Origin of the sequence: Acinetobacter sp. F9 (assembly GCF_019195275.1) — a bacterium.
Classification (GTDB): domain Bacteria; phylum Pseudomonadota; class Gammaproteobacteria; order Pseudomonadales; family Moraxellaceae; genus Acinetobacter; species Acinetobacter pseudolwoffii.
The window spans coordinates 296,700-412,042 of sequence record NZ_CP078068.1; the positions used below are offsets into that span (position 1 = coordinate 296,700).

A 115,343-nucleotide genomic window follows, 5' to 3' on the forward strand; every position below is an offset into this window, starting at 1 on the left:
CGCTGAAAACAATCAGGTGACTTTGGGTATGATCGTGGATCTGTCCTACACCAATCCGCATATTTATCCATTTATGGAAATGCAGCGCTGGAAAACCCATCCTCTGATTAAACAATATCTGGAAGGCGGCAAGCGTATTTCTTATGGCGCACGTGCCGTGACCAAAGGTGGCTTTAACTCACTGCCTAAATTTACCTTCCCGGGTGGCTCTTTAATTGGTGATGATGCAGGTTTCCTGAACTTTGCCAAAATCAAAGGTTCACATACGGCAATGAAGTCCGGCATGCTCTGCGGCGAAGCGGTATTTGAAGCGATTGCGGCTGGTGTGGAAAAAGGCGGTGATCTGGCGGTTGCGCGTGTAGTTGAAGGCGAAGATTTCTTTGTCAAAGAACTGACCGCCTATAAAGACAAGTTTGATGCAAGCTGGCTGAAAGAAGAGTTATATAACTCACGTAACTTTGGCCCGGCAATGCATAAATTCGGTCAATGGATCGGTGGTGCATTTAACTTCATTGATCAGAACGTGTTTAAAGTACCGTTTACCCTACATGATCTGGTACAAGACCATGCGGCACTGAAAACTCAGGCGGCTGAAACGTTTAAACCGAACTATCCTAAACCGGATGGCAAGCTGACCTTTGACCGTCTGTCTTCAGTATTTGTATCCAATACCGTACATGAAGAAAACCAGCCTGCGCATTTAAAGCTGACTGATGCTTCGATTCCGGTGGAAGTGAACTTACCGAAATGGGATGAGCCGGCACAGCGTTACTGCCCGGCAGGTGTATACGAAATCATGGAAAATAATGACGGTTCCAAGCGTTTCCAGATCAATGCAGCCAACTGTGTGCACTGCAAGACCTGTGATATTAAAGATCCGTCTCAGAACATCACCTGGGTAACACCGGAAGGTGGCGGTGGTCCAAACTATCCAAATATGTAATTTGGATAGTTCTTGTGAATTAAAAAAATATATCTATTTCTCTGATTCACTTACCCAATCTTGAAGCAGTTCGTACTAACTCTTCACTTTAATTTTTTAGGTAATCCCAGTTCTCTCGAGAGCTGGGATTAATAAATTTTAAAGTAAATCAAAATAAGCCTGTATCACTCTATCTATTGAAATGAGATAGGAAAATAATCTGGTTTATGTCGTGCTGAAAAAATGGCTGACCCGAAGCCGGATCAGCCATTTTAAAATCAGACCTGAACGACTAAAATTTGAGTCATTCAGGGAATTGATTTATTTTGCCACAAACTTGGCACGCGCAGCATGCAGTTTTTTATAGCTATCAATCAGGCGTAAATGACGATCCAGACCTTCAAGCTTCATACTGGTTTCGCTCAAACCATGGAAACGTACTGTGCCTTCAACTGAAGCCATAACCGCGTCCATACGTGCATCACCAAACATACGGCGGAAGTTATGTGCATAATCTTCCAGTTCCATCTCGTCATCAAGCAATACTTCAAGTACGACATTCATGCACTGGTAGAACAGGCCACGTTCAACGGTATTGGTATTGAACTGCAAGAACTGCTCAACCAGATCTTTGGCTTCTTCAAATTGTTGCAGCGCAAGATAAATTAACAATTTTAATTCTAAAATCGTTAATTGGCCCCATTCGGTATTTTCATCGAATTCAACCCCGATCAAGGTTTTGATCTCGGTATAGTCATCCAGCTCACATTCTTCCAGACGCTCTACCAGCGCCTCAAGCTGTTCTTCATCCAGACGATGCAAGTTCAGGATATCTTCACGGAATGCCAAAGCCTTGTTGGTATTATCCCAGATCAGATCTTCGACCAGATAGATTTCAGAATAGCCTGGCACCAGGATACGACAAGCCGTTGCACCTAAATGTTGATAAACCGCCATATAGGCTTCATGACCGAGCTCTTCCAGAATGCCGAATAAAGCTGAAGCTTCATCTGCATTGGAGTTTTGACCATGGTTGGTGAAATCCCATTCCACAAATTCATGATCTGCTTTGGCACTAAAGAAACGCCAAGACACCACACCACTCGAATCGATAAAGTGTTCGACATAGTTGTTTGGTTCAGTCACGGCATTTGAACTAAAGGTTGGTTTTGGCAGGTCATTCAGACCTTCAAAGCTACGACCTTGCAACAATTCAGTCAGGCTGCGTTCAAGTGCCACTTCAAAGTTTGGATGCGCACCAAAAGAGGCAAACACACCGCCAGTGCGCGGGTTCATCAAGGTCACACACATTACCGGGAATTGGCCGCCTAATGAAGCATCTTTGACCAGCACCGGGAAGCCCTGTTCCTCTAAACCTTTAATGCCTTCCACGATTTTTGGATATTTTGCCAGCACCTGTTCAGGCACATCCGGTAAAGCCAGTTCACCTTCAATAATTTCACGCTTGACTGCACGTTCAAAGATTTCTGACAGGCATTGCACCTGAGCTTCAGGCAAGGTATTCCCTGCACTCATGCCGTTACTTAAGTAAAGGTTTTCAATCAGATTTGATGGGAAATAAACAGTTTCACCATCAGAGTGCCGTACAAATGGCAGTGAACAAATGCCGCGTTCGGTGTTGCCCGAGTTGGTGTCATAAAGATGAGTACCTAAAAGTTCATCTTCAGGATCATAAATTTCAAGCGTGTATTCGTCTAAGACTTCCTGTGGAAGTTCGCCATTTGGACCCGGCTTAAACCATTTTTCATCTGGATAATGTACAAATTCTGCATTGGCAATGTCTTCACCCCAGAACTGGTCGTTATAAAAGAAGTTACAGTTCAGACGCTCGATGAACTCGCCCAGTGCCGAAGCCAGCGCACTTTCCTTGGTTGACCCTTTACCATTGGTAAAGCACATTGGCGACTGCGCATCACGAATATGCAATGACCATACATTTGGTACGATGTTGCGCCATGATGCGATTTCAATCTTCATGCCCAGACCGGCCAGAATGGCAGACATATTGGCAATGGTTTCTTCCAAAGGCAGATCTTTGCCCGGAATGAAGGTGCTGTTTGCCGAGGCCAGACTTGGCATTAACAAGGCTTGCGCATCGGCATCAATGCTTTCGACTTCTTCAATTACAAATTCAGGGCCAGTCTGAATAACTTTCTTGACGGTACAGCGATCAATCGAGCGCAAAATGCCTTGACGGTCTTTTTCTGAAATATCAGCCGGCAGCTCAACCTGAATTTTAAAAATCTGTTTATAACGGTTTTCAGGATCGACAATATTGTTTTGTGACAGGCGAATATTTTCGGTCGGAATATCCCGTGCTGCACAATATACTTTGACAAAGTAAGCTGCACAAAGTGCCGATGAGGCCAGAAAATAATCGAATGGACCGGGAGCGGAACCATCGCCTTTGTAACGAATCGGTTGATCGGCAATCACCGTGAAGTCATCAAATTTGGCTTCTTGGCGCAGATTGTCGAGATAATTGACCTTGATTTCCATGTGGACACCTAAATGTTCTTATGTGCCGCCATGGACAAATAAGATGCTGAATCTGAATGTACAAGCCGAATCACGCAGGAGAACTTGACTTAAAAATAAATCAGGGTAATAACGTAGTCATGAGACTACGGCGAACCCTTTAAGAATGGGCGCTATTATAGAGTCATTTGATGAAATTGATAACGTTTGTGAGTTTTTCCGCGATATTTTCTATAAAGCTAAGAAATAGGAACAACATGAATCAACACATTTAAAATTTGTGACGATCCATGTGTTGCTTTTAATATCGAATGAGCGCTTCTGATGTAGCTTTAAAATATGTATAGACAGATTAACAATAATTTCATCTTCTAAGCTTTAAGGCCTTAAAAATCATAGCTTAAACCGAATAAAGCCAGATTTCGCTGCTTGTCACCGTAGCGGTCATAGCCCCCCAGCAGATATTCGCCTGACACACTTAATTGAGGCAAGATTGCATAACTCAGTCCAGCAGACGCATAACGGAAGGCATGCTGTTTTTGGGTATCGCCCAGTTCTCCACCTTCATATTTGCCTTCATCATTAAAATAGCTACCTGCAGCAGTCAGACTGGCATTCACACGATCATTCAATTGATGGTTCAGATTCAGCGTATAAAAGGTATCGCCCTGATTGGCATAGGCCACATCATAAAGATAGGTCGATACGCTCGCGCCAATACTGGTTTTTTCATCCAGCATACGGCTGACATTTAAACCCAACTCATTACCGGTGGTGTTTTCGCCCCCTGGATAATAGTAGGTGGCATTCCAGAAATCCCAATCATAATGTTCCGAGCTGTGCGTATAACCGACCAGAAAATCATGCTCGAATTTATCGGTGCTATGCCCTTTGCGTCCTTGCACCTCAGCATAGGAATAACCCAATGTGGAACCCCAATAGCCCACATAAAAGTTGCCATAGGCCAAATTCAACCCTGCTTGTAGTGCAATATTATCGTCTTCCGGTGCATTGCTTAAACCGCGTGATACATATTTAGACACCACGCTCAGGTTGCCACTTGCTTGTATTTGATTGTTTTGAACGTCATTTGCAAAACTACAAATACTGGAAAATGTGACACAGCCGAAGAGCAAAGTTTGATTTAAGATTCTCATAAAATATAAAATTCTTTTTAGGTAAATAAAAGGGCTGAACACATGATGCAGCCCTACTTAAAGATTGATTAATATCAAAATATACAGCTTATTTTAACGCATAATTAATATAAGTTTATGCCTATTTCCACCTGTAAAATAGAAATTTCAAGCTTGGCTTGAGACTCGAGCTGCCTGATAAAACGGCGCAGTCGATGCAGCTAAAGCCGGATTTCCCCGAATATGATCTGCCAGTTTTTCGGCCATCATGATGGTGGTGGCATTCAAATTTCCGGTAATAATTAAGGGCATGATGGAAGCGTCAATGACTCTGACACCCTGCATTTCATGTACCCGGCCATAACCGTCCACAACTGCCATATCATCCTCGCCCATTTTACAGCTAGAAGATGGGTGATAGGCGGTTTCAGCATGATTACGCACAAACTCGTCAATCTGGGCATCTGTCTGTACAGTTTGACCCGGACTGATTTCTTCACCCCGATAAGGATCAAGTGCCGGCTGGTGCATAATTTCCCGGGTAATCCGGATGGCATCCCGGAATTCGCGCCAATCCTGCTCGGTACTCATATAGTTAAATAAAATACTTGGATGCTCAAACGGATCTTTGGATTTGAGTTGTATACGCCCGCGGGAGGGTGAACGCATCGAACCGACATGCGCCTGAAAACCATGCTCATGAATGGCATTGGTTCCATTATAGTTAATTGCAATCGGCAGGAAATGATACTGGATATTGGGCCAGTCGAACTCGTCGGAGGAGCGGATAAAGCCACCTGCTTCAAACTGATTACTGGCACCAATACCTGTGCCTAGAAATAACCATTCAGCACCAATCATCGGCTGGTTATACCACTTTAAGGCGGGATAGAGACTGACCGGTTTTTTACACTGGTATTGCAGGTACATTTCCAGATGATCCTGCAAGTTTTCGCCCACACCCGGCAAGTCCTGAACGACCGGAATGTCCAGACTTTTTAATAATGCGGCAGGACCCACACCTGAACGCTGCAAAATTTGCGGGGAAGCAATCGTCCCGGCACACAGCAGAACTTCTTTATCGGCAAAGACCTGAATGGGTTGTAAGGCATTTTGACCTTCAAAATATTCCACGCCAATCGCCTGCTTCTGGCTAAACAGAATTCTATTGGTCATGGCATGGGTAATAATAGTGAGATTGTCGCGCCCTTTGGCCATATCCAGATAACCGCGCGCGGTACTGGAACGGCGGCCTTGCGGAGTCACGGTACGATCCATCGGGCCAAAGCCTTCCTGCTGATAGCCATTTAAATCGTCCGTTCGTGGATAACCGGCCTGTACACCAGCTTCGATCATGGCATGAAACAGCTCATTATTATCATTTTTTGGTGTTGCGACTGAAACTGGCCCGGCATCGCCATGATAGTCATTGCCGCCAATATCGCGTGTTTCCGCCTTTTTATAATAGGGCAGACATTCTGCATAGCTCCAGTGTTCCAGACCTTTCAAGCTGGCCCACTGTTCCAGATCCATGGCATTGCCGCGGATATAACACATGCCATTAATCAGCGATGAGCCACCAAGGCCTTTACCACGTCCGCATTCCATGCGGCGATTATTCATATGTGGTTCAGGATCGGTCAGATAGGCCCAGTTATAACGGCGTCCCTGTAAAGGATAAGCCAAGGCTGCCGGCATCTGGGTTCTAAAATCCAGACGATAATCCGGCCCGCCCGCCTCTAATAGCAAGACTTTGGTATCCGGATCCTCAGTCAATCGAGCAGCCAGCACATTTCCGGCCGAGCCTGCCCCGATAATAATATAATCATAGTTCATAAGGCTGGACCCTCTTTATGCGCTAAACACGGACTGGAATGGGTTCAACTCCACCTGAACCGATTTGGTCTGGGTATATTGCTGCAAAGTCACAATACCATTTTCACGTCCAACTCCTGAGTGTTTATAACCACCGACTGGCATTTCTGCTGGAGATTCGCCCCAGGTATTTATCCAGCAAATTCCGGCTTCAATCTGATGAATGATACGATGCGCACGGGCAAGGTCAGGCGTGACAACACCCGCAGCCAGTCCGTACTCGGTCGCATTGGCACGGCGAATGACTTCCTCTTCAGAGTCATAGCTTAAAATGCTCATGACAGGCCCAAAGATCTCATGCTGGACGATACTCATATCATCCCGGCAGTCACTAAATACCGTGGGCAAGACGTAGGCACCTTTGGCCAAATCACCTTGTGTGGCACGGCCACCACCACAAAGTAATCGTGCCCCTTCGATTTTGCCCTGCTCGATAAATTTCAGTACTTTCTGCATATGCGCAAAACTGGAGACTGGCCCAAAATTGGTTTCCGGATCGAGCGGATCGCCTATACGGATATGAGGAATACGCTGCAAGATTTTTTCTTCAAAAGCCGCTTTTAAGGTATAGGGAATGAATACCCGGGTGCCGTTGGTACAGACCTGACCTGAGCTGTAAAAATTGGCCATCATGGCAATGTCAGCGGCAAGATCAAGATCGGCATCTTCACAGATAATCAGGGGAGATTTCCCACCGAGTTCCATGGTGACTTCTTTCAGGCTGGAATCTGCGGCTTGCGCCATGACTTTTTTACCCGTGGCAACACCACCGGTAAACGAGACTTTAGCAATATCCCGATGTGCAGTTAAATAAGCGCCAATCTCGCCACTGCCAGTCACGACATTAAATACCCCGTGCGGCACACCGGCTTCGGTATAGATTTCAGCCAGTTTCAGTGCGGTCAAAGGCGTGGTTTCACTGGCCTTAAAAATCATGGCATTGCCTGCTGCCAGTGCTGGTGCAGATTTCCATAATGCAATCTGGATTGGATAATTCCAGGCCCCGATGCCGGCCACAACACCCAAAGGCTCACGACGGGTATAAATAAATGAAGTCTCTCGCAGTGGAATCTGCTGTCCTTCGAGGGCTGGCAAGATGCCGGCATAATATTCGAGGACATCTGCACCAGTCGCAATATCTACCGTAGAGGTTTCACTCCAGGCTTTACCGCTGTCGAGACTTTCAATACGCGCCAGTTCATCACTACGTTCGCGTAAAATAGCGACTGCTTTATTTAAAATCCGGGAGCGCTCGATCGCCGTCATTGCAGCCCAGACCTTCTGCCCTTTTTGTGCAGATTCGACGGCACGATCAATGTCTTCTTTGCTGCAGATCTGGATTTCCGCCAGGATCTCACCAGTTGCAGGGTTGATGCTTTCAAAGCTGCGATGCGATGTTGCATCGACATATTGGCCGTGAATATAAGGACGCTGTAAATGATAGGTAGTCACTGTAATTCCCTCGCCTATTTGTGTGATTTCAATTGCTGCTGGATAAACTGGCTACACAGTTCGATCGGCATTTCTGGATCAATCTCGCCACTGATCAGTGCTCCACGTAGCCAGAAACCATCAATCAGTGCAGCTAGCCCTTGTGCCGCTTTTTCTGCTTCTGATTTGGACAGCACTTTCATAAATTCGTGCTTGAGATTGGAATGTAAGCGGTAATGGTTAACCTGTTGCAACCGATGCAAGTCCGGTTGATGCAAGCTGCTCGCCCAAAATGCCAGCCAGACTTTCATAGCGGCCTTATTGGTTTGAGGTGCAGCAAAATTACCCCGTACAATGGCAAGCAAACGTTGCTCAGGTGTGGCATCCACCTGGGTCTGCATCTCTGCCACGGTTTTACCTAACTGCTGCAATAAATAACGCATTGTTGCTTCAATGAGGCCATTTTTCCCGCCAAAATAATGGCTTATGATGCCGGTCGAAACACCGGCACGTTGTGCAATCTGGCTGATTGAGGTTTCTGCAAAACCTAGTTCATTTACAGCAGCTAGGGTCGCGTCAATAAGCTGTTGACGGCGGATCGGTTGCATACCAACTTTTGGCATAAGACTAACCTGAATAACGAATCTATAAATCGGACTCATGCTGCAATAGCAGAATGAGGTAACATTAAAAAACGTTTTTTTAATTGAACGATCAATTAATAAAAATTATAGTGCCTAGCAACCTCAGATGTACAGCGCAGTTTGTTTTGGATTTGCAAATGTTTGTAATTGATTCGGCTTTGACTCTTTAAGTGTCGAACCCTGTGTCAAATCGAACTGCGCTGTAAATCACATGACAATAAAACTACGGTCACAGATTTATGCAAAAGAAAACTGAACAAGTGCAGGATAGTCTGAATAAAGTGGTGTTTTATGTTTCAGCAACACTTATTCTGCTTTTTTCTCTCGTCACGATTTTATTCAATCAACAGGCCAATCTGGTCATCACCAATATTCTGAACTGGGTCAGTCGTACATTTAGCTGGTATTACCTGCTGGCTGCCACTTTGTATCTGGTGTTTATTATTTTTATTGCCTGTTCACGTTATGGGGAAATTAAATTAGGGCCTAAACATTCCAAGCCTGAATTTAGTTTATTAAGCTGGTCAGCCATGTTGTTTTCTGCCGGAATCGGGATTGACCTGATGTTCTTCTCGGTGGCGGAACCTCTCTCGCATTATATGAATCCACCCGTCGGTGAAGGCCAGACTTTCGAGGCGGCTCGCCAGTCCATGGTCTGGACCCTGTTCCACTATGGTTTAACTGGCTGGAGCATGTATGCACTGATAGGTGTGGCCCTGGGCTATTTCAGTTATCGTTATAACCTGCCACTGACCATCCGTTCAGCACTCTATCCGATTTTTGGTAAAAAGATTCATGGTCCGATTGGGCATACGGTCGATACTGCGGCAGTACTCGGCACGATTTTCGGTATTGCGACCACCTGCGGTATTGGTGTGGTCCAGCTCAATTACGGCCTGCATGTGCTATTTGATTTACCGGAAAACCTGTGGGTACAGACCGGATTAATCGCAGTCGCGGTGATTATTACCATTATTTCTGTTGCATCCGGTGTCAATAAAGGCATCCGCGTCCTTTCAGAAATTAATATTTATGTCTCGATTGGCCTGTTACTGTTTATTTTAATGATGGGCAATACCGAATTCTTGCTGGCCGCCCTGATTCAGAACTTTGGTGACTATATCAGTCAGTTTCCAAAGCTGTCCTTAACCAGTTTTCCATTTGAGCAACCTAAAGAATGGATGAATAGCTGGACTTTGTTCTTCTGGGCCTGGTGGATTGCCTGGTCTCCTTTTGTCGGGCTGTTTCTGGCGCGTATTTCACGTGGACGAACCATCCGTGAGTTTGTCGCCGGCACCTTGATTATTCCCCTATTATTTACCCTGACCTGGTTATCTATTTTTGGTAATAGTGCACTCCATAGCGTCATGTTTGATGGCAATACTCAACTGGCGACCACAGTCCTGGAAAATCCGGCACATGGTTTCTATGACTTGCTGGCGCAATATCCTGGCTTTAGCTTTATCGCAGGGATCGCGACCATTACCGGTTTGTTGTTCTATGTCACTTCTGCGGATTCTGGCGCTTTGGTACTGGGGAATTTCACCACTAAATTTACCAATATCGAGCATGATTCACCGCGCTGGCTGAGTATTTTCTGGGCCATTGCGATTGGCTTGCTGACTTTGGCGATGCTGATGGCCAACGGTGTTACAGCCTTGCAAAACACCACCATTATTATGGGACTGCCTTTTAGCTTTGTGATTTTCTTTGTCATGGCGGGCCTGTATAAATCCCTGCGTCTGGAAGATTTCCGTCAGGCCAGTACCAGTATGAATGCGGCACCTGTGGTCGGAAACGTGGACATCTTTAACTGGAAAAAACGGCTGAGTCGGGTGATGTTACATCCAAGCCTGCCCCAGACCCGAAGCATGCTAAATGAGGTGTGCAAACCGGCTATTGAGGCTGTTGCAGCCGAACTCATCACTAAAGGTGTGCATGTTGATGTACAGGAAAAACCGGTAGAGGATGAACCGGAACTCTATCATCTGGATCTGATTATTCAGCTCGATGAAGAAGAAAATTTTGTTTATGAAATCTGGCCGGTGCGTTATGACACCCCAAACTTCAGTTCGCGCGGGAAACGTGCCAAACGTTATTACTATCGTCTGGAAAGCTATCTGTTTGAAGGTTCGCAAGGCAATGATCTGGTCGGTTATAGCAAGGAACAGGTCATTAACGACATTCTGGATAAATATGAACGTCATATGATGTATCTGCATATTAACCGTATCAGTCCGGGTACACGCCCGCTGTTTCCAGACCGTGAAAATTAATACCGTCCAAGGCCCTAGAAGGAATCGATAATGTCAGAAAGCTTACATGCCTTTGCCCTGTTCTTCTCTTTACTCAATCCATTTTTGATGAGTATTTATATGCTCGGAATTATCCGTAATTCCGAAGCCAAAGTCTTTAACATGGCATTGATTCAGGGCAGCCTGATCAGCTTTATCGTCTTTATTATTTTTGCCAAGACCGGTGAAGCATTCTTTCAGGAAGTACTGCATGTCCGCTTTGAATCTTTCCAGATTTTTGGCGGTATCATCTTTCTGGTGATTGGTTATCGCTATGTCTTTGAAGGTGCCGATACCATTGGCGTGATGCGCGGCGCACCTCATCATCTGGCAGGCACCATTGCCATGCCCTTTATGATTGGGCCGGGCACCATTTCAGCGGCGGTGATCACCGGGATTCAGCTCAGTTTATGGCAAACCATGCTGGTGATTTTTCTTACCCTGTTTTTGACCTGTAGCCTGCTGATTCTAATGAAATATCTGCATGATCATTTGCAGCATAAATATTCCAACTACATAGATTTATATGTGGATATAGTCGGGCGTGTTGCTGCGCTGCTGATCGGTACCATTGCGATTGATATGATTGTCACTGGCGTTACTGGAATTATCCAAAGTTAATGGTTGAATTAATCATATATAAAAAAGAGCGGGCTAATCTCCGCTCTTTTCTTTACGCTTGTAACAGTTTCAAGTTTAAAACTTGAAAGACACACCAGCATAGGTCGAGAATCCTTCTCCTGGTGAAGAGCGTGCTTCATCCTTCCCTTGATCATTTAGGCCCGGGATGACCACAGCAGCATATTTTTCATCGGTGATATTCTTGAAATTGATCCAGGTTTTCCATGATTGGTGTTCTGGTGCATAACCGAGATCAATGCCCCAAATCTGGTAATCATCACTAAAGCGGCTATTGGCATAATCATGCGGCATTTTGGACGCATATTCGGTATTCACGCCGATATAAAAACCATTATGCATGGCATAACTGAGCTGTGCCTGATACAAATGTTTGGGAATCCCCGGCAACTGGTTTTCGCCAAACAGCGGATCATTTTTGTATTGGAAATCGCTCAGTGTATAGGCTTGTTGCAAGCGTAATTCACCGTGTTTAAATTCATGCAATGGTGTATCCAAACTCAGTTCGACGCCTTGATGAATGGTTGGTGTGGCATTTGCTTCTACACTGATTCTTTCATTTTTGCTTGAACCCTCTCCATAATCCTTAATCATTTCAGACGTTAAAAGTTCATTTTTAACTTTGGAATAATAATAGCTGAGCGCCCAATCGCCAAAGCCTGATTGGCCACGTCCACCCAATTCCAATGTATTTGCAGTCTGGGTTTTTAAATGAATCGGAGCACGTACCCGGCCTGAGGCAATTCCTTCATCAAAATAATAGGGGGATGACCATGCCATCGCCCAAGGATGAGCCGGTTCAATGCTGCGGCTTAAATTGGCAAACCACTGCACAGACTCATTCGGTTGATAAGTCATCCCGAGACGTGGGGCAAAATCCCACTCATACTGATTGATCTTAGGACTGGCAGCTGGATAAGTCACTTCACTTTCACGATGGGCATAGACTGCTGCAAGACCTAGATCTAGGGAGAGCTGGTCATTGAGCGCCGTCTGCTGATCAAATTGCAATACATTGTCTGAACCACGATAGGTATAACGGCGCGTGACCGTATCTGCCGGATATGTTTGATTACCAATTTCTGTATTAAATCTTAAAGTTTCCGTTACACCACTGTTTGGACGATGGGTGGTACTGCGTAAGGCAATACGCCCCTGATGTTCCAGACCCAACAATTGATAGGGCTTTTCATACTGAATACGTGCAGTAATATCTTCATAATCGACATTGGTACGATAGCGACTTTCACGTAAGTCTAACGGATAATGATGATATGCCAGACTAGCAGTCAATTTTGCATCATCCTGTAAATTCCAGGTGGTGGTGTTGGCGAGCCAGGTACTGCCCGGCTGGATACGTTTGGCATCAATTCCTACAAAATTAGGATCAGCTACTTCAGGATTGTTTTTTAATTGTTCCTGGGTAATACGCCCCGGTGTCAGATGTTTGCTTTCGCGGTAACGGGCATAAAAACGGGTTTCAATGTCCGGGCTAATCTGGTAGCCGAGATTAAAAGCCAGGCCTTTGCCATCACCTTTGGCATGATCCTGAATTCCGTCAAACTGGTTACCTGTTAGCGCCAGATAATAATCCAGCTGATCCAGTTTACGGCCGGTACTGAACTGATATTTTTGATAACCATGACTGCCTGCCTCATACTTCAGTTCAGAACCATTCTGCTCGGCACCAGTCTTGCTTTTATAGTTAATCGCTCCGCCTAGCGCCAGCGCCCCCTGTTTAAAACCGTTTGCACCGCGATAGACGCCGACATGATCAATCCACCAAGGCTCTAGTAATTCATAAGCGGTGCCGCCCGGCCCGGTAAATGGAATGTCATCAATCAGCACAAAGGTACCAGAGGCATGCGCACCTGATGTCCGGTTAATACCCGAGCCACGGATAGACACTTTGGCGCCTTCATTGCCCGGGGATTGAGCATAGATACCGGGTTGCAGACGAAATACATCGGCATTATTTGCAATATGTTGATGTTCAAGCTGCTGGGCTGAAATAAAATTGGTTCCACCTGAGGTTTGCGCAAGCTCGGTCTGGTATTGCTGCTGCGGATCTGTCTGTTCAGCACTGACCACGATGGTGTTGAGTTGTTGCACAGGATGCTGGCTGCGAGATGTTTCAGCATAGACAGCACTGGAAAGAACTGAAAGGATCATCAAGCTTAGCGGTTTTTTGTTCAGCGGAATTGTTCTCGTGCTCATATCGGGTTTATACAATCCTGTATACATGATCCTAATCCTAGAGGGATTCTGGTTTTAAAAATTATGCTGTAGCATAAATGAACAATGCCGAATCAAGGCATTATTTTCTGCCAAAAAACTGACTGATCAGCGTATATTTTTTGATGTAATTTTGGTATTTTTTGATTATACAACTTGCAAGATAGCCACCACATCCTCACAAGTTCCAAGAACTTAATAATTAAGTATTTGATATTAAATAATATGCTATTTAATTCTGCACACATGTATTTCCAGTTGGCATAATGTAATACTGCGTTAAATTCATAGTGGACTAAACCAGTTACTTCATATTCAAAGCTCACTGAAATTGAGTAGCATATCGATTTGAATTAGCTCATAGCATCGTCTTGGATCGAGCCCACAGTCGTTTATATATTTTGAGAAAATTACTGAGCACTGGGTCTTGAATCTGGGCTAAAGGATAAATTTTGGATCAGACTCAACCTGACTCATATTCAAAAATTATTCACTCATTGAGCAGAAAAAGGGTGAAAACCGCGTGAACATAAAGTGATGCAAACAGCAACTGTTTCATTAAAACCTGCACATAGAATAAGCAGATATTTGGACTGAATAATATGCCAAACATTCCCGAACTTGCTGCTGACAATTCAAAAAATATAATTGAATAGCCTATTAAAGAGCTTTATTTTGTAAAATATAAGGAAAAGACCAAGAGCAATAAGATAAACAGAATCGCGGTGCAGCATTTCCAGAATGTCAGGGGATGACGCTCAATCACAGGACGTGAAACAGATTTTTTTAATTCAAGATCAGGCTGTTTCAAGTCATACATAAATGCTGAAAGTGCCTCATAACGTTGCTCTGGACGAATTGACAGTGCTTTTTTAAAAATCGCATCCAAACCCTTGGGCAAATCCGGACGATATTCAGACAGTGAATGATAGCGTACCTGTTTTAAAGCTTTTTCAGTCTTGCAACGCGCCAGCTCTGTTCCATAGGGTAATTGCCGGGTCAATAAATAATAGCTCATCACCGCCAGTGAAAACTGATCTGATTTTACCGAGGGTGAGCGCCCTATAAAATACTCTGGTGCCATAAATGCCAGCGTTCCCAAAGGCACATCTGCATGTTTAGGATTCAGTTCGACCAGCCCTCTAACCGCCGTCGATCCATAATCAATCAGTTTTACTTTCAAAGCATCAATCGGTTCAAGCAGCATGACATTTTCTGGCCGTACATCCTGATGCAGCATTTCAAGTCGATGCATGGCATTCAGTGCTTTGGCCACCTGTTCAATAATCGGAATCAGGTGTTGTAAACTTAAAGCAGTTTTTTGCCGATGTAGCCATCGGTTTAAGCTTTCCCCTTGCAAGTATTCATAACTTTGAAATAAAAACTTTTTACTGCCTGTATGCGGATAGTAGTGCATCAGGTTTTCATGTTTTAAACGCTTGGATACCCAGTCTTCCAGCTGGAATTGTTCCACTGCTTTCAGGTCATCCTGCAAATCGACAGACAAGGTTTTAATGACCAGCTGAGCTTGTGTGGCTGCATCCTGCGCCAAATAAAGGCTACTGCGATGATTTTGGTGCAGGATTTTATGAATGCGATAACCTTCAAACAAATCACCATGACTGAGTTGCTGTGGAAATAAAATATTTTCCTGAATCTGAAAGCTTTTCTCTTGAGCTAATGCATCAATTCGGATGATTTGAATGGTGAGATTGTCATCGCTGCCGCGCTTTAAGGCCAGTTCGACGATAGATTTGGCAATAGTATCCAGATTTTGTTTTTGTTGTAGCAAATCCGAGATCTGCTGTATATCGATAAATTCATAGACACCATCGGTCATCAAGAGAAATAAATCATCTTCACATAATTCAAGTTGTTGATAATCGACTTCAATCCGATGATCTACACCTAAAGCACGACTTAAATAATGCTCGGTTGAAGATAAACGAACCCGATGATCAATGGTCAGCTGTTCAATGCTTTGGGCTTGAATGCGATAAACACGGCTATCACCTGCATGAAAAATATGTGCCCTGTTTTGTTTCAAAATCAGTGCACTCAAGGTGCAGACATAACCATGATCTTTATCAAAGCGTCCCTGACTCTGTTGGGTTTGCGCATACAGCCAAGAGTTGGTCGCACGAATCACCCGAGCAGCTGAAGTTTGGGTACTCCATGCATCCGAAGTTGAATAATAATCGGATAAAAAACTACTGACCGCCGTTTCTGCCGCAATATGGCTGACATTGCTGCTGCTAATCCCGTCTGCAATGGCACAGGCAATACCTTTGCTGCTCAGCGCATGGCCTTCAGGAATATAAATGCCATGAAAATCCTGATTTTGTGCTTTGATTCCGGCGGAAGAATATTGTCCGATACTGATCTTTAATTTTTTATTCATTGTAGACACTCGAAAAGGGATCGAATCGATCCCTTCAATTTCAAGACATAAATATCATGCTCAAATTAAAATTCTTTTTTATCACCTGTACGGACATGCGTGGTATACAGCGCCAGACCAGTTAAAGCTAAACCACCAACCAGGTTACCCAGCACTACCGGTAATTCATTCCACAAGAAATAGTCTGTAATCGAGAAATCACCGCCCATCATCATGGCAAATGGGAACAGGAACATATTCACGACAGAATGCTCAAATCCCATGGCAAAGAACAGCATGATCGGCATCCACATGGCAATGAATTTTCCACTTACAGTTGTTGACATCATGGCGCCAATCACACCAAGTGACACCATCCAGTTACACAGCATGCCGCGTATAAAGATGGTCATCCAGCCAGCAAAGCCATATTCGGCATAACCCAAAGTCCGGTCTTCACCAATATGAGCAATTTTCACGCCGACTTCGTTTGGTTCAGCTGCGAAACCCATGGTATAGACCGCCGCCATCAAGATCGCGACGGTTAAACATCCAATAAAATTGCCTAAAAAAACCAGACCCCAGTTTTTTAAAATACGCGCCCATGTTACCCCTGGACGTTTGTCTAGCCAGGCCAAAGGAGTCAATACAAATACCCCGGTCAACAGGTCATAGCCCAATAGATATAACATGCAAAACCCGACTGGAAATAACAGTGCACCGATCAGTGGCACCCCTGTCTGTACAGCAATCGTCACCGCAAATACTGCTGCCAGCGCCAGAATCGCACCGGCCATAAATGCACGAATTACAACATCACGTGTGGCCATATGCAGTTTTGCTTCACCAGCATCGACTACTTTTTTTGCAAACTCTGCAGGAGCAAGATAAGCCATAGTTTTATCCCCTTTATATAAAAATTTCTTGCCTGTTATTAAATAAAAAGACGCCTAAGGTCTATTTCAACCCTAGGCGTCTTTGCCTTGCATTATTTAAGCAGATCAATCGTGTCATGGCGCCGTTGCCATATTTACTAAATAGATCAGCAAATAACGTGCCATATTTTTAAATGTAATTGGCTTTGTTGCACCAACCTACAATTGAAGGCTTATCCAGCAATATAATTTCTGAATGAGCAAGCCTAAAATTTAATCCTCCCCAACCCTCCTTTGCTAAAGAATGGCTGGAGAGATTTATCCGATTACCCTGCCTTTTTTAATGCAAAATCCCGACCAAAAAGCAGTTTGCTGCGGATATTACTAATTGGTGTCTGGTCTGCAATCAGTTCTGCATACCAAGCCCCATCTTCGGTATCGCCAAATAGCACAGCACCAATGACCTTGTCCTGTTGAATGATGATCCGTTTATAAATCTGACGCTTCTCATCATTCAGCACGATATCTTCGAAATCATTAGTCGGTTCAAAATTACCTGCCGAGAATACGTCACATCCGCTGACCTTAAGCTGGGTCGGAACAGTCGGTGCCTTAAAGGTCAGTCGGCCATGTTCAGCCAGATGAGTCGCACAGATAAAGGCCTGTCCCCATAATGGCTCAACCAATCCAAAGGTCTGACCACGATGCTCAATACATTCACCCACTGCATAAATACTCGGATCATAGGTCTGCATGGTGTCATTCACCAGCACGCCGCGGTTACAGCGCAGGCCAGACTGTTCGGCCAGACTTTTATTTGGTCGAATCCCGACGGCGAATACCACCAGATCAGCATCCAGCATTGTCCCGTCTTTTAAGCGCAGTTGAGTCACGTGACCATCACTACCGAGTAGTTCTTCGGTATTGGCTTCGGTGATAATCCTAATACCTTTTTCTTCAATTGATTTTTTCAGCATTTGACTGGCTTTCATATCCAGCTGACGATCCATAATACGGTCTATCAGGTGCAGCACAGTCACATTCATCCCCTGCTGCTTCAGTCCATAAGCTGCTTCCAGTCCCAGCAGGCCGCCCCCAATCACGACGGCGTTTTGCTTGGTTTTGCAGTAATCCAGCATGCGGTTAACATCCTGAATATCCCGGAAGCTCATCACGCCTTCAAGTTCAGCACCCGGAATTGGCGGTACGAAAGGTTTGGAACCGGTCGCGAGGATCAGACGATCATAAGCAACGACTTCGCCTTTTCCGGTATGAACCTGTTTACGCGAACGGTCGATAGCGATGGCAGCATCTCCAGCGATGAATCGAATGCCTTTTTCGGCATACCAGTCGGCTGAATGCAGCATAATTTCGGCAAAGCTTTTCTCACCAGACAATACCGGTGACAACATGATCCGGTTGTAATTACCCCATGGCTCTTCCCCAATCACGGTAATGTCATAACGATCTGGCGCCATATCCAGCAAATCTTCCAGACAACGCATACCCGCTAGCCCATTCCCGACCAGTACCAGTTTTAAACGCTCTGTGTTTTGACCATTACTGGAAATATAGGTCTTTTGTGGAGTTGGACTCACCAGAACTTTGCCATTTTCAATTCGGGTTGGAAATACTAGTAATTTCTGCTCTTGTTCTTCCAGACAACGACCGGTCACCAGACTGAAATGCTGCTTGTAAATTGGGGATGCGACTACACGCTCACCTTGCAGATCACCCAGAATGCCACGTGCCATGACATTGGCCAGACTAAACGGATCCTGATTGCTAAGCGCATAAACCCGCTGTTCCTGACCCACGCGAAAAATTGCAATCTGCTGATCTTCAATCAGGGCTGCAACACCGGTATTCGGGGTGATCTCATCCAGATGACAGACTTCGTACCAGTTCAGTTCGTTCATGTCTTTTAAAATTGTCATTTTCATTCTCCCTGACTGTGGTATTTAGGCTTCAACCACTGGAATACGGTTTAAATCACGTTCAGCGTCAGTCTTTGGCCGGATCTGACCACGTACAGGTGCAAACTGAATATGCGGGTCATTCTGCTCGGCTGCTTTGGCGTTGATAAAGGTTTTAAAGCGTTTGCGTACTTCTGGATCTTCAATCGCGGTGCGCCATTCATCCTGATAAGTGCCAATCACATGCTGCATACGGCTTTCCAGTTCAGCCGCAATGCCAAGCGAATCGTGCACAATGACATCTTTCAGATAATCCAGCCCACCTTCCATATTGTCACGCCATACACTGGTGCGCTGTAGACGATCCGCCGTCTGGATATAGAACATAAAGAAGCGGTCGATATATTTGATCAGTGTGGAAGTATCCAGATCCGAGGCGAGTAGTTCAGCATGGCGCGGCTTCATACCGCCATTGCCGCAGACATATAAATTCCAGCCTTTTTCCGTGGCAATCACCCCCACATCCTTGCTTTGTGCTTCGGCACATTCACGGGTACAGCCGGATACGGCCATTTTGGTTTTATGCGGTGAACGCAGGCCCTTGTAACGGTTTTCCAGAAAAATCGCCAAGCCGACAGAATCATCGACGCCAAAACGGCACCAGGTACTGCCCACACAAGATTTCACGGTACGTAAGGATTTGCCGTAGGCATGTCCGGACTCGAAACCGGCATTGATCAGTTTTCCCCAGATTTCCGGTAATTGATGTACCTGCGCACCAAACATGTCAATCCGTTGTCCACCCGTGATTTTCGTATATAAGCCATAATCTTTGGCAATCTGACCGATGCTAATCAGGCCATCCGGGGTGATCTCGCCGCCTGCCACACGTGGCACAATCGAATAGGAACCATCTTTCTGGATATTGCCCAGATAATAGTCATTGCTGTCCTGCAAACCGGCATGACTTGGTTTCAGAACAAAATCATTCCAGCAGGATGCCAGAATATTGGCCACAGTCGGTTTGCAGATATCACAGCCCATCCCATGACCATGTTGCTGAATCAGGTCAGAGAAAGTCTTGATTTCATGCACGCGTACCAGGTGATACAGTTCCTGACGCGAATAGGCAAAATGTTCGCACAGGTGATTGTTCACCGTGACACCCTGACGCTGTAATTCGGATTTGAGAACCTGCGTCACCAGTGGCGCACAGCCACCGCACGCCGTTGCAGCCTGCGTGCATTTTTTCAGTGCACCCAATGAAGTTGCACCGCCATCAATGGCTGAACAGATATCAGCTTTGGAAACGTTATTACAGGAACAGATGGTCGCACTGTCAGGCAATAAATCGATGCCACTGCCACCCGATTTGGAAGTTGACTGATCAAAGCCTGGCATGATCAGGCTTTCCGGTTGCTCCGGCACAGCCAGACCATTCAGCATCATTTGTAGGAGATCGCTATACTCTTTGGCACAGCCCACCAGCACCGCGCCCAGCAGCTTGGTCCTGTCTGCTGACACCACGATTTTTTTATAAACCTGCGCGGCTTCATCAGCATAGAAATAGCTCAAGGCACCAGGTGACATGGCATGTGCGTCACCAATAGAAGCAACATCCACACCCATCAGTTTGAGCTTGGTGCTCATGTCGGCGCCAGCGAATGCATGACTCTCTTGGCCCAGTACATGTTTCGCTGCGATACGCGCCATGTCATAGCCTGGTGCAACCAGACCATAAATTTTATTGTCCCAAAGTGCACATTCACCAATGGCATAAATGTCCGGATGTGAGGTCTGGCAATAATCATTAATGATGATACCGCCTCGTTCACCGATGAGCAGACCGCTCTGCCGGGCCAGTTCATCACGCGGACGAATACCGGCCGAGAACAGGATGATATCGGTTTCAAGTACCGAACCATCTCCGAACTTCATCACATGCTGGGCAGTATCACCATCTTCAATACTCGACGTGGCCTTTTGAGTATGCACCTTGACACCTAGGTCTTCAATTTTAGAGCGCAGTACCCGGCCGCCCAGATCATCAATCTGCACCGCCATCAGACGTGGCGCAAACTCGACAACATGGGTTTCCAGATTCAGATCTCGCAGGGCTTTTGCTGCTTCCAGCCCTAGCAAGCCGCCACCAATCACTACGCCAGTTTTTGCATTCAGACTGGCTGCACGAATAGCATCCAGATCTTCAATGGTACGATAAACAAAGCAATTCTGACGGTCATTGCCCGGGATTGGCGGTACAAAGGCATAAGAGCCGGTAGCGAGAATCAACTTGTCAAAATTCAGTACATCACCCTGGCTGGTGGTGACGGTTTTATTGAGCTGATCAATTTCAACCGCTTTGGTATTAAGTCGCAAATCAATGCCATAGGCATCGGCAAAATCACTACGGCATAGGCTCAGATCCTTGACCGACTTGCCGCTGAAATATTCAGTCAAATGTACCCGGTCATAAGCTAAATGTGGCTCTTCTGCCAAAATGGTCAGCTCAATGTCATCACCAGCCTTTTCCAGTACAGATTCGATGAATTTGTGCCCCACCATGCCATGCCCAATCATGAGAATTTTCATATCTGCACTCCAACTATTGTTTTTTTAAAGATGATAAAAAGCCACATATCACGTCTAGGCATTGATATGTCTGCTGATTGAATATGTTGTAAATACCGCAACCCAGCACTTTGTAATGCTGGATGAAGGGTTGAAACGCTTGTGCGTTTTGTATTGCTGAACAACTGCCCATGTCATTTATCCTGTGCTGAACGAAATACCAATCACACTCCTTGAAAATGCAATTACGATCAGAACGGACATCGTTGGCCGTTGTTAGTATTGAAAGTCATCTTTGACGATTTAATAAATGCAGAAATCGTGCCAACTTTTCCAATAAGAAAACGCCTTATTTCAGGCAGATGATGTACCTAAATGCTTCATTTTGATGAGCTATCAGCTGGAATCCCTAAAGCTGTGCACTAAATTGAACAGAAAAATAGAATTTTATGCACCAATTTAATGGCATGTTTTTTGCTTTATTCCTGCTTGAATATTCCTTAGGCCTTACTTGAAAATATTCCATGTCCAAATTACGAATTGCTCTTATTGATGATGATCTGGAGCGCGCCCAATTCATCCAAGAATCCTTACTTTCACATGATTTTCAGGTGGTGGCCTGTTTAATCCTGAATGACCTGAATATGGTACATGTTAAGGGTATTCATGCAGATGTGATCCTGCTGAATATGGATCATCCGCATCGGGATATTATTGAAAGCTGTGTCAGCCAATATGAACTTCCGACCGTGCTGTTTACCCAGAACTCCAACAAAGACACCATCAAAAGTGCGATTGATGCCGGAATCACGGCCTATATTGTCGATGGTATTGATCCCACCAAATTAGAAAGCATTCTGGAAATTTCAATTGAACAGTTTCGCAAGCATAAAAAGCTGCTGAATGATTTAAAAGAAATCCAGGACAAGCTGATTGACCGTAAAGATATCGATAAAGCCAAAGCCCTGCTCATCCAGCTACATGCCTTAACGGAAGAACAAGCTTTTGCTTTATTGCGTAAAAATGCCATGAGTCACCGGATTACCATTGGTGAAATGGCCAGACGCTTACTGGATGCACAGAAGCTGTTACTGGGCCAATAAGGAAAAGCATATGTCCACATTAGAAAAAACTGAACTCAATATTGGCTATATTCCTTTACTTGATTGTGTTGCCATTCTCTGGGCCGAAAAACAGGGTTATTTTGCCGAGCAAGGATTAACCATCAATTTAATCCGTGAAGCCTCCTGGTCAAGTCTGCGTGACCGTCTGGCCTATGGCTTTCTGGATGCTGCACATTGTCTGTCCGCCATGTTGCCCGCTGCTGCCTTGGGCACAGACCAGTTACAGGTGGCTTTGCAAACCCCTCTAGTACTGAGCGTGAATCAGGCTTTTATTAGCCTACGGCAAGATCTGTGTTATGAACTCGGCATCCAGCCAGGGGATGATGAAGAAAGTACCTCAAAAAAACTTGTACAGGCTTTACAACAGAATCATCCCATCAATCTGGCCTATGTGTATAAATATTCGATTCACCATTACTGTTTAAAAGAATGGCTGGCGCTGACTGATCCACAACTGGCCAAGAATATCCAGCTGATGACGTCTCCACCGCCTTCCATGGTAAAAGGAATCGCAGAACAGGTATTTGATGGTTTTTGCGTGGGAGAACCCTGGAATATTCAGGCCAAACTTGAAGGCTATAGTTTAATTGTCGCTGCAAGCCAGAATGTCATTCCTAAAGTTGCCGACAAGGTTCTGGCCATGACTCAGGAATGGGCAGAATTACATCCATGCACGGTGAAGGCTTTGGTCAATGCTGTCCAGAAAGCCCAAACGGATTTAAAACAGCGTGCTAATCTGTCCCAAGTTTGGGACATGCTGGTTGATTCTCAGATTATCCAGTTTGAATGCTCTGCACAGCGTCATGTCTGTGACTATCATAAAATTCAAAACATCATCCGCAATCTTGTTGGTGCAAGTGCGAAACCGCAGCTTGCCGATTTTATCTGGTTAATCGAGCAGATTGAAAAATGGGATGGTGTCGAAATCTCTGAGATAGAGAAAAAGCAGATTGCAGCACAATGCATGTATGCTGAAATGCTATTTGCTTAAGATTTCATGCAACATATTGCGTAGCCATTGATGACTGGTTTTATGATGACAGGACATATGCCAATACTGCTTTACAGAATAGGTCGGGAAAGCAATCGGTGCCCCAAAAATCTTGAGATTGCCACGTGATAACAGGACTTCACTCAAATAATAAGGCACGGTCGCAATCGCATCGGTTTCCTGTACCACCAGTCCCACGCCTAAATAGCTGGGCAGACGCATTAGAATGTCGCGCTTGAGTTCCAGATTCAGCAATTCATTTTCAATATGGTAATGCCCCATCCCGGCATCAATATCGATATGGGTTTCACGTAAATACTCTTCGGTCGTGATGCTGTCACCCGTTAGTCGCGGATGGTCTTTCGCTGCGATCACCACATAATACTGTTCAAACAGTTTCTGCTGATAAAAGCCATTCTCCAAATTTGGCAAGAAGCCCAAAGCCAGATCAATCTCGCCATTGGCCATCTGATAACTGGTTTCCGAGGTAATCGGACGCACATTCAGGCGGATATGTGATGCATGCTGCTTGAGATACTGTGAAATTTTTGGCAATAACACCAGATGCGATACATCGGTCATCGCCAGTGTAAAACGTTGCTGTGAAGTGACCTGATCAAAATTGATGGTGAAATTATTAATCGCTTCAACTTTACTGAGTGCTTCACTGACCAAGGGAAACAACTGCTTAGATAAATCTGTCGGCAGCATTTCATTGCCAATACGTAAAAATAAAGGATCACCATAATGCTGGCGAATTTTATTCAGCAGATTGCTCACCGCTGGCTGGCTCATGTCTAAATGATCAGCTGCCTGAGATACGTTTTTAAATTTATAGACATAATAAAAAATACTGAGCAATTTACAGTCAAGTTCAAACACAGAAACACATTTCCTTTAACTTTCTAATAATTTTGACGAAGATATCATCGACATCATTTTATCAATTGCCAATGTTCAAATATAACACTTTGCAACGATTTCTAGGATCAGTCAATTTCCATGTGGTGTTAAAAATTACTTTTCTCTGATGTGGAGCCTCGTTACAAGTAGTTCTGTTGTAAATATGCACTTCTGTTTTTCCTTGGTCAACTTAAACACGCAAGCTTCATGCTATATACTCAAGCCCACAGAATTAACGATGCAAATTAAGAGAAATATCATATGTTCCAAGGCAAAAAGTTGGTGTGTTTTGATTTGGATGGCACCTTGATTGATTCTGTGGGAGTCTGGAATCAGGTCGATGCTGCGCTGATTCAGGAGTTGGCAAATATTGAAGTCGACTTAAGTCAGATCCAGCAACAGCGCGATCTTCAGCTCAAAAAATTTAAACATCGGCCGGATCCCTATCTGGAATATTGTGCTTATTTAAAAGCGCTTTATGGATTTGCGCCGAATAAAGAAGAAGTAAAAAACCGCCGTTATGCAATTTCACGGCATTTTCTCGATCATGTGGTCGAGCTAAAACCACATGCTGAACGGTTCATTCAAGCCCTGAAACAACAAGGGATTCAGATCGCCCTGACCACAACCACCAGTTTGTTCAATGTGCAGCGTTATCAGGACAATAATCAAAACATTAACAAAAAAATCAGCTTTAATGATGACTTTGCCCTGCTCTTGACCCGTGAAAATGTGCAGAACATCAAGCCGCATCCTGAAGTCTATTTCAATGCCCTTCAGCATTTTCAGGTGCAAGCCGCAGATTGCCTGATTATTGAGGATTCATTAATTGGCGTTGAAGCGGCCAACAATGCAGGAATCGATGTGATTGCAGTTTATGATCAATACTCTGTTCATGAAATAGATTTGATCAAGGTCCAAGCAAATTATTTTGCAGAAGATTTTACTGAGTTATTAAGTTTAGCCCAATAAAAAAATGCCATGAATCATTGTATTTCATGACATTTTTTTCTGCAGATCTCTGACCTGAGAAGAAAACGTTATTTGGCTTTCTCATAGACTGAGCCTGAACCGACCAGATTTCCTGTTTTTTCATCGATTGCAAAATCAACCATACCTGCACCTGCATTTAACTGAAGTAAGCCATTTTTGCTCACTGCTGCCGGCATCGGATTTTTCTCTTCGGTTTTACCAGTTTCTTTGTCTTTTATGGTGTTGGTAATGAAGTAATTTTCACCATTTTTCGAAATGACCAATACATTTTCAAGTTTTGGATTTTCCAGCGTATTTTTCCAGTTTCCTTGATAATCTGGAGCTGGTGCTTCTGTGAGGTTACAAGCAGTTAAAAGCAGTAATAATGAGATGCCTGAAAAAAATTGAAGATATTTCAAAACTGAGACCTTGATTGTGACAACGCGGCCATTATAGGGACAACCCTCTAGAGCTTAAGCAGGTTGTTGTAGGCAAAGCGTTTCAGCAGTACCGTATCTGTTTTTCTTTGGTGATTTTTTTGAAATATCTCTCCATACTTCATTCATAAAAATGGATGATTCAATTTCTACTAAAACGACAAAAAAGCAAAAAAGGCCTCAATAGACCATGTAAATCTATTGAGGCGTAGCAAACGGGTGAATACCACACATTAAAAATTAGGGCATGATTTTGGATTTAAAGTAGCTCAATGCAGATTTAGCAGAGTGGGTTTTTTCAATAATCTGTGCAGTCCAGTGATTCGGCAATGAACATTTGGCCAGACGCACCCAAACAGTAGAAAACTGTTTTATAAAGCTCGCTTCATTATAATGAATGCCATATTCAGCACACAGCGCTTTTACTTTCGGCGCCACCTGCGCATAGCGATTGGCTGGCATGTCCGGAAATAGATGATGTTCAATCTGATGGCTCAAATTACCACTCAAAATATGCAGCCAGTCCGTCCCGGTAAAATTACTCGAACCACGAACCTGGCGTAAATACCACTCAGCACGGGTTTCATTGTCGGTATTGTCCATCTCAAAAGTTTCAGCATCTTCCGTAAAATGACCATTAAAAATCACCGCAGACGCCCACAGACTACGAATTACATTGGCTACAGCATTTCCGGCAAACACAGGAATGGCATTCGGGCCAGCAATCACTGGAAAAAATACATAATCTTTTAACACCTGACGGCGCATTTTTTGACGCAGTGGAGCCGCTTCTTTCCAAACTTCTTTCCAGGTTTTGGTTTTATAGGCAATCACATCTTCCAGATGCAAGCGTTGCAGGCCGACATACCATTCAAAAAACACCATTAACTGCATGCCCAGTGGAATATTCAACAGGAAACGTGGTTCCCATTTTTGGGATTCACTGACCCGAATCAGGCCATAACCGACATCATGATCCATCCCGACAATATTGGTATAGGTATGATGAATATAGTTATGGGTATATTTCCAGTCATCTCCTGTGGAAATCGTATCCCAGTCATAGGTGGTTCCGTTCAGGGTCGGATCATTCATCCAGTCGAACTGACCGTGCATGACATTATGTCCCAGCTCCATATTTTCCACAATTTTGGAGATGCCAAGCAGCCCTGTCCCTGCCAGCCAAACCGGTGGCAACCAGCCAGCAAACATCAACATGCCTCGGGATGCAATTTCGCTATAACGGACAAAATTACGGATTTTATAAATATAATTGGCGTCTTTTTCACCCAGATCGTCCATGACCTCGCGGCGGATCGCATCGACTTTAGCACCAAACTCCTCAATCTGTTCAGGACTGAGAAATTGCGACTTACTGTGTCGTTTAAAATCAATTTGCATATTCATGGGAGCACCTTTTTATTCGTTTAATACTGGCTTATAAATTAATAACGACTGGACTCATCGCCTGGGAAATACAAAGTTTAATCTGGGTATTATTGCCATGATCAACCTCACCGGTCAGGACATTACGCACCGAGCCACTGACTTTGGTACAGGAACAGGTATTACAGATTCCCATCCGGCAACCATGAGCAGGACGCAGGCCTGAATTTTCAGCACTTTCCAGCAAGTTGGACTGAGCCTGAAATGCTTGCTGCGATCTTAAAAACTGTACTGGCTGCGCCTTAATTTTTTCATCGACCACAATCTGGAAATATTCCGAATGAAAATTGGATTTCAAATCCAGTTTTTCTACAATTCTAAGTGCAGCCTTCATCATCCCGGCAGAGCCACAGGCATATATTTTTCGTTCTGCAACATCTGGCACCAGTTTTTGCAATAATCTTTGATTCAGATGCTGTTGCTGTTCCCGTGTATTAAAATGATGATATTTCAAGTTTGGATGCATTAAAGCCAGGGTTTTCAATTCAGCATGAAAGGCATCATCGCGAGTAAAATAAATCAGGTCGATCTGTTCCAGGGACTGGATCACTGCTTTTTGCAGCAAGGAATATATTGCAGTAATACCACTGCCGGATGCCAGAAATAAAGTGGGCTGGCTAGAGTTTTGCAGTATAAAGTCACCTTGCGGCTGCGAAATTTCAATGACAGCCCCGATTTGCATCTGGCTCAAGGCGCGTGACACTTTGCCTTGCTGTTTCACCGCAATAATCAAATCACCATTTTTTAATACCGTCACCACAGAATAATATCGCTGATGACGTACACCATCGAGTCTTATTGTTACTGCAATATGCTGGCCAGCCTGAAATGACCTGGCTTTAAAATTATGATTCGGGCGCAAGTGAATCTTGAAAAAGTCAGGACTAATGGCCTGAATGCCCATAATGGCCGCTTTAACTTTTTTAAACGCCCAGGTTGGATGGATTTTTTCACCAATAAAATCAATGAAATCTTCACGAACCCAATGCGGCTGATAGGTCGGCATACTTGTCATTTTTATCCCCTTATCCGCAGACAGTAATATTAATGTACAACTGTCTATTTATTATATTGTCAGCATAAAGCGTTTTATAATTCAGACCATATCAATACAGGTCAAATTATGTGCTTATCAAACATAATAGAGCTTTTTGTCGGACAATATGAAGCAAAAGCATCTGCTGAAACTGTAGTTTTTTAGAAAAAGGGATTTTTATATCTGTTAATTCTGCTAACTCTATATAAAAAACTGACTCCTGTATAGAAGTCAGTTTCAATCATTCACTTTGATTATCAGATTCAATGTAAAACTCTAGCCTGCTGCTTGTTCCATGAGAATAGCGCCATAGAGTTCCCGCAAATCTTTTTTCAGCATCTTTCCAGTTCCACTTAGTGGAATTGAGTCTACAAAAACCACTCTGTCTGGAACCTGCCATTTAGCGACTTTATCATGATAATAATCAAGAAGATCAGCTTCACTAATTTGACTCTCTGGTTTCTTGATGGCAATCAATACCGGACGTTCATCCCACTTTGGATGCTGGGCGGCAATCACCGCCGCCATCGCAATTTCCGGATGGCCCATGGCAATATTTTCCAGATCCACCGATGAAATCCATTCGCCGCCAGACTTGATTAAATCTTTGGAACGGTCACTGAGTTTTACAAAACCATCTTGATTCAGCGTGCCAATATCCCCTGTATCTAACCAACCATCCTCAGTCAATGGAGATTCTTGCTTACCGAAATACTTATTAATAACCCAGTGCCCTTTCACCTGTAAACTTCCGATAGTTTCACCATCTCGTTCAATTTCATGCGTACATTTTTCTACATCAGTTAAACGTACACTAACCCCAAATGGCGGTCGGCCTTGAGACAGACGAATCTGCTGTTTTTCTTCATCTGATAGCTGCAAATGTTTGGCTTTGAGCTGATTGGCAGTAGCCACTGGACCTGTTTCCGTCATGCCCCAAGCATGAATTGTTTCACAGTTAAACTGCTCTTTGAAAGTTCGTAACATTGCCGGTGGACAGGCCGATCCTCCGATTACATTACGTTTCAGACTTTCCAGCTTGGAACCTGACTGGTTTGCTGCGGCAATCAAACCCTGCCAGATGGTTGGCACGCCAAGCGCCACTGAAACTTTATACGTATCAATCAGATTCACCAGACTAACACCATCAAGACCTGGCCCCGGCAGTACCAGCGTACATCCCACCATGGCCGCCGCGTATGGCGTGCCCCATGCATTCACATGGAACATCGGCACCACTGGCAACATAATATCGGCAGCCGAGACATTTAGTGAGTCCGGTAAAATGATGGCATAGCTATGTAATACAGTAGAGCGATGACTATATAGCACGCCTTTAGGGTTGCCCGTGGTTCCTGATGTATAGCACAGTGAACTGGCTGAGTTTTCATCAATGATTGGCCATTCAAATTCTGTGTGTTGACTGGAAATCAGATCATCATAAAATTGTACTTCTGGAATGGCTTCAGTGACGCTCGGATCGGCAGCATCCAGACAGATAAAATGCTCGACTGAGGTCAGCAGCGGTTTTACCGCTTTGATTAAAGGTACAAATGTTTTATCAAAGATGACCACACGATCTGCCGCATCATTCATAATAAAAATCAGCTGCTCCGGAAACAGGCGCGGATTAATGGTATGACAGACCAGACCGCTGCCAGAAATAGCATACCAGGACTCTAAATGGCGATGATTATTCCAGGCAATGGTGGCAACCCGATCTCCCTGTTCCAAGCCGAGTTGTTGCAATACCTTGGCAAAACGTTTCGAGTTTTGATGAATTTCGCCCCAGTTAGTCACCTTAATGCTGGTGTCGGTATTTTTGGAAATTACCTCGGTATCGGCATGATAGCGCCCTGCATGTTCAATCATGCTGCTGATCAGTAAAGGCTGAAACATCATATTTCCGAGCATTGTCCACTCCTTTGTGCTTGTTATTGGTCCGTGTATTCGTATCGTTGTTATATAGACATGATGGGGTGGCCTAAGACCGTGACATAGTTTTTATCATCATGTGGACTGAATTTAGCAAGTAAATCTGAATTTGTAAGTATCGAATTGTGACAAATTAAGAGAAGTGACTCAGGCGTATAAAAATTAGAATACGATTGATGGAGAGGTAGAGAATTTCTCTAGAAAGGTTGAGGCCTGATATTCAATTTAATGATCATGTATTGAGTTCATGTCGACCCGATTAATACAACCATCCCATTTGAATGGAAATATTTACTTGGATACTGATCTTAGAAGAACAGTACAGCAGATCGATAGAACGCCAGCTTGAAAATAGACTGACAACCACATTAAACTTAATTTGTTATATTGAGCACCTTGAAATATGCTATAAATCAAAATAATTAGAACAGTCTTAGTTCAAGCAAGTGTATGTATAAGTCTGAAAAACTGGCGCAGAATATCCGTCAGATGATTGAAAACGGCGTATGGAAGGTACATGAAAAATTACCTTCACTCCGCGAACAGACCCAATTGTCTGGCTATAGCCTGATGACGGTACTCAATGCTTATCAGGAACTTGAAGCGCAAGGTCTGGTTTATGCCAGAGATAAATCCGGCTATTACGTTGCAGAGCGTTCTACAGATCTGGTCAACAGCAAACAACCAATCCAGATTAGTTTAAGCCCAAAAGTTCAAATCAACTCTGTGGTATTTAATTATTTAAAATCGATCCAAGCTGCAGAAATTGTGCCTTTTGGTTCCGCATTTCCCAATGCAGAGCTGTTATATAACGCCAAATTTATGCAGATTCTGGCGCAGCAGGCCAAAAGAAAAAGCAGTTATAACAACCAGAATCATATGCCGCCTGGCAATCAGGATTTACGCCAACTGATTGCCAATCGTTACCAGTTGCAAGGCATTGCTTGCCATGCAGATGACATTGTCATTACATCTGGAGCATTAGAAGCACTGAATCTGTCTTTACAGGCATTGACCCAACCCGGTGATTTTATCCTGTTGCAACAAACCATATTTTATGGGGCCTGGCAGGCAGCCGAGCGTTTGGGGCTGCAGGTGATTACTATCCCTGAGCATCCGCAATCCGGTTTTGATCTGGCATCATTTGAACAGGCTTTGAAACAGTATCCGATCAAGGTATGCTGGCTAATGCTGAACGCGCATAATCCGATTGGCTTTACTGTTAGTTCGGAAATTAAACAGAGAATTGCCGAACTTTTGTATGAATATCAGGTCTATTTAATTGAAGATGATGTTTATCAGGAATTGAATTATGGTTCATCCAAACCGCTACCGGTTAAATATTTTGACCAGCATCAGATGGTGCTGCACTGTACTTCATTTTCCAAAACACTAGGCATGGGCGCACGCGTTGGTTGGGTCTATGCCGGTCCATTTTCCGATGCCATTCAGCATTTGCAGCTCATGAGCACTTTGACGGTCAGTCCATTACTCCAGAACACGCTGGTAGAATTTATTTCGCATCATCATTATGAAAAACATTTACGACAGCTAAGACATCATCTGGAAAAATATAAAAAGAAGTTTTATCAGGAACTCAAAAACCGCTTAGCGCCTACATGTAAAATTTACTATTATTCCAGTGGTTATTTTCTCTGGATCGAATTGCCAAATGGTCTAGATGGACAGGTGCTTTATGAGCAACTGATTCAGAAAGGTATTTCAATCGCCCCTGCATTATTGTTTAAACCGGATCATGCCAGTCAGCATTATATGCGCCTGAATTGTTCTTTTGAATGGACCACCGAGATAGAAAATGCAGTGAATCTTTTAGCAGATACCATTCAGCAGAAATAGAAAAAGCGTGAATGAGTTCATCCACGCTTTTTTTAGGTCAAGATACCCGAATTTACAAGCATCTTAGAAGTTGTAAATGGCAACCGCATTGATTCGGTTGTCTTCACCTTTAGTACTTCCATTTGGTGTAGCGGCAGCTACTGCCTCACGCTCACCATACACATATTCCAGACCAAAACTTAAAGGTTTGGTTGGACTATAGAACACGTTAGCCCAAGCTTGCCAAAGATCCTTGTTAGTTTTGGTCTTATCATCTGCTGATAAAGCATCAATATAACCAGCATCCTGATCAAAACTCATATAACCATAGCCCAAGGTACCGCGTAACTTGTCATTAAACTGCTGGGTGATACCCACTGAAATTGAATCAAATTCACTTTGGTAAAGATTATCAGTTATATCTGCAACTACACCTTTATTGGCATAAGTTACAAAGCTGCTATCACCTTTAACATGATAGTAATCGGCTTTTAAGGTAGTACCCGGTACAACTTCATATTTTGCACCAAGCCCTACACCCCATGCCATTTCTTCGTCTTCTTTGACACGCTTTTCATTCCCCATCGCACGGGCGCTGACGCTCAGATTATCCGCAAATTTATGATTTAAACGCGCTGTTAAAGCAGGCAAACGCTGTTTAATACCCGTAATGGTTGCATCTTTTGGATCTTCTACTGCCAGTACCAGATTGGTTGCTGGACTGAATGTGCTGGTATAACGAACCTGCGGCGTACGTTTAATCGAACCGCCAGCATAAGCCAAAGCATCGACAGTTTCTGGCAAATAATCCGGCACTGCAAAGTTTGACCAGGTTTGACCAATTAACCAGTTGGCATAGCTCATATAAGCATGACGGATACGTAAATTATCAAATTTATCACCACCAAGGAAATCTACCTCAATTTTACCGCTCAGGGCTTTGTCACCAGCACCAACCGGTGCTTTAAAGTCCATGCCTAAACGGGTAGCAGAAAGTGTTGATTTGAACTCATCACTGCGCTCGCCTACACCTTCAAGTGGAACAGTATTAATCTGGTTATACATACGTGCAGATGAACCGCCTTCAGCCTGATAAGAGGCATCGGCACGGACATTTCCGTAAAGATTGAATTCAGCACCACTGGCAAGTTTCATCACAGGTTTGGCAGATGCCGCTGCTGCTTGCTGAGTTTGTACAGCGGTATTTAAAGTCGCAGTCTGTTTTTGCTGTTGCTCAACCAATGCGCGTAAGGCCTGAACTTCCTGACGGAGCTGTTCAATTTCTTGCTGACTGTTTTGTGCAGTTTGCGCCTGAGCTGATACGCCCATGCCGCCCATACTCATTGCAATCATACTCATCAATAATGTACGTTTTAATGTTGGCTTATTGATTGATTTTTGGGTAAATAATGTCGTGTTCATCCTAAACTCGCTTTTTATTATGCGTTTCGATTCTAGCAACAGATCACCACCCATTACGATGGCGATCTATATCATTGGGAATATTATCTTTATTAAGTTAAATCTAACTTAATGTGTCGCTTCTTTTACCATTGGGTTTGGCTTTACACCAGACTTTGCAAGGGCTTGCGCATCTACTGATGTCTTTAAGTTGACCAGGAAAATCGCAAGTGCAGCAATCACACCAGGAATCGCAATAGCAAAGAAGTTCATTTGATGCGGTAAATTCATGGTTAATAAAGCACCAGTCAATACCGGACCAACAATCGCACCAATACGTCCAATACCTGATGCCCAGCCCATGCCTGTAGAACGTACAGTCGATGGATAATATTGTGCAACAAAGGTATAGAGTAGAATTTGCGAGCCAATTGTTGCAGCACCCGCCACAGCAATCAGGGTGTATAGGACGAATTGCGGACTGTTAAAGCCAAGCAGAATCAGGGCCAGTGCACCACATAAGAACATGATGGTCAGTACTTTCTTGATATGGAAGCGATCTGCCAGATATCCACCACCGATTGCACCGATCATGCCACCAATATTTAAGGCAAACAGGAAGATCATGCTGGCACCAAGCGAGTAACCGGCCTGAATCATCAGTTTTGGCAACCAGCTGCCCAATGCGTATACCATTAACAGGCACATAAAGAACGCTAGCCAGAACATGAACGTACTGAAACTGCGGCCCTGTTGGAAAAGTGCTTTTAATGGCGCTTCATCACCTTTCTGCACTTCATTCAGTACAAATTGAGTATCATGGGTAATGACCTGTTCCGGAGATATTTTTTGAATAATATCGTGCGCTTGGGAAGTCTGATTTTTGTTGGTCAGGTACATCAGTGATTCTGGCAAGTATTTCCAGATCACTGGCAAAAGCAACAGTGGAATACCGGCTAACAGGAACATGATTTTCCAGCCATATTGCGGTACCAGCCATGCACCCAACAGTGCCGAGGTCATACCACCAATCGCATAGCCACTAAACATTAAGGCAACCAGGGTGCTACGGATACGCTTGGGCGCATATTCGGTCATCAGGGCCACTACGTTTGGCATGACGCCGCCAATCCCCAACCCCGCCAAGAAACGCAAGATTCCGAATTCAACCGGTGAAGTCGCAAAAGCACCTATAAAGGTAAAGCCACTAAAAATAGCCACACAAATCATAATGGTTTTTTTACGGCCTAACTTGTCGGACAGGGTTCCGAAAGTCATGGCACCGAACATCATACCAAACAGTGCAGTACTGGCCAGCATACCTGCTTGCACTGTAGTTAATGACCATTCTTGCATCAGTAAAGGCAACGCGACCCCATAGATCACCAGATCATAGCCATCAAAAATAATGATCAGCAAGCACCAGATCAATACGCCCCAGTGAAAGGGCGTAAACTTTGCTTCATCAATCAGCGTATTTATATTCACTTTATTTGTAGACATCTCCACCTCCAGATTGTGAAGTTCAATTTATGAAAGCCACAATGAAGAAGATGCACGCTAATGTCCAAAACTGAATAGGCATGCCTTTATACCTATAAAGTCTGATTCAAGCTAAACCGTTAAATTAACTGGAAAATATATTATTTAATCATGAATTATTTTTCGATCAGCAGTCATCATCCTGTAAAAATCCGGTTCCTGTTTGTGCATATTTGAGTGGTTTATCAGGCTTAAAACACCGAACGATCATATTTTAATGCTTCAAGATCATAGACTTGATATACCGCATCAAACAGGTAGCGGATGTATTCGCTTTCATCCATATTGCGTATGGCCATAAAGACAGGACTTACTGCGAATGCATCTGCTAAAGGTATAAAGTTTAAATGCGCCAATTTAATATTTTGTGCACTTTCCGGTGCGATACAGACACCCTCTCCCGCTGCAACAAAGCCAAGCGCCAACTGCAGTTCACGTACCACCCGCAGGTTTTTAGGCTCTAATCCATACTCGGAAAATATGCCACGAACCTGGGTAGCAAAATTTGCCTTGCCCGTATTGGGATATAAAAACAGTTGCTGGTCGACCAGTTCAGATAAATGCAGACTCTCGCGTTGTGCCAAAACATGACTGGCATGCGCCGCCACCACCAAACGCTCTTCACGCAACAAGACCCGTTTTACTGCAGGATCCGAGATTCTTAGACGGCCGAAACCCACATCGATCCGGCCTTCTTTGAGCGCCTGAATCTGTTCATAGGTATTCATTTCCATCATCTCGATCTTGAGATAAGGATGCTGCTGTTTAAATAAAAATAGAATTCGTGACAATAAACCGAACAATAAAGAACCAACAAAGCCAATAGTAATGGTACGATCTGCGATACCAATACGCTTGGTCATCGACTTAATCTCTTCGGCATTAGACAAAAGTTTAACAGCATGCTGGTAGAAGAATTGACCTGCCTCTGTGGTCTTTAATGGACGGCTTCCACGTTCAAATAACTGTATATCCAGCTCTGCTTCAAGGTTCTGGATCTGCCGGCTTAAAGGCGGTTGGGCAATAAATAGTTTTTCTGCCGCCTTGGTAAAACTCTGCTCTTCCACTACTGCAACAAAATAGCGTAAATGTCTAAGTTCCATGATATAGAATACCTTTAAAGTATAAAAAAATGCTAATTCGATCTTAGACCAATCAACATTATTCTTTTAAGGTATATCAAATCGAAGCATTAAAGCAAGAATGTGAATCCGTATTATGTATAAGTCAGTTGAAACCTTGCTGGTAGAAATTCCAACCATTCGCCCTCACAAGATGGCAGTGGCAACGATGCAAACCCAGACCCTGGTCCTTGTTAAAATCACCACTGAAGATGGTTATATCGGTTGGGGTGAGGCAACGACGATCGGCGGCTTAGGTTATGGTGATGAAAGCCCGGAAAGCGTTAAAGTCAATATTGAAACTTATTTCGCACCCCTTTTAAAAACATTATCCGGCTTAAATGTTGCACAGACATTACAAGCAATTAAAAAGAATATTAATGGTAACCGCTTTGCCAAGTGCGCGATTCAGACTGCCCTTTTGGACATTCAGGCACAGCGCATGCAACAACCGCTGAGCGAAATCTTGGGTGGCCGCTTACGTGACAGCATTCCGGTTCTTTGGGTATTGGCTTCTGGCAATACAGAAAAAGATATTGCTGAAGCACAGAAAATGATTGCGGCTAAACGCCATAACATTTTCAAACTCAAAATCGGTTCACGTGCAGTTGAAGAAGATGTAGAACATGTTCTCGCGATTAAAAAAGCCTTGGGCAAAGACATTTCGATTCGTGTTGATGTTAACCGTGCCTGGTCAGAACTGGAAGCCATTAAAGGAATCCAGTTGCTGCAAGATGGTGGCGTTGACCTGATTGAACAGCCATGTGCAATTGACAACCTGGCTGCCATGCGCCGTTTAACCCGCCGTTTTGATATTGCTATCATGGCGGACGAATCTTTAATGGGCCCACATTCAGCTTATGAAATTGCGAAACAAAACGGTTCATCTGTTTTTGCAGTCAAAGTTGCCCAGTCAGGTGGCCTGATTGAAGGTTGTGAAGTCGGAAAAATTGCCAAACTGGCAGGAATTGACCTGTATGGCGGCACCATGCTGGAAGGTCCGGTCGGCACGATTGCATCGGCACATGTTTTCTCTACCTTTGAAAACCTTGCCTACGGCACCGAACTGTTTGGGCCATTGCTACTGACTGAAGATATTTTAAAAACCCCACTCAACTATCAAAACTTTGAACTGGAAATTCCGAAAGGATCTGGTCTGGGAATTGAGTTGGATGAAAACAAGATTGACAACTTGCGTCGTCAGTAATTAGGAGAAACCCATGCTTTTCCACGTACGTATGGATGTAAACATTCCACGTGACCTGCCAGTTGAACAGGTAAACGAAATTAAGGCTGTTGAAAAGGCTTATTCACAGGAATTGCAGCGTCAAGGCAAATGGCGTCATATCTGGCGCATCACGGGCCAGTACTCAAACATCAGTATTTTTGATGTTGAAAGCAATGAAGAGTTGCACAACCTGCTACAAGGCTTGCCTCTCTATCCTTATATGAACATTGAAGTAATGGCATTAAACCGTCACCCATCTTCAGTTCGAGATGATGACAGTTGATTGAATGAGCGGATTGGGAGTCACCGGATTCCCCTTCCGAATCGAAAACAGAGGGTAATTCAACAAGGATTGTGGCCAGCAAGATTTAGCCAGCCAGAGCAAGCTAAACAGCGCGTCACCAAAATAGCTATTCTTAGGAGTAATAAAATGGATCGTCAAACCATTGAAAATGTAGTTAAAGCTTGTAACGTGGACACTTCTGAAGGTCCAGTAAATGCACGTGTACAACAAGTACTGGTACGTTTAGTTACAGATTTGTTCCAGGCGATTGAAGACTTAGATTTAAGCCAATCAGAAGTTTGGAAAGGTATTGAAACTATCATCGACATTGCAAAAGCTGACGAATTTGCATTGATGGGTTCTGCTGTAGGTCTTGAGCACTTCCTTGACTTGCGTGCTGATGAAGCTGATGCGAAAGCAGGTTTAACGGGTGGTACACCACGTACAATTGAAGGTCCGCTATATGTTGCTGGTGCGCCAGAATCGACTGGTTTCGCACGCATGGACGATGGTTCTGAAGAAGGCAAAATCCCGACTTTAATCATTGACGGTACAGTAACAGATACTGACGGCAACATCATTCCGGGTGCTAAAGTTGAAGTATGGCACGCAAACAGCCACGGCAACTATTCATTCTTTGACAAGTCACAAAGCCACTTTAACCTGCGTCGCTCAATCCTGACTGACGAAAACGGTCAATACACGGCTCTGACTACCATGCCTGTAGGTTATGGCTTAAACCCTGAAGGTCCACTTCAAGGTGTATTAAACCAGATCTCTCGTCACGGTCAACGCCCTGCTCACGTGCACTACTTCATCTCTGCACCTGGCTACCGTAAGCTTACCACTCAGTTCAACATCGAAGGTGATAAATACCTTTGGGATGACTTCGCATTCGGTACACGTGAAGGCCTAGTTGCAGAAGCTGCAGACGTAACTGATGAAGCTGAAATCGCGCGTCGTGGTTTGAAAGGTCCTTTCAAACACATTCAGTTCAACGTTGTTCTTCAGAAAGACCTAGAAGGCGCGCCTACTACTGAAGTTGAACGTCGCCGCGCAAGCGCTTAATACATTAAGAAGCGGGATATGAGATATATCCCGCTGACTTCCCCCTTGGAAAGTCGGAGAAAGGACATGCCTCGTATTCCCGTAATTAACACCAGCCATTTAGACCGCATTGACGAATTACTGGTTGATGATTATGAATCTGGTGAATTTAAACTACACCGTTCAGTATTTACAGACCAGGCCCTGTTTGACCTTGAGATGAAATACATCTTTGAAGGCAACTGGGTTTATCTAGCACATGAAAGCCAGATTCCAAACAATAACGACTTCTATACTACTTATATTGGTCGTCAGCCGATCATCATTGCACGTAACCGTCAAGGTGAACTGAATGCCATGATCAATGCCTGTTCGCATCGCGGTGCACAATTGTGCCGTAACAAGAAAGGCAATAAAGCAACTTATACTTGCCCATTCCATGGCTGGACTTTCAATAACTCAGGTAAGTTATTAAAAGTCAAAGACCCGGCTGAAGCGGGTTATTCAGACTGCTTTAACAAAGACGGCTCACATGACCTGAAAAAGGTTGCCCGTTTTGAAAACTATAAAGGTTTCCTGTTCGGCAGCTTGAATCCGGATGTTCCTTCTCTGGAAGAATACCTGGGCGAAGCGACCAAAATTATTGACATGATCGTGGGTCAGTCTGAGCAAGGTCTGGAAGTTTTACGTGGTTCTTCGACTTATACCTATGAAGGTAACTGGAAGTTGACTGCTGAAAACGGTGCTGATGGTTATCACGTGTCTGCTGTACACTGGAACTATGCTGCAACGACTCAGCAACGTAAAGAAAAAGAAGCTGGCGATAACATCCGTGCCATGAGCGCAGGTTCATGGGGCAAGCAAGGCGGTGGTTCTTACGGCTTTGAACACGGTCACATGCTGCTTTGGACTCAATGGGCTAACCCGGAAGACCGTCCTAACTTTGCCAAGAAAGATGAATACACTGCGCAATATGGCGAAGCTATGGCGAAGTGGATGATCGAACGTTCACGTAACCTGTGTATCTATCCAAACGTTTACTTCATGGATCAGTTCGGTTCACAAATCCGTGTCCTGCGCCCGATTTCTGTCGATAAGACCGAAGTGACGATCTACTGTATCGCGCCTGTGGGTGAAGAGCCTGAAGCGCGTACCCGTCGTATCCGTCAGTATGAAGATTTCTTTAACGCTTCAGGTATGGCGACACCAGACGATCTTGAAGAGTTCCGTGCTTGTCAGGCAGGTTATGCCGGTATCGCGCTGGAATGGAACGACATGTGCCGTGGTTCTAAACACTGGATTCAAGGTCCGGATGATGCTGCCAATGAAATCGGTTTAAAACCAAAACTGTCTGGTATTAAAACTGAAGATGAAGGTCTATACCTGTCTCAGCACCAGTACTGGTTAGAATTGATCAAAAAAGGTATTGCGACTGAGAAAGAAATTGCAGCATCAACTGAAGGAGAAAGCGCATGAGCGACATCACTTTAGAAAATATTGCTCAGTTCCTGTATCAAGAAGCCCGCTTTTTAGATGATGAACAATGGGATGACTGGTTAACCTGTTATGCCCCTACTGCGTCTTTCTGGATGCCAGCTTGGGATGATGATGACAAACTGACCACAGATCCACAGTCTGAAATCTCGTTGATTTACTATCCAGACCGTCAAGGTTTAGAAGACCGCGTGTTCCGTATCAAGACTGAACGTTCATCTGCAACCATGCCGGACACACGTACCTGCCATAACATCAGCAATATTGAAATTGTTGAACGTGATGGCGACAAAGTGACTGTACGTTTTAACTGGAATACTTTGAGCTTCCGTTACAAAACAAGTTACAGCTACTTCGGTATGTCTCGTTATGAAATCGATTTCTCAGGCGATAAACCACAAATTTTAAGCAAATACGTGGTATTGAAAAACGATTACATCAACCAGGTCATCGACATTTATCACCTCTAAGACTGTTTTTACAGCTAGGTCAAGCCTTTCAGTCATATGGAAAATTGACTGAGAGGCTTAGTTACAAAGATTTATATAGGATATTCAGCCATGTCAAACCACAATGTTGCACTTCAATTTGAAGATGGCGTTACACGTTTTATTTCTGTTTCTGACGGAGAAACCCTGTCAGACGCAGCTTACCGTCAAAAGATCAATATTCCTTTGGACTGCCGTGATGGTGCTTGTGGAACGTGTCGTGCGTTTTGTGAATCAGGTTCGTTTGACATGCCTGAAGAAACTTATATTGAAGATGCATTAACACCTGAAGAAGCTGCAGAAGGCTATATTCTGGCCTGTCAGTGTAAACCAACTTCAGACGCAGTTTTCCAGATTCAAGCTTCATCAGAAGTTTGTAAAACTGAAATTCACGCGTTCCAGGGTACTTTGGCACGTGTAGAAAACCTATCTGACTCGACCATTACCTTTGACATTCAGTTAGACGAAGGTCAACCAGACATTCACTTCCTTGCCGGTCAATATGTCAATGTCGGCATTCCGGGCACGACTGAAACCCGTTCTTATTCATTCAGTTCAAAACCAGGTAATCGTTTAACCGGTTTCGTGGTACGTAACGTGCCAAATGGTAAAATGAGTGAATTCTTGAGCGCCAATGCCCAAGCTGGCGACAAAATGACCTTTACTGGCCCATTTGGCAGCTTCTACCTGCGTCCTGTGACCCGTCCAGTATTGATGCTGGCTGGTGGTACAGGGATCGCGCCGTTTATGTCGATGCTGCAAGTCTTAGAAGAAAAAGGTTCAGAACATCCAGTGCGTCTGGTGTTTGGTGTGACCAATGATTTTGACCTGGTGGCGATTGAAAAACTAAATGAGCTGCAGGATAAATTCCCTTGGTTCGAATACCGTACTGTGATTGCGAATCCAGAATCTAATCATGAGCGTAAAGGCTATGTGACCGGTCATATCGAAAAAGAATGGCTAAATGCGGGTGATGTGGATATTTATCTGTGTGGTCCTGTGCCAATGGTTGAAGCAGTTCGCGGCTGGTTAGATGCTGAAGGCGTTAAACCTGCAAACTTCCTGTTTGAAAAATTCTCTGCAAACTAAGTTCAGACTGAACCGGAGAATAGAATGAACCGTTCAAAAAGATTTGAAAATAAAGTCGTGATCGTGACCGGTGCTGCCCAAGGCATCGGGCGCGGTGTGGCGCTGCAAGTGGCAAACGAAGGCGCACAAGTCGTCATGGCGGATCTTTCCCCTTTTGTAGAGGAAGTTCTGGCTGAAATTGAAGCCACTGGCGGTGATGCGATTACTGTCAAAGCCAATCTGGAAACCTTTGCCGGCGCAGAATCTGTTGTCGCCAAAGCGCTGCAAACTTATGGCCGTGTCGATGTCCTGATCAACAATGTTGGCGGCGCGATTTGGATGAAACCTTTTGAAGAATTTTCTGAAGAGGAAATTATCAAGGAGGTGAACCGCTCACTGTTCCCAACGCTGTGGTGCTGCCGTGCAGTTCTTCCAGAAATGATTAAAAATCAGAAAGGTACAATTGTAAACGTATCTTCTATTGCCACACGTGGTATTAACCGTGTTCCATATTCAGCATCTAAAGGTGGTGTGAACGGTTTGACCGCTTCCCTCGCCTTTGAACATGCCAAAGATGGAATTCGTGTCAATGCGATTGCAACTGGCGGTACCGAAGCACCACCGCGTAAAGTGCCACGCAATGCCAATCCGCTGACTGAATCAGAAAAAGACTGGATGCAGCAAGTGGTTGATCAGACCATTGACCGTACTTTTATGGGTCGCTACGGTACGATTCAGGAACAGGTGAATGCCATTGTATTCCTGGCTTCGGATGAATCATCGTATATGACTGGTACCGTCGTACCGGTCGGTGGTGGTGATCAGGGCTAAATCCTGATCATGACTTTTTTTTAACAGGATCATGGTTTGACGCAAGGAGGCACATCACCAATGAACACCCTGTTTCAAACTTTAAAAAATGATTGGTCAATTTCAGCAACTGTTGCAGGATTTTTAGCAGTACTGATTTCCTATTCAGGCCCACTAATCATTTTTTTCCAGGCTGCTCAACAAGCCCAAGTTTCCCCAGACATGATGATTTCATGGATTTGGGGAATTTCTATTGGTGCTGCACTTGCCGGTATTTTCTTATCGATTAAATACAAAATACCGGTGGTGACTGCCTGGTCTGCACCCGGAACGGCTTTATTAGTCACGCTTTTTCCTGATATTTCGCTCAATGAAGCGGTTGCTGCCTATATCACCTCTGCCGTGGTGATTTTTTTCATTGGGATCACCGGTTATTTCGACAAATTGCTGTCCTGGATTCCTCAGGAAGTGGCTGCCGGAATGATGGCCGGGATTTTATTGCAGTTTGGTTTAGGTCTGTTTACGGCAACCGATACCATGCCCTACATTGTGTTTGGCATGCTGGCAGTATTTTTACTGGCCAAGCGTTTCAGCCCACGCTATGCCATGGTTTGGGTATTGGTGGCAGGTGTGGTTTTAAGTCTGTTACTCGGTAAAATTAACCCGGTGACCGCTGATTTTAGCTTGGCGATTCCACAATTTATTGCCCCGGAATGGACCTGGAACTCTACCTTGAATCTGGCACTACCGCTGATTTTAGTCAGTCTTTCTGGCCAGTTTTTACCAGGCATGAGCATTATCAAGCTCAGCGGTTATGACATGCCGGCCAAACCTATTATTAGTGTGACCAGTATTGCTTCGCTTGCGGTGGCCTGTGTAGGCGGCATTACCATTGTACTGGCCTCAATCACGGCTGCTTTATGTTTGGGTAAAGACGCACATGAGCTGAAAGAAAAACGTTATATCGCCGGTATCGCGAATGGGATTTTCTATATTTTAGGCGGTTTATTTGCCGGCAGCATCGTTATGCTCTTTAGCCTGATGCCTAAAGAATTAATTGCGGCTTTGGCCGGACTGGCATTGCTCGGTGCAATTGCCACCAATATTTCCGTTGCAATGGGCAAAGAATCACAACGTGATGCTGCCCTGATCACCTTTTTGGCGACTGCATCTGGTATGCAGTTCCTTGGACTGAGCTCAGTCTTTTGGGGGATTTGTATTGGTTTGGTGGCGCACTTTGTATTGTCACAGAAAGACCGTAACGCTGTTCTGCTTGCAGCATCAGATTCAAAATGAGTTTAAAGACATCCATAAGTTTAGGATATGAAAGGACCAGATTATGATAGATAAAAGTTCATTATCATTGAAAGAAGCACTCTCCCAGATCAAAGATGGTTCAACCATCATGATCGGTGGTTTCGGTACAGCGGGTCAGCCTGCTGAACTGATTGATGGTCTGATCGAATTGGGTATTAAAGACCTGATTATTGTCAACAACAATGCCGGTAATGGCGATTATGGTCTGGCGAAACTGCTTAAAGCGGGCGCTGTGCGTAAAATTATCTGTTCTTTCCCGCGTCAGTCTGACTCCTGGGTATTTGACGAATTGTATCGTGCAGGAAAAATTGAACTGGAACTGGTGCCGCAAGGTAATCTGGCTTGCCGTATTCAGGCGGCTGGCATGGGCTTAGGTCCAATCTATACACCTACTGGTTTTGGTACCTTGCTGGCGGAAGGAAAACCGACCATGAACTATGAAGGCAAAGACTACGTTTTAGAAAATCCGATTAAAGCTGACTTTGCTTTGATTAAAGCCTCTAAAGGCGACCGTTGGGGCAATCTGGTCTACCGTAAATCTGCGCGTAACTTTGGCCCGATTATGGCGATGGCAGCTGATGTAACCATTGCACAGGTTTCTGAGGTGGTTGAACTCGGTGCACTGGATCCAGAGCACATCATCACCCCGGGAATTTTTGTTCAACACGTTGTTCAAGTTAAACCTGCACAATAATTGGCATCGGAGATAAATAATGAGCTATAACAAACTGACCCGTGACCAGATCGCTGAACGTGTGGCACAAGATATTCCTGATGGCGCTTATGTAAATCTGGGTATCGGCCTACCGACCAAGATTTCTAGCTACCTGCCAAGCGATAAAGACGTATTCCTGCATTCTGAAAATGGCCTGTTGGCTTTCGGTCCTCCTCCTGATGAAGAAGATCGCGATCCTGAGCTGATCAATGCCGGTAAAGAATTCGTCACCCTACTTGAAGGTGGTTCTTTCTTCCATCATGGTGACTCTTTTGCGATGATGCGTGGCGGTCATTTAGACATCGCGGTATTGGGTGCCTTCCAGATTGCTGAAAATGGTGATCTGGCCAACTGGCATACTGGCGCACCGGATGCGATTCCGGCTGTGGGCGGTGCAATGGATTTGGCTGTGGGTGCCAAGAAAGTTTTCATCACCACCGATCACGTCACGAAGAAAGGCGAGCCAAAAATTGTGGCTGAACTGTCTTATCCGGCGACTGGTTTGAAATGTGTGGATCGTATCTATACCGACCTGTGTGTGATTGATATCACCAGCGAAGGCATGAAAGTGATTGAGAAAGTCGAAGGTCTGTCATTCGAAGAATTGCAGTCATTGACTGGCGCCAAGCTGATTGATGCGACTCAAAACTAATTCATAAATCCTCCCTAAATCCCTCCTTTATTAAAGGAGGGACTTTCACCCTTTAAATTCCGGGAAAAACGCCTCCCTTTAGTAAAGGGAGGTTGGGAGGGATTCAAAGATTTGGAAAGTAAAAACATGAAAAACGCCTATATTATCGATGCCATCCGTACCCCATTCGGCCGTTATGCCGGTGGCCTCGCTCCTGTTCGTACTGATGATCTCGGTGCACTTCCAATCAAAGCCTTAATAGAACGTAATCCATCGGTAAACTGGGAACAGGTCGATGATGTGATCTATGGCTGTGCCAACCAGGCCGGTGAAGATAACCGTAACGTTGGCCGCATGTCAGCGCTGCTTGCAGGTGTGCCTTATCAAGTGCCTGCAACTACAGTCAACCGCCTATGTGGTTCATCGCTAGATACCATCTCCATGGCTGCACGTGCGATTAAAGTGGGTGAAGCCCATCTGATTATTGCCGGTGGTGTCGAGTCAATGTCTCGTGCACCCTTTGTCATGGGTAAATCAGAAACCGCCTATGGCCGTAGTCAGAAAATCGAAGATACCACCATGGGCTGGCGTTTCATTAACCCGAAACTCAAAGACATGTACGGCGTAGAAACCATGCCGCAAACGGCTGAAAATGTCGCTGAACAGTTCGGGATTAACCGTGAAGATCAGGACAAATTTGCCCTGAGCAGCCAGCAACGTACAGCAGCAGCACAAGCCAAAGGTTTCTTTGATAAAGAAATCATTCCGGTGGTGATTCCACAACGTAAAGGCGATCCGGTGGTCGTAGATAAAGATGAACATCCACGTGCGTCTACCACTGCAGAAGCTCTGGCAAAACTAAAACCTGTGGTAAAAGCAGATGGTACAGTTACAGCCGGTAATGCTTCAGGCATTAACGATGGTGCTGCCGCCCTACTGATCGCGTCTGATGAAGCGATTGCGCAATACGGTTTAAAACCACGTGCCAAAATTATTGGCTCAACTGTTGTGGGTGTTGAGCCGCGCATCATGGGCTTTGGTCCGGCACCTGCCATCAAAAAGCTACTTGCTCAAACCGGCTTAACGCTAGAGCAGATGGATGTGATCGAACTGAATGAAGCTTTTGCGGCCCAAGCACTGGCATGTACCCGTGATCTAGGCATTGAAGACGGCTCAGAAAAAGTCAATCCGAACGGTGGCGCAATTGCATTGGGTCATCCACTCGGCGCCTCTGGTGCACGTCTGGTGACCACTGCCTTGAACCAGCTGGAACAAACTGGCGGTCAATATGCACTATGTTCAATGTGTATTGGTGTCGGTCAAGGTATTGCTTTGATTATCGAACGCGTCTAAAAGCACGATCACTTAATAAAAATTTCCCCTCCCTTTTTTAAAGGGAGGTCGGGAGGGATTTTAATGCCAACATTTACATCTAACGATGCACAAATTAATTACCAGACTTTTGGGGATACCTCTAAGCCTGCAATTGTGTTCTCCAATTCATTGGGCACCAAATTCAGCATGTGGCAGCCACAAATTGAATTTTTCCAGAAAGATTATTTCGTGGTGTGTTATGACACCCGTGGTCACGGTGGCTCGAGCGCACCACAAGGGCCATATACCCTGGATCAACTGGGTCAAGATGTAGTGAATCTACTGGATCATTTAAATATCCAGAAAGCTGCTTTCTGTGGCATTTCCATGGGGGGTCTGACTGGTCAATGGCTGGCAATTAACCGCCCAGAACGCTTTAACCAAGTGATTGTGTGTAATACGGCAGCCAAAATTGGTCAGGAACAGGCCTGGCTGGAACGTGCTGCACTGGTGCGTGAGCAAGGCTTGGCACCGATTGCATCGACCGCAGCATCACGCTGGTTTACCGAACCCTTTATTCAAAGCAACGCAGCAATTGTTGCAGAACTTTCAAACGACCTTGGAGCTGGCAGCCCGGAAGGTTATGCGAGTTGCTGTGAAGCTTTGGCTAAAGCGGATTTACGTGAACAGTTAAAGACAATTTCAGTTCCTGTATTGATTGTGGCAGGTCAGCAAGATCCTGTAACGACTGTTGCTGATGGTCAGTCGATGCAAGCCAGCATTGCCAATAGCCAACTGTTTGAAATCAATGCATCGCATATTTCCAATGTCGAGCAACCTGAAGCGTTCAATCAGGCAGTTCAGGCATTTATTGCAGCTTAAACTGCTCAAAAAAGGAAAAAGCCACTGATCATCATCAGTGGCTTTTTTTTATCAAGATGGAGTCAGTATTAAGCCCAAATGACCAAAATCGCAGCGATCACCACCAAGCCCAGCCCCCAATGCTCGGCACGTGCCAGTTTCTCCTTAAAGAAATATGCAGAAATCAGCATACTAAATAAAATCTCGATTTGACCTAGTGTTTTGACAATGGGCACACTCATCATGCTCATGGCAGTAAACCAGCCCAGCGATGCCATAAAGCTGCACACGCTGACTTTAAAGGTTAATCTCAAGCGTTGCCACATGGCCACTAAAGTCTGGCGGCTAAATAGACTCAGATAGATCAGCATACTGATGCATTGAAAACTGATGACCATCAGCAGTACCCATGCAGCACGATGGACAGTTGGCAATGTGCTTAGCTCCAGACTCGCCTCCCTGACCAAGAGTGAGGTAATCGCAAAACTTAAGCCGCTGCCGATTCCAATCGCTAAGGTCTGGGCAGAAAATCCGCTGATCTGCTGGCCTTTACTCAGCAGGAATACAGCATAAGCACCGAGTACCACACCGATCCAGGCCAGTACCGATAAATGATCGGCTAAAAACACGACACCAATGACGGCGGCAAGAATGGCTTCACTTTTAGCCAAACCGACCCCAATCGCATAATTTTTTTGTTGAAACAGCTTCACCATCAAGGCAGTCGCTAAAATCTGGCTTGAACCAGCAATCACAATATAGACCCAAAACCTGGGAGTAAAATGGATAATATTTTCAACGGGCTTGAAGTGATAAAGACTGGACAGATAGATTATTGCAAAGGGCAAGGCAAAGATAAACCGTGCCAGCGTGACCCCCCAAACATCGACCGTAGTGCTCAGCTGTTTTTGAAATGCATTACGCCATGCCTGCATAAATGCAGCCATTAAGGTGAAAAAGATCCAGCCGATTGCCATAAAATGATTTGCATATATAACAAAAGTGAACCAATTCTATGCCTAAGTAAAAGGCATGACTAATTAAAAATGGAGTGAAGGTGAATAGCGGAAAGTTTGGATTGTTTTTAGATGGTTTAAATTTCAGCTAAGTAGTCTTTTCGCATGGGAATAAAACGAATGCCATTTTCCTCAGTGTATTCGCCCATTTCAACAAAACCGAAGCGTTTATAAATATCCAAAGCATATAAACTGGATTTTACAGTAATAGATTGATGACCTTGGCTACGAATATGTTTTTCTAAAAAGCGCCACATTTGGCGACCGTAACCTTGACCTTGATAAGCCTTATTCAAGAAAAAATGCATGAAATGTGCAGGTGCTATATAAGCCACCACACCGACTATTCTGCGGTCAATTTCAGCCACATAATAATAAATATCTGGCCGTTCAAAAATGGTTTGAATTACTTCAGCTTTAAAACGTAAGCGTCCCTCTTCTGCCGTAGTGACAGCCTCTACAAATGGTGCAATGACTTCTACGATAGCAGATGTATCCTGAACAGTAGCTTTTCTAATGTTCATATTATTTTAAATTTCACCTTAACCTGGCTTTGTTGCAAAAACAGATCATCTGTCAATTTGTATTTCTCTAAGCAATCTTTTTCTATTTAAAAATAACGAGTTATTTAGCTCACAATATAATGCCAAGCATCCTCCATTTACAATTCAGCCATATAGAGTTTTTATTAAAATTTTTATGATGTTATTACAATAGGATGAAATTTAGGTAGGCATTCTAGACAGTTTGCTTCCCTACAGGGAGTTTAGATGAAACATTTTGAATGCGCCGTCTGCCAGCAACAGCTATTTTTTTACAAATCAGTCTGTGATCATTGTATGTCACCAATCGGCTATGTCGCTTCGGAAAAAGAATTGTGCGCATTTAAAAAGCAGAGTGCTGATCAATGGATTCCAGTCTCCAAAAGTTATCAGCATGCCAGTTATAAACCCTGTCATAACTATACGCACTATCAGGTATGTAACTGGATGATTCCCAGTAATGAAGATGAAGATTTTTGTGAGTCCTGTCAACTCACTCATGTGATTCCTGATCTGGAAAATTCAGAGAACCTGATTTACTGGTTTCGACTGGAAGAGGCCAAACGCCGCTTCCTTTATTTGGCGCAGCGTATGAACATGATGCCACGCCCCAAAAAATCTGAAGATGATCCATTTGGCCTGCGTTTTGATTTTTTACTGCCTGAAGATGATCAGCCGGTTTTGATTGGTCATGCCAATGGTGTGATTACTTTAAATGCGATTGAAGCGGATGTGGTGTATCGTGAAACAACACGCGTGAATATGGGAGAAAATTACCGGACTTTATTGGGCCATTTTCGCCATGAAAGCGGACATTACTATTTTGCACTGATGCAACACTTACATCCGGAACTGATTGAAGAGTTTCGTCATTATTTTGGCGATGAGCGGCAAAATTACAGTGAGGCGCTGCAAACTTATTATAATGACGGCGCCCCGATCAACTGGCAGGAAAACTATATTAGTGCTTATGCCACCGCACATCCCTGGGAAGACTGGGCAGAAACCTGGGCGCATTATCTGCATATGATGGAAACACTGGAAACTGCTTACTATGCTGGAATCCGCGTTATTGGCAATGGTGGCTATCTGGCCAGCATGGATTTTAAAGAATGTCCAATTGGCGGACAGGACGTTGAACATATTCTTGCAAACTGGGTTACCTTAACCTTTAATTTAAATGCCTTGAACCGTTGTATGGGTCTGGAAGATGCCTACCCATTCAAGCTGACCGAAGCGGTAAAAGACAAGCTTCGATTTATACATCGGCATGTACTGGAAAAAGTTTTTAAATCATCCAAATGATCTTTAAACGGCAAAAAAATGGATGTAATCAAATGAATAAAGCCCGTATACAACGGGCTCTATTTGATGATCAATGCGATTAAACGTATTAAGCGGTTTTCATTGAACCGGTTTCTTCAAATTGGGCATGCCAAGACAAAGCTTCATTCAATAAATGCGGTGTCTGACCACCACGCGCACAGGCACGCTCAAAATAATGATTTAAACTTTCGCGGTAATCTGGATGAGCACAGATATCGATAATCTTGCGGGCACGTTCACGCGGTGCCAAACCACGCAGATCTGCTAAACCTTGCTCAGTCACCAGAATATCAACGTCATGATCGGTATGGTCGGTATGGCTGACTAGGGGAACGACTGAAGAAATCGCACCACCTTTGGCATAGGATTTGGTCACAAAGATGGCAATATGCGCATGACGGGTAAAATCTCCCGAGCCTCCAATACCGTTCATCATCTTGGTTCCAGTAACATGGGTTGAATTCACATTTCCGTAAATATCAAACTCAAGTGCTGTATTAATCGCAATAATCCCGAGACGGCGAATCAGTTCAGGATTATTGGAAAGTTCCTGTGGACGCAAGACAATTTTATCTTTGTATCGATCAAAATTGTTCATCACTCGTGCGGCACAGTCATCGGTCAGGGTCATGGAGCAACCTGAAGCAAAGGTCATCTTGCCTGAATCGATAAGCTGGAAAGTGCAATCCTGCAAGACTTCAGAATACATTTCCAGATTATTGAAATTGGAATGTTCGAAGCCGGCAAAGACCGCATTGGCCACGGAGCCCACACCGGATTGCAGCGGCCCCAGATTTTCAGGTAAACGCCCTGCTGCCACTTCCTGTTCAAAGAAATGAATCAGGTGACTGGCAATCGCCAGCGTTTCTTGATCCGGTTCGTCCATGCCAAAGGAAGTGTCTGGAATCTCATTGATGACAATCGCAGAAATTTTTTCAGGTGCAACATGAATCCCGATTGTTCCAATTTTGTCACTGGCTTGAGTCAGAGGAATTGGCTCGCGGTTTGGGCGCGCTTGAGGTACATAGATATCGTGAACACCTTCTAGTACGGGATTAATCGTCATATCAATTTCAATAATGACCCGATCTGCCATTTCGATGAAATTTGCAGAATTTCCGCAAGAGCCTGTCGGAATAATCTGACCGTCTTCAGTAATCGCAGTTGCAGCAATTACAGCCACATTAATCGCTGGCAAGTTTTTATGACGGATATTATCGGCCAGTTCAGAGAGATGCTGATCGACATACATCACTTCACCGGCATTAATCGCTTTACGTAAAGAAGGATCTGCCTGATAAGGATAACGGCGGGTTATGACATGTGCTTCATTGAGTTTTCCATCAATCCGGTTCCCCAGACTTGCACCTGTCGCCAAGGTAATATGAATTGGATACTTCTGTGCATATTCAGCCAAGGCCAAAGGCACAGTTTTCGCTTCACCTGCCCCCCCAAAACCACTTAAACCAACTACATCGCCATCTTGAATCAGTTGTAGTGCTTTTTCGACAGATACGACTTTATCTTGTAATGGGAGCAAACGAATGCGCTCTAAACCGTTCATAAAAAATCTCAAAAATATAAAATAAAGAGGCATCTGCTCCTGATGAACCAAGAGCATTAGCGTCTAAATCAATCAATAATTAATTTTGCTAATTCGAGCATTGAATTTTGGCTGGACTTAAACCAGTTCCACTGCAATCGCAGTTGCTTCACCGCCACCGATACACAGTGCGGCAATACCTTTCTTGCCACCAGTACGTTTTAAGGCATGAATCAAGGTCACAATAATACGGGAACCAGAAGACCCCAGTGGATGACCGAGCGCACATGCGCCACCGTTGATGTTGACTTTTGCAGTATCCAGTTTAAAGCCATCAATGGCTAGCATCGTCACCATGGCAAAAGCCTCATTAATTTCCCAGAGGTCCACATCAGCGGCATCCCAACCGGTTTTTTTCAGGACTTTTTCAATCGCACCGACAGGTGCAATGGTGAATTCCGAAGGATGCTGCGAATGGCTGGCATAGGCCAAAATATTAGCCAGCGGTTTTAAGTTACGCTGTGCAGCAATTTCACTAGAGGTGACCACCAGTGCTGAAGCACCGTCTGAAATTGAACTAGCATTTGCTGCGGTAATGGTTCCGTCTTTTTTGAAGGCTGGACGCAAGCTTGAAATTTTGTCCGCTTTGGCATTTAAAGGCTGTTCATCCTGCTCAACCACCACATCGCCTTTACGGTTACTGACAGTGACTGCTACGATTTCATCTTTAAAGAAGCCTTGCTGAACAGCCGTCACCGCTTTGTTTAATGAGCCAATGGCATAATCGTCCTGCTGTTCGCGTGTATAACCTTTTTTATCTGCCATTTCCTGTGCCAGAATTCCCATCGACAGACCTGTTTCTGCATCTTCCAGACCTTCCTGGAACATGTGATCCGTGACTTTGCCATGTCCCATACGGAAACCGGCACGTGCCTTGTCCATCAAATATGGCGCATTAGACATAGATTCCATGCCACCTGCGACCACAATTTCAGCCGAACCCGCTTTGATTGCATCTGCTGCCTGCATCACCGCTTTCATGCCTGAGCCACAGATTTTATTGATCGTGGTGGCACCTGTTGAATCCGGTAAGCCGGCTTGACGCATGGCCTGACGTGCCGGGCCCTGTTTTAAACCCGCCGGCAGTACACAGCCCATAATGACTTCATCAATATCGTTTGCAGTTAAACCTGCACGAGCTACAGCTTCCTTGATCGCCACAGCACCCAAATCAGGCGCCGTACAGCTTGAAAGTGAGCCTTGAAAACCGCCCATTGCGGTACGTACAGCTTCTACAATTACAATCATTCTAATCTCATCCTTTTTCATCATTGTTATTTAACACCGCACAGCAGAAGCTCTGCAGTGTTTGTCCTTCGCAATACTTGCCGGTTTAAGCCTGTGCAGTGAAATAGTCTTCAGGTAATTGCATGACCAGTTCTGCACCTGCCTGAATACGTTGAATTCGGGCACTCAAATCCGGGAGAACTTTGGCGACATAATAATTCGCCAGTACCAATTTGTTCTGGAAATAGCTATCGTCTTTCGTTGCTGCAGCTTTGCTGATACGCGCATACATATACACAAAACTGAGCAGACCCACCGCATGCAGATAATCGACCGCAATCGAGTTAGCAAAGTCCGGATTCAGTTGAGACTGCTCGACGATAAAGCTGGTGATGTCTTCCAGTTGCTGACAGGTCTCTAATGTCGCCGTTTTAATCGTCAATGAATCATCCAGACCTTGGGCGAACTCGCGGATTTCAGCGATATACTCTGCAATATAAGCACCTTTACATTTGGTGGTTTTACGGCCAATCAGGTCAATTGCCTGCACACCATTGGTGCCTTCATAAATTTGTGAAATGCGCAGATCGCGAATACATTGTTCCATACCCCATTCACGGATATAACCATGACCACCGAAGCACATTTGCGCTTCCAGTGCAGAATCTAATGCTTTATCAGTCAGATATGCTTTGGCAATTGGGGTTAACAGAGCCACACGGTCGGTCGCTTTACGCACCGCTTCAGCATCGGTCGAATATTTGGTGATATCCAGCTGCTGACCGACATAGACAGCAAAGGCACGAGATGCTTCATTGTTGGCGCGCACATTCAGCAACATCCGGCGCACATCACCATGTACCAGAATCGAATCGGCTGGTTTTTCCGGTGATTTCGCACCGGTCGAGGCACGTCCCTGTAAACGGTCTGTCGCATATTGTGCCGCATTCTGATAAGCAAATTCTGCCGCGCCAATGCCCTGAATTCCCATCGACAGACGTTCGTAGTTCATCATCACGAACATGCCGGCCAGTCCTTCATTTTCGTTACCGACCATATAAGCTTTGGCACCATCAAAGTTCATGACGCAGGTCGCCGAGCCTTTAATTCCCATCTTATGTTCGATTGAACCCGCAGATACTGCATTACGTTCACCGAGTGAACCATCTGCATTCACCAGAAATTTCGGCACAATAAACAGGGAAATGCCACGTGAACCGGCGGGTGCATTTGGTGTTTTTGCCAACACCAGATGAATGATATTTTCACTCAGGTCATGTTCACCGCTGGTAATAAAGATTTTGGTACCGCTGATGTTATAGCTGCCATCTTCATTGGGTTCAGCCTTGGTTTTGATTATGCCAAGATCAGTACCTGAATGTGGCTCAGTCAGACACATGGTGCCCGACCATTCGCCTGTATAGAATTTTGGTAAATAAGTTTCTTTCTGTTCTTGTGAAGCGCGATCATTGATCGCCATGCCTGCACCTACGGTTAACAGCGGGTAAAGCATAAATGATGGATTAGTACTCCAGATCATTTCATCGGCCAGCACGGTCAGCATTTTTGGCATATTCTGCCCGCCCCATTCTTCACTGGCACCTAAACCTACCCAGCCACCTTCAGCAAACTGCTTAAAGGCATCTTTAAAGCCTGTAGGTGTGGTCACTTCACCATGTTTAAACTGAGCACCACCTTCTTCATCCGCAGGACGATTCAGGTCAAGAATGACATTCTTGGAAAATTTGGCCATCTCTTCCAGAATTGCATTTGCAGTTGCCATATCTAAATGTGCAAGATTTTCATTACCTTGCCAAAATTGTTCAGCTTGAAACACATCATTTAAAATAAATTCCATGTCTTTTAGCGGCGCATTATAAATAGGCATTCTTACATTCCTTAACTGGTAATACTCAATTCTGTTGCTGAGCGTTTTATAATCATTGATTCATGAAAATCTTTTTTATGATTTTACTTCAATCAATGCATATCAATCGAAAATCATCATCTCGAATTAATCCAGCAGTAAATCTCATTCAACTAAATAAGCGACATAAAATTTAAAAACCCAAGCTTTATGTCACCGTTATTTACTGAACCAAGCAGGCTTAAAATGATTCTTTATTCACCACTATAATCCTTTGCCAGGACGGTCTTAAACCGAATAATGATTTCACTTGATGTGCTGAAACAATAAAATAATTATGCTGAAAATGGAATTTTATTTAGCAAAGTTGATCTCTAGGGTTCAGTTTTCTTGACAATATTTCCAGACTGACACCATATATATTTTTCATTGTCAGCAGTTGCTGCATAAATATACAAAATTAGATAAATATCACGACCTTAGTTTTATAGCTATCTTGGGTAAAATTGAATATTCTTGAAAGGTTCTTTTTCGAAAAATATGGACCAAGAAGATGACGACTGTAAGACAGCAGAACTTCCTTCTTCGTAAAGAGAAGATCCTGAGCATGGCTGAAAGCCTGCTACTGGACAATAATCAGGACATTACCCTGAGTGAACTTGCCAGTGAACTGGACATCGCGAAAGGAACGATCTACAAGCATTTCAAAAGCAAGAACCAGTTATATTTAGAACTAATTATTCTGAATGAAAAAAGAATCCTGGAAATATCAAAAAAATATAATAACGATATTAAAAATTATGTTTCGCAATATATGCTCTATCACATGCTCAATTCCAATCGCACCATCCTGTTGCATGTGATTGAAGAGCGTTTAACCAATAATGAAAAAAACCTGAAAGATTTATTTCAGGAGCTTTATCGGATTCGAGAAGAACGGATTATCCGGATTAAAGACATGACCCATGATTATCTGGTGGCTTTAGAAAGTGCCATGTCGATTCGGGATTATTTGTCTTATATCTGGACCGTGACTTATGGAGCTTCACTATTATTAAATTCAACCAATTATCAAAAAGCGATTGGTTCGCGTGAACGTCTGATTAAACTGTATATTAATCAGGCGCTGATGACCCCGGATAAAATCTCGTCAGTCTAAGCCCTATAATAAAAAATGCCGGATTGAATCCGGCATTTTATTTCAATTGAATGACTTAACAAATATCAAGCAGCAATTGGCGGAAATCCGTCTTCGGTTAAAGCCGCGACAATCTCGGACTCAGTGACTGTCGATTCAACTTCGACCAGCTTAGTCGCCACATCTATATGAACGGTGGCATTTTCATCCAGATCTTTAATCGTAGCAGTCACACTGCGTGCACAGCCACCACAGGTCATATTTTCAATACGGAATTTCATATTTAGCTCCATAGGATCGCTTTAAAAATTAATGTGATTGGGCAGACTGTATTTAACCTGACTTTAATTACACATTATGTCAGTGTTGCTCAGGTACTACGCCCTGTTCAATCTGTTTTAAAATCTGGCAATCAGACTGCTCATTGCCGGCACACTGCTCCACCGATTGCTGTAAAATTAATAGCATATGCTGCATATCGGCAATTTTCTGTTGTAAAAACTGGATATGTTTTTGTGCCAGCTGTTTCACTTCGCTACTCTGACGTGAGCTGTTCAGCCACAGGCCCAGCAGTTCTTTCATCTGCTCCGATGAAAATCCCAGTTCACGTGCATGCTGAATAAAACTTAAGGTCTTAATGTCCGCATCAGTATAAACCCGATAGCCTGCATCGCTTCGTTTCGGAGGGGGCAACAAGCCAATTTCTTCATAATATCGGATCATTTTTGCAGAGATGCCGGAGCGTTTTGCGGCTTGGCCAATATTCATCACGCTGACTCCTTAAACTGCACCGGTTGATAGGCCTTTAATCTCAAGGCATTACTGACGACAAACACGGAGGACAACGCCATCGCGCCTGCGGCAAACATTGGCGATAACAAGATGCCCCAAAATGGATACAGCACACCGGCGGCAATCGGTATTAACGCAATATTGTAGACAAAGGCCCAAAACAGATTCTGTTTGATATTGCGCATGGTGGCCTGACTCAAGCCGATGCCTATAGCCACATGCTGTAAATTGCCTGACATCAGCACCACATCGGCTGCTTCAATCGCGACATCGGTGCCGGTACCAATCGCCATACCGACATCGGCCTGTGCCAACGCTGGTGCATCATTGATTCCATCCCCAACAAAAGTGAGCACGCCGTATTGCTGCTGGAGTTGTCTTACAGCATCGACTTTTTCATGTGGCAAGACTTGCGCAATTACCTGATCAATTTTCAGCTGTTTGGCAATCGCCTGCGCAGTATGCTGGTGATCCCCGGTAATCATCGCCACTTTGAGGCCTTGGTCATGCAAGACCTGAATCGCGCTATAAGTAGTCGGTTTAATCGGGTCAGCGACTGCAATAATCGCAGCCAGCTTTTGATTAATCGCTACATATAAAGGACTGCGGCCTTGATCACCGAGCTTTTGTGCAGTGGCTCTAAACAGATCGACATTTAAGCCCAAGTCCTGCATCAAACGTTCCGCACCAATATGTAGCTGCTGACCGAACACCTGTGCTTTGACCCCTGCACCAGTGATCGAATCAAAATCCGTCACATCCATCAGTTCCAGCTCTTGCTCACGGGCAGCCTGAACAATAGCGTGGGCAATCGGATGTTCTGACTTGGCTTCAACCGAAGCCACCAGCTGTAATACGGTCTGCTGATTAAAATCAGCGGTGACTTCAAAGTCGGTCAGCAGCGGTTTTCCTTCAGTTAAGGTTCCAGTTTTATCCAAAGCGACAACTTTAGTTTGTTGCAGTAACTGTAAAGCTTCACCCTTACGAAATAGCACGCCCAGTTCTGCTGCACGGCCAGTTCCGACCATAATCGAGGTAGGGGTCGCCAGTCCCATTGCACATGGACAGGCAATAATCAGTACGGCGACTGCATTTACCAATGCGTAGGTCAGATTCGGCTCAGGCCCAAACAGGAACCATACCATAAAGGTCAAGGCCGCTAGCGCCATAACTGCAGGTACAAACCATAAAGTCACTTTATCGACCACGGCCTGAATCGGCAGTTTTGAGCCTTGTGCCTGTTCTACCATCTGAATAATCTGCGCCAGTACCGAATTCTGACCGACCGCAGTAGCCTTGATTTGCAATGTTCCGTTCTGGTTTATGGTACCGCCGACCACCTGATCGCCAGCCTGTTTGGCCACGGGTAAAGGCTCACCACTCATCATTGCTTCATCGATATAACTTTGCCCGGCAACCACTTCACCATCGACGGCGACTTTTTCACCCGGGCGGATTTCAATCAGCATACCCTGTTGTACATCGGCAATCGCCAGATCAACCCAGTTGCCATGCTGTTGTACCCGTGCGGTTTTCGGTTGCAAGCCGACCAGATACTGAATCGCTTCTGAGGTTTTACCTTTGGCTTTGGCTTCCAGATACCGCCCCAGTAAAATCAGCGCAACAATGACAGCTGCCGCTTCAAAATATACATGGACGGTGGACTGGGGTAACAGCTGCGGAAAAAAGGTCGCAATGCAGGAAAATCCATAAGCTGCGATTGTTCCGACTGCGACCAGAGAATTCATATCCGGCGCCAAACGCAATAAAGCCGGAATACCATGCTGATAAAAACGCCGTCCCGGAATAATCAGCACCAAAGTGGTCAGCACAAACTGCAGATACCAGCTGTTCTGGGTTCCTAACGTATGGGCAATAAAATGATGAAATGCCGGAATCAGGTGCGAGCCCATTTCCAGAATAAATACAGGCGCTGTCAGAATGACTGCAAGCCATAAATCTCGTTTCAGTTGTGCCGTTTCATTGGCTTTCTTTTCCTGAAAAGCGCCATGGCTATCTGCCGACATATCCGTACCGGATTTTATTGTGGCCTGATAACCGGCTTTCTCCACGGCAGCAATCAAGGCCGGAAGCTGGGCATGCGAAGCTTTCACCCAGGCAGTTTCGGTGGCCAGATTGACCTGTGCTTCGCTGACACCTTCTACTTTCAATAAAGCTTTTTCAACCCGTGCCACACATGAAGCGCAAGTCATGCCTTCAATTGCCAGTTCAATCCGGTCAGCCTGAAGATCAAAACCGGCTTTTTGCACCGCCTGAGTCAACTTGGACAATGGCACAGAATTGATTAGACTCACATGCGCCTTTTCAGTGGCCAGATTCACGTGTGCATCCAGTACACCTTCTACTTTTTTTAGGGCTTTTTCTACGCGAGCCACACAAGATGCACAGGTCATGCCTTCAATATTCAAAGCAAACTGTTGCGTCGGTACATCAAAGCCAGTTTTTTCAATTGCTTGAACTAGCACAGCGGCAGCAATCGGCTGCTGGCTTTTAATAAAAGCTTTTTCAGTCGACAGGTTGACAGATGCCTCAACCACGCCCTCAATTTTTTTCAAGGCTTTTTCGACCCGAGCCACGCAGGATGCACAGGTCATACCGCCAATCTGCACCTGCTGTTCATATAACCGGATGCTGTCTTGTTCTGCCATGCCCATCTCCATGCATCAACTTGCTGCCGATGCTATAGCTTAAACATTCCCAGCATGGCAAGGTCAAGTCTTTCATTTAAATATTTTAGGAAAGATAAAGCGGTATTGCGATTGGATGCTCATCCAAGAACCAAATAAAAGCCCGAAGATGACTTCGGGCTTTTATAGCAGTGTTTAAAATATTGAATGCATCAATTTTATTCGGCAGAAATATCTTCAAACAGAACCGAAGACAGGTAGCGTTCACCGCCATCTGGCAAAATCACCACAATATTTTTACCGGCATTTTCAGGGCGTGCAGCCAGTTGTGCCGCTGCCGCCATGGCCGCACCACTTGAAATGCCGACCAAAATACCTTCCTGAGCTGCAGTTTTGCGTGCCCACTCGATTGCCTCTGTGCTATTAATGGCAATCACTTCATCGACCAGATCTAAATCCAAGTTGCCCGGAATAAAGTTGGCTCCGATACCTTGAATTTTGTGTGGTCCCGGTGTCAGCGTTTCGCCGCGTTTGGCCTGACCAATAATTGCAGATTCAGCAGGTTCCACCGCCACCGAATATAGAGGCTTATTTTTAACTTTCTCAAAGTAACGCGAAATACCGGTAATGGTTCCGCCTGTTCCGACACCTGCGACCAGAATATCGACGTTACCCGCCGTAGCTTCCCAGATTTCTGGGCCGGTGGTTTCTTCATGAATTTTAGGATTGGCTGGGTTTTCAAACTGTTGTGGCAGGAAATACTGCTCCGGGTTCTCATTCAACAGACTCTCGGCTGCTTCAATCGCCCCTTTCATGCCTTTGGCCGGATCGGTCAAGACCAGATTGGCTCCTAAAGCTTTGACTACTTTACGGCGTTCAATACTCATGCTTGAAGGCATGGTGAGCGTCAGTTCATAACCTTTAGCGGCTGCCACAAAGGCCAATGCAATGCCGGTATTGCCACTGGTGGGTTCAACGATGTGCATACCGGGTTTGAGTTTTCCAGATTTTTCTGCATCGTTAATTAATGCTGCACCAATACGACATTTGACTGAAAAGGCCGGATTACGGCTTTCAATTTTAGCAAGTACAGTTACCGGAGCTGAAATTACACGATTAATACGAACTAGCGGTGTATTTCCAATTGCGTCTGCATTATTACTATAAACCGCTATCCCTAAATTATTTGGTGTTGGAAAAGCTGAATCTGTACTCATGATAATATCCCTGATGTTATTGGTTCAAGTCATTTAAACATCATACAAGCATTTTTTTCGTTTGTAGATGTTTGATGGAATTTGCACTTGATCGCAGTAATTTAAACCAAAATATTTTTTAAATAATTCGATGATTTTATATTATTTATCAACGTTTAAAATATAACTTTAACTAATGTTTAACCTGATTAAAACCCGATAATATTTAAATATTATATCAATGTATTAATCATCGAGCCCCTTATAATGTGCGGGCTGTAATTTTATAATGGACATATGAGATGAAAACCGATTTTGAAATCACGACTATGCGCGATTCAGCAGAACAGGTCGTCGGCATTTTAAAATCTCTGGCCAATACTGACCGTCTCCTTATTTTATGCCATCTCTCTCAAGCGGAACTGAATGTTTCACAAATTGAAGATATTACCGACATTAAACAACCGACGCTTTCCCAGCAACTGATGATGCTGCGCAAAAGTGATGTAGTGAATACCCGTCGGGATGGTAAACAGATCTATTATTCAATTAAAGATCAAAATTTGATTGTGGTATTGACTACGCTTTATCAGCTGTATTGTGCGAATCAAATTAAATAGTTTATTTTTAAACACTATTTAACGCCAAAACACACTTCTCTACCCCATTGATCTGGCAGAAATAACGACTTTGTAGAAAATCGCTATAGCTGCTTCAAGAAAATGGAGGCCAGACCTAGCTGATTTATTTTAAAAACATAAATCATCACAAATTCGACCCCTTAAGATTTCTTAGCAGAATTTGTGCATAATATATCTATATTTGTGATTTAGACCTTTTTATGCCAAATTCCAAGTCTAAACTTCTGCATAGACTGCCTGCCTGGGCATGGTTAAGCGACTATACGCCGGTCAAATTTAAATCCGATGTGCTGGCCGCACTGATTGTCGTGGCGATGCTGGTTCCTCAGGGGATGGCTTATGCCATGCTGGCCGGTTTACCGCCGATCATGGGCTTATATGCCAGCATCCTGCCAATGATCATTTATGCGTTGCTCGGTGGCAGTTCGACTTTATCGATTGGCCCGGTGGCGATCATTTCAATGATGACTTTTGCCACGCTCAATCCACTGTTTGAAGTCGGCTCACCGGTCTATATCGAAGCTGCGACCTTATTAGCACTCATGGTCGGTATTATTTCCCTGCTCTTGGGATTATTCCGTTTCGGTTTCTTAATTCAGCTGATTAGTCATCCAGTCATTCAGAGCTTTATTATTGCCTCGGCATTATTAATTGCTTTTGGACAATTGAAGTTCTTGGTCGACCTGCCCTTAAAAGCCAATAACATTCCAGAATTTACAACAAGTCTTCTGGAGTATCTGCCGCTCCTGCATTTACCAAGCCTGTTATTTGGCCTGTTGTCGATGGCTTTACTGATCTATCTGCCCAAGTTGCTAAAATCTCAGACAGTACAAAGCCGGATCGGCTCTACAGATTTTCTGGTACGGGCTGTGCCTCTCATTCTGGTATGTCTCGGGATTGCAGCGATTGTATTTCTGAATTTAAAGGGCCAAGGCATTAAAACAGTGGGTGCAATCCCGTCCGGTTTTCCGCCCTTGTCTTTTCCGCACTGGAACTGGGAACTGGTTGTGACCTTGTTACCGGGTGCTAGCATGATCGCCATGATCAGCTTTGTGGAATCACTGTCGATTGCTCAAGCCACAGCCTTGCAACAACGCAGTCATTTAAACAGTAATCAGGAATTGATTGCCTTGGGGATTGCCAATATCAGTGCAGGCGTCAGTTCAGCCTTTCCGGTTACTGGCAGTCTGTCGCGTACCGTGGTCAATGCCGATGCCGGTGCCAAATCCCCCATGGCAGGAGTTTTTTCCTCCATTCTGATTATTTTCGTCAGCCTATTCTTTACCAGATTTTTTGAAGATCTGCCCCTGACCATTCTGGCCGCCACGATTATTGTTTCCATCTGGAAACTGGTCGATTTTCGGCCTTTCTTTGATGCCTGGCGTTATTCTAAAGCCGATGGTATTGCCATGTGGATTACCTTTCTGGGTGTGGTGCTGATTGATATTTCCACTGGCCTGATTATTGGGATCATATCGACGTTTATCCTGATGTTATGGCGAATCAGTCGTCCGCATATTGCAGTGCTCGGACTGGTCGAAGGTACACAGCATTTTCGTAATATTCAGCGTCATCAAGTCAGTACCTCCGATCGGGTGCTGTCACTGCGGATTGATGAAAATCTGACTTTTCTGAATGCCAATAGCTTCAAAGGTTATCTGATCAATCAGATGAGCCTGAATGACAAGTTGCAACATGTGATTTTAAATTGCTCCAGTATCAGTGCCATTGATTTAAGCGCTTTGGAAATGCTGGAGGATTTAAATGCGGAATTGGCCAAACTGAAAATTCGACTGCATTTTGCCGAAGTGAAAGGCCCGGTGATGGACAAGCTACAAGCCTCGAAGCTGATGATTCATCTGAGCGGCCACATTTATCTGACTCATTTTCAGGCAATTCGGGACTTGGCTCCAGAAATCTTTGAGCAGCATAAAGACTATACGATTTAGGACAGCAGATAATTAAACTTATGGCCGGAGATTCAAACCGGTCATGACGCCAAACTTTTTTAAATTTTCAAATATAATTTGAATTTATCGATTTAACTTTGATATTTATTTCATGAATATAATTTTAAAAGAGATGATTTATTCATCACATTTAGATTATTTTCTTAAATAAAAGTATTCTTTTATATTGATTAATTTTAGAATAAATCAATTATATCAATAACTTGTTTTTTATATAAAAATATATTTCAAGCCTTGTTTAAATTAAGTATAAAATAGCGCAACTTTTTCCCAAATTTAGCCCTCGTAATTTTCACAAGGCAATCTTATGTTTTCTGCCCTTATGCGTATGAGCCTAGTCTCTCGAATCATCATCGCCATTATTTTAGGTGTAGGTGTGGCTGTGGTATTTCCCGAAGCTACTCCCTCATTAAGCCTATTGGGCGACCTGTTTATTAAAGCCTTGAAATCTGTTGCACCGATCCTGGTTTTCATTTTAGTTTTAGCTTCTATCGCAAATTTTAAGGTGGGGCAATCCAACACCGCCATTAAACCGATTATGATGATGTATGCGGTAGGTATGTTCCTTGCTGCACTCAGTGCTGTCGTTTCGAGTATGTTATTTCCAAGTACGCTGTTTCTGGATATTGCTGCGCAAGCGGACTTACAGCCACCTGGCAGTCTGGTAGAAATCCTGAAGAATCTGCTGCTTAGCTTTGTCGCCAACCCGGTCGTTGCCATTGCTGAAGCAAATTTCATTGGCGTTCTGGCATGGTCTGTGGCATTGGGCATTGCCTTCCGTCATGCATCGGATACCACCAAGACTCTTTTGAATGATGCCGCCTTTGCGGTTAATTATGTGATTCGTTTAGTGATCAGTTTTGCGCCTGTGGGTATTTTTGGTCTGGTTGCGGTGACTTTTGCTGAATCCGGTCTGGATACGCTGACCAGTTATGCACATTTACTTGCGGTACTATTAGGTACGATGGCTTTTGTTGCACTGGTAATTAACCCGATGTTGGTGGCTTTAGTGACGCGTCACAACCCCTATCCACTCGTCTTTACCTGCTTGCGTGAAAGTGGCATTACCGCCTTCTTTACCCGTAGTTCGGCCGCCAACATTCCCGTCAATCTGGATCTGGCAAAACGTCTAGGCGTCAAAGAATCGACCGCAAGTATCGCAATTCCTCTCGGTGCTGCGATCAATATGGCTGGGGCATCGGTCACCATTACCGTATTGTCACTGGCAACGGTAAATACCTTGGGCATTAGCGTAGATTTCACCACCATGCTGATTCTTTCCGTAGTAGCAAGCATCTCGGCATGTGGTGCTTCAGGTGTGGCCGGTGGTTCATTATTGTTAATTCCTGTGGCCTGTGGTCTGTTCGGTATTTCTTCGGATATCGCTATGCAAGTGGTCGCGATTGGTATGGTAATCAGTGTATTGCAGGATTCTACTGAAACTGCTTTAAACTCGTCTACGGATGTTTTATTTACCACAGCAGTAGACCGCGCATCAAATTGATTTTATATTGAATAATCAATATTTTTTGCCAATGATGTTGTTATGCCATTACAGCGTTTACCTACCTGGATACAATTAGGAGCGTTCTTTCTTGCGGTGAATGCCGGCATGATTAACGTCCTGGGTCTGGTGACGGTATTACACCAGTCTGTTTCACATATGACCGGTAATGTCAGTATGCTGGCCATGGCGCTGCTGGACTGGCAGCCAGACATGATGCTATATCTGCTTCTGGTCACAATCTGCTATGTCATTGGTTCTCTGTATAGCGGGCTGATTCTAGGAAATAGTCACTTTCGCTTGGGGCGACTTTATGGTTACCCTTTAAGCCTGGTGGCTTTTTTTATTCTGATCTGCTGGTTATTATTGCCCTATTTCCCGCGTTATGCCCTGTTATGGGCCTGTGTCGCGATGGGTCTGCAGAATGCCATGGTCAGCCATTATAAAGGTGCCATTATTCGCACCACGCATTTATCTGGTGTACTGACCGACCTTGGCTTGGCCATGGGTTACCGTTTACGCGGCTTAGATGTAGAACCACGCCGAGTCGTTTTACATATACTTATTTTGCTCGGTTTTTTAAGCGGTGGTATTCTTGCCAGCTGGCTTTATCCTTATTTAAAATTAAATGCATTCCTGATCCCGGCAGGGCTGAGCCTGATGCTCAGTCTGATTTACTGGGTGATTTATTTACGTTATCGACATCAACACGATTAATTTCTGGACATTCTCATGGTTAAAAATGCATTGCAGGCACAATTGTTAAAGGCAGGTTTGGTCGATAATAAAAAAGCCAAAAAACTGTCTAAACAGGCTGTGCATGAAAAACGCACCGGTGATAGCACCGAGGCTGAAATCAAGGCGAAAATTGAGCAAGACAAGCAGCAGAAACTGGCCAAAGACCAAGCCATCGAGTTAGAGAAAAAAGCGGCCTTACAGGAAAAAGAACTGAAAGCCGCGATCATCCAGATGATTAACCAGCACAAAATCCGCGATACGGATGGTGATGCGGTGTATCAGTTTATTGATGACAGCAAGATCAAGAAGGTTTACCTGAACCAGCAGATCTATAATGCACTGGTGGCAGGCAGTCTGGTGATTGCACGTGAAAATGACAGTTATGTGTTCTTGCCTAAGGCTTTGGGAGATCGTATTAATGCCAAGATGCAAGGCTTTATCATTGTGAATAATTCAGAGAAAAATGAACGAATTACCGATGAAGAAGATCCGTATGCAGCCTATGTCATTCCGGATGACCTGATGTGGTAAGTTATTATTAGTATTTGATATCATACTAAACCGGCTTAGGCCGGTTTTTTATATCAGATCACAGTCTAAAAGCTATTTCAGGTAAACACTTTCCAAAGATATGTATTAAAAGTTTAATTAAAATTAAAAAACTCAGCTTAAAGCTATAAACTCTTTCACAATTTTAACAGTGTGAGAAAAGATAAGTTGGAACAGTTTAAGCTTGTCCAGAATATACAAGTGTGGGCAGATCAATATCCCTGGCTAGAAATGCTCTCTTCATTGAGCATTGTGATTTTACTGGCAATTATTGCAAATTTATTTGCCAAACAAGTCGTTGTTCGCGGAATTCGTAAACTGATTTCCAAAATGCCTTTTGCACATAATGAAATCATTGCTGAGCATAGCGTGATCCGCCGTATTGCCAATATTGTGCCGGCCATTGTGATTATGAATGGAATTACCACCGTTCCGCATTTATCAGACAAGGTCGAGACCTTTATCCAGATGGGTGCGCAGGCCTTTATCTTCCTGACCATTGCCCTGGCGATTGGCGAATTGCTGAATATTTTTAACCTGATTTATCAGCGCAATCCGAAATCGCGTAACAAGCCGATTAAAGGCTATTTGCAACTGGTCAAGCTGATCATCTTCATCGTTTGTGGTTTGATGATTCTGGGGACTTTCCTCAAGAAAGATGTCTTTACCTTGCTGGCCGGTTTTGGTGCCATGGCTGCGGTACTGATGCTGGTGTTCCAAAATACCATCCTATCGCTGGTGGCTTCGGTACAGATTTCCTCTTATGACATGGTGCGTATTGGTGACTGGATTGAAATGCCATCTTTAAATGCGGACGGCGATGTCATTGATATGTCATTACACACCATTACCGTGCAGAACTTTGATAAAACAGTCACCACCATTCCGACCAATAAACTGGTGACGGATACCTTTAAAAACTGGCGTGGCATGCAGGAAGCCGGTGCGCGCCGGATTAAACGTTCCATTCATGTCGATCAGAGCAGTGTGCATTTCATGTCAGCTGATGAACAGAACAAGCTGAAAGAATTTATACTGCTGGATCAATATCTAAATACCAAAACTGAAGAACTGCAGCAATTTAACCTGCAGCTCAGCCATCATTCACAATATAACCAGCGCCGTCTGACCAATCTGGGGACTTTCCGTGCCTATGTGGAATTTTATCTGCAACAGCATCCGGGAATTAGTAAAAATCACTCCCTGATGGTTCGTCAGTTACAACCGACCAGTGAAGGTTTGCCTCTGGAAATTTATGCATTTACCAATACCACGGTCTGGGTCGAGTATGAAAATATCCAGTCGGATATTCTGGATCACCTGTTGGCGATTATTCCTGAATTTGGACTAAAGGTGTATCAGGCACCTTCAGGTTTCGACCTCAAGGAATCTTTTAGCGTTTCCTGAAGAGCTGCGACAATCTTCAAATAAAATAAAAGCCTGAAACTGGCTACAGTTTCAGGCTTTTGATTGGTCTGATTAAATAAAAATATAAAAATCGACAACTTAAACAAATATTAGATTGGGTATTGAGATGCTCAGGCTGAGATTGCAGACGCTTGCAGCTGCATCAGTTCTTGTAGCATTTTATAAAAATCATGTTCTGAGTCGAACTGCTCTTCACAGATCCTTTCGCCGTTTAATAATAAATGATGATAGCTTTGATGTTCATAAATCACCGTGTTTAGAAACTGTGCACCGGGCATATGCTTGAGCAGGTGCTGTGTCTGTTTCATTTCTGCAAGTTGCTGCTGTTCAGGAATTTTATTCAATACCGTATAAATTTTTAATTGAGTATTATATTGTGCGATCCCAATCGCCAATTGCACCAGTTCGGTTTCAAGTTGAATATCTTCTGGATTGATGGAACTGGGAATAATCAGCTTATCTGCATGTTTCAGGACTGAACGCAAGGCAGATGTATCCTGCCCGTCAATATCAACAATAATATAGGCGAACTGCTGTTTCAGTCTTTCCAGACGATGATCCAGACTACGACCATCTTGTTTTAAGATATCCAGATGCTCGAAAGAAAATTGTTTATTTTTCAGATTTGCCCATTCATAACCATACGGTTCCAGATTGGCATCAATTAGCAAGGTCGCGCCTTGCCCACGTAATAACTCATTGATATACATCGCAATCGTGGTTTTTCCTGAGCCTCGTTTACGGCTGGCCACTACCCAAATACTCATCTTTAAGCTCTCTCGTTTTTGATTCTTTTTATGAGGAAAAATGGTTTAAACCTTAATATAATTATGGATTTAGAATTAGGTATCTAGTATGAAAAGTAAAGTCTGATTTGGATAATAATTTTGTGGCTATTTCATCTAATCCTAGGCTTAAAAAAATTCAATCCTTTATAATCACTACAAAGCAAAATGCATGATAAGAGTACGATAATGTTTCGATGGCTTGAAAGACTGGTTGATCCCTATCCCACCAAAAACCTGAATCAACCTTTACCGACCAAGTTTTTTCCATTTGTCTGGCAGGCAGCCTACGGTGTGCGTCGTTATTTGCTGATTCTGGTGCTGTGTACAGCCGGTGCTGCCAGCTTTGAAGCCTTACTCTACTCAAAAATTGGCGATTTGGTAAATTGGCTCAGCAAAAGCCAGCCAGATACTTTTCTGGAGCAACATGCCAGCAACCTAACCTTGCTGAGCATTATCCTGCTGGCCAATATTTTCTTTGCCAGTGCCCAATCCCTGATCAAGCACCAGATTTTGTATAGCAACTTTCCGATGCGGTTACGCTGGCGCTTTCATAATTTACTGATGAAACAAAGTCTGGATTTTTTCCATAATGATTTTGCCGGACGTTTATCTGCCAAAGTCATGCAAACGGCGCTGGCCATCCGGGAATTCTGGGTCATTTTGGGAGATATGCTGGCCTATGTGCTGATTTATTTCGTCACCATCAATATCGTTTTAGGCAATATTTCTCCCTATTTAGTTATCCCTTTGATGGTGTGGCTACTGCTATTTATCTGTGCGGCCTGGTACTTTATTCCGCGTTTAAGCAAGATTTCCAAGTCACAGGCCGATGCGCGTGCCGTCATGACCGGCCGTGTCACCGATGCCTATACCAATATCCAGACTGTCAAGCTGTTTGCCCATGCTGGTCGAGAAAGCCAGTATGCTAAAACCTCCATGCAGGAATTTATGGTCACGGTTTACAAACAGATGCGTCTGGGGGCTCAGTATGAAATCAGTATTTTATTTCTGAGCATTATTCTCTATGGCGGTGTGTTGGGTACGGCCATCTGGCTATGGATGGAAGGACAGGCCGAATTGGGCATTATTGCAGCCACCACGGCCATGATACTCAAACTGAACAGTATTGCCGAGTTTATGATGTGGCAGACCTCTGCCCTGTTTGAAAATGTCGGGACCATTCAGGATGGTATGAAAACTTTAGGCCGCAAGATTGCCATTGAAGATAAACCCAATGCCAAAGAGCTACAGCTTCAGCATGGTGAAATTAAATTCGACAATGTCAGCTTTGCCTATAATGATAAAAATGTCATTGACCAGTTTAACCTGACCATTCGCCCGGGTGAAAAAATCGGGATTGTGGGACGTTCAGGCGCAGGTAAATCGACCCTGATTCAGTTATTGCTGCATTTTTATCATCTTGACCAAGGTCGTATTTTAATCGATGGGCAGAACATTGAAGATGTGACGCAGGACAGTTTGCGTAAGAACATTGCTTTAGTGACTCAAGACACTTCGCTGCTGCATCGTACCGTTGCAGAGAACATCAAATATGGTCGTCCTGATGCAACCGATCAAGAGATGTATGAAGCGGTACGTAAAGCCAAAGCAGAAGAGTTTATTCCTCATCTGACCGACTTACGCGGCAAAAGAGGCTATGAGGCTTATGTCGGTGAGCGTGGTGTAAAACTTTCTGGTGGTCAACGTCAACGTGTTGCAATCGCACGGGTATTTCTAAAAGATGCACCCATTTTGATTCTGGATGAAGCCACCAGTGCGCTGGATTCTGAAGTCGAAGCGGCCATTCAAAACAGCCTCGATGATCTGATGCAAGGCAAAACCGTAATTGCCATTGCGCATCGTTTATCGACAATTGCCCAGATGGATCGCCTGATTGTAATGGATCAAGGCAAAATTGCCGAGCAAGGTACCCATGATGAACTGGTAGCATTAAATGGAATCTACGCCCAGCTTTGGCAGCGTCAAACGGGCGGATTACTGATACAACAACAGATCAAAGCAACGAAGGATCGTGAATAATGCTGTATTTGGAAGATTTGAACATCGCTGACCGCTTTAGCAGCCGTAAATATCATATGGGACTGGAAGAAATTCAAAATTTTGCCCGGGCTTATGACCCACAAGTCTTTCATACTGATGAACAGCAAGCTGCAGCCCATCCGGTATTTCAGGGAATTGCCGCCAGTGGTTGGCATACTGCGGCAGTGGTTATGCGCTTGTGGACTGAATGTTTTCCTGTGGCTTATGGGCTCATTGGTTCAGAGTCGCATCTGCGTTGGCCTTGTCCGACCCGCCCCGGGGATGAAATTCACGTCGAAGTCGAAATCATGGATATTCAGCCCTCCAGAAGCAAAACTGATCGTGGGATCGTTAGCTACCAGACGCAGGCATTTGACCAGCATCATAAAATGATTTTTAGTTCAACCACTAAAATTGTGGTATTTAAACGAGGATTTTCTCCGGTTTAAATTGATTTTTAGGCGAAATTCAGGCTAATCTGCCACAATGATTGTGGCAATAGCCAAAACTTTGTCCAACAATTTTAATGAAAAAAATGGCAGTTTTATGCCAATATCAGACCATAAATAAAAAAATTTAAGTGAGTGCAACGGATCGCGCATGAAAACAATTGCTCCACGCCAAGATCAGGGAATTCCAGGTGTATACGCTCTTTTGCTGCTCGATGTCATTTCCCGCTGGGGATATAATGACGAATCGTTGTTCAAGTCCTTTGGCCTGAGTACGGAGCAGCTGGCGGATCCTGATTTTCGCATCCCGACACCTGTGGCCAATGAACTGGTCAAACATGCCCTCAAGCTGAGCGGTGAACCGACACTTGGTTATCATCTGGGTACCCAGATGCGGATTTCTATTCATGGTTTTATCGGCTATGCCATCATGACGGCCAAGGATATTACCGATGCATTAGTACTGGCCAACCGTTTCATCCAGCTGCGTATGCCCTTTTTACAGCTATTCTTTTCCACCTTTGGTGCCAAGGCTACAGTCCAGTTGCAAACCGATATTCAGCTGGAACCCTTACGCACCGAAATCTCGATTGCACTGATTTTTGGCATGATCAGTATGGCCAAGGCCATTACCGGAATTGATTATGCCGCTGGAGAAATCGATTTTGATTTCAAAAAACCGGAAGGCTTTGAGCGCTTTATGGCCAAATTTCCACATCATCAGTTTCGCTTTGAACAGCCGCATTTGATCTTGAGCTTTGATAAGAGCTACCTGATGAACAAGCTGGTACATGCCGACCCGATTGCCAGTCAGATTGCAATTAACCAGTGTGAAACTGAACTCTCGGCCTTGGGCGAGCGACACCGGATTGCGATGCGGGTCCGTGATATTCTAACCCATTCCGAGCAGCATTATCTGAGTATTGAAAGTGTGGCAGATCGTCTGCATATGTCCGACCGCACCCTAAAACGTCAGCTGGCGGCTGAAGGTACCTCTTTTTCTACGCTGGTCGATGAAGTACGCTACCGGCATGCGACGTCGTTATTGTCCCGGACCGACTTTAGCTTGGAGCAGATTGCTGATGAACTTGGTTATAGTGATGTCGCCAATTTTAGCAGGGCATTTAAACGCTGGAGTGGTCGCAGCCCGAGCAACTGGCGCAAAGATCCTTATTTATAAAGGGTCATAAGCCTTTTGTTTTGGCCAAAAAGAATGTATAAAACATGTCAAAAATGATCTAAAGATTTTTAAGGAGTTATCAATGAATCATCCTTCAGAATTAAAGTACGCAAGTACGCATGAATGGGTACGCATTGAGGGTGATCTTGTTGTGACCGGTATTTCCGACCATGCACAGGATGCATTAGGTGATTTGGTCTATGTAGAGGCACCAGATCTTGATTCACACATCACTGCGGGTCAGCAAGCCGGTGTAGTTGAATCGGTCAAAACTGCGTCTGATATTCATGCACCTGTTTCTGGTATTGTTGTTGAAATCAATCCTGATCTTGAAGATGATCCTGATTTTATTAATGACGATCCCTATGGCAAAGGCTGGATCTATAAAATCAAACCAGACAATATGTCAGATGTTGAACACCTGCTTTCCAATACAGCATATGAAGCTGGCCTATAAACCCGCTTATATTTAGAAAATCAGCCTGCGGGCTGATTTTTTTTATGCCATAGATATTGTTCCGCTTTCCCAATCGGCTTCAATTACATATATTCATATTAAAATATTATTGTATTTTTCACGTATATTTCCTAAAGTACTGAACAGGGCGCGCTGCACTCCTGAATATGCCACACTTATTTATAATAATAATTCCCCCATTCTAAGACCAGCGTCTCATCACCCATCATTTTAGGATAATCATGAATGCCATTGTAGCGCCGTTATGGACCAAGTCATTTGTACTGTGTCTGGCCAACAACCTGTTTTTATTTATTTTCTATTTTGCGCAAACCACAATTCTGCCGATTTATATCTTAAAGGAATTAGGTGGTAATCTGACCCAAGCTGGTCTGGCCATGACCTTATTTATGGTCTCTGCCATTGCAGTACGTCCTTTTAGTGGCTTAATTATCGAAAAATTTGGCATACGCAAAACTTTAATTGTCTCAGAAATATTTTTCAGTCTTTTTTCCTTAGCTTACCTGCTCGCTGATCAGCTCACGATTCTGTTTATCATCCGTTTCTTGCATGGCATCTGGTTTAGTATTCTGACCACAGCCTGTGTGCCGGTGGTCAACCAGTTTATTCCAGAACAGCGTAAAGGCGAAGGCATGGGTTATTTTGTCATGTCTGTCAATCTGGGAATTGTCTTGGGGCCTTTAATTGGTCTGAGCTTGATTGAATATTGGTCTTATTTTCAGGTCAGCACCTTGTTGATCGCTTTGGTTTTTATCGGCTTTATCTTCTGTTTACTGATTCCGGTCAAAGAGCCTGAAAAAATGATCGACCACACCGACAAGAAAACATCACTAGGGCTGACTGATTTTGTCGAAAAGAAAGCACTGCCTGTGGCAGGACTTGCCATGCTGATTTCCTTTTCTTATGCCAGCATCATGTCTTTTATCGCGCCATTTGCAGCCAGTAAGGATTTAATGGCCTATGCCGGTTTATTCTTTGTGGTATTTGCAATTTCCATGATGAGCCTGCGTCCGATCACTGGAAAAATTTATGACCGCAAAGGTCCACAATACGTGATTTATCCGGCACTGCTGGCTTTTAGTCTGGGTCTGTTTTTACTGAGCCAGATTCAGACTTTATGGGGTTTTATGCTGGCTGCGGTTCTGGTCGGAGTCGGTTTTGGTAGTGTGCAACCGTGCATTCAAACCTTAGCCATTCAACGTGCACCAAAACACCGGATTGGCTACGCAACTTCGACTTTTTATACCTGCTATGATCTGGGTATTGCCATTGGCTCAGTCCTGATCGGTGCTATCATTGCAGCTTATAGTTATCAAACTGCTTTTGTGATTTGTGCCGTCTTGACCCTAAGTAGTATGGGATATTTTCATCTGGTGGTTCAGGCTAAAGCAGTCAAAAATAGCTAACCCAAAACAGGCAGAATTCAAATCTACCTGTTTTGATTGTTTCCCAAGACAGTCTTTATTCAGCTACAGCTTGATTTTCTGCTGATTTTTCTTCAGGTTTTGGTTTTTGTAGCATAGAAAACTGCGTACTTTCTCCGACTGCTGCATTATCCTGACGATTACTTTTTAGCTTGATCTGTAAGCGTAATTCATTGGTGGAGTCGGCATTGCGTAACGCTTCCTCATAAGAAATTTCGCCCTGGTTATACAATTCAAATAAGGCCTGGTCAAAGGTTTGCATCCCCAATTCACGGGATTTTGCCATAATCGCTTTCAGCTCATGAAACTCACCTTTCAAAATCAGGTCGGAAATCAATGGCGTATTTAACATGATTTCAATCGCTGCACGACGGCCTTTACCATCCTGCGTCCGAATCAGACGCTGGGAAATAATCGCCTTCATATTCGAGGATAAATCCATCAATAACTGATTGCGGCGCTCTTCCGGGAAGAAGTTAATAATCCGGTCTAAAGTCTGATTGGCATTGTTGGAGTGCAAAGTTCCCAGACAAAGATGCCCGGTTTCGGCAAAAGCAATCGCATGTTCCATGGTTTCAGTATCACGAATTTCCCCGATCAGAATCACATCGGGTGCCTGACGCAAGGTATTTTTCAGCGCATTGTGCCAGGAATGACAGTCCACGCCGACTTCACGATGCGTAATCATGGATTTTTTATGTTTATGTACATACTCCACCGGATCTTCCACGGTAATAATATGCCCGGCTGAATTTTCATTGCGGTAGTCAATCATCGCAGCGAGCGAGGTTGACTTTCCTGAGCCGGTTCCCCCGACCACCAGCACCAGACCACGTTTCTCCATAATCACATGTTTAAGTGAATCAGGAAGTTTGAGCTTCTGGAAATTTGGAATTTCTGCGGTAATAGTACGAATCACCATGCCAACATTGAGTTGTTGCTGGAACACGTTGACCCGAAAACGCGAAACACCCGGCACAGTGATAGCAAAGTTGCACTCCAGTTCCGTTTCAAATTCCTTGCGCTGCTTTTCATTCATCAGGCTATAGGCAAACAGCTTGGTTTTTTCAGCCGTCAGTTCTTGCTGTCCAAAAGGCTTCATTAAACCCTGATGTTTAATACTCGGTGGAAAGTCGGCGGTAATAAATAAATCTGAACCACCATATTCGACCACTTTGGTCAGCATGTGGTGCATGAATTTTCGTGCTTCTTCTAAGAGCTCTGTTGCAAACATCAAGATCCCCAAACAACCTGCCATGACATTAAATTATTGAAAAAAAGGTTATATATTCAAATGGATATATTGTCTTTTAATTGTGTAGGGATTTATAAGAGGACACAAACAGATTTTATTTATTTTATAAAATTTATCATCTTATTTGTGTGATGTATTTCATGTTAAGTCAATTTACTGGGAAGCACTTTAAGCTTCTAAAATAAAATGCACTTTCACCAAACCTGTTCAGAGAAAGTGCTTTTAAAGCTTTATGCACTGCGTTTTAGACAGCGAAGCGATAAATGCTGAGCAATGCCAAGCAACAACTGTTCAGTTTTTACCCAGCCCAGACATCCATCAGTAACTGATTGACCATACACCATCTCTGCAGAAATTTTCTGGTTGCCATCCACCAGATGACTTTCCAGCATCACGCCGCGAACATTGGTCTGCAGGCGTTCTGCGACGATTTGCTCCAGCACTTTAGCTTGCAGCATTGGATTTTTCGCACTGTTGCCATGACTACAGTCAATCACCAGTGCTGGCAATTCTGCTGAGTATTTCGCTTTGATTTTCTCGATTTCTGAGCACTGGTAATTCGGCCCACTGTTTGAGCCACGTAAAATCAAATGTGCTTTAGGATTGCCCTGAGAGTTTAAAATACAGGGTAAACCGGACTGACTCATGCCCAGGAATTGATGCGGATGAGAGGCAGACTGGATTGCATCCAGAGCAATCTGGATTGAACCGTCAGTGCCGTTTTTGAAACCGATGCTGTAGGGCATGTGACTTGAGATTTCACGGTGAATTTGCGATTCACTGGTGCGTGCACCAATGGCACCCCACGCCAGTAGATCATCAAAATAAGCAGTTGCCATCGGGCTTAAAATTTCAGATGCAATTGGCAAGCCCATTTCAATAATTTTAAGGTATAAAGCACGGGATTTTTCCAGGCCCAATTGCATATTGGAAGAACCATCGAGGTTCGGATCGTAAAGAAAACCTTTCCAGCCCACGGTCGTGCGTGGTTTTTCGATATAAGCACGCATGACCAGAAAAATTTGATCAGACACCTGAGCTTGTAGCTGTTTTAATTTTTCTGCATATTCTAAAGCCGAGGCTTCGTCATGAATGGAACACGGGCCTGTAACCACCATTAAACGATGGTCCTTGCCTTCTAATATATTTTGAATGGTTTGACGTTGTTCAGCGACTTGATGAGCCAATTGCGCAGACAGGGGCAATTGCTGTTTCAGTTGCTGAGGTAAAGTTAAAATGGTTTCAGCGTGATGTTGTTGTGATGTATTTAAGGTATTCATGACTTTAATCCTGGGACTGGCAATCAGTCCAAACTTTTATTTGAGCGTTATGGGTCTAATTAACGAGGTCGAGAGTGTCATGAGCTGACTAAAGTAAGACCAATAAAAGTTGTTAAAATATGAATAGTTAAAGTTTGTCATGGCTGTCTCCAAAGTTTTGTAAAAATGATAAGCATAAAAAAACCTGATCAGGGTTGCCGATCAGGTATAAACTGGTGGGCAACCTGTTCATTGCCCAAACGCATTCAGGCAATTATCTAAACTGCCAGAAATAAAAATATGCGTTTGAAATGATAGGTTGCTTTAACATGTTATGTCTTTCATAAAATGTGAATCTAAAATTAAAATACGCGGTCTCTGCGCATTTGACAAGCATTAAATATAAAAAAATATTTATTAACTTTTCTACTTTTATTTATCAATTTACTGAATAGTGTTGAATATCGATAAAATTGGCAAAACCTGTAAATTTAATATAGGTCTTGCCAATCAAATTCAATACACAGATTAAAAATTAGTGTGTAACGCGATTCCAGGCATCACGTACCGCATATTTCGCCTGTTCCCAGTTTAAACGCGATTGGCCCTTCATCTGTTCCCATTTTACTCTAAGCTCAGGTTCAACATCTTCAAAACGGGTATTGGCATCATAGCTGCCGCGGTTTTCATAACCGACCCGATACGCCGTATCATAATCACGGTCATAATCCAGATCGCTATAGGTGGTACGAGCCTCTGAATAGTATGGTGTATTAATGGAATTATCACGCCAATAAGCTTGTTCTTCTGTTGGGTTCATCGCTTCGCCGACACCCTTACCTGCCAGACCGCCGACCACTGCACCAACAACCCCACCCACAGCTGCACCTACAGGGCCACCTGCTGCACCAATGGCTACACCTGCTGCTGCGCCACCTGCAGCGCCTACACCTGTACCAACAGGGTGTGCGCCCGGTTCACCGGTAATTGGATCGGCATTTAAATCATCACGCACATCTTTAGGAGAGTTTTTTATTACATCACGATCAAAATTATCATTCGACATAGCGCTTATCCTTATTCTTTAAAATGGTTTAATCACGTATTTTGATACGCTCTATTTAATATAAGCATCTCGAATGTAATGACATTAGCAGCTTTGTGTTAGTTCAGTGATTCTCTGTCAGGCTTTCATGCACTAATGTATCCTGAATTAAGTGAAACGCACATAAAAAAGACCGGTATTAAACCAGTCTTTTCAAAATCAAACGCTCACTTATTCAAAATGAATAACGGTACGAATTGATTTGCCTTCATGCATCAGGTCAAAAGCATCATTGATCTGTTCAAGCGGCATGGTATGCGTCACAAAAGGTTCAAGTTGAATTTCACCTTTCATGGATTGTTCTACCATGCTTGGTAATTGTGAACGACCCTTCACTCCACCGAATGCAGTCCCCATCCATTTACGGCCTGTGACTAACTGGAATGGACGGGTGGAAATTTCTTTACCTGCTCCAGCGACTCCAATAATCACCGACTGACCCCAGCCACGGTGCGCACATTCAAGCGCTGAACGCATTACATCAACATTACCGATACATTCAAATGAATGGTCTACGCCCCAACCCGTCATTTCTACAATTACCTGCTGGATTGGCTGATCAAATTCTTTTGGATTTAAGAAATCTGTGGCACCAAACTGTTTTGCCAGTTCAAACTTATCCGGATTGGTGTCTACCACAATAATACGACCTGCTTTGGCCTGACGTGCACCTTGTACCACAGCCAGACCGATACCACCTAAACCGAATACTGCAACACTGTCGCCTTCTTGGACTTTGGCCGTGTTATGCACCGCACCAATACCAGTGGTTACGCCACAGCCGAGCAGGCAGACATGCTCATGATTGGCTTCAGGATTGATTTTTGCCAGGGAAACTTCAGCAACCACGGTATATTCAGAAAAGGTTGAGCAGCCCATATAATGATAAATCGGCTCACCATTATAAGAAAAACGTGTGGTTCCATCCGGCATGACACCCTTACCTTGAGTTGCACGCACAGCCACACACAAGTTGGTTTTGCCAGATTGACAGAACAAGCATTCGCCACATTCAGCAGTATAAAGCGGAATTACGTGATCGCCCGGTTTCAGACTAGTGACACCTTCACCAACTTCGACCACCACACCTGCGCCTTCATGGCCTAAAATCGCCGGAAATACGCCTTCAGGATCTTCACCAGACAACGTGAATGCATCGGTATGACACACTCCGGTATGGCTAATTTTTACCAATACTTCACCTGCTTTGGGTGGAGCAACATCTACTTCCACGATCTTTAAGGGCTGACCTGGACCAAACGCAACCGCTGCACGTGATTTCATGTAAAACTATCCTTTTTTGCTGATTTACAGATGACTAACAGTAACCTCTTTCTATTCGGAGATTCAACTATTAACATCAGAAGATAAGGAATAAAAGATCCTATAATTAATGGAACATCAATGACTAAACCTTCGCCCTTTGTATGTTTGAGCATTTTTACTTTTAGCATCATGCTTTCTGGCTGTGAACTGGCTCCCAACACTGCTGAAGAAGCGAAAATTACGCCGGTTCGACCTGCGCACTGGATCGACAATCAACTTTCAAAACAACAAATTAATAGCGGTAAAACGGCTTTCTTGCCGCTCTATGATGGCTTTATGAGTATGGCAGCACGTCTGCACCTGATTAACAAAGCTAAATATCATCTGGATCTACAATATTACATTTGGAAGGATGATTATATTGGCAATATGATCTTGTCCCAATTACTTAAAGCCGCCGATCGCGGTGTCAAAGTACGGGTTCAGATTGACGATCAAAATGGCACCCAGCTTGATGATAAACTGCTGGCCTTAAGCCAACACCCAAACTTTGAAGTGCGGATTTTTAATCCTTATAAATTCCGTCATTTACGTGCGCTGGATTATGGCTTTAGAATGAAACAGATTAATCATCGCATGCACAATAAACTGATCATTGCAGACGGTACCGCAGCTGTCACTGGTGGCCGTAATATCAGCAGTGAATACTTTGATGCCAGCGAAAATTTCCAGTTTACCGATGTCGATATTTTCTTTGCAGGTCAACCCGTAGAAAATGCCAATCAGACCTTCATCAATTTCTGGAATGATAAGCTGAGTTATGATGTTCGGCAGATTCTGAATGATTCAGGTCATCCGGAAATGTTAAAAAGGCTAAGAGCTGATTTTGCGCGCGAAGAAGTGGATGAAACTGAATTAAAACGCCGAGTAGGCATTGCCGAAAAACAAGTTGCAGAGCACTTAAAGAAACAACCCATTTACTGGGCACAGGCTTATTTTGTCGCGGATACACCCGCAAAAGCACGTCCTCATGCAAAAAATGGCGATTATATTTACACCCATATGCTTGAACTGATGGGCGAGCCGAAAAATCATCTGGAACTGGTCTCCTCGTATTTTATTCCCACACAAAAAGGCACAGATTATTTAAGTATGCGTGCACAACAGGGTGTCAAAATTAGAATCCTGACCAATTCTTTTCAGGCCAATGATGTAGCTGTGGTACATGCTTATTATCAGCAATATCGTCAGCAGCTCTTGAAAAATGGCATCGAACTCTGGGAGTTTAAACCGTATATAGTCCGGCCAGAACGGACTTGGTATGAAATTATGACTGGTGACATCATCCCGGCCAAAAATAAAAACAGTTCGAGTCTACATGCCAAATTTTTTGATCTGGATGGTATGGTGTTTGTGGGTTCATTTAATTTTGATCCGCGTTCAGCTTATCTGAACACCGAAGTCGGTTTGGTGGTTAAATCGGAAGATTTTCAAAAGGAAATCTCTAATGCGATGAATCAATTTTTACCGCGCGTGGCCTATCAGCTCAAACTAAATGAAAAAGATGAAATAATCTGGTTAGAACATCAAAAAGATGGCCGTACTATTCAGCATGTACATGACCCTGAAACCACAAAATTTCAGCGTTTTATGATGAATCTGGTGACAAAATTCCCCGGGGAATGGCTAATGTAATGACATTGTAATGACTTTGGTATTACACAACGTACAGAATCTATTTTCCGGGCATGGTAGCGTCAAGTCATCTGGTGCTATCATCGCTTAAAGGGTTTTACAGGCGATTAGCCTTGCTTTAAAATTCAACTTTTCCAATATTTTGCGATTTTTTCGCCCTCTACTCCCATGCAATTTTTTGATTTAAGCCGTCAGTTTAAATTCAGTGATATTCTGACGCCTGTAAAAACTCTCCATGATTTATCTCAGCAAGAATGGTATTTGGCCAAAATTCGGGTAGAACATGATTGTCTGTCTGAATCCGATATTATTCAGGGTCAAGTTGTTCTAAAATCCAGTGAAAATATACAGCTCGAGTTAGAGTGGTTGATTCACGATAGCGGTCATGATTTACAGGTATTATTCAAAGGTGTCGAAACTGAAGCGCTTGAAGAAACCTGCGTGATCTTAAAAGGCGCACAACTAGTCGATGAACAACAGCAATTGCTCTCTGCACAGGCGCTCAGTTTATGGATTGATGGGACGTTATTGCCGATGTTGCCAGAGATCCGTCAGGAAATTAAAACCCGTTTAAACCTGTGGGACTATGTGGAATATCAGGATTGAGCAGTGATTTAGCATTGAAATAAATATAGGGTGACCACATTCACCCTTTTTTATGTGTGAATGTTCTTAAACCAATGAATGCCGAGTATAGCATCCAGCAATAAGACTCTGCTTAAATCATGTCAGCCTGTTCATTATAAAAATAATGAGAAAATAGCAATATAATCACCAAAATTCAGAACAACCTCTTGTTTTAAAAATTCTTACATATTCTAAGTTTAACTAAGAAAAAATCAGAGTGAGCTTCGATTTCATTAATTTTCTCCTGTCATCCGCTAGACCAGTCCAACATCTAAAAAGAGTTGTCGATAAGCTTCAGCTTTTCTATCTAAAGCCAGAGGATAAGCTCGAGATGAAGATGGCATTCGATATAAATGCAGTTCGCGTCCTTCCAGGTTGGTTTGCGTCGGCTCTCCAATTTTGGGCTTTTCTGCATCTTCAGGCATAGACAGCATCATGGTATCGGTGGCTTTATCACCGGTGGTCATAATGTAGGTACATTCTGGGATCTGTAGCAATAAATCCTTTAAATTGGTCGGTACCACAATTTCCAGAAACTTATCTGAAGCATTGCCCGTCAGCCGTCTGATCTGAGAGGCACTATCAAAAATCGCAATTCCAGTCTCCAATAGAAATTCACGGATCAATGATTCCTGAAATTTTTTATTCTCAATATCCAGAAAGTAATCTTTATTTTGAAAGAAAATTAAACCAAAAATCCGCCACATATCGTTTTGATAATTTGGATAATAAAAATTCATTTTCCAGCGAGTTGCTGGTGGTGGAAAACTACCCAACATCAGTAATTTGGCATTTGGCGGTAAAAAAGGCGGTAATGGATGCGTTTCAATATCAGACATAGAATTCCTTAAATTGAGAACTTTCAACTATTTTAGAGTGTCTGCCGAATCTTGCTAGCCACTTCTTGTCCCCAAAGTGTATAAACTTCCTTACTCGGATGAAAACCATCTGCAGCCATTTCTAAATTCATGGCACGATATTTTTCAATATCATATTCAATCCATTGCATGCTGTCTTGGCTTGCTACGAATTTCGCCAGTTGCTGATTCATTTTTTTGGCATATTGTCCAAATAACCAGGCCAAAGGATTTGGTAATGCCGGGAACATATTCATGGGTGGCACACCTGCTGCAATGACCAGTTCAGGACTGAATTTTTGTTGAATCATGGCATATAGTTTTTTCTGTTTTTGAATCCAGATATCAGCCGGCATGAGCTTGGTTACATCATTTACACCAACTGAGCTAATGACCACATCAAAATGTTCTGTCTCCAGTTGTTCTATGGCACGAATCACTTTAGCTGTGCTATCCCCTGTTTTTGCATGCAATTTCCATTGAATTTTAAAGTTATGCTGCAAATCTTTTAAAATGGCGCCCAGCAATGCATCATCCTGATGCTCTACCCCAACGCCGGCAGCCGCAGAATCGCCGACAATCAGTATAGAAAGCGGCTGGCCTTGACCGCACGTTCCTTCACGTTCACCCTCCGGTTCTGGGAGTTGCACAGTGTTTTTTTTGACGCGATTGCCCTGAATTACCAATGCTGGAATTAATGCAAGAGTCGATATTTTCAGCCACATAAATCTATACTTTAAATATAAAACAATGAATTAGAACTTTATTGTAACCTGTCATGCTATGAATTTTGATAAAACATCATGTAAATAATTGAATAAATATATAAAAATAATTGAAAGACAAATCTGTGTTTATAATTGATAATAATTATCATTACTATTTTTTAAAATTAATTGGGGGATGATTTGAAATACTTATACTTAAGCACACTCTTACTAAGCGCACTATCATTACATAGTTTGGCAGATTCACCTTCCTCAATGGAGCAAGCACCTTATGCTGCAGCGTGTGAAGCAGTTCAACCCGAAAGCGACCTGTTAAAAAGTTTACAGCAGCAATTAAAGCAGTCTCCTGAAAACCGAGCCGGATTAATCCAACAATTCTGGGATAAAGTGCAAAATCAAACTACACCGATTATTGAGCCACTTGATCAGGATCATGTTCGACTGATTTTTTTATGGAAAGCAGCCAAACATAATGTGCGTCTGGTCGGTGGCCCGAGTAATGATCATGAATGGTTGACTCGCCTGCCCGATACCGAGATCTGGTTTAAGGAAAATATTGTGAACCGTCGCTATATCGGCAGTTATAGTTTTGCAGTGGATTTACCAAATCTGGAGGGTTATCTATCGAATTACTGTGCACATTTAAACCCAGAACTCAAAGAACCCCGGGCGCAGCGCCGTGCTGTATTGCAGGTATTACAACTTGATCCATTGAATCCAAAACGCTGGCTTAAAGAAAATACTGCCTCTAAACTGAGGAATGAAAATATTATCGCCCTGGATCAAGCCCCTCCCTTTATCGATCCTAAACGCTATCCAGATCATCCGCAGCCTGAACTAAAACGTTATCAGCTATCCAGCCAGTTTTTAAAAAATCAACGTCGCGTTGAAATCTATCAATCTAAAAAAACTGCACAACAATCTTATATCACGGCTATTTTCTTTGATGGAAATGAATATGCCCATTTGGTTGATGTGCCAAAAGTGCTGGATATTCTGGTGGAACAAGGCAAACTTCCACCGATTCAAGCGGTTTTTTTACATGCACCGAATAGTGAACTTCGTCCTAAAGAGCTGACACCAAACCCGAAATTTTCAGGTTTTTTTAATCAGGAATTTTTGCCTTGGCTCGATCAGAAAATTGTACATGATAAGCAAAAAACAGTTCTTCTCGGTTCCAGTTTGGGAGGGCTGAGTGCAGCTTATCTTGCCTTGGAAAATCCGCAGCACATTAGTCATGCTGTGCCTTTATCCGGCTCGTTCTGGTGGTCACCTGAACCACACTCAAAAATCAATGGTATGAATCAATTGATTCATAACTTAAAGAATCAGCCTCAACAGTATTTTCATATTTCAGCGAATCGTTATGAATCTTCGCGTACCAACAATGACTTAAGTATTCTGGAAACGTCACCCATCGTGGCACAAGCTTTAAAATCCAAAGGGCATGAGGTCAGATATCAGGTTTATGAAGGCGCACATTCCTATGCAATTTGGCAGGTGATATTGCAAGATGCTTTGCTGCACTTCTTTGCAAATTCCAAAGAGTAGATAAAAAAATCCTGCATTTGCAGGATTTTTTTAATTTAGTTTTATTTTGTTTGAATATCATTCCAGCGGTTTAAACGTTTAAATGTGCCCAGGTCATTAAAACGTACGCCCACTTCTTTCATCACTTTATGCGCCGTTTTCGAGGTCATTTGACGAATATAAAAAGGCTCTTTAACGACAAAGTGATGAATCGCATGCGTGGCCCCAAAATTGCAGCAAAACAACTGAAATGGCATCATCCACCAAGGCGTCAGTACTTGTGTTTGCTTGATGACATCCCTCGGATCAATATCGCCATAATAATGCATATTCGAGCTGACAAATTGCAGGCTAAATGAACGGATAAAATTGGGAATCAGCCAGATGACTGCAATAAAATTAATGATTGGCATTGCTTCGATTACGACTTGCGACCAGCGCATCTCATAGCCAAATAAAGGCACGATTGCATTTGAAACATGGAACACGACAAATAAATAAAATAAGCCATAATAAAGAATGCTTAATGGCACAAAGCCCAATAGCTGGGAAATCATGGCAATTTTACGTTCTTTTTCAGGCTGTTTTTCCAGAAAAAGATGGATCATTTTAAACATCTGAAAAGGACGCAGATAAACCGACATCAATTGATCACTGATGATCAAAATCCGGCGAATTCCCCAGGGCATACCATTGCTGATTCCACGTTCTTCCAGATCATGTTCAGTTCCAGAATATTTATGATGATGCAGGTGTAAACGACGACGTGCCCACGGACTAATGGTATTTGGACGCGCCAACCACACCAAAGCCAGCATCAAGTGATGTGCCCAGGGCGTTTTTTTGAAATACATATAATGAATTAAGTCATGCTCTAATTCATGCGTTAATGAAGCAAAAATTGCAATTAAAGGAATCGTCAGCCATACAGAAAGATAGCCATAGGCATAGGCCAATGCGCATAAAACCATACCGATCCAGGCAAAACCGAGAATACTGGCACCAATAAAATTTTGATGTTTCAATATTGGATAACGGTTACGTAAATCTTCACCTGCCTGTGTCACCACAGTTCTAACTTTGGAGATACGCTGCTGGTCTGTCATCTCTGAAGATGTAGACATATAGAGAACCTTTAATTTCTGGACAGTTGCACATTAAAGGAAATTAAAAAAAAGAGAAGTGATCTTTTGACTGTCCGAGCGAGTATGTCCAAGTTTTGGACAATTTTGGCACTTTTTCTAAGATGAATAAAAATACAGGGAGGTCATGCGTAATTTTTTATGAGATTCAGTCTCTAAAAAATCTGTTTTTTAACAGCAATTTATCTCTATATTAATTAAACTTGGTTTGCCTTGAAATAATAAATATTTCATTATTAAAAGCTTATCAAACTACCTGATCCTGATTAATCGAATTAACGAGCTTTGTTTTCTTTACACAGGATAGTGCATGTATTTGGCACATTTTTATCTGCAACTTTGCTAACGCTAGCATTAGCGTTGACTTTGCAAAGCAATTTTTTCAAGTGAAATTACCAGCAAAAAAAGTTCTGAAGTTCTAGAAAAGTAAAAAGCCCCTTATGGAGCTTTTAGATTTTAAACCTTAGCCTAATTTATTCACCAATTTCAGCGGCAATATTTTCATCGCCAGACCCAATGGCAGCCATGGCCATTTTGGCACATAAGCCTTTACTGGCGCTTTTTCAATTTCAGCAGCAAGTAAACGCGATCCGGTTTTTTCATCCACTTCAAATGGCAGTTTCTTGGCGCCTTCATTAAGTTCGGTACGAATATAGCCCGGGAAAATTGTGGTGACTTTGATTGGTGTATCAATCAGTTCGGCACGAATCCCTTCGGCCAGATGTGCAACACCTGCCTTACTTGCACCATAAGCGGTTAAATGTTTAGGCATACCGCGCATGGCACTCATTGAAGAAATCATGACCAGATGGCCTGAATTTTGCGCCCGGAAAATCTCTACTGCTGCTTCACATTGTGCCAAGGCCGAAATGAAATTGGTTTCAACTGTGGCCTTATTAATGGCAAAGTTGCCCTTGCCAATACGACGGCCTTCACCGACTCCGGCATTGACAATCACTCGGTCAATCGTGCCAAAATCTTGTTTAAAAGCACGAAATACGTCAAAGACCTGATCATAATTAGTGACATCTAAAGTTTTAGCAATTACTTGAATGCCGTATTGACTCTCCAACTCTTGTTTAAGTATTTCCAAACGATCCAGGCGACGCGCGCAGATGGCCAGGTTATAGCCTTTCTGAACAAATTCGCGTGCCATACCTGCACCAATTCCTGAACTTGCACCAGTAATTAAAATTGTTTTTGCCATGTGTTTTACCTTATTCCTTTATTTTTCTAAGCAATCAGATTTGCAATATAGATTTAAATCCAGGTCAATAAATCCGGACGTTGCGCTTTAATATAATGATGTTCATTTAGGCTTAATAGCTGGGGTTGGTTGCCTACCAGACGTAGCGTGGTCATGCTGGTATTGGTAATTGCCCAGTTTAAAGCAAAAGTTTTATTCGGAGACAAACCGAGAATTTTGCCCGCAGCAACCGAAATGACTCCGCCCGACGTAAACACTACAGCATAGCGCGGTTTCTTTTCAGCCAGATCATCACACAAATGCTGCAATGCCGTTTCCACCCGATGTTTGAAATCTGGCCAGGATTCTTCATATTCATGGTGATAGTCACCGCCAGTCCAGCGCTCAATTGCACCTTCAAAAATTTTACTTAAATAGGCGCGTGGATTGGCATGCTGCGATACATCTTCTTTCAGCAGTTCTGGCTGATTAAAGCGTGGCTCATATTGAGCAAAGACTTGTTGATGATTAAATTCGTTCCAAGCTGAATCTGTAACTGGCTCACTTTCAGGAAAACATTCAGCCAAGGCCAATTGCGCCGTTTGTTGATGACGCTGCATGGAGCCTGCCACCACATAAGGTGCTTCTTTTAAAATTTCATCAAAATAGCGGCCCAATAATTTGGCTTGTAATTCACCATTTGGAGAAAGTTTGTCATAGCTTTCTGCACCGAAAGACGCCTGTCCATGGCGGATTAAATAAATCGTCGTCATTTCGGCATGAACTCCTTAAATTTGGTCATATATTTCTGTGCAATATCATTGGCCTCAATTTTCTGGCGGCCAATCAGTTTTAAGGCACGAATATGCAAGGCATGAATCACAATCCAGAAATCCTTAAATGCTGGATTATTGGTCTGTTTATGATAATAGCGATAATAAATTTGCTGCGCGATCACCGCTAAACGGAAAATTCCAAAGACTTCATAGAAGGTCCAGTTTTCAGGGGTTAATCCGGTTTTTTCCAGATAATAATCCACCACTTCTTTACGGCTAAACATGCCTTTTAAGTTGGTGGGTTGACGACGTGTGGCTTTAAAAATTGCATTATCCGTATCTTCAACCCAGTAAGCCAAAGCTGAACCCAGATCCATCAATGGATCACCGAGTGTCGCCATTTCCCAATCCAGAACGCCAATGACTTGAGTCGGATCGTTTGGATCTAAAATGACATTATCAAAACGCCAGTCATTGTGAATCAGACAGGTTTTAGCATCCACTGGGGTATTGTCTTTAAGCCACTGACGGACATATCTGAAAGATGGCACATTCAAGGTCTTGGCTTTGGCATAACGTGCATCCCAACCATCTACCTGACGATGACAATAGCCCTCGCCTTTGCCTAATTTCTCCAGTTCAGTACCCACATAAGGCACCTGATGCAACTCAATCAGCTTATCAATGACGTTAATACACAGTTCACGTACCTGAGCTTCATTAAAATTCAGTTCTCTGGGTAAATTGGCGCGTGGAATAATGCCTTCAATGCGTTTCATCACATAGAAGTCGCAGCCAATCACGGATTCATCCTGACAAAGTGCCACCATCTCTGGTAATACCGGATAAAACTCGGAAAGTGCGTGCTGAACCTTAAATTCACGGGCCATGTCGTGGGCAGATTTGGCTTTGGTACCTTTGGGTGGACGACGCAGAATTAGATCGGCATTGGTATATTTCAGACGATAAGTCCAGTTCGATGCGCCACCCGAATATTGAGTAACTTCGACCGGACCTTCAAGTTGAACTCCCTGCCCAATCAGCCAGTTTCCTACAGCCTGAACATCCAGTTCCTCACCTGCACGAACCGATCCACCGACATCAATAACTGCCATAATTTTTCCTTCAATTCTTTTTCAAATGTCTTCAAACTTTATATCGTGTTTAAGCTTATTTTTTATGGCGTGTACTGTAACCACGTTTAGCCAGTTCCAGTTTTGCGATCATACCTTTATGCACTTCATCTGGTCCATCCGCCAAACGTAGGGCACGTGCCTGAGCAAAGAATCCGGTGAGTGGCGTATCACGGGAGACACCAGCACCACCGTGAATTTGTATGGCCATGTCCACTACTTTTTCTAATACACTTGGCGCAACCACTTTAATGGCCGAGATTTCAGTCAAAGCCGCCATATTCCCTAAAGTATCCATTTTATAGGCTGCATACAAGGTTAAAAGACGTGCCTGATCAATTGCGACCCGTGCTTCAGCAACACGTTCCAGATTACCACCCAGTTTTAAAATTTCTTTACCAAAGGCAGTCCGGCTCATACCGCGGTCAATCATCAGCTCCAAAGATTTTTCCGCAGCACCGATACAACGCATACAGTGGTGAATACGGCCTGGCCCGAGACGACCTTGAGCAATTTCAAAGCCTTGACCGGCACCACCAATAAAACTGGCAACTGGAACGCGGACATTTTCAAAACTGACTTCACCATGACCATGCGGTGCATCATAGTCGCCAAATACCGATAACATTCTTTCGATTTTCACACCCGCCGTATCGACAGGAACCAGAACCATGGAATGCTGATGATGACGGTCTTTGCTTTCATCTGGCGTATGCGCCATAAAAATAATGACTTTGGCATTAGGATCGCCCAGACCTGATGACCACCATTTACGGCCATTCAGAACAATTTCATCGCCTTCGATGACCGCCGTTGCTTGCATATTGGTCGCGTCACTAGAAGCCACCGCCGGTTCAGTCATACAAAATACAGAACGGATTTTGCCTTCAAGTAATGGCAGAAGCCATTGCTGTTTCTGTTCTTCAGAGCCATAACGCCAGAGGACTTCCATATTGCCGCTGTCTGGCGCATTACAGTTAAATACGGTCGGTGCAATCAGGCTACGGCCCGAAAGCTCGGCAATATGAGCATATTCATTGACTGATAAACCTTGGCCCAGTTCAGGACATGGCAGAAACATATTCCACAGCCCTGCTGCTTTGGCTTTGGCTTTTAAAGTTTCCAGTTCAGTCGGCCATTGCCATTTGGTCCAGTCACTGCCTTGATTTAACTCATGCACTTGCTGCCAAAAATCGGCTTCAACGGCGTCGATTTCATCTTTAATAAATTTTTTAGTCCGTTCAACATAGTCTTGTGCGCGTGCGGATAACTCAAACATGGCTATTTCCCTCTGGATATTTTGTATTCTGCTTTACAAGACCTTAACTTAAAAACTATTATGAATAAAATGATTTTAATCCATAGCTCATCATGCATAGCATTCATAATAAAACACTGATGGATATGAGTGTTTTCCATCGTATAGATATCAATTTATATCCACTTTTTGTCGCTATTTTTGAACAGAACAGTATTTCTAAAGCAGCACAGCGATTATGTATCACCCAATCTGCTGCCAGTCACGCTTTGCAGCGGCTCAGAAATCAGTTGCAGGATGATCTGTTCGTACGTTTTGGTGCAAAAATGCAACCCACGCCGTTTGCTGAACAGATTTATCCCGCCATTAAAAATGCCCTGATGACGATTCAAAGTATTTCTATTCAGCATCAACAATTTCAACCAAATATGGTGCAAAGTTTAAAAATTGCCGTACATGATGAAATTGAACCAATGATTTTTCCAAAGTTGGTGGCACATTTTCAGAAAATGAATCTGGATATTCAGTTTAGTAGCATCAAGCTGGATCGTAAAAATATCAGTGCTGACCTGGCGGCGCAGCAGGTCGATTTTGTCATGGATCTTGAGCAAAAACTGGGAGATAAAATTCAGTTTGAACCCTTAGTACAAGATGAATTTGTCGTCTGTACGCAGCAAAATAAAATTTCAGAACAATCCTATCTTTCCTCCCCACATATAGGCGTATCATCTCGCCGTACAGGTATCTTAATTGAAGATCTGTATTTGAGCCGTAAGCAGCTTTCAAGACAGATTTTTTTACGCTGTCAGCATTATTCAACTGCGTTGCAAATTTTGGAGCAATATCCCCAAGCGATGTTGACTATGCCACGCAATATCTTAGAACATTTACAGATAGCCAAAATTCTGAATTTTTTTGAAGTGCCTGTGCAACTGCCTAAGATTAATATGGGAATGTATTGGCACAAAGATTTACAGGAAAATAAGAGACATCAATTTTTGCGAAGCGAAATTAATAACATTTTTACTTAGGCTATTTTAAGTAGATATGAATTTTGCTTAGGCTATTCTAATGGTTGGTATTGTAGCCTAAAATGTCAGGCTCAACCTAAATTGCTTAGGCTATTTATAAATACAAAATGAAACACTGACTGTTTAGCTTTTGAACTCTAGTGCTTGGGGCTTTCCTCTACAATCATGCATCTGCTTGCTGTTGTTCTTCTACAGCTTCTTTTGATGATCTGGATTTTAGCTTGTTGCCTCTTTCTCCCACCTGGCAAATTGTGCTGGGTTTATTTGCCTTATGCTTTTCCTATTATTTGCTGCACAAACTCACCATTTACCTCAAGGATATATTTCGTCCCTTTAAAAAAGGACAGAAATACTGGTGTCGTGTTAAGGCGGTTAGCGATGGGGATACCCTCACCTGCTACCGTTTCAATATTAGACGTTCTGAAACCAGACTACGTTTTGCCTATGTGGATGCGCCAGAATCCAGCCAAAGCTATGGCAAAGAGTCACAGCGTCTAGTTAAAAGCATGGTGAAAAACAAAATAGTTCGCGTGAAAATTACAGATATTGACCGTTATGGTCGCTGCGTCGGCGTCGTTTACCGCTATCGTAAAAATATCAATGAAGAAATCGTGAAACGCGGCGCAGCATGGGTCTACGAAGATTATATTAAAGATAAAAACCATTTACGCTATATGCTGGACTTGCAAAACAAAGCCAAAAAACAGAAAAAAGGACTCTGGAAAAGTAGCCGACCTGTACGCCCAAGTGTGTATCGAAAACAGGTAAAATCCTAATCTTTGCTGATTTCTCTTCGCTATTAAAAAGTGATCCGGCTCGCCAGATCACTTTTTAATTTTTAAATTAATACGCCAGATGGACAAAAAACCTGAATGCGCCTGCAATTAAAGCCAGAGTAACGAAGCCTAAAATCCATAGGCCCACAAACCATAATATCTGCTTCCCTTTCATTGTTGCTCCTTAATGATAGCCATCATCCCCGACCCGCACTTTATGGCGGAATACCCAGTACGACACGCCGGTATAAATCAGAATGATTGGAATAAGTAATAAAGCACCAATTAAGGTAAATAATTGACTACTTTCTGGCGCTGCCGCCTCCCAGATGGTCACTGACGGTGGAATGATATAAGGCCAGAGACTGATCAGAAATCCGGTATAGGCCAGAAAAACCAGCACCAGCATGTACATGAATGGGCTAAGTTCCTTACGTTGTTTGCAGGCACGTAAAGCCAGCCAGGTAAATAACAGGACTAAGATCGGCACGGGCATGAGATACATAAATTGTGGCTGACTAAACCAGCGTTCCGCAATCTGCGGATGAGTCAGCGGCGTATAAATACTGACAGCGCCCAGGATAATCAATAAGGCGATAATCATTTTTGGCATTAGCTGATACATACGGTCTTGTAACTGATCGGCCGTTCTAAAAATCAGCCAGCCACAGCCTAAGGCAGCATACAGCACCATGACACTCAGACCGGTAAACAGGCTAAATGGTGTCAACCAGTCCAGCCCGCCGCCCGCATAAATGCCATTTCGGGTTTCAATTCCCTGAATATAAGCGCCTAAAATCACCCCTTGCAGGAAGCTGGTCAGCGCAGAACCACCAATAAAGGCTTTGTCCCACCAATGTTTACTGCGATTGGCCTTAAAACGGAATTCAAAAGCAACACCACGGAAGATCAGCGCAATCACCATCAGGATGATCGGCATATACAGTGCAGATAATACGGTGGAATAGACCAGCGGAAATGCTGCAAATAAACCTGCGCCACCCAATACCATCCAGGTTTCATTGCCATCCCAGACAGGCGCAACAGTATTCATCATCACATCACGGTCATCCTGATGCGGAAAAAACGGAAATAGAATGCCAATGCCCAGATCAAAACCATCCAGAATGACATAGATCAGGACACCAACGGCGATGATCACCACCCAAATCAATGACAAATCAATCATTTTTTATTCTCCTGATCTGCATTATCGGCCCCATCCTCAATACTCTCGCGAATACTGCTCAATGGCCGGCGAGATGCCTGAATTACGTCACTATCAATTTCATGTGGGGGTGTAGAATGAATAAATTCCGGGCCTTTGTGCATGAGTCGCAACATATAATAAATACCGGCGCCAAAGACCACACAGTAGACCACGACAAAGATAATCAGGGTCAAGCCTACCTGCTCTGCCGATACCGGCGATAGGGCATCTTTGGTACGCATGATGCCATAGACCACCCAGGGTTGACGGCCAACCTCCGTCGTAAACCACCCAGCCAGCATGGCAATAAAACCGGAAGGCCCCATAATCAGGGCAAACCGATGTAATCCTCGGGATTCATAAAAGCGACCTTTTTTACGTGACCATGCCCCCCAGATTGCCAGCAGTAGCATCAACATTCCTAGCCCGACCATGATCCGAAAACTCCAGAACACGATTGCCGAATTAGGACGGTCTTCAGGTACAAAATCCTTTAAGCCGGTGACAGTACCGTCCATGGAATGTGTCAGGATCAAGCTGCCCAGATTAGGAATGGCGATGGCATATTTGGTTTCCTCAGCCTGCATATCTGGCAGTCCAAACAGATATAAAGGCATGCCGCCATCATGATTGGTTTCCCAATGACCTTCCATTGCCGCCAGTTTGGCGGGTTGATGTTCAAGCGTATTTAGACCATGTACATCACCCACCAAAACCTGTAGCGGCGCAAGTGCCAGAATCAGCCACATTGCCATGGAAAATGAAGTTTTGACCAAGGCATCACGACGGCCCTGAATAAGATGCCAGGCTGCTGTGGCTGCCACCAGCAATGCAGAAACCAAAAAGGCAGCAATGGCCATATGCGCCAAACGGTAGGGAAATGACGGGTTAAATACGATGGCGATCCAGTCTTTGGGGACAAACAGACCATTTTCGATGGCAAAGCCTTGCGGCGTTTGCATCCAGCTATTGGAGGATAAAATCCAGAACATCGAGATACAGGTGCCTACCGCGACCATCAAGGTCGAGAAAAAGTGTGCACGTGGCCCCACCCGTCCCCAGCCGAAGAGCATAATTCCCAAAAAGCCCGCTTCCAGAAAAAAGGCGGTAAGAACTTCATAGGCCAGTAATGGGCCAGTCACGCCACCTGCAATCCGGGAGAATTCACTCCAGTTGGTGCCGAACTGATAGCTCATGACCACGCCAGAGACCACGCCCATCCCAAATGCTACAGCGAAGATTTTCACCCAAAACTTAAACAGATCCCGATAAATCGGGTCTTGGGTTTTGAGCCAGCGCCATTCCAGAATCGCCAAAAAGCTGGCCAATCCGATTGAGATTGCAGGAAAAATAATATGAAAAGAGACAGTAAAGGCGAATTGTATTCGCGCTAACTCTAATGCGGTTAAACCCAGGGTCATACATTTCACCTATATATAATTATTTGTAGGAGCCTTGCTTAGATTTATTAGTGAAGTGTTTTTTCTTGGTCTTAGCTTAGGCTTAATTTGGCTTGGCAATATGTAGACTTTTGTCGGTTATTTTTTACTCAAGTTAACAATGTGTAAGCGCTATTTAATTAAATATGCAAGTGAATATTTAATTGAACGGTGACCACTTGTGTAATCCAAAAAATAGGCGTAAATTGGCTCTAAATTAGTTAGCCAGGTTAACTATATGCCTTCTGCCTCTCTTCCATTTCGCGCCTTGTTATTACGTTGTGCACGGTTACTCAGTGATGAAATCAATACGATTTTATTATCTTCACAGTTAAATTATTCCTTATGGCAAGTGCTGTATGTGATTCAGACGCATCAGCAATGTACCCTGATGAATATTTCTCATTATTTGAACGTATCTAAACCCAGCATCAGTAAACGTATCCAGAATTTAGTGGAACTCGGTCTAATTAGCCAACTCGAAACTGCAGACAAGCGTCAGAAGCTATTCACACTGAGTGAGCAAGGAGTCGAGACTTTTGCCCTGGGTTCCACACAGATTGAGGCATTTGAAAAGCAGTTGCTTGAGCAAATTGCCTCAGATGATATTGAAAGTAGTAAAAATATCTTGATGCAGCTCATTCAGCAGTTACAACCCGCTTCGCAGGATCGACTTTAATGAGCCAAGAACAAACGCCTTTATGGACTCCCAATTTTATTTTGATCAGTCTGGTGAATTTCCAGTTGGTGCTGGTGTTTTATTTGCTGGTGATTGTGATTGTCGGCTACTCGGTAGCAGAATTAGGTGCAACCACGGCACAGGCAGGGCTGGTTTCTGGCTTGTTTATTGTCGGTACCTTATTCGGCCGTCTTATTATCGGGAAACTGCTAAACCGTTTGGGCCTAAAAATTACGCTTGTGGCCGGTCTGACAGGTTTTCTGCTTTTTTCTGGCCTCTATCTGATTCCGGCCAAGCTGGAAATTTTACTGGGCATCCGTCTGATGCACGGTTTTATGATGGGTGTGGCCTCAACGGTATTAGGCACCGTGATTGCCCAGACCATTCCTGCGACTCGACGTGGTGAAGGCATTGGTTATTTTAGTATGAGCAGCACACTTGGCACAGCGATTGGCCCCTTCTTAGGCATCTGGCTAATGTCAAATTTTAACTATCAGGTGATTTTTGTTTTTACCAGTGTAGTCGCACTCAGCTGCCTGATTTGCAGCCTGTTTATTCAGCCGCCACAGATTAAAATAACGAATCCAGTCAATCATATAGAAAATCAATCATCTAGCAGACTGGCGCAATATATTGAACCCAAGGCTTTGCCGATTTCGATGATTGTTCTGATTGTGGCAACCTGCTATTCCGGCGTCTTATCTTTTATTCATTTCTATGCCAAAGAGATTAATTTAGTCGAAACGGCTTCTTTTTTCTTTCTGATGTATGCCATTGCGATTTTGCTTTCACGTCCATTTACCGGCCCGCTAATGGATCGTAAAGGTGAAAACATCATCATCTATCCGGCCATTGTGATTATGGCCTTAGGAATTTTATTACTCAGTCAGGCCCATAATGCTACGATGTTATTGGCCAGCGCCGCACTGCTTGGTTTTGGCTTTGGTAATCTCCAGTCCGTCTGTCAGACCATTGCGGTAAAAAGTACCAGTTTGCAGCGTATGGGGCTGGCGACTTCAACCTTCTTTATTGCGCTAGATGCAGGTTTGGGTTTTGGACCTTATTTCCTCGGCATGCTTCTGGATCAGATCGGTTATCGTCAACTTTACCTGTACTCTGCTGTACTGACCATCAGCTGTCTGATCTGGTATTACCTGTTGCATGGCCGTAAAGCGGGGGAAATACAACCTTCTTATTAAACACTTCTAAAAGCGACGGCTAAAGCGGCGCCGATATTCCAACGGCGTCAAGCCAGTTTTTCTATGAAATAAACGGCGAAATGAACTTGGGTCCTGATAACCAATATTTTGCATGATCACATCCACCGCCTGATCGGTTTCTTCCAGACGTTTGCGTGCAGCTTCAATTCGGATCGCTTGCAGATACTGATTTGGCGGCAAGTCCAGTGCCTGTTTAAAATGGCGAATCAAGGTACGCGTGGTGACATTAAAACGTGTTGCAATATCATCCAAGCTAAAAGACTCATGAAAATGCTGCTCCAGCCAGTTCTGGACATTTTGCACCAGTTCATCATGATGCGGTTGTCCAATCTTGAGTAAGGAATAAGACAGCTGGCTATCGCGTCGATAATCAATCACAAAAGATTTGGCCGATTGCATGGCCACCTCAAAGCCATAAAAACGTTCAATCAGATGCAAACCTAAGTCGAACCAGGCCAGGCCACCACCCGCGCAATAGATATTCTGGTCGCGGCTAATCATCAGATCGGCATTCAATTTGACCTGCGGATAATGCGTCCGGAAAATATCTTGAAAGCCCCAATGCGTCGTTGCCACGCGATTATCTAAAATACCGGCTTCTGCCAGAAAGAAATTTCCGGTGCAATTTCCAGCAATTAAGGTCGAATCTGCATGAGCAGATTTTAGAAACCGGATCAGCTCAGGGTTTTGTTGCAATACATCCTGAATCGGTGCAGCTATGGTTGGCACCACCACAATATCTGCAGTTTGAATCTCTTGATAGGAACAATGTGCCTGTAATTCCAGACCATTAATACAACGAATCGGTTGTCCATCCGGACTGGCAATACTGACTTTAAACAGGCGCTGTACATCCTGCTGCTGAATGCGGTTCCAGCTCACACCGGCCATGGCAAATAAATCGACGACACCGGTAATGGCAGAAGCCAGAGCGCCATCAAAACCCAAAACTACAACTCGCTGCATCTTGATCTCATTGTCATTTTTTACCTGTTTGATGTCATTATTGACAATCCTGCTGAATAAAAGCAACTGTTAGTCTTGGCGCTATCTCAAGGATTTTACATTCAGGACAGTACCGTGACCCAGCTAATAAATGATAAAGATCTTAATTTTCTACTTTATGATGTCTTCAAACTTGAAGCTCTGACAAAACTGGAACGTTATCAGGAGCATGATAAAAATACCTTTGACAGTATTTTAGATACAGCCAAGGGTATCGCGACCGATTACTTTGCCCCGCATAATGCCAAAGCCGATCAGCATGAACCGAGCTTTGATGGGAAGCAGGTCAAAACCATTGCTGAAGTCAAAACGGCGTGGCAGCAGTTTGCCGAGGCCGGCCTGCTCTGTGCCCAGCATGATTATGAACATGGCGGTATGCAACTCCCGACTTTATTGAATATGGCCTGCAATGCCTATTTTATGTCAGCCAATCCTTCAACTGTTGCCTATTCTTTTCTGACTGCGGCGGCGGCGAATCTGATTCAGGCCTTTACCTCACCAGAACAAAAACAGCTGTTTTTACCGCATATGTTGAGCGGCCGCTTTGCCGGCACTATGGCCATGACCGAGCCGAATGTCGGTTCTTCTCTGGGTGATCTAACGACCAAAGCTATTCCTCAGGCAGATGGAACCTATAACATTAAAGGCCAGAAAATGTTTATTTCTGGTGGTGATCAGGATATTACCGAAAACATTATTCATCTGGTTCTGGCGCGGATTCAGGATGCACCGCAAGGGGTCAAGGGTATTTCCCTGTTCATTGTGCCGAAATTTAAAACCAATCCAGATGGCTCTATAGGTGAATCCAATGATGTACAGCTGGCTGGTTTACTGCATAAAATGGGTTATAGAGGAACAACTTCAACGGTTTTAAGCTTTGGCGAAAATGATGCTTGCTTAGGCTATTTGATTGGTGAAGCAGGTCATGGCTTAAAATACATGTTTAAAATGATGAATGAAGCGCGTGTTGGCGTAGGCCTCGGCGCAGCCATGATTGGCTATCGCGGTTATCTGGAGTCCTTAAACTATGCCAAAAACCGTCCGCAAGGTCGTCTTGCACATGACAAATCGCCTGATTCCAAACCCGTCAATATTATCGAGCATAGTGATGTAAAACGTATGCTGCTGGCACAAAAAGCTTATGTCGAAGGATCACTGGCCCTGTGTTTATTTGCGGCGCGTCTGATAGATGAACATCAGGCAGCACATGATGAGGACAGTGCCCTCTTGCTTGATCTGATCACTCCAGTGGTCAAGTCCTTCCCTTCAGCGTATGGCCCAAAAGCCAATGATCTGGCGATTCAGGTTTTGGGCGGCGCGGGTTATACCCGTGATTATCCGGTCGAACAATGCTACCGCGATAACCGCCTCAATCCGATTCATGAAGGCACGTATGGCATTCAGTCCCTGGATTTGCTTGGGCGTAAACTCTGGCAGCACAATGGCAAGGGACTCAGCCTGTTGATGCAACGCATCCAGCATACGTTGTCTGAGATTCAGAATCCCAAGTTAGTCGCACTGGCAGAAAGCTTTCAACAGCATCTGGCTACCGTGCAAAAAACCACCCAGGTTTTAGGTCAGGCTTTGCATCAAGACCAAATCAATGAAGCATTAGCCAACTCTGGGCTTTATTTAGACATGATGGGAAAAACCATGATTGCCTGGCTCTGCTTAGACATGGCGCAGCAGGCACAACTTAAATTTGGCAATTCCGATCAAAAAGAAGATCAGGACTTTTTGGCGGGCAAGTTTCAGGCAGCCCAATATTTTATCCGCTGGGAATTGCCTGAAATTGAACATCAGGCCAAGTTACTGATGAACTTTGATGATAGCTGCAGGAATATGCAAGCTGACTGGTTTTAAGGTTCATAGCTAAATAAAAAATGCGCTGTAAGAAGTAATGCTGATCAGTTAAGGAGTTTAGAAACAGACTCTTTAATTTTTAGTCATTCAAGGCGGAGTATTAATGTTATAAATCAAATTCTTGTAAATTATTTGTTACTTTGGTTTCGCCCAAATGAGAAGCGAAGCTTCGCAAGGAGGGCATCTTGCGGAGCAACACTCCTCACCGCAAAACTCGTCAGCCACCATCGACTAGTAAATTTGTCGCAGAAACAATCATTTTTAAATGTAGTCCTGCCTCAAACAGTTGCGGATGACTTTTTTATCTATCAGATATAATCATGAATTTGAAAAAGAAAATGCCAGTCAATTTCTTAACTGACTGGCATTAGCTGTAAGAAGCGCATTTTTTATTTAAAACTAGACTTATACTTCAGTACTTAAAATAAGTCCAAACTTTTTAAAAATTTTCTCACGTTTGCCTGGATGAATATTGGCCTTAGTCAGGTCACCCTGATAATGCTGATAGACCCGTTGGTCCATCATTTTGTACCATAACGGCGGAATTAAAGCCGGAATCAACATGGTGGCATAACCACTGGGTAATTCGGGTGCTTCATCAAAATGTCGCAGTGCCTGAAATGGGCGACTTGGAAAGGCATGATGGTCTGAATGACGCTGCAACTGGTACAAAAACAGATTGGTCACAATATTGTTATTATTCCAGCTATGTTCAGGCAAGGTCCGTTCATAACTGCCATCATCTTTTTCTGTGCGTTTCAAACCATAATGTTCAATATAATTGACGATTTCAAACAGAGTTACCCCATAAAAGGCCTGAGTCAATGTATAAGGAATGAGCTTTTTACCATAAGCACTTAGCATCAAGGCATGGTAGCCTGCACTCATCGCCCAGCCATGAAACAGTTCATTTTCCTTGCTCAAAAATTTCAATCCTTTACGTTCCAGACGTTTCTTTTCAATCTGGATCGCTGACTTTAATCCGCCAAACACAGTGCGTGGCCAGAAACGGTAAAAAGACTCGCCCATTTGTGAAGATGCCGGATCTTCTGGCGTTGCCACCCGTTTATGATGCCCATAAGGATGTTCAATACGGAAATGATTATAGGCCAAAGGCATCAGGCTGGCATGCGACCAGTAATGGTCTTTTTTCTGCGGACGATGACTCAGTTCATGTGCCGTATTGACCGCAATGCCGTTAATCGCACCCATGGAAACTCCCAATAAGAGCTGATCCAGTATCGATACATTTGGACGTGTCACCACATAGCCGGCAAAAGCATTAGCTGCCATTTGCAAGGGAATAAAGGCTTTTACAATCCGGTTATAATACGGATCTTTGACCAGCGCCTGAATCTGTTCGTCATTCGGATTGTTGGCATCATCGCCAATCAGGGCATCCAGAGTCGGAATAATCACATGCAATAATAAAGGCCCGCCCAAAGCAAAGAGTTTTTTAGTCGCTTTGGGGCCAAAATGATAACCGGCCAAAATTCCCATTCCGATCACAGGCAAACCTGGGCTGAGCAACCAGCCAAAACGTTTTTTATCCAGCTTTACACCTTTTAGTGCTGACGCTTCCTGCGTAAACTGCGCTTTCTGGATTTGTGCAGGGGCATTCATTGCGAGCTTCCTTTTTATGTTACTCTGCACTTATAGTTGAATATTTCAGCAACAGCGAACAGTATTCAACGTCCAGAAAACCTATGTCAGCGTCTTTGGCACATGCAGCCAAATTCTGGCCTAAAATCACAAAGTTAAAAAATTTATAGTCGATTAAATGAAATAAATAGAAGAATAGAGTTAGGCATGGATGCTTTGAGTAAAATTTTTGATGATATTCATCTGGCAAAATCTGAATATCTTTATCTGAATGTGTTTCATCCGGGCGGCTTTGACTATCAGCATGAGCCTTTTATGCTGGCTTATATCCTGTTACAAGGACAGGCACAATTAAAGTTCGCCAACGGTGATCTGCTCGAGCTGCAACAAGGTGATCTGGTACTCTTACCCGCCGGTTCTGCCCATCGCATTTCTTGCCCCGGCAGTGCCGATTTTTCTGAACATCGTTCAATTAATGCTTATTTTCAGACCCATGCACAGCAATGTGTTGATCTTAATCGGGAGAGTTCAGCAGCACACAGCTTCATGCTCACCCTTCGTTCCAGTCTGGATATGCAGATGGCCAAACCTCTTTTGAGTGCCTTACCTAAATACCTGCATATTCAGCATATTCTGGGCGACACCGCACCGGAATGGTTACAGGTCGGTTTGCAGTTTCTGGCGCTGGAAACCCAGCAGATGCGGCCGGGACGTGACAAGATTCTGGATCATCTGGTCAGTATTTTACTGATTGAATGTGTGCGGGATTATATTTTAAATCTGGAAAATGCCTCGAGCTGGCTGAATGCGCTCTCGCATCCAGAACTGTCCAATGCACTCGCTGCAATTCATGGCAAACCTGAGCAGTTCTGGACCGTAGAAAGTCTGGCTGAGCAATGTCATATGTCACGTTCCAAATTTGCCCAGCTCTTTACCCAGATTGTTGGTGAGCCGCCACTGGCTTATTTACAACAGCATCGCCTGCGACTGGCGGCACAATATTTGCGAAATAGCGGATTCAGCATTCAGCAAATTGCTTATTTGGTCGGTTATTCATCCGAGACAGCCTTCAGTCAAAGTTTTAAAAAACAGTTTGAACAGACGCCCACTCAGTACCGGCTGAATTGTCAGAAGAATAATGTCAAATTACTGGATTAGCGCGAGCACGGCTTTGACCGGGTCTTCGCTATTACCAGACAATAGCTGCTTATGCATGGTGATATGCTGCATCACCTGGATTTGTGCAGTTTCAACATTCATCAGTTTTTCAATTTCAGCCGCCAGCTTTTCAGGCGTAGCATCGGCTTGAATCAACTCCTGAATGACTTTTTTGCCGGCAATGATATTTGGTAGCGAATAATAAGGAATTTTGATGAGAAATTTCACCACATGATAAGTCAACCAATTCAGTTTATAGAAAGTCACCATCGGACGATGTAATAACATCGCTTCCAATGTCGCAGTACCTGACGCCAGCGCAATAATATTGGATGCATTCATGACCTGACGGCCGATTTTTGACTCGGTACCGCTGTTTTCCAGCAAGCGGATTTGAACCTTTAGACTTTCAGGATAAGTCGCCAGCAAGCGTTCTATCTGCTGCTTGCGTGCCTCATTAATTGCCGGAATCAGGAAAGTATAGTCAGGATATTTCTGATGCAGAATCTTGGCTGCATCCAGAACCAAAGGCCCCAAACGTTCAATCTCACCGCGGCGACTTCCCGGTAATAGTGCAATATGCTTCTGATTCGGATCAAGATTCAGTTCTTGTTTAGCATCGATAATCGGATTTTCAAGCGGCAACTGACTGGCCAGAGGATGACCCACAAAAGCGGCTGGCACATCCCATTTTTTAAAGAAGGTTTTTTCGAATGGGAATAAACACAGCACCAGATCAATGTTGGCCTTAATACCATGCACACGTCCCTGACGCCATGCCCAGACCGAAGGACTGACATATTGCACGGTCTTCATCGGCAACTGTTTTTGTTTAATGGTTTTCGACAGGCGCAGGTTAAAATCAGGTGCATCTATACCAATAAAAATATCGACAGGGTTTTTAGTCCAAGTTTCGACCAGCCCATCACGTACAGCAAAGAGTTTTTTAATATCCTTGAGAACTTCAACAATGCCCATCACCGATAAAACATCCATCGGATAATAGCTTTTAAAGCCTTCTGCGATCATTTGTGGACCACCGATGCCTTCAAATTCGGCATCAATCCCTTGCTCACGAAAACAGCGAATCAACTTTGCGCCAAGCGTATCTCCAGAGACCTCACCGACCACGATTCCAATTTTTAGTTTTCGATTTAGCAAGTGAGTTCCCTCTCAGATCCGTATTGAACTGTATTTAATCGTAATTCTAACATAAAGCTGGGTTTATGCCTGAATAAGCAGTGAGCATCTTATATTTTAAGAAAGGTATGCTTTAGAATTACTTAGCCTACTCTTAATCTTCCCTGATGATTTTTTCTATTGAAGTGGTTTTCCTGATTCATCTTCATTTTCAGGCAGATCAAAGTGTCCTTTAAAATAAGTGACCGGTCTTTCACGTTATTTTCTATAGCGAGGATGAACATGAAACTTCATTTAATTTTAAGCCCAGTGCTTTATCTTTTTTATGCATAAGTAAATCAATAATCAAGACAACGACTTATATCCAAAAGTCATAAGATATCCACGTTTTTTGATTTTGGCATATATGCATGTTTGGTCCGATTGAGTTTATTTTAGCAGGTGTGTTGGTAGGTTTTTGTGTTGGAGTAACCGGTGTCGGTGGTGGCTCATTGATGACACCCATTCTGATCAGCCTATTCCGGATTGAACCCCACATTGCAATTGGTACTGATCTGCTCTATGCCGCGATTTCAAAATTCTGCGGTTCTTTTGTGCATGCCAAAAAAATGAATATTGTCTGGCCAATTGTGATCTGGCTGGCAGTGGGCAGTATTCCAGCGTCTTTTGCAACGCATTGGGTACTCGACAACTATTTAAGCCAATCAACGCATTATAAGGCTGTCCTGACCATGGTATTGGGCTTTATGCTGACCATTACCGGCTTGTCTATTCTGTTTCGCACCCAGATCGAAAATCTTTTCAACAAATACCGAAAACAAGAACTGCCAGATATGACGCAGGATCTGGAAAAAGTAAAACTGCAAGCCAAAGAAAAGCGCATCGCTATCATGATTATGGGCGTTATCTTGGGCATCTTTGTCACCCTCTCTTCAGTGGGGGCCGGCGCATTTGGCATCATGGCTTTAGTGGTGATGTTCCCGAATCTGCCGATGATTCGTATCATTGGCTCAGACGTGGTGCATGCGGTGTTACTGACGCTGGTTGCAGGCTTGGGGCATATGTCATCAGGCAATGTCGATTTCATGCTGCTCATGTGGTTATTGGTGGGTTCTATTCCAGCGATTATTGTCGGCACTTTACTCAGTTCACGGATGCCAGAAAAACTGATTCGCAAAATTTTAGGCATTACCTTATTTGGGCTCGGCCTGAATTTCATGCTTAACCCTGTAAAATCAAAACCGGCTCAACCTGCCGAAACAGCGATGGTCGTCATGAGCCAGAATTCCCAGTCCGTTTAATTTAACTATGCGATTCATCACTTTTTTTTCAAAGAAGTATTCATCTTTTTTATAACAAAGTGACGCATCATTCATGTTATATTCGGGCTATTAAACAACCTTTTGTATGATCGAACCAGTGACGGCAATGAATACACAACAGTCAAATCCCATTTCAGCATCAGATATTGATGACGTGAATATCCACAGCATGATTCCTTTGGTAACCCCTGCTGAGCTTAAAGCAGAATTACCTTTGACTGAAACTGCTTATCAAACCGTACTGCATGGTCGTGAAACGATTCGTAAAATCCTGGATGGTGAAGACAAACGCCTGTTCGTTGTCATCGGCCCCTGTTCTATTCATGATCCTGCGGCTGCACACGAATATGCTGAACGCTTAAAAGCGTTAAGCGAAAAAGTTAAAGACAGCTTATACATCGTGATGCGGGTTTATTTTGAAAAACCACGTACCACAGTAGGCTGGAAAGGCCTGATCAATGATCCGGATATGAATGATTCATTCAATATCGAAAAAGGTCTGCGTATCGGTCGCAAGCTGTTGCTTGAACTGAATGAAATGGGTCTGCCATGTGCCACAGAAGCACTTGATCCGAACTCGCCGCAATATTACCAAGACCTGATTTCATGGTCAGCCATCGGTGCACGTACTACCGAGAGCCAAACCCACCGTGAAATGTCTTCAGGCCTTTCGTCACCGGTCGGTTTTAAAAATGGGACTGATGGCGGTTTGACTGTTGCCACCAATGCGATGCAATCAGTGAGACATGGTCATAGCTTCCTGGGTCTAAATGATCAAGGTCAGGTCGCTGTGATCCGTACTTCAGGCAACCCGTATGCCCACGTGGTACTGCGTGGCGGTAATGGCAAGCCTAACTATGATGCCGGCTCGGTCGCAGATGCGGAAGCCGCATTAGCCAAGGCCAAAGTCAGCACCAAAATCATGATTGATGCCAGCCATGCCAACTCAAACAAAGACCCGTACCTGCAACCGCTTGTACTCAAAAATATTTCCGAACAAATTCTTGATGGAAACAAGTCAATTGTTGGTATTATGGTAGAAAGTCATCTTAAAGGCGGTCGTCAGGACATTCCTACGAACCTTTGTGATATGGAGTATGGCCAATCAGTCACTGATGGCTGTATCGACTGGGAAACGACTGAAAAAGTCTTACTCGACATGCATGAGGCATTAAAAGATACTTTAGCTAATCGTTAAATGATCTGACCAACGCCATCGCCAAGATGGCGTTTGCATTTCTAGAATAAGGAAAATTTATCTGATGAATGATATTGAAACGGCATTAAGCCAGATTGAGAATTTTCAGTTCATACACGAACATCTGTTTAGCTCTGGTCAACCGACCACTGCCCAGTTACAGCTAATGAAAGAATATGGTGTGTCTACGGTCATCAATGTGGCATTAACCGATAGCGAACAGTATCTATCACATGAAGATAAAATTTGCCTTGAGCTGGGACTGAACTATATTCAGGTTCCGATTTCCTGGGAAACGCCTTCAGACAATCAATGCCTGCTGGTACTGGACCTGATCGATCACCTGGTGAAAGAGCAAATGGTCTGGGTGCATTGTTTGCAAAACTATCATGTCAGCTGTTTGATGTATTTATATCGTCAATACTATATGGATATAGATTTGCCTACGGCGCATGAGCATTTGCATCAAATCTGGGAACCGAATGAAACCTGGACCGGTCTCATGCATGCGGTTGCCCTGCAACTACAAGGCCGTAAAGCTACTCAGGAACTGGAATTATCCCTGATTAATCCGAATCATTTTGCCTGATCTTATTTGCTGTGGCTCAATAGCACGGTTGCCATGCACATGATGCCTTCCTGACGACCGGTAAAACCTAACTGTTCAGTCGTCGTGGCTTTGATACTGATTTGAGTAACATCGACACTCAAAACATCCGCAATACTTTGACGCATTGCCAGATTGTGTTTGGCCAGTTTCGGACGTTCACAGGCGACCGTAATATCGGCATTGTTCAGCTGATAGCCACGATCCAGAATTAACTGATAAACATGCTTCAACAATACACGGCTGTCCGCACCTTTAAAGTTCGGATCTGTATCCGGGAAATGCTGGCCAATATCTCCCAGCGCCAATGCACCTAACAAAGCATCACATAGTGCATGCAGAATCACATCACCATCCGAATGTGCTTTCAGACCGTGCGTATGCGGAATTTGAATGCCTGCCAAAGTAACAAAATCACCTTCTTCAAATGCATGCACATCCAGACCCTGACCAATACGAATTTGTGCGATCACCTTATACATCCTTTAGAAATAGCCCATTGAAATCTTGTACACTTGCTTTCTATTTCGCTATAGTTAGACCAAGCGTAACACAGTGAAAGTATAAGCGATCATGCTACTGAAAACTGATATAAATATGTTGAAAATAATTGGCCTGATGCTCGGCCTGGGGATGATATCTGCGGGTAGTTCAGCGAACCCACTCGAGTGTAACAACGACAGCAAAAAAACAGCGGCCATGAATAAAGTCTGCTCAGTAGCGCTGTCCGAAGCTCGGGAAAAACTCGCTGACCAATACTTGACCGCTTTTTTAATTACTGATGCCCCCGTTCGCTTATTGCAAGACACCCAACAGTTATGGGCAAATCGGTTACAGCAATGCAAAACCCTAGATTGTTTTAAACAGCAGTTTGAATGGCGCCTCGATGATTTAAATATCTATATTTCACTGAATCAAAGCCTAACTCAGCATTATATTAAGTTCGAGCAGGGACAAATGGCCAAACAGCCTGTGCATATCAAGATTCATCAACTGACTAAAGACCGCATCAAGATTGAAGGTCTGGCCTATCGCAATCCCAATAACCGGGCCGAAACGCAGACTGTTCCATTTTTAGCCTATACCACGCCTGCAGCAAAAGAACAGATCATGGATAATGAAAATGACTGCCGCTATGAGTTTAACTATAGTAAAGCAATTCTAGCCGTCAACACTCAACAAAAAGGTTGTGAACGTTTTACTGGGATTTATCGCTTATATGATTGATTCAATTTAAAAAATATTAAAAACTTAACCTTATATAAAATGAGAAATTTGATGTAAAAAATAGCCCACATGCGGGCCATCAATTTAAACAGGATAGTATTGAGCAATTTCCTTGCTAATCAGTGCAGCCGTTGCAGCCGACAAGGTCCAGCCCAGATGACCATGGCCGGTATTATAAAATACCCGCTCATGTTGACCACGGCGCACCACAGGCATCATATTTGGCATCATCGGGCGTAAACCTGCCCAAGGTACGACATGCTCGGTACACAGATCAAAGTTACGATTGCTCCAGTCAATCAGTGGTTGAATCCGGTCTGCACGAATATCCCGGTTATAGCCATTAAACTCGGCGGTTCCTGCGACTCGTAAACGATCCTTACCCAGACGTGACAAGACAATTTTGGCACTTTCATCCAGCAAGCTGACCCATGGTGCATTGTTTTGGCTCTGTTCATCATTCAGCTGCACGGTAATTGAATAGCCTTTGACCGGATAAACATTGACTCGTTCCCCTAAAATCTCGGCCAATTGATAACTGCCCACACCCGCACACACTACAATGGCATCTGCATTAATTTCCAGAATGTCATCTGTAGAATGATGTACATTTTCAGTACTGGGTTTGCATTTCACCCGAATATGTTGAGCCTGATGATCGACGGCAAAGACATCTTGGCCAAATTCAAATTTCACGCCTTTTTGCATGCAAGCTTTGGCCAGTCCTGTACTGAATTTATGAATATCTCCGGTCGCATCGCTCTGGCAGTAAAATCCGGCATAGTAATCGCCTGTTAATGCAGGTTCGATCTGCTTGATTTCCGCATTGGAAATGGCATTGCGCTCCAGTCCGCCGCTACACAACAGGTCATTGACCTTGATCGCGACATCGTAATCCGTCTTGTTATGATAAAAATGTAAAATGCCGCGTTTTTCCAGGTCAAAATCAATCTGTTCTGTTTGGGCAATTTCATACAAACGTGCTCTGGCCAATAAAGCCAAACGTACAGTCTCTCGGGTATTGGCTTCATAATGTTTGATATTTCCCAAAAATTCCATGAGCCAACTATATTTATGCACACTAAAAGAAGGATTGAGCAAAAGTGGTGCAGTTTTTTGAGACATCCATTTGATACCTTTGAGTACCGTGGCTTTCTGGTTCCATACTTCGGCATTACAGGCCGAAAGCTGGCCGCCATTGGCAAAAGATGTCTCCATGGCCGGATAGAGATGTCGATCTACCACAGTCACCTGATAGCCTGCCAAAACAAGCTCATACGCTGTGGTTACCCCAGTAATACCCGCCCCAATCACCACGACATGACGCATAGACACCTCCTTGATTATATTGATGTCTTTTCCCATCTGTCATGTGTACCTGAGAGCTTCGGTCGCTGCATTGCACATCAATGCGAGCACCTTCCCCTTCGGTGAGTGATTGAACACTTCTCTCCAGAGTTTTTATCCATTATCACAGTCCTTTTGCCTGAGAGTTTCCTGGGAACTTGCTCCTTCGGCGAATGCAGAAGCATTTCTCTCCTGCAATAATGTTTTATTATCATGAGCAATTTATATACCATTTTATTCAATAAGACAGTTTTTATTTATGTGAGTTCACGTGAATCAATTTGTAATTACTGTTCCGAATTAAACTGAATTATTGCTGCTGACTGATATTGCCCATCTACCAAATTTTTAGATTTCACTTTTGTTCTATTCAGCGAGATACAACAGATTCTAAACTTTATAAGATTTTAGGATTGATTTGATTTTGGCGCTTAAATAGAACCTTTATTGCTTAGGCTATTTTAATGGTTCAAAGCATAGAGAGTTTAAATTCAGTATTTAGATCTTATATCATCTATTTGAGAATCAAGGAATTTTAAATAATCCAGGAAAGTACCAATATTAAGCTTCCCGCCGCTACGACGGTTTGTACACTAATGATGCTCGCCATTAACTGGCTATCGCCGCCATATACCCGGGTTAACACATAAGACGCTGAGGCAGTAGGTAAGGCAAAGAACAATACCAATACTTGCGTGGTGAATACATCAATCTGGAAAATTTTACAGACTAAAAATGCAATCAGCGGCATTCCAAACAGGCGACCAAAGGTCATCAGACTGAGTGGCAATACATCTCGCTGAAAGCCCTGAAACTTTAAGGCTGCTCCTACACACATCAGACCGAGTGGCAAACTGCATAGTGCAATCTGTTTAAGAAATTGCTCTGCTCCGGCCCAGAGTGCCAAACCGGAAAGATTAAACACACCACCCACAATACAGCCTAAAATTAATGGATTTTTAGATAAATCCAGAATGATTTTTTTCAGCTGCATATCGTGACTGCGGGTAAATGCCAGCACCGACAAGATATTCACCAAAGGAATACACAACACCATGATCACAGCGAAGATGGTCATGCCCTGCTGATGAAATAAGCTACTGACCGCAGCAAGTCCGATATAGGTATTGAAGCGCAACAAGCCCTGAACATAGACGCCAAAACGCGCATAAGATATCTGGTACATATGGCGCAACATATACAGTGCGATACTGACCACGATCATGATACTAAATACCACCAGTACCACATCCTGAATCACATTCATCTGAATCTTGGCAGTGGCCAGATTTAAAAATAACATCACTGGAAACAGTGCATAATAATTTAACTTTTCTGCACCGCGCCAAAAGTCTTCACTCAACCATTGCCCATGCTTAAGCAGATAGCCAAAGCTGATCAAGCCAATAAGAGGAAATAAAGAAGTTAAAATAATTTGCAGCATGTGCCATCCTGGTCTGTTTCCCGTCTATTTTTCAATACCCTTTAGACGGTGCACAAAAACTAGCATATTTAGTGGCTGTTTCACCAATTAATTTAAGAAGTAAAATGCTTGAATTTTCATCAACTCATTATATTGATCTGATCATTTTTTCTAAAATCAGTAAATGTAATGGAATCACAGGTTCTCCGACATTTTGATCTAGTGGATATGCCTCGATCTTTTCAGTCAGCTGATAGCCCCGGCGCTCATAATAAGCAATCAATTCTGTACGGACATTCAATACTGACATTCGAATCACTTTCTTCTGATACGTATCAATAATATAAAACTCGGCAAAATCTAGTAACTGCTTTCCATAACCCGAGTTTTGTTGGTCTGGATCAATGGCAAAACTTCCAATTTCGATAGAGTCATCGAATTCAGTCAGCCCAATACAGCCAATGATCTGATCATGATTCTCTAATACAAAAAGCTTAACATTGGTCTGTGCCAAGAGAATCATTACCTGATCACAATTAATCCGTTGCCCAGCAACCATCTCATGTTCATGTGTCCAGCCATGATTGGAACGATAAGCTGTGTTGATCAATACAACAATGTTCTGGATATCTGTAGTTTTTGCCAAGCGAATATTGTTATTTTTCATTATATAAATATAAAAAAAGCCAGACCGAAGTCTGACTCTAATCGTATCCGCTTCAGATAAAAAGCGAATTATTTTGGTTCAATCGGCTCAAAAGGCACAACTACATCGGCATTTTGCGCACGATGACGCATAAAGTGATCCATCAGCACAATCGCCAGCATCGCTTCTGCAATTGGTGTCGCACGCACGCCCACGCAAGGATCATGACGGCCTTTGGTCAACACGTCTGTATCTTCACGATCGATATTAATGGTTTTACCCGGAGTAGTGATTGAAGCCGTTGGTTTCAGTGCAATCGCGACACGAATGTCCTGACCGCTAGAAATACCGCCTAAAATACCACCGGCATGGTTTGCCAGAAAACCGTCTGTTGTTAACTCATCACGTGTTTCATGACCAAATTGCTCAGCGACGCCAAAACCATCACCAATTTCAATGCCTTTGACCGCGTTAATCGACATCATGGCATGCGCAATATCTGCATCTAAACGATCGAAGACCGGTTCACCCCAACCCACAGGTACTTTAGACGCAATAATTTCAAGTTTTGCACCGCAGCTGGTGCCTTGTTCACGTAGTGAAGTCACGAGCGCTTCAAAACGTGGCACGGCATCAGCATCACCACAGAAGAATGGATTGTTTGGCACTTCATTCCAGTCCAGTTTTTCTGCTTTTTCAGTACCAATTTGTGTGACATGGCCACGAATTTCAATGCCAAATTTCTCTAACAGGAATTTCTTGGCAATGGCACCCGCTGCCACACGCATCGCTGTTTCACGCGCGCTTGAACGGCCACCACCACGATAATCACGGAAACCATACTTCTGGGTATAGGTATAGTCGGCATGACCCGGACGGAAAGTTTGCGCGATATTGCCATAATCTTTCGATTTCTGATCCGTATTACGAATCAAGAGCCCGATCGATGTTCCGGTGGTTTTACCCTCAAACACACCAGAAATAATTTCTACTTCATCCGGCTCTTTACGCTGGGTGGCAAATTTCGATGTACCCGGCTTACGACGGTCCAAATCTTTTTGCAAATCGGCTTCACACAGCTCAATACCCGGTGGAACCCCATCAACGATGGCCATCAGGCCCACACCGTGAGATTCACCACAAGTCGTCACACGGAACAGTTGCCCTATACTATTACCTGCCATGTCACACGACTCCTTATGCTTGAATAGACTGAATGAATAAATCGCGGTAAGTACGGCATTGCTGTGCAGTGAGTGCAAAGATACCTGAACCACCTTTCTGGAATTGTAACCAGTAGAAATCGACTGAATTGAAGTTCTGTTTCATCGCCCATTCCGAGTTACCGACTTCAATGACAATAAGACCGTCTTCAGTCAGGTAATCTGCAGCTTGTGCCAACATTTTACGTACAAGGTCCAAACCATCCTGACCCGCAGCCAATGCCATTTCAGGTTCGTGATGGAACTCATCGGGAAGATCAGCCATATCTTCTGCATCCACATATGGTGGGTTCGATACGATTAAATCATATTGATTTTCAGCAGGAATTTTTTCAAACAGGTCAGACTCAAGCAAGGCCACATTAAACTGTTGGTTATGATGTTCACAGTTAATTTGTGCTACTTCTAAAGCATCCTTAGATAAATCAGTGGCATCGACTTCGGCTTCCGGAAAAGCATAAGCCAGAGCAATCGCGATACAACCTGAACCTGTACACATATCTAAAATACGGCGAGGCATTTTTGGATCTGGATTTTCAGGTAGATTGTTTACCCCTTCACGCGCCTGATAATTTTCATCCAGACAGTAAGGTGCAAAACGATTTTGAATCAGTTCAGCAATCGGTGAACGTGGAATCAGTACACGCTCATCCACGTAATAAGGTTTATCGTCAAAGTAGGCTAAATTCAATAAATATGAAGTTGGCATACGCTCATTGATACGGCGCTCCAACAATCCTAAAAATTCAGCTTTTTCACTTGGGAGTAATTTTGCCTCGAGAATTTCAGCATCCGCTTTCCATTCCAATGACATACTTTGTAATACCAATGCTGAACTTTCAGCAAAATAATCTTCTGTACCTTGGCCTAAGTGCGCATCATATTGACGTAATGCTGTCACACCAAAGCGGATAAAATCACGAATTGTGCTTAGGTTTTCAGCGGCTTCCTGAATATGTTCAGGGCTAATAGTCGGTCGATCCACGTAGGGCGTCTCCAAGGTCATTTTTTTAAACGCCTTATGATACCTTGTTTTGCCTGCTTTTATAATGCTAAAAGTATGAAAAACACGAATTCTCTAGGCTCATAAAAATGATAAAATTCGTGTTTTTTTACCCAATCCTCAACCTGTCATTCTAGTTTTTTCAGAGCAAGTTCAGACAATTCAAACTATGCCTCATGTGGTGATTTATCGTGAACCTGGTGCATAGGAGCGGGATTGATAAAGATTTGCCTGATCCATAATCAAGGCCAGCATACATTGACCTTGTTGCTGTTTGGCATATTTTCCAGACACTCTTAAATTACATTGCTGCGACAGTTTACGTTCCCAAAGCACATGCTGACTGCGGATGGCCGCGGTCTGATTCGGATTCAGCTTTAGATAATTTTTATAGCTTTTCTTCAGACGTTTGTTGTGTAGTTTCAGCTCTTTCTTTAGGCATTTCTCTGCTTTAGCGGTATTACCATAACTAAAGTTCATACACTGCGAATATTCCTTGGAATATCCTACAGCAGCCTGAGTCTGAACTGCACTACCCGCAAAAACTGCAACCAAAAACCATGCAAGACGCATAAAATCCCCTTTACCTAAACTGGTATAATTCCAATAAATGTTTAACAATCAATATTGTTTAAATTATCCATGAATATTAACGCAGTCCTTGCAATAATCCTATGTATTTCTCCGGCAGCAAATTAAACAGTTGTGCAATTGAAAACTGGCCTATCACCCACATATAATCCGAATTAAATCTTCAAACGAGCCCGGTCCTATGAGCTATAAGCACAATAATCTTATGGCGATGCGCCAAAATTACTGGAATGACCAGGTTTCCGGTCAGGTGCAGCAAGAAAAGGTATTTTTGCAGTCAACTTTAATCCAGCATGGTGTATTTAGCAGTGCGACACTGGACGATGCCAAATATCTGTTTTTTGGTTTGCCGAGTATTGTGATTGTAAAAGGCTATGCATTGGGTTTTATGCACGACAGTGTCCAGCACCTGATTCATCAACATATTCAAACAAATAAACAACAGTTACAACAACGATCTGAATTAAAAATCCAATTTCAAATGGCATAATGCCTTGTCTAAACTGATACAGGCTGGTGAATAAATGAAAGCTTGCCTAGCTTTTACTATGAATTCAGCGGCTTAAACTTTTTTAATACGTGCAGAAGCGCTAATATCCCCTACAATGATTTATTCTGCTTCATGCTGATGATGAAAGGATTGAGTTTACATGTCAGATCAGAACGATAAGCTTAAACAACTGAAAACCTCCTCTATGGATCGACGCTTATCGATCGCAAAGGCATCCTTGCTGGCAGGCACGCGTTGGGCGGCTTCCAGTGCAGGCTCCATATTTTCGAGTGAAGAAGAAAAAGAAAAGAAACGTAAAAAAGCCATGAAAGAGCAGGCGGATTATCTGGTTGCAGAAATTGGTAAGCTCAAAGGTTCAATTGTTAAAATCGGCCAGATGATGGCGCTGTATGGCGAACACTTTTTGCCAGAAGAAGTCACACAGGCTTTAAATACGCTCAACAACCAGACCGTGGCACTTGCTTGGCCAGCGATCAAGACACAATTACAGCAGCAGCTCGGTGCAAAGCTGAATGATCTCACCATTGATCATGAGCCTTTGGGCACTGCATCTTTAGCCCAAGTCCATCGCGCCACCCGCAAATCTGATGGCATGGAACTGGTCTTAAAAATTCAGTATCCCGGTGTGGCAGAAGCCATTGATTCAGATATGAGCCTGTTTAAAAACATGCTTAAACTGACGCGTCTGGTGCCGCAAACCCGCGAGTTCGACCAGTGGTTCGATGAAGTCCGTGAGATGATGCATCGTGAAGTCGACTATCAGATTGAAGCAGATACCACGCGGCGTTTTGCTGCACGTTTAAAAGACGATCCGCGCTATATCGTGCCGACGATTATTGATGAGTATTGCTCTGATCGCGTGCTGTGCATGACTTTCGAACGCGGTGTGCCGATCAATAGCCCAGTAATGTTGTCTCTGCCACAAGAACGACGCAACCAGTTGGGTGAAGCATCGTTAGAAATTGCCGTACGTGAAATTTTTGAATGGGGTGAAATGCAGACCGATCCGAACTTTGGGAATTATCTGGTTCGTCTGGGCAATGGCGAAGATATTCCTGACAAGATTGTCCTGCTCGACTTTGGTGCCATCCGTCAGTTTGACCAGCATCTGCTCAGCGTCGCGCGCAATCTGATTCAGGCCGGTTATCATCACGACTCAGACATGATGGTCAAAGCCATGACCGGTTATGAGTTTTTTGATTCAATTCCGCAAAGCATCAAGCCGGATATGGCCAAGGTCTTTTTACTGGCCACTGAGGCTTTTAGCTCACCGTTGAATAATCAGGAGCTACCAGCTAATGTGATGGATCAACATAATCGTTATGACTGGAAAAAAAGCCAATT

General features: G+C 43.7%; 99 protein-coding genes and 1 riboswitch (1 of these 100 only partly in view). Of the genes, 47 read left to right on the top strand and 52 right to left on the bottom strand.

Features of this window, described 5'->3' with window-relative positions; translation table 11 throughout:
- Positions 1–943: electron transfer flavoprotein-ubiquinone oxidoreductase (locus KT990_RS01375; protein WP_218208999.1), on the top strand; the 943-nt coding region annotated here is incomplete at its 5' end.
- A 300-nt stretch (positions 944–1,243) separates the two neighbouring features.
- On the opposite strand, the gene KT990_RS01380 is transcribed toward KT990_RS01375, so the two are convergent.
- The 5 genes from KT990_RS01380 to betI form a co-directional block, all read right to left on the bottom strand.
- The gene (locus tag KT990_RS01380; RefSeq protein ID WP_218209000.1) at positions 1,244–3,442 is read right to left on the bottom strand and encodes an OsmC domain/YcaO domain-containing protein; all 2,199 of its coding nucleotides are present in this window, start codon (positions 3,440–3,442) and stop codon (positions 1,244–1,246) included.
- A gap of 365 nt (positions 3,443–3,807) precedes the next feature.
- The gene (locus tag KT990_RS01385; protein WP_100357599.1) at positions 3,808–4,578 is read right to left on the bottom strand and encodes a hypothetical protein; all 771 of its coding nucleotides are present in this window, start codon (positions 4,576–4,578) and stop codon (positions 3,808–3,810) included.
- Between the two features lie 147 nt (positions 4,579–4,725).
- Positions 4,726–6,393 (bottom strand): choline dehydrogenase, encoded by a 1,668-nt coding sequence (gene betA, locus KT990_RS01390; protein ID WP_218209001.1) that lies wholly within the window; start codon positions 6,391–6,393, stop codon positions 4,726–4,728.
- 15 nt (positions 6,394–6,408) lie between these two features.
- Positions 6,409–7,884, bottom strand: a complete 1,476-nt coding sequence (betB, locus tag KT990_RS01395) for a betaine-aldehyde dehydrogenase (protein WP_218209002.1) — start codon at positions 7,882–7,884, stop codon at positions 6,409–6,411.
- A 14-nt stretch (positions 7,885–7,898) separates the two neighbouring features.
- The gene (gene betI, locus KT990_RS01400) at positions 7,899–8,486 is read right to left on the bottom strand and encodes a transcriptional regulator BetI (protein ID WP_005170886.1); all 588 of its coding nucleotides are present in this window, start codon (positions 8,484–8,486) and stop codon (positions 7,899–7,901) included.
- Positions 8,487–8,746: 260 nt separating this feature from the next.
- Here betI and KT990_RS01405 point away from each other — a divergent pair, with 260 nt between their 5' ends.
- Together KT990_RS01405 and KT990_RS01410 are read left to right on the top strand one after the other, a co-directional pair.
- Positions 8,747–10,783 carry a choline transporter gene (locus tag KT990_RS01405; RefSeq protein ID WP_159138107.1) on the top strand — a complete coding sequence of 679 codons (2,037 nt, stop codon included), beginning with the start codon at positions 8,747–8,749 and terminating at the stop codon, positions 10,781–10,783.
- A gap of 30 nt (positions 10,784–10,813) precedes the next feature.
- Complete coding sequence (locus tag KT990_RS01410) at positions 10,814–11,422, top strand: MarC family protein (RefSeq protein ID WP_005170876.1); 609 nt, start codon at positions 10,814–10,816, stop codon at positions 11,420–11,422.
- Between the two features lie 75 nt (positions 11,423–11,497).
- Here KT990_RS01410 and KT990_RS01415 read toward each other — a convergent pair whose 3' ends face one another.
- The 5 genes from KT990_RS01415 to nirB all read right to left on the bottom strand — a co-directional run bounded on the left by KT990_RS01415 (position 11,498) and on the right by nirB (position 21,438).
- Positions 11,498–13,657: a TonB-dependent receptor family protein gene (locus tag KT990_RS01415; protein WP_218209003.1), complete on the bottom strand. Its 2,160-nt coding sequence runs from the start codon at positions 13,655–13,657 to the stop codon at positions 11,498–11,500.
- A 688-nt stretch (positions 13,658–14,345) separates the two neighbouring features.
- Positions 14,346–16,076 carry a bifunctional protein-serine/threonine kinase/phosphatase gene (locus KT990_RS01420; RefSeq protein ID WP_218209004.1) on the bottom strand — a complete coding sequence of 577 codons (1,731 nt, stop codon included), beginning with the start codon at positions 16,074–16,076 and terminating at the stop codon, positions 14,346–14,348.
- A 65-nt stretch (positions 16,077–16,141) separates the two neighbouring features.
- A complete protein-coding gene (locus KT990_RS01425) occupies positions 16,142–16,951 on the bottom strand; it encodes a formate/nitrite transporter family protein (RefSeq protein WP_005170868.1) in 810 nt (269 codons plus the stop codon).
- Between the two features lie 305 nt (positions 16,952–17,256).
- Positions 17,257–18,867: a nitrite reductase small subunit NirD gene (nirD, locus tag KT990_RS01430; protein ID WP_218209005.1), complete on the bottom strand. Its 1,611-nt coding sequence runs from the start codon at positions 18,865–18,867 to the stop codon at positions 17,257–17,259.
- A gap of 24 nt (positions 18,868–18,891) precedes the next feature.
- Positions 18,892–21,438 (bottom strand): nitrite reductase large subunit NirB, encoded by a 2,547-nt coding sequence (gene nirB, locus KT990_RS01435; protein ID WP_218209006.1) that lies wholly within the window; start codon positions 21,436–21,438, stop codon positions 18,892–18,894.
- A 503-nt stretch (positions 21,439–21,941) separates the two neighbouring features.
- Between nirB and KT990_RS01440 the strand changes: the two genes are divergently transcribed.
- On the top strand, positions 21,942–22,520 hold the full coding sequence (locus KT990_RS01440; RefSeq protein WP_218209007.1) for an ANTAR domain-containing response regulator: 579 nt from the start codon (positions 21,942–21,944) through the stop codon (positions 22,518–22,520).
- Positions 22,521–22,530: 10 nt separating this feature from the next.
- The gene (locus KT990_RS01445) at positions 22,531–23,532 is read left to right on the top strand and encodes an ABC transporter substrate-binding protein (RefSeq protein WP_218209008.1); all 1,002 of its coding nucleotides are present in this window, start codon (positions 22,531–22,533) and stop codon (positions 23,530–23,532) included.
- On the opposite strand, the gene KT990_RS01450 is transcribed toward KT990_RS01445, so the two are convergent.
- Positions 23,521–24,414 (bottom strand): LysR family transcriptional regulator, encoded by an 894-nt coding sequence (locus KT990_RS01450; RefSeq protein ID WP_005096940.1) that lies wholly within the window; start codon positions 24,412–24,414, stop codon positions 23,521–23,523. The two genes, KT990_RS01445 and KT990_RS01450, sit on opposite strands and share 12 nt — an antisense overlap.
- Positions 24,415–24,696: 282 nt before the next feature.
- Between KT990_RS01450 and KT990_RS01455 the strand changes: the two genes are divergently transcribed.
- Positions 24,697–25,407, top strand: a complete 711-nt coding sequence (locus tag KT990_RS01455) for an HAD family hydrolase (RefSeq protein ID WP_005096941.1) — start codon at positions 24,697–24,699, stop codon at positions 25,405–25,407.
- Positions 25,408–25,475: 68 nt separating this feature from the next.
- Here the strand turns inward: KT990_RS01455 and KT990_RS01460 are convergent, their stop codons facing one another.
- From KT990_RS01460 to KT990_RS01475, 4 genes are all read right to left on the bottom strand, one after another.
- Positions 25,476–25,826: a hypothetical protein gene (locus KT990_RS01460; RefSeq protein WP_074382760.1), complete on the bottom strand. Its 351-nt coding sequence runs from the start codon at positions 25,824–25,826 to the stop codon at positions 25,476–25,478.
- Positions 25,827–26,084: 258 nt separating this feature from the next.
- The gene (locus tag KT990_RS01465; RefSeq protein WP_005096944.1) at positions 26,085–27,251 is read right to left on the bottom strand and encodes a fatty acid desaturase family protein; all 1,167 of its coding nucleotides are present in this window, start codon (positions 27,249–27,251) and stop codon (positions 26,085–26,087) included.
- Positions 27,252–27,282: 31 nt separating this feature from the next.
- Entirely contained in the window at positions 27,283–28,305 is a 1,023-nt protein-coding gene (locus tag KT990_RS01470) for a flavin reductase family protein (protein WP_205668329.1), read from the bottom strand.
- 297 nt (positions 28,306–28,602) lie between these two features.
- The gene (locus KT990_RS01475; RefSeq protein WP_180096633.1) at positions 28,603–30,240 is read right to left on the bottom strand and encodes a long-chain-fatty-acid--CoA ligase; all 1,638 of its coding nucleotides are present in this window, start codon (positions 30,238–30,240) and stop codon (positions 28,603–28,605) included.
- Positions 30,241–30,711: 471 nt separating this feature from the next.
- Here KT990_RS01475 and KT990_RS01480 point away from each other — a divergent pair, with 471 nt between their 5' ends.
- On the top strand, positions 30,712–32,118 hold the full coding sequence (locus KT990_RS01480) for a PLP-dependent aminotransferase family protein (RefSeq protein WP_218209009.1): 1,407 nt from the start codon (positions 30,712–30,714) through the stop codon (positions 32,116–32,118).
- 63 nt (positions 32,119–32,181) lie between these two features.
- On the opposite strand, the gene KT990_RS01485 is transcribed toward KT990_RS01480, so the two are convergent.
- The 3 genes from KT990_RS01485 to KT990_RS01495 all read right to left on the bottom strand — a co-directional run bounded on the left by KT990_RS01485 (position 32,182) and on the right by KT990_RS01495 (position 36,143).
- Positions 32,182–33,519, bottom strand: a complete 1,338-nt coding sequence (locus tag KT990_RS01485) for a DcaP family trimeric outer membrane transporter (protein WP_218209010.1) — start codon at positions 33,517–33,519, stop codon at positions 32,182–32,184.
- 108 nt (positions 33,520–33,627) lie between these two features.
- Positions 33,628–35,001: an MFS transporter gene (locus tag KT990_RS01490; RefSeq protein WP_218209011.1), complete on the bottom strand. Its 1,374-nt coding sequence runs from the start codon at positions 34,999–35,001 to the stop codon at positions 33,628–33,630.
- 230 nt (positions 35,002–35,231) lie between these two features.
- Positions 35,232–36,143 (bottom strand): LysR family transcriptional regulator, encoded by a 912-nt coding sequence (locus KT990_RS01495; protein WP_218209012.1) that lies wholly within the window; start codon positions 36,141–36,143, stop codon positions 35,232–35,234.
- Between the two features lie 115 nt (positions 36,144–36,258).
- Between KT990_RS01495 and KT990_RS01500 the strand changes: the two genes are divergently transcribed.
- The 12 genes from KT990_RS01500 to pcaD all read left to right on the top strand — a co-directional run bounded on the left by KT990_RS01500 (position 36,259) and on the right by pcaD (position 47,438).
- Positions 36,259–37,368, top strand: coding sequence for a muconate/chloromuconate family cycloisomerase (locus KT990_RS01500; RefSeq protein WP_218209013.1), 1,110 nt, complete (start codon positions 36,259–36,261; stop codon positions 37,366–37,368).
- 13 nt (positions 37,369–37,381) lie between these two features.
- Complete coding sequence (gene catC / locus KT990_RS01505) at positions 37,382–37,672, top strand: muconolactone Delta-isomerase (protein WP_218209014.1); 291 nt, start codon at positions 37,382–37,384, stop codon at positions 37,670–37,672.
- A 147-nt stretch (positions 37,673–37,819) separates the two neighbouring features.
- On the top strand, positions 37,820–38,740 hold the full coding sequence (gene catA / locus KT990_RS01510) for a catechol 1,2-dioxygenase (RefSeq protein ID WP_218209015.1): 921 nt from the start codon (positions 37,820–37,822) through the stop codon (positions 38,738–38,740).
- Positions 38,741–38,806: 66 nt separating this feature from the next.
- Entirely contained in the window at positions 38,807–40,195 is a 1,389-nt protein-coding gene (gene benA, locus KT990_RS01515; protein WP_218209016.1) for a benzoate 1,2-dioxygenase large subunit, read from the top strand.
- Complete coding sequence (gene benB, locus KT990_RS01520; RefSeq protein WP_004647040.1) at positions 40,192–40,683, top strand: benzoate 1,2-dioxygenase small subunit; 492 nt, start codon at positions 40,192–40,194, stop codon at positions 40,681–40,683. The genes benA and benB overlap by 4 nt, the downstream gene beginning before the upstream one ends.
- Positions 40,684–40,773: 90 nt before the next feature.
- Complete coding sequence (gene benC / locus KT990_RS01525) at positions 40,774–41,790, top strand: benzoate 1,2-dioxygenase electron transfer component BenC (RefSeq protein WP_180085384.1); 1,017 nt, start codon at positions 40,774–40,776, stop codon at positions 41,788–41,790.
- Positions 41,791–41,814: 24 nt separating this feature from the next.
- Positions 41,815–42,600: a benzoate diol dehydrogenase BenD gene (gene benD / locus KT990_RS01530; RefSeq protein ID WP_074382751.1), complete on the top strand. Its 786-nt coding sequence runs from the start codon at positions 41,815–41,817 to the stop codon at positions 42,598–42,600.
- A 60-nt stretch (positions 42,601–42,660) separates the two neighbouring features.
- Positions 42,661–43,875 (top strand): benzoate/H(+) symporter BenE, encoded by a 1,215-nt coding sequence (gene benE, locus KT990_RS01535; RefSeq protein WP_180049357.1) that lies wholly within the window; start codon positions 42,661–42,663, stop codon positions 43,873–43,875.
- Positions 43,876–43,918: 43 nt separating this feature from the next.
- Positions 43,919–44,590: a 3-oxoacid CoA-transferase subunit A gene (locus tag KT990_RS01540; protein ID WP_004731110.1), complete on the top strand. Its 672-nt coding sequence runs from the start codon at positions 43,919–43,921 to the stop codon at positions 44,588–44,590.
- Positions 44,591–44,609: 19 nt separating this feature from the next.
- Complete coding sequence (locus tag KT990_RS01545) at positions 44,610–45,263, top strand: 3-oxoacid CoA-transferase subunit B (RefSeq protein ID WP_218209017.1); 654 nt, start codon at positions 44,610–44,612, stop codon at positions 45,261–45,263.
- Positions 45,264–45,389: 126 nt separating this feature from the next.
- Positions 45,390–46,595 (top strand): 3-oxoadipyl-CoA thiolase, encoded by a 1,206-nt coding sequence (gene pcaF / locus KT990_RS01550; protein WP_159515745.1) that lies wholly within the window; start codon positions 45,390–45,392, stop codon positions 46,593–46,595.
- Positions 46,596–46,658: 63 nt separating this feature from the next.
- The gene (pcaD, locus tag KT990_RS01555; RefSeq protein ID WP_005096968.1) at positions 46,659–47,438 is read left to right on the top strand and encodes a 3-oxoadipate enol-lactonase; all 780 of its coding nucleotides are present in this window, start codon (positions 46,659–46,661) and stop codon (positions 47,436–47,438) included.
- Positions 47,439–47,506: 68 nt separating this feature from the next.
- Here pcaD and KT990_RS01560 read toward each other — a convergent pair whose 3' ends face one another.
- Together KT990_RS01560 and KT990_RS01565 are read right to left on the bottom strand one after the other, a co-directional pair.
- Positions 47,507–48,394 (bottom strand): DMT family transporter, encoded by an 888-nt coding sequence (locus KT990_RS01560; RefSeq protein ID WP_180077820.1) that lies wholly within the window; start codon positions 48,392–48,394, stop codon positions 47,507–47,509.
- A gap of 116 nt (positions 48,395–48,510) precedes the next feature.
- Positions 48,511–48,957, bottom strand: coding sequence for a GNAT family N-acetyltransferase (locus KT990_RS01565; RefSeq protein WP_218209018.1), 447 nt, complete (start codon positions 48,955–48,957; stop codon positions 48,511–48,513).
- A 246-nt stretch (positions 48,958–49,203) separates the two neighbouring features.
- Here KT990_RS01565 and KT990_RS01570 point away from each other — a divergent pair, with 246 nt between their 5' ends.
- On the top strand, positions 49,204–50,280 hold the full coding sequence (locus KT990_RS01570) for a zinc-binding metallopeptidase family protein (RefSeq protein ID WP_005096974.1): 1,077 nt from the start codon (positions 49,204–49,206) through the stop codon (positions 50,278–50,280).
- Positions 50,281–50,368: 88 nt separating this feature from the next.
- Here KT990_RS01570 and KT990_RS01575 read toward each other — a convergent pair whose 3' ends face one another.
- The 3 genes from KT990_RS01575 to KT990_RS01585 all read right to left on the bottom strand — a co-directional run bounded on the left by KT990_RS01575 (position 50,369) and on the right by KT990_RS01585 (position 55,019).
- Complete coding sequence (locus tag KT990_RS01575; protein WP_005096976.1) at positions 50,369–51,865, bottom strand: succinate CoA transferase; 1,497 nt, start codon at positions 51,863–51,865, stop codon at positions 50,369–50,371.
- Between the two features lie 117 nt (positions 51,866–51,982).
- A complete protein-coding gene (locus tag KT990_RS01580) occupies positions 51,983–53,158 on the bottom strand; it encodes a thiolase family protein (protein ID WP_180083325.1) in 1,176 nt (391 codons plus the stop codon).
- A 79-nt stretch (positions 53,159–53,237) separates the two neighbouring features.
- Complete coding sequence (locus tag KT990_RS01585; protein ID WP_005096978.1) at positions 53,238–55,019, bottom strand: acyl-CoA dehydrogenase C-terminal domain-containing protein; 1,782 nt, start codon at positions 55,017–55,019, stop codon at positions 53,238–53,240.
- Between the two features lie 532 nt (positions 55,020–55,551).
- On the opposite strand from KT990_RS01585, the gene KT990_RS01590 reads away from it, so the two are divergent.
- Positions 55,552–56,157, top strand: a complete 606-nt coding sequence (locus KT990_RS01590; protein ID WP_005096979.1) for a TetR/AcrR family transcriptional regulator — start codon at positions 55,552–55,554, stop codon at positions 56,155–56,157.
- Between the two features lie 65 nt (positions 56,158–56,222).
- Here KT990_RS01590 and KT990_RS01595 read toward each other — a convergent pair whose 3' ends face one another.
- From KT990_RS01595 to cysK, 4 genes are all read right to left on the bottom strand, one after another.
- Positions 56,223–56,417, bottom strand: a complete 195-nt coding sequence (locus tag KT990_RS01595) for a heavy-metal-associated domain-containing protein (RefSeq protein ID WP_005096981.1) — start codon at positions 56,415–56,417, stop codon at positions 56,223–56,225.
- 79 nt (positions 56,418–56,496) lie between these two features.
- On the bottom strand, positions 56,497–56,904 hold the full coding sequence (cueR, locus tag KT990_RS01600) for a Cu(I)-responsive transcriptional regulator (RefSeq protein ID WP_218209019.1): 408 nt from the start codon (positions 56,902–56,904) through the stop codon (positions 56,497–56,499).
- A complete protein-coding gene (locus tag KT990_RS01605; RefSeq protein WP_218209366.1) occupies positions 56,904–59,603 on the bottom strand; it encodes a heavy metal translocating P-type ATPase in 2,700 nt (899 codons plus the stop codon). Before KT990_RS01605 ends, cueR begins: the two co-directional genes overlap by 1 nt.
- Positions 59,604–59,794: 191 nt before the next feature.
- The gene (gene cysK, locus KT990_RS01610; protein WP_218209020.1) at positions 59,795–60,793 is read right to left on the bottom strand and encodes a cysteine synthase A; all 999 of its coding nucleotides are present in this window, start codon (positions 60,791–60,793) and stop codon (positions 59,795–59,797) included.
- 281 nt (positions 60,794–61,074) lie between these two features.
- Between cysK and KT990_RS01615 the strand changes: the two genes are divergently transcribed.
- The 6 genes from KT990_RS01615 to KT990_RS01640 all read left to right on the top strand — a co-directional run bounded on the left by KT990_RS01615 (position 61,075) and on the right by KT990_RS01640 (position 67,581).
- Complete coding sequence (locus tag KT990_RS01615) at positions 61,075–61,392, top strand: ArsR/SmtB family transcription factor (RefSeq protein WP_005170781.1); 318 nt, start codon at positions 61,075–61,077, stop codon at positions 61,390–61,392.
- A gap of 221 nt (positions 61,393–61,613) precedes the next feature.
- On the top strand, positions 61,614–63,362 hold the full coding sequence (locus tag KT990_RS01620) for a SulP family inorganic anion transporter (RefSeq protein ID WP_218209021.1): 1,749 nt from the start codon (positions 61,614–61,616) through the stop codon (positions 63,360–63,362).
- Between the two features lie 328 nt (positions 63,363–63,690).
- Complete coding sequence (gene sstT / locus KT990_RS01625; RefSeq protein ID WP_159515738.1) at positions 63,691–64,887, top strand: serine/threonine transporter SstT; 1,197 nt, start codon at positions 63,691–63,693, stop codon at positions 64,885–64,887.
- 42 nt (positions 64,888–64,929) lie between these two features.
- Positions 64,930–65,604 carry a YoaK family protein gene (locus KT990_RS01630; RefSeq protein ID WP_159515737.1) on the top strand — a complete coding sequence of 225 codons (675 nt, stop codon included), beginning with the start codon at positions 64,930–64,932 and terminating at the stop codon, positions 65,602–65,604.
- A gap of 15 nt (positions 65,605–65,619) precedes the next feature.
- Positions 65,620–66,156, top strand: coding sequence for a DUF2058 domain-containing protein (locus KT990_RS01635; protein WP_218209022.1), 537 nt, complete (start codon positions 65,620–65,622; stop codon positions 66,154–66,156).
- Between the two features lie 186 nt (positions 66,157–66,342).
- Complete coding sequence (locus KT990_RS01640; RefSeq protein ID WP_218209023.1) at positions 66,343–67,581, top strand: mechanosensitive ion channel family protein; 1,239 nt, start codon at positions 66,343–66,345, stop codon at positions 67,579–67,581.
- A gap of 131 nt (positions 67,582–67,712) precedes the next feature.
- Here KT990_RS01640 and KT990_RS01645 read toward each other — a convergent pair whose 3' ends face one another.
- Positions 67,713–68,369: a hypothetical protein gene (locus tag KT990_RS01645; protein WP_218209024.1), complete on the bottom strand. Its 657-nt coding sequence runs from the start codon at positions 68,367–68,369 to the stop codon at positions 67,713–67,715.
- 207 nt (positions 68,370–68,576) lie between these two features.
- Between KT990_RS01645 and KT990_RS01650 the strand changes: the two genes are divergently transcribed.
- The 5 genes from KT990_RS01650 (at position 68,577) to KT990_RS01670 (ending at position 73,943) form a co-directional block, all read left to right on the top strand.
- Positions 68,577–70,430, top strand: a complete 1,854-nt coding sequence (locus tag KT990_RS01650) for an ABC transporter ATP-binding protein (RefSeq protein WP_005096995.1) — start codon at positions 68,577–68,579, stop codon at positions 70,428–70,430.
- A complete protein-coding gene (locus KT990_RS01655; protein WP_005096996.1) occupies positions 70,430–70,879 on the top strand; it encodes a MaoC/PaaZ C-terminal domain-containing protein in 450 nt (149 codons plus the stop codon). Before KT990_RS01650 ends, KT990_RS01655 begins: the two co-directional genes overlap by 1 nt.
- A gap of 151 nt (positions 70,880–71,030) precedes the next feature.
- The gene (locus KT990_RS01660; protein ID WP_005096998.1) at positions 71,031–72,059 is read left to right on the top strand and encodes an AraC family transcriptional regulator; all 1,029 of its coding nucleotides are present in this window, start codon (positions 71,031–71,033) and stop codon (positions 72,057–72,059) included.
- A gap of 82 nt (positions 72,060–72,141) precedes the next feature.
- Positions 72,142–72,516 (top strand): glycine cleavage system protein GcvH, encoded by a 375-nt coding sequence (gene gcvH / locus KT990_RS01665; protein ID WP_005097000.1) that lies wholly within the window; start codon positions 72,142–72,144, stop codon positions 72,514–72,516.
- A 242-nt stretch (positions 72,517–72,758) separates the two neighbouring features.
- Positions 72,759–73,943 (top strand): MFS transporter, encoded by a 1,185-nt coding sequence (locus KT990_RS01670; protein ID WP_074382740.1) that lies wholly within the window; start codon positions 72,759–72,761, stop codon positions 73,941–73,943.
- 55 nt (positions 73,944–73,998) lie between these two features.
- Here KT990_RS01670 and KT990_RS01675 read toward each other — a convergent pair whose 3' ends face one another.
- From KT990_RS01675 to KT990_RS01690, 4 genes are all read right to left on the bottom strand, one after another.
- Positions 73,999–75,195, bottom strand: coding sequence for a PilT/PilU family type 4a pilus ATPase (locus KT990_RS01675; RefSeq protein WP_074382739.1), 1,197 nt, complete (start codon positions 75,193–75,195; stop codon positions 73,999–74,001).
- Between the two features lie 251 nt (positions 75,196–75,446).
- The gene (locus KT990_RS01680) at positions 75,447–76,496 is read right to left on the bottom strand and encodes a 3-deoxy-7-phosphoheptulonate synthase (RefSeq protein ID WP_005170754.1); all 1,050 of its coding nucleotides are present in this window, start codon (positions 76,494–76,496) and stop codon (positions 75,447–75,449) included.
- A 514-nt stretch (positions 76,497–77,010) separates the two neighbouring features.
- The gene (locus KT990_RS01685) at positions 77,011–77,541 is read right to left on the bottom strand and encodes a hypothetical protein (protein WP_005097004.1); all 531 of its coding nucleotides are present in this window, start codon (positions 77,539–77,541) and stop codon (positions 77,011–77,013) included.
- Between the two features lie 210 nt (positions 77,542–77,751).
- On the bottom strand, positions 77,752–78,864 hold the full coding sequence (locus KT990_RS01690; protein WP_005170751.1) for an S-(hydroxymethyl)glutathione dehydrogenase/class III alcohol dehydrogenase: 1,113 nt from the start codon (positions 78,862–78,864) through the stop codon (positions 77,752–77,754).
- Between the two features lie 120 nt (positions 78,865–78,984).
- Between KT990_RS01690 and KT990_RS01695 the strand changes: the two genes are divergently transcribed.
- Positions 78,985–80,541: a phospholipase D family protein gene (locus tag KT990_RS01695; protein WP_218209025.1), complete on the top strand. Its 1,557-nt coding sequence runs from the start codon at positions 78,985–78,987 to the stop codon at positions 80,539–80,541.
- Positions 80,542–80,709: 168 nt separating this feature from the next.
- Entirely contained in the window at positions 80,710–81,147 is a 438-nt protein-coding gene (locus tag KT990_RS01700) for a hypothetical protein (protein WP_005170745.1), read from the top strand.
- A gap of 275 nt (positions 81,148–81,422) precedes the next feature.
- Here KT990_RS01700 and KT990_RS01705 read toward each other — a convergent pair whose 3' ends face one another.
- Positions 81,423–82,007, bottom strand: a complete 585-nt coding sequence (locus KT990_RS01705; RefSeq protein WP_005170739.1) for a uracil-DNA glycosylase family protein — start codon at positions 82,005–82,007, stop codon at positions 81,423–81,425.
- A 32-nt stretch (positions 82,008–82,039) separates the two neighbouring features.
- The gene (locus KT990_RS01710; protein ID WP_005097011.1) at positions 82,040–82,750 is read right to left on the bottom strand and encodes an SGNH/GDSL hydrolase family protein; all 711 of its coding nucleotides are present in this window, start codon (positions 82,748–82,750) and stop codon (positions 82,040–82,042) included.
- A 183-nt stretch (positions 82,751–82,933) separates the two neighbouring features.
- On the opposite strand from KT990_RS01710, the gene KT990_RS01715 reads away from it, so the two are divergent.
- Positions 82,934–84,304, top strand: coding sequence for an alpha/beta hydrolase-fold protein (locus KT990_RS01715; protein ID WP_228730811.1), 1,371 nt, complete (start codon positions 82,934–82,936; stop codon positions 84,302–84,304).
- A 41-nt stretch (positions 84,305–84,345) separates the two neighbouring features.
- Here the strand turns inward: KT990_RS01715 and KT990_RS01720 are convergent, their stop codons facing one another.
- From KT990_RS01720 to KT990_RS01740, 5 genes are all read right to left on the bottom strand, one after another.
- Complete coding sequence (locus KT990_RS01720; RefSeq protein WP_074382733.1) at positions 84,346–85,407, bottom strand: fatty acid desaturase; 1,062 nt, start codon at positions 85,405–85,407, stop codon at positions 84,346–84,348.
- 481 nt (positions 85,408–85,888) lie between these two features.
- Positions 85,889–86,632, bottom strand: a complete 744-nt coding sequence (locus KT990_RS01725; protein ID WP_218209026.1) for an SDR family oxidoreductase — start codon at positions 86,630–86,632, stop codon at positions 85,889–85,891.
- Between the two features lie 53 nt (positions 86,633–86,685).
- Positions 86,686–87,384: a histidine phosphatase family protein gene (locus KT990_RS01730; RefSeq protein WP_005097015.1), complete on the bottom strand. Its 699-nt coding sequence runs from the start codon at positions 87,382–87,384 to the stop codon at positions 86,686–86,688.
- Positions 87,381–88,502, bottom strand: coding sequence for a phosphotransferase family protein (locus KT990_RS01735; protein WP_005097016.1), 1,122 nt, complete (start codon positions 88,500–88,502; stop codon positions 87,381–87,383). The genes KT990_RS01730 and KT990_RS01735 overlap by 4 nt, the downstream gene beginning before the upstream one ends.
- Before the next feature lie 55 nt (positions 88,503–88,557).
- Positions 88,558–89,799, bottom strand: coding sequence for an acyl-CoA dehydrogenase family protein (locus tag KT990_RS01740; RefSeq protein ID WP_180001444.1), 1,242 nt, complete (start codon positions 89,797–89,799; stop codon positions 88,558–88,560).
- Positions 89,800–89,891: 92 nt separating this feature from the next.
- Here KT990_RS01740 and KT990_RS01745 point away from each other — a divergent pair, with 92 nt between their 5' ends.
- Entirely contained in the window at positions 89,892–90,809 is a 918-nt protein-coding gene (locus tag KT990_RS01745; RefSeq protein ID WP_074382731.1) for a LysR family transcriptional regulator, read from the top strand.
- 221 nt (positions 90,810–91,030) lie between these two features.
- Positions 91,031–91,585, top strand: coding sequence for a thermonuclease family protein (locus tag KT990_RS01750; protein ID WP_005170726.1), 555 nt, complete (start codon positions 91,031–91,033; stop codon positions 91,583–91,585).
- 67 nt (positions 91,586–91,652) lie between these two features.
- Here KT990_RS01750 and KT990_RS13450 read toward each other — a convergent pair whose 3' ends face one another.
- The 3 genes from KT990_RS13450 to KT990_RS01760 are packed head-to-tail and all read right to left on the bottom strand — an operon-like array spanning position 91,653 to position 94,216.
- Complete coding sequence (locus KT990_RS13450) at positions 91,653–91,760, bottom strand: DUF2474 domain-containing protein (RefSeq protein ID WP_100328576.1); 108 nt, start codon at positions 91,758–91,760, stop codon at positions 91,653–91,655.
- A gap of 9 nt (positions 91,761–91,769) precedes the next feature.
- Entirely contained in the window at positions 91,770–92,774 is a 1,005-nt protein-coding gene (cydB, locus tag KT990_RS01755; protein WP_005097023.1) for a cytochrome d ubiquinol oxidase subunit II, read from the bottom strand.
- Entirely contained in the window at positions 92,771–94,216 is a 1,446-nt protein-coding gene (locus KT990_RS01760; protein ID WP_005097024.1) for a cytochrome ubiquinol oxidase subunit I, read from the bottom strand. Before KT990_RS01760 ends, cydB begins: the two co-directional genes overlap by 4 nt.
- A 256-nt stretch (positions 94,217–94,472) precedes the next feature.
- On the opposite strand from KT990_RS01760, the gene KT990_RS01765 reads away from it, so the two are divergent.
- Complete coding sequence (locus KT990_RS01765; protein ID WP_159138084.1) at positions 94,473–94,913, top strand: MarR family winged helix-turn-helix transcriptional regulator; 441 nt, start codon at positions 94,473–94,475, stop codon at positions 94,911–94,913.
- Positions 94,913–96,112 carry an MFS transporter gene (locus KT990_RS01770; RefSeq protein WP_005097026.1) on the top strand — a complete coding sequence of 400 codons (1,200 nt, stop codon included), beginning with the start codon at positions 94,913–94,915 and terminating at the stop codon, positions 96,110–96,112. Before KT990_RS01765 ends, KT990_RS01770 begins: the two co-directional genes overlap by 1 nt.
- Positions 96,113–96,118: 6 nt before the next feature.
- On the opposite strand, the gene KT990_RS01775 is transcribed toward KT990_RS01770, so the two are convergent.
- Positions 96,119–97,099, bottom strand: a complete 981-nt coding sequence (locus KT990_RS01775) for a GlxA family transcriptional regulator (RefSeq protein WP_005097027.1) — start codon at positions 97,097–97,099, stop codon at positions 96,119–96,121.
- Positions 97,100–97,213: 114 nt separating this feature from the next.
- Here KT990_RS01775 and KT990_RS01780 point away from each other — a divergent pair, with 114 nt between their 5' ends.
- Positions 97,214–99,001, top strand: a complete 1,788-nt coding sequence (locus tag KT990_RS01780; RefSeq protein WP_005097028.1) for an acyl-CoA dehydrogenase — start codon at positions 97,214–97,216, stop codon at positions 98,999–99,001.
- A gap of 405 nt (positions 99,002–99,406) precedes the next feature.
- On the opposite strand, the gene KT990_RS01785 is transcribed toward KT990_RS01780, so the two are convergent.
- Positions 99,407–100,624: an alkane 1-monooxygenase gene (locus tag KT990_RS01785; protein ID WP_218209027.1), complete on the bottom strand. Its 1,218-nt coding sequence runs from the start codon at positions 100,622–100,624 to the stop codon at positions 99,407–99,409.
- Positions 100,625–100,810: 186 nt separating this feature from the next.
- Between KT990_RS01785 and KT990_RS01790 the strand changes: the two genes are divergently transcribed.
- The gene (locus KT990_RS01790) at positions 100,811–101,761 is read left to right on the top strand and encodes an AraC family transcriptional regulator (protein WP_218209028.1); all 951 of its coding nucleotides are present in this window, start codon (positions 100,811–100,813) and stop codon (positions 101,759–101,761) included.
- Here the strand turns inward: KT990_RS01790 and lpxB are convergent.
- A complete protein-coding gene (lpxB, locus tag KT990_RS01795) occupies positions 101,750–102,922 on the bottom strand; it encodes a lipid-A-disaccharide synthase (protein WP_218209029.1) in 1,173 nt (390 codons plus the stop codon). The two genes, KT990_RS01790 and lpxB, sit on opposite strands and share 12 nt — an antisense overlap.
- 389 nt (positions 102,923–103,311) lie before the next feature.
- On the opposite strand from lpxB, the gene KT990_RS01800 reads away from it, so the two are divergent.
- The 3 genes from KT990_RS01800 to KT990_RS01810 all read left to right on the top strand — a co-directional run bounded on the left by KT990_RS01800 (position 103,312) and on the right by KT990_RS01810 (position 106,010).
- On the top strand, positions 103,312–104,202 hold the full coding sequence (locus KT990_RS01800) for a sulfite exporter TauE/SafE family protein (RefSeq protein ID WP_005097034.1): 891 nt from the start codon (positions 103,312–103,314) through the stop codon (positions 104,200–104,202).
- A gap of 127 nt (positions 104,203–104,329) precedes the next feature.
- Complete coding sequence (locus KT990_RS01805; RefSeq protein ID WP_180096651.1) at positions 104,330–105,421, top strand: 3-deoxy-7-phosphoheptulonate synthase; 1,092 nt, start codon at positions 104,330–104,332, stop codon at positions 105,419–105,421.
- Between the two features lie 64 nt (positions 105,422–105,485).
- Positions 105,486–106,010, top strand: a complete 525-nt coding sequence (locus KT990_RS01810) for a hypothetical protein (RefSeq protein WP_005097036.1) — start codon at positions 105,486–105,488, stop codon at positions 106,008–106,010.
- 2 nt (positions 106,011–106,012) lie between these two features.
- On the opposite strand, the gene ispF is transcribed toward KT990_RS01810, so the two are convergent.
- Positions 106,013–106,501, bottom strand: a complete 489-nt coding sequence (gene ispF / locus KT990_RS01815) for a 2-C-methyl-D-erythritol 2,4-cyclodiphosphate synthase (RefSeq protein WP_005097038.1) — start codon at positions 106,499–106,501, stop codon at positions 106,013–106,015.
- Positions 106,502–106,601: 100 nt separating this feature from the next.
- Here ispF and KT990_RS01820 point away from each other — a divergent pair, with 100 nt between their 5' ends.
- Complete coding sequence (locus tag KT990_RS01820) at positions 106,602–107,255, top strand: hypothetical protein (protein ID WP_100357638.1); 654 nt, start codon at positions 106,602–106,604, stop codon at positions 107,253–107,255.
- Positions 107,256–107,339: 84 nt separating this feature from the next.
- Here KT990_RS01820 and KT990_RS01825 read toward each other — a convergent pair whose 3' ends face one another.
- The 6 genes from KT990_RS01825 to KT990_RS01850 form a co-directional block, all read right to left on the bottom strand.
- Positions 107,340–108,584: a D-amino acid dehydrogenase gene (locus tag KT990_RS01825; RefSeq protein ID WP_180049310.1), complete on the bottom strand. Its 1,245-nt coding sequence runs from the start codon at positions 108,582–108,584 to the stop codon at positions 107,340–107,342.
- A 135-nt stretch (positions 108,585–108,719) separates the two neighbouring features.
- Positions 108,720–108,807: riboswitch (glycine riboswitch) on the bottom strand.
- 330 nt (positions 108,808–109,137) lie between these two features.
- On the bottom strand, positions 109,138–110,046 hold the full coding sequence (locus tag KT990_RS01830) for an AEC family transporter (RefSeq protein WP_180191430.1): 909 nt from the start codon (positions 110,044–110,046) through the stop codon (positions 109,138–109,140).
- A gap of 127 nt (positions 110,047–110,173) precedes the next feature.
- Positions 110,174–110,692, bottom strand: coding sequence for a GNAT family N-acetyltransferase (locus tag KT990_RS01835; protein ID WP_218209030.1), 519 nt, complete (start codon positions 110,690–110,692; stop codon positions 110,174–110,176).
- A gap of 68 nt (positions 110,693–110,760) precedes the next feature.
- Positions 110,761–111,855, bottom strand: coding sequence for a chorismate synthase (gene aroC, locus KT990_RS01840; RefSeq protein WP_218209031.1), 1,095 nt, complete (start codon positions 111,853–111,855; stop codon positions 110,761–110,763).
- Positions 111,856–111,868: 13 nt separating this feature from the next.
- Positions 111,869–112,879: a 50S ribosomal protein L3 N(5)-glutamine methyltransferase gene (gene prmB / locus KT990_RS01845; RefSeq protein ID WP_034609000.1), complete on the bottom strand. Its 1,011-nt coding sequence runs from the start codon at positions 112,877–112,879 to the stop codon at positions 111,869–111,871.
- 204 nt (positions 112,880–113,083) lie between these two features.
- Complete coding sequence (locus tag KT990_RS01850; protein WP_005097047.1) at positions 113,084–113,470, bottom strand: hypothetical protein; 387 nt, start codon at positions 113,468–113,470, stop codon at positions 113,084–113,086.
- A gap of 199 nt (positions 113,471–113,669) precedes the next feature.
- Here KT990_RS01850 and KT990_RS01855 point away from each other — a divergent pair, with 199 nt between their 5' ends.
- Both KT990_RS01855 and KT990_RS01860 read left to right on the top strand, forming a co-directional pair.
- Entirely contained in the window at positions 113,670–113,978 is a 309-nt protein-coding gene (locus KT990_RS01855) for a hypothetical protein (protein ID WP_005097049.1), read from the top strand.
- 160 nt (positions 113,979–114,138) lie between these two features.
- Positions 114,139–115,343, top strand: partial view of an ABC1 kinase family protein gene (locus tag KT990_RS01860; protein WP_005097050.1) — the 5' portion only. 169 nt of this gene lie beyond the right edge of the window; the window shows 1,205 of its 1,374 coding nt (coding positions 1–1,205); it begins with the start codon at positions 114,139–114,141; the stop codon falls past the right edge of the window.

Coding starts and splice junctions, on each gene's coding strand:
- KT990_RS01380 (WP_218209000.1), bottom strand. CDS start 3,442: ATGGAAATCAAGGTCAATTATCTCGACAATCTGCGCCAAGAAGCCAAA.
- KT990_RS01385 (WP_100357599.1), bottom strand. CDS start 4,578: ATGAGAATCTTAAATCAAACTTTGCTCTTCGGCTGTGTCACATTTTCC.
- betA (WP_218209001.1), bottom strand. CDS start 6,393: ATGAACTATGATTATATTATTATCGGGGCAGGCTCGGCCGGAAATGTG.
- betI (WP_005170886.1), bottom strand. CDS start 8,486: ATGCCAAAAGTTGGTATGCAACCGATCCGCCGTCAACAGCTTATTGAC.
- KT990_RS01405 (WP_159138107.1), top strand. CDS start 8,747: ATGCAAAAGAAAACTGAACAAGTGCAGGATAGTCTGAATAAAGTGGTG.
- KT990_RS01410 (WP_005170876.1), top strand. CDS start 10,814: ATGTCAGAAAGCTTACATGCCTTTGCCCTGTTCTTCTCTTTACTCAAT.
- KT990_RS01415 (WP_218209003.1), bottom strand. CDS start 13,657: ATGAGCACGAGAACAATTCCGCTGAACAAAAAACCGCTAAGCTTGATG.
- KT990_RS01420 (WP_218209004.1), bottom strand. CDS start 16,076: ATGAATAAAAAATTAAAGATCAGTATCGGACAATATTCTTCCGCCGGA.
- KT990_RS01425 (WP_005170868.1), bottom strand. CDS start 16,951: ATGGCTTATCTTGCTCCTGCAGAGTTTGCAAAAAAAGTAGTCGATGCT.
- nirD (WP_218209005.1), bottom strand. CDS start 18,867: ATGACAATTTTAAAAGACATGAACGAACTGAACTGGTACGAAGTCTGT.
- nirB (WP_218209006.1), bottom strand. CDS start 21,438: ATGAAAATTCTCATGATTGGGCATGGCATGGTGGGGCACAAATTCATC.
- KT990_RS01440 (WP_218209007.1), top strand. CDS start 21,942: ATGTCCAAATTACGAATTGCTCTTATTGATGATGATCTGGAGCGCGCC.
- KT990_RS01445 (WP_218209008.1), top strand. CDS start 22,531: ATGTCCACATTAGAAAAAACTGAACTCAATATTGGCTATATTCCTTTA.
- KT990_RS01455 (WP_005096941.1), top strand. CDS start 24,697: ATGTTCCAAGGCAAAAAGTTGGTGTGTTTTGATTTGGATGGCACCTTG.
- KT990_RS01465 (WP_005096944.1), bottom strand. CDS start 27,251: ATGAATATGCAAATTGATTTTAAACGACACAGTAAGTCGCAATTTCTC.
- KT990_RS01470 (WP_205668329.1), bottom strand. CDS start 28,305: ATGACAAGTATGCCGACCTATCAGCCGCATTGGGTTCGTGAAGATTTC.
- KT990_RS01475 (WP_180096633.1), bottom strand. CDS start 30,240: ATGCTCGGAAATATGATGTTTCAGCCTTTACTGATCAGCAGCATGATT.
- KT990_RS01480 (WP_218209009.1), top strand. CDS start 30,712: ATGTATAAGTCTGAAAAACTGGCGCAGAATATCCGTCAGATGATTGAA.
- KT990_RS01485 (WP_218209010.1), bottom strand. CDS start 33,519: ATGAACACGACATTATTTACCCAAAAATCAATCAATAAGCCAACATTA.
- KT990_RS01490 (WP_218209011.1), bottom strand. CDS start 35,001: ATGTCTACAAATAAAGTGAATATAAATACGCTGATTGATGAAGCAAAG.
- KT990_RS01495 (WP_218209012.1), bottom strand. CDS start 36,143: ATGGAACTTAGACATTTACGCTATTTTGTTGCAGTAGTGGAAGAGCAG.
- KT990_RS01500 (WP_218209013.1), top strand. CDS start 36,259: ATGTATAAGTCAGTTGAAACCTTGCTGGTAGAAATTCCAACCATTCGC.
- catC (WP_218209014.1), top strand. CDS start 37,382: ATGCTTTTCCACGTACGTATGGATGTAAACATTCCACGTGACCTGCCA.
- catA (WP_218209015.1), top strand. CDS start 37,820: ATGGATCGTCAAACCATTGAAAATGTAGTTAAAGCTTGTAACGTGGAC.
- benA (WP_218209016.1), top strand. CDS start 38,807: ATGCCTCGTATTCCCGTAATTAACACCAGCCATTTAGACCGCATTGAC.
- benB (WP_004647040.1), top strand. CDS start 40,192: ATGAGCGACATCACTTTAGAAAATATTGCTCAGTTCCTGTATCAAGAA.
- benC (WP_180085384.1), top strand. CDS start 40,774: ATGTCAAACCACAATGTTGCACTTCAATTTGAAGATGGCGTTACACGT.
- benD (WP_074382751.1), top strand. CDS start 41,815: ATGAACCGTTCAAAAAGATTTGAAAATAAAGTCGTGATCGTGACCGGT.
- benE (WP_180049357.1), top strand. CDS start 42,661: ATGAACACCCTGTTTCAAACTTTAAAAAATGATTGGTCAATTTCAGCA.
- KT990_RS01540 (WP_004731110.1), top strand. CDS start 43,919: ATGATAGATAAAAGTTCATTATCATTGAAAGAAGCACTCTCCCAGATC.
- KT990_RS01545 (WP_218209017.1), top strand. CDS start 44,610: ATGAGCTATAACAAACTGACCCGTGACCAGATCGCTGAACGTGTGGCA.
- pcaF (WP_159515745.1), top strand. CDS start 45,390: ATGAAAAACGCCTATATTATCGATGCCATCCGTACCCCATTCGGCCGT.
- pcaD (WP_005096968.1), top strand. CDS start 46,659: ATGCCAACATTTACATCTAACGATGCACAAATTAATTACCAGACTTTT.
- KT990_RS01560 (WP_180077820.1), bottom strand. CDS start 48,394: ATGGCAATCGGCTGGATCTTTTTCACCTTAATGGCTGCATTTATGCAG.
- KT990_RS01565 (WP_218209018.1), bottom strand. CDS start 48,957: ATGAACATTAGAAAAGCTACTGTTCAGGATACATCTGCTATCGTAGAA.
- KT990_RS01570 (WP_005096974.1), top strand. CDS start 49,204: ATGAAACATTTTGAATGCGCCGTCTGCCAGCAACAGCTATTTTTTTAC.
- KT990_RS01575 (WP_005096976.1), bottom strand. CDS start 51,865: ATGAACGGTTTAGAGCGCATTCGTTTGCTCCCATTACAAGATAAAGTC.
- KT990_RS01585 (WP_005096978.1), bottom strand. CDS start 55,019: ATGCCTATTTATAATGCGCCGCTAAAAGACATGGAATTTATTTTAAAT.
- KT990_RS01590 (WP_005096979.1), top strand. CDS start 55,552: ATGACGACTGTAAGACAGCAGAACTTCCTTCTTCGTAAAGAGAAGATC.
- KT990_RS01595 (WP_005096981.1), bottom strand. CDS start 56,417: ATGAAATTCCGTATTGAAAATATGACCTGTGGTGGCTGTGCACGCAGT.
- cueR (WP_218209019.1), bottom strand. CDS start 56,904: ATGAATATTGGCCAAGCCGCAAAACGCTCCGGCATCTCTGCAAAAATG.
- KT990_RS01605 (WP_218209366.1), bottom strand. CDS start 59,603: ATGGGCATGGCAGAACAAGACAGCATCCGGTTATATGAACAGCAGGTG.
- cysK (WP_218209020.1), bottom strand. CDS start 60,793: ATGAGTACAGATTCAGCTTTTCCAACACCAAATAATTTAGGGATAGCG.
- KT990_RS01615 (WP_005170781.1), top strand. CDS start 61,075: ATGAAAACCGATTTTGAAATCACGACTATGCGCGATTCAGCAGAACAG.
- KT990_RS01620 (WP_218209021.1), top strand. CDS start 61,614: ATGCCAAATTCCAAGTCTAAACTTCTGCATAGACTGCCTGCCTGGGCA.
- sstT (WP_159515738.1), top strand. CDS start 63,691: ATGTTTTCTGCCCTTATGCGTATGAGCCTAGTCTCTCGAATCATCATC.
- KT990_RS01630 (WP_159515737.1), top strand. CDS start 64,930: ATGCCATTACAGCGTTTACCTACCTGGATACAATTAGGAGCGTTCTTT.
- KT990_RS01635 (WP_218209022.1), top strand. CDS start 65,620: ATGGTTAAAAATGCATTGCAGGCACAATTGTTAAAGGCAGGTTTGGTC.
- KT990_RS01645 (WP_218209024.1), bottom strand. CDS start 68,369: ATGAGTATTTGGGTAGTGGCCAGCCGTAAACGAGGCTCAGGAAAAACC.
- KT990_RS01650 (WP_005096995.1), top strand. CDS start 68,577: ATGTTTCGATGGCTTGAAAGACTGGTTGATCCCTATCCCACCAAAAAC.
- KT990_RS01655 (WP_005096996.1), top strand. CDS start 70,430: ATGCTGTATTTGGAAGATTTGAACATCGCTGACCGCTTTAGCAGCCGT.
- KT990_RS01660 (WP_005096998.1), top strand. CDS start 71,031: ATGAAAACAATTGCTCCACGCCAAGATCAGGGAATTCCAGGTGTATAC.
- gcvH (WP_005097000.1), top strand. CDS start 72,142: ATGAATCATCCTTCAGAATTAAAGTACGCAAGTACGCATGAATGGGTA.
- KT990_RS01670 (WP_074382740.1), top strand. CDS start 72,759: ATGAATGCCATTGTAGCGCCGTTATGGACCAAGTCATTTGTACTGTGT.
- KT990_RS01675 (WP_074382739.1), bottom strand. CDS start 75,195: ATGTTTGCAACAGAGCTCTTAGAAGAAGCACGAAAATTCATGCACCAC.
- KT990_RS01680 (WP_005170754.1), bottom strand. CDS start 76,496: ATGAATACCTTAAATACATCACAACAACATCACGCTGAAACCATTTTA.
- KT990_RS01685 (WP_005097004.1), bottom strand. CDS start 77,541: ATGTCGAATGATAATTTTGATCGTGATGTAATAAAAAACTCTCCTAAA.
- KT990_RS01690 (WP_005170751.1), bottom strand. CDS start 78,864: ATGAAATCACGTGCAGCGGTTGCGTTTGGTCCAGGTCAGCCCTTAAAG.
- KT990_RS01695 (WP_218209025.1), top strand. CDS start 78,985: ATGACTAAACCTTCGCCCTTTGTATGTTTGAGCATTTTTACTTTTAGC.
- KT990_RS01700 (WP_005170745.1), top strand. CDS start 80,710: ATGCAATTTTTTGATTTAAGCCGTCAGTTTAAATTCAGTGATATTCTG.
- KT990_RS01705 (WP_005170739.1), bottom strand. CDS start 82,007: ATGTCTGATATTGAAACGCATCCATTACCGCCTTTTTTACCGCCAAAT.
- KT990_RS01710 (WP_005097011.1), bottom strand. CDS start 82,750: ATGTGGCTGAAAATATCGACTCTTGCATTAATTCCAGCATTGGTAATT.
- KT990_RS01720 (WP_074382733.1), bottom strand. CDS start 85,407: ATGTCTACATCTTCAGAGATGACAGACCAGCAGCGTATCTCCAAAGTT.
- KT990_RS01725 (WP_218209026.1), bottom strand. CDS start 86,632: ATGGCAAAAACAATTTTAATTACTGGTGCAAGTTCAGGAATTGGTGCA.
- KT990_RS01730 (WP_005097015.1), bottom strand. CDS start 87,384: ATGACGACGATTTATTTAATCCGCCATGGACAGGCGTCTTTCGGTGCA.
- KT990_RS01735 (WP_005097016.1), bottom strand. CDS start 88,502: ATGGCAGTTATTGATGTCGGTGGATCGGTTCGTGCAGGTGAGGAACTG.
- KT990_RS01740 (WP_180001444.1), bottom strand. CDS start 89,799: ATGTTTGAGTTATCCGCACGCGCACAAGACTATGTTGAACGGACTAAA.
- KT990_RS01745 (WP_074382731.1), top strand. CDS start 89,892: ATGCATAGCATTCATAATAAAACACTGATGGATATGAGTGTTTTCCAT.
- KT990_RS13450 (WP_100328576.1), bottom strand. CDS start 91,760: ATGAAAGGGAAGCAGATATTATGGTTTGTGGGCCTATGGATTTTAGGC.
- cydB (WP_005097023.1), bottom strand. CDS start 92,774: ATGATTGATTTGTCATTGATTTGGGTGGTGATCATCGCCGTTGGTGTC.
- KT990_RS01760 (WP_005097024.1), bottom strand. CDS start 94,216: ATGACCCTGGGTTTAACCGCATTAGAGTTAGCGCGAATACAATTCGCC.
- KT990_RS01765 (WP_159138084.1), top strand. CDS start 94,473: ATGCCTTCTGCCTCTCTTCCATTTCGCGCCTTGTTATTACGTTGTGCA.
- KT990_RS01770 (WP_005097026.1), top strand. CDS start 94,913: ATGAGCCAAGAACAAACGCCTTTATGGACTCCCAATTTTATTTTGATC.
- KT990_RS01775 (WP_005097027.1), bottom strand. CDS start 97,099: ATGCAGCGAGTTGTAGTTTTGGGTTTTGATGGCGCTCTGGCTTCTGCC.
- KT990_RS01785 (WP_218209027.1), bottom strand. CDS start 100,624: ATGAATGCCCCTGCACAAATCCAGAAAGCGCAGTTTACGCAGGAAGCG.
- KT990_RS01790 (WP_218209028.1), top strand. CDS start 100,811: ATGGATGCTTTGAGTAAAATTTTTGATGATATTCATCTGGCAAAATCT.
- KT990_RS01800 (WP_005097034.1), top strand. CDS start 103,312: ATGTTTGGTCCGATTGAGTTTATTTTAGCAGGTGTGTTGGTAGGTTTT.
- KT990_RS01805 (WP_180096651.1), top strand. CDS start 104,330: ATGAATACACAACAGTCAAATCCCATTTCAGCATCAGATATTGATGAC.
- KT990_RS01810 (WP_005097036.1), top strand. CDS start 105,486: ATGAATGATATTGAAACGGCATTAAGCCAGATTGAGAATTTTCAGTTC.
- KT990_RS01820 (WP_100357638.1), top strand. CDS start 106,602: ATGCTACTGAAAACTGATATAAATATGTTGAAAATAATTGGCCTGATG.
- KT990_RS01825 (WP_180049310.1), bottom strand. CDS start 108,584: ATGCGTCATGTCGTGGTGATTGGGGCGGGTATTACTGGGGTAACCACA.
- KT990_RS01830 (WP_180191430.1), bottom strand. CDS start 110,046: ATGCTGCAAATTATTTTAACTTCTTTATTTCCTCTTATTGGCTTGATC.
- KT990_RS01835 (WP_218209030.1), bottom strand. CDS start 110,692: ATGAAAAATAACAATATTCGCTTGGCAAAAACTACAGATATCCAGAAC.
- aroC (WP_218209031.1), bottom strand. CDS start 111,855: ATGGCAGGTAATAGTATAGGGCAACTGTTCCGTGTGACGACTTGTGGT.
- KT990_RS01850 (WP_005097047.1), bottom strand. CDS start 113,470: ATGCGTCTTGCATGGTTTTTGGTTGCAGTTTTTGCGGGTAGTGCAGTT.
- KT990_RS01855 (WP_005097049.1), top strand. CDS start 113,670: ATGAGCTATAAGCACAATAATCTTATGGCGATGCGCCAAAATTACTGG.